Annotated in this window: 103 protein-coding genes and 5 tRNA genes (2 of these 108 cut by a window edge); 40 read left to right on the top strand and 68 right to left on the bottom strand. The window is 65.8% G+C overall.

From position 1 onward, the window contains the following. Positions 1–2,627, top strand: partial view of a PAS domain-containing protein gene (locus tag AC1ME3_RS13315; protein WP_480953527.1) — the 3' portion only. 493 nt of this gene lie to the left of the window's left edge; only the last 2,627 of its 3,120 coding nucleotides appear in the window; its start codon lies beyond the left edge, outside the window; the stop codon is at positions 2,625–2,627. 461 nt (positions 2,628–3,088) lie between these two features. Here AC1ME3_RS13315 and AC1ME3_RS13310 read toward each other — a convergent pair whose 3' ends face one another. Continuing rightward, positions 3,089–4,684, bottom strand: a complete 1,596-nt coding sequence (locus tag AC1ME3_RS13310) for an isocitrate lyase (protein ID WP_480953526.1) — start codon at positions 4,682–4,684, stop codon at positions 3,089–3,091. 257 nt (positions 4,685–4,941) lie between these two features. Here AC1ME3_RS13310 and AC1ME3_RS13305 point away from each other — a divergent pair, with 257 nt between their 5' ends. The 5 genes from AC1ME3_RS13305 to AC1ME3_RS13285 all read left to right on the top strand — a co-directional run bounded on the left by AC1ME3_RS13305 (position 4,942) and on the right by AC1ME3_RS13285 (position 9,805). Further along, the gene (locus AC1ME3_RS13305; RefSeq protein WP_480953525.1) at positions 4,942–5,523 is read left to right on the top strand and encodes an SRPBCC family protein; all 582 of its coding nucleotides are present in this window, start codon (positions 4,942–4,944) and stop codon (positions 5,521–5,523) included. Next, complete coding sequence (locus AC1ME3_RS13300; protein WP_120300021.1) at positions 5,523–6,701, top strand: zinc-dependent alcohol dehydrogenase; 1,179 nt, start codon at positions 5,523–5,525, stop codon at positions 6,699–6,701. The genes AC1ME3_RS13305 and AC1ME3_RS13300 overlap by 1 nt, the downstream gene beginning before the upstream one ends. 12 nt (positions 6,702–6,713) lie before the next feature. Next, the gene (locus AC1ME3_RS13295) at positions 6,714–7,499 is read left to right on the top strand and encodes an SDR family NAD(P)-dependent oxidoreductase (protein WP_480953524.1); all 786 of its coding nucleotides are present in this window, start codon (positions 6,714–6,716) and stop codon (positions 7,497–7,499) included. A gap of 27 nt (positions 7,500–7,526) precedes the next feature. Continuing rightward, positions 7,527–8,012, top strand: a complete 486-nt coding sequence (locus AC1ME3_RS13290) for a DUF4142 domain-containing protein (protein WP_480953523.1) — start codon at positions 7,527–7,529, stop codon at positions 8,010–8,012. Positions 8,013–8,134: 122 nt separating this feature from the next. Further along, positions 8,135–9,805 carry a formate--tetrahydrofolate ligase gene (locus AC1ME3_RS13285; protein WP_480953522.1) on the top strand — a complete coding sequence of 557 codons (1,671 nt, stop codon included), beginning with the start codon at positions 8,135–8,137 and terminating at the stop codon, positions 9,803–9,805. A 143-nt stretch (positions 9,806–9,948) separates the two neighbouring features. Here the strand turns inward: AC1ME3_RS13285 and AC1ME3_RS13280 are convergent, their stop codons facing one another. The 12 genes from AC1ME3_RS13280 to AC1ME3_RS13225 form a co-directional block, all read right to left on the bottom strand. After that, positions 9,949–11,835 (bottom strand): XrtA/PEP-CTERM system amidotransferase, encoded by a 1,887-nt coding sequence (locus AC1ME3_RS13280; RefSeq protein ID WP_480953521.1) that lies wholly within the window; start codon positions 11,833–11,835, stop codon positions 9,949–9,951. Further along, on the bottom strand, positions 11,836–13,311 hold the full coding sequence (gene xrtA / locus AC1ME3_RS13275; RefSeq protein ID WP_480953520.1) for an exosortase A: 1,476 nt from the start codon (positions 13,309–13,311) through the stop codon (positions 11,836–11,838). After that, positions 13,308–14,594, bottom strand: coding sequence for a glycosyltransferase (locus tag AC1ME3_RS13270; RefSeq protein WP_480953519.1), 1,287 nt, complete (start codon positions 14,592–14,594; stop codon positions 13,308–13,310). The genes xrtA and AC1ME3_RS13270 overlap by 4 nt, the downstream gene beginning before the upstream one ends. Beyond that, the gene (locus AC1ME3_RS13265) at positions 14,591–15,628 is read right to left on the bottom strand and encodes a FemAB family XrtA/PEP-CTERM system-associated protein (RefSeq protein ID WP_480953518.1); all 1,038 of its coding nucleotides are present in this window, start codon (positions 15,626–15,628) and stop codon (positions 14,591–14,593) included. Before AC1ME3_RS13265 ends, AC1ME3_RS13270 begins: the two co-directional genes overlap by 4 nt. Next, a complete protein-coding gene (locus tag AC1ME3_RS13260) occupies positions 15,625–16,452 on the bottom strand; it encodes an XrtA system polysaccharide deacetylase (protein ID WP_480953517.1) in 828 nt (275 codons plus the stop codon). Before AC1ME3_RS13260 ends, AC1ME3_RS13265 begins: the two co-directional genes overlap by 4 nt. A 34-nt stretch (positions 16,453–16,486) precedes the next feature. Continuing rightward, a complete protein-coding gene (locus tag AC1ME3_RS13255) occupies positions 16,487–17,560 on the bottom strand; it encodes an ExeA family protein (protein ID WP_480953516.1) in 1,074 nt (357 codons plus the stop codon). Between the two features lie 13 nt (positions 17,561–17,573). Further along, entirely contained in the window at positions 17,574–19,226 is a 1,653-nt protein-coding gene (locus tag AC1ME3_RS13250) for a TonB-dependent receptor (protein ID WP_480953515.1), read from the bottom strand. Between the two features lie 23 nt (positions 19,227–19,249). Beyond that, positions 19,250–20,344, bottom strand: coding sequence for an AAA family ATPase (locus AC1ME3_RS13245; RefSeq protein WP_480953514.1), 1,095 nt, complete (start codon positions 20,342–20,344; stop codon positions 19,250–19,252). Between the two features lie 4 nt (positions 20,345–20,348). Then, entirely contained in the window at positions 20,349–21,872 is a 1,524-nt protein-coding gene (locus AC1ME3_RS13240) for an XrtA system polysaccharide chain length determinant (protein WP_056058096.1), read from the bottom strand. 10 nt (positions 21,873–21,882) lie between these two features. Further along, the gene (locus AC1ME3_RS13235) at positions 21,883–22,527 is read right to left on the bottom strand and encodes an XrtA/PEP-CTERM system exopolysaccharide export protein (RefSeq protein ID WP_480953513.1); all 645 of its coding nucleotides are present in this window, start codon (positions 22,525–22,527) and stop codon (positions 21,883–21,885) included. A gap of 140 nt (positions 22,528–22,667) precedes the next feature. Further along, the gene (locus AC1ME3_RS13230) at positions 22,668–23,894 is read right to left on the bottom strand and encodes a pyridoxal-dependent decarboxylase, exosortase A system-associated (protein ID WP_480953512.1); all 1,227 of its coding nucleotides are present in this window, start codon (positions 23,892–23,894) and stop codon (positions 22,668–22,670) included. Continuing rightward, entirely contained in the window at positions 23,891–25,531 is a 1,641-nt protein-coding gene (locus AC1ME3_RS13225) for an acyl-CoA ligase (AMP-forming), exosortase A system-associated (RefSeq protein WP_480953511.1), read from the bottom strand. The genes AC1ME3_RS13230 and AC1ME3_RS13225 overlap by 4 nt, the downstream gene beginning before the upstream one ends. A 93-nt stretch (positions 25,532–25,624) precedes the next feature. Between AC1ME3_RS13225 and AC1ME3_RS13220 the strand changes: the two genes are divergently transcribed. From AC1ME3_RS13220 to AC1ME3_RS13210, 3 genes are read left to right on the top strand one after another with little or no spacing between them, the layout of a single operon-like run. Next, positions 25,625–25,903: an acyl carrier protein gene (locus AC1ME3_RS13220; protein WP_093397165.1), complete on the top strand. Its 279-nt coding sequence runs from the start codon at positions 25,625–25,627 to the stop codon at positions 25,901–25,903. A gap of 29 nt (positions 25,904–25,932) precedes the next feature. Beyond that, positions 25,933–26,610 carry an alpha/beta hydrolase family protein gene (locus AC1ME3_RS13215; protein ID WP_480953510.1) on the top strand — a complete coding sequence of 226 codons (678 nt, stop codon included), beginning with the start codon at positions 25,933–25,935 and terminating at the stop codon, positions 26,608–26,610. Next, complete coding sequence (locus AC1ME3_RS13210) at positions 26,598–27,374, top strand: hydrolase 1, exosortase A system-associated (protein ID WP_480953509.1); 777 nt, start codon at positions 26,598–26,600, stop codon at positions 27,372–27,374. Before AC1ME3_RS13215 ends, AC1ME3_RS13210 begins: the two co-directional genes overlap by 13 nt. A gap of 100 nt (positions 27,375–27,474) precedes the next feature. Here AC1ME3_RS13210 and trxB read toward each other — a convergent pair whose 3' ends face one another. Further along, positions 27,475–28,443, bottom strand: a complete 969-nt coding sequence (gene trxB / locus AC1ME3_RS13205) for a thioredoxin-disulfide reductase (protein WP_056058078.1) — start codon at positions 28,441–28,443, stop codon at positions 27,475–27,477. Positions 28,444–28,569: 126 nt separating this feature from the next. Here trxB and AC1ME3_RS13200 point away from each other — a divergent pair, with 126 nt between their 5' ends. From AC1ME3_RS13200 to fdhD, 3 genes are read left to right on the top strand one after another with little or no spacing between them, the layout of a single operon-like run. After that, a complete protein-coding gene (locus AC1ME3_RS13200; protein WP_480953508.1) occupies positions 28,570–30,858 on the top strand; it encodes an FdhF/YdeP family oxidoreductase in 2,289 nt (762 codons plus the stop codon). A 23-nt stretch (positions 30,859–30,881) separates the two neighbouring features. Beyond that, positions 30,882–31,370 (top strand): molybdenum cofactor guanylyltransferase, encoded by a 489-nt coding sequence (gene mobA, locus AC1ME3_RS13195; protein WP_480953507.1) that lies wholly within the window; start codon positions 30,882–30,884, stop codon positions 31,368–31,370. A 50-nt stretch (positions 31,371–31,420) separates the two neighbouring features. Beyond that, positions 31,421–32,158: a formate dehydrogenase accessory sulfurtransferase FdhD gene (gene fdhD, locus AC1ME3_RS13190; protein WP_480953506.1), complete on the top strand. Its 738-nt coding sequence runs from the start codon at positions 31,421–31,423 to the stop codon at positions 32,156–32,158. 33 nt (positions 32,159–32,191) lie between these two features. Here the strand turns inward: fdhD and AC1ME3_RS13185 are convergent, their stop codons facing one another. From AC1ME3_RS13185 to AC1ME3_RS13160, 6 genes are all read right to left on the bottom strand, one after another. Then, positions 32,192–32,980 carry a formate/nitrite transporter family protein gene (locus AC1ME3_RS13185; protein WP_480953505.1) on the bottom strand — a complete coding sequence of 263 codons (789 nt, stop codon included), beginning with the start codon at positions 32,978–32,980 and terminating at the stop codon, positions 32,192–32,194. Beyond that, complete coding sequence (locus tag AC1ME3_RS13180; RefSeq protein ID WP_480953504.1) at positions 32,977–35,349, bottom strand: FdhF/YdeP family oxidoreductase; 2,373 nt, start codon at positions 35,347–35,349, stop codon at positions 32,977–32,979. The genes AC1ME3_RS13185 and AC1ME3_RS13180 overlap by 4 nt, the downstream gene beginning before the upstream one ends. A 180-nt stretch (positions 35,350–35,529) precedes the next feature. Then, positions 35,530–35,606 (bottom strand) — tRNA-Met (locus AC1ME3_RS13175). 66 nt (positions 35,607–35,672) lie between these two features. Continuing rightward, positions 35,673–36,191, bottom strand: a complete 519-nt coding sequence (locus AC1ME3_RS13170) for a 2'-5' RNA ligase family protein (protein ID WP_480953503.1) — start codon at positions 36,189–36,191, stop codon at positions 35,673–35,675. 145 nt (positions 36,192–36,336) lie between these two features. Beyond that, entirely contained in the window at positions 36,337–38,235 is a 1,899-nt protein-coding gene (locus AC1ME3_RS13165) for a potassium transporter Kup (RefSeq protein ID WP_480955832.1), read from the bottom strand. A gap of 287 nt (positions 38,236–38,522) precedes the next feature. Continuing rightward, positions 38,523–38,963: an Lrp/AsnC family transcriptional regulator gene (locus tag AC1ME3_RS13160; RefSeq protein ID WP_060524452.1), complete on the bottom strand. Its 441-nt coding sequence runs from the start codon at positions 38,961–38,963 to the stop codon at positions 38,523–38,525. Between the two features lie 127 nt (positions 38,964–39,090). On the opposite strand from AC1ME3_RS13160, the gene ald reads away from it, so the two are divergent. Together ald and AC1ME3_RS13150 are read left to right on the top strand one after the other, a co-directional pair. Further along, a complete protein-coding gene (gene ald / locus AC1ME3_RS13155; protein ID WP_480953502.1) occupies positions 39,091–40,197 on the top strand; it encodes an alanine dehydrogenase in 1,107 nt (368 codons plus the stop codon). Positions 40,198–40,248: 51 nt separating this feature from the next. Continuing rightward, on the top strand, positions 40,249–40,467 hold the full coding sequence (locus AC1ME3_RS13150; RefSeq protein WP_480953501.1) for a DUF3072 domain-containing protein: 219 nt from the start codon (positions 40,249–40,251) through the stop codon (positions 40,465–40,467). A 42-nt stretch (positions 40,468–40,509) separates the two neighbouring features. Here AC1ME3_RS13150 and AC1ME3_RS13145 read toward each other — a convergent pair whose 3' ends face one another. The 20 genes from AC1ME3_RS13145 to AC1ME3_RS13050 form a co-directional block, all read right to left on the bottom strand. After that, entirely contained in the window at positions 40,510–41,154 is a 645-nt protein-coding gene (locus tag AC1ME3_RS13145; RefSeq protein WP_480955831.1) for a tetratricopeptide repeat protein, read from the bottom strand. After that, positions 41,154–41,546 (bottom strand): cytochrome c-type biogenesis protein, encoded by a 393-nt coding sequence (locus AC1ME3_RS13140; protein WP_480955830.1) that lies wholly within the window; start codon positions 41,544–41,546, stop codon positions 41,154–41,156. Before AC1ME3_RS13140 ends, AC1ME3_RS13145 begins: the two co-directional genes overlap by 1 nt. Before the next feature lie 125 nt (positions 41,547–41,671). Then, complete coding sequence (locus AC1ME3_RS13135) at positions 41,672–42,199, bottom strand: DsbE family thiol:disulfide interchange protein (RefSeq protein WP_480953500.1); 528 nt, start codon at positions 42,197–42,199, stop codon at positions 41,672–41,674. Further along, a complete protein-coding gene (locus tag AC1ME3_RS13130; protein ID WP_480953499.1) occupies positions 42,196–44,109 on the bottom strand; it encodes a heme lyase CcmF/NrfE family subunit in 1,914 nt (637 codons plus the stop codon). The genes AC1ME3_RS13135 and AC1ME3_RS13130 overlap by 4 nt, the downstream gene beginning before the upstream one ends. After that, entirely contained in the window at positions 44,106–44,552 is a 447-nt protein-coding gene (ccmE, locus tag AC1ME3_RS13125; protein ID WP_480953498.1) for a cytochrome c maturation protein CcmE, read from the bottom strand. Before ccmE ends, AC1ME3_RS13130 begins: the two co-directional genes overlap by 4 nt. Positions 44,553–44,649: 97 nt before the next feature. Then, positions 44,650–45,375, bottom strand: a complete 726-nt coding sequence (gene ccmC / locus AC1ME3_RS13120) for a heme ABC transporter permease CcmC (RefSeq protein WP_480953497.1) — start codon at positions 45,373–45,375, stop codon at positions 44,650–44,652. Between the two features lie 176 nt (positions 45,376–45,551). Beyond that, positions 45,552–46,601 carry a Leu/Phe/Val dehydrogenase gene (locus tag AC1ME3_RS13115; protein WP_480953496.1) on the bottom strand — a complete coding sequence of 350 codons (1,050 nt, stop codon included), beginning with the start codon at positions 46,599–46,601 and terminating at the stop codon, positions 45,552–45,554. 111 nt (positions 46,602–46,712) lie between these two features. Next, positions 46,713–46,789, bottom strand: a tRNA-His gene (locus AC1ME3_RS13110). Positions 46,790–46,855: 66 nt separating this feature from the next. Further along, the gene (gene gspN / locus AC1ME3_RS13105) at positions 46,856–47,581 is read right to left on the bottom strand and encodes a type II secretion system protein N (protein WP_480953495.1); all 726 of its coding nucleotides are present in this window, start codon (positions 47,579–47,581) and stop codon (positions 46,856–46,858) included. Beyond that, entirely contained in the window at positions 47,578–48,054 is a 477-nt protein-coding gene (gene gspM / locus AC1ME3_RS13100) for a type II secretion system protein GspM (protein WP_480953494.1), read from the bottom strand. The genes gspN and gspM overlap by 4 nt, the downstream gene beginning before the upstream one ends. Beyond that, positions 48,051–49,136: a type II secretion system protein GspL gene (gene gspL, locus AC1ME3_RS13095; RefSeq protein WP_480953493.1), complete on the bottom strand. Its 1,086-nt coding sequence runs from the start codon at positions 49,134–49,136 to the stop codon at positions 48,051–48,053. The genes gspM and gspL overlap by 4 nt, the downstream gene beginning before the upstream one ends. Continuing rightward, a complete protein-coding gene (gene gspK, locus AC1ME3_RS13090) occupies positions 49,133–50,131 on the bottom strand; it encodes a type II secretion system minor pseudopilin GspK (protein WP_480953492.1) in 999 nt (332 codons plus the stop codon). Before gspK ends, gspL begins: the two co-directional genes overlap by 4 nt. Further along, entirely contained in the window at positions 50,118–50,804 is a 687-nt protein-coding gene (gene gspJ / locus AC1ME3_RS13085; RefSeq protein ID WP_480953491.1) for a type II secretion system minor pseudopilin GspJ, read from the bottom strand. The genes gspK and gspJ overlap by 14 nt, the downstream gene beginning before the upstream one ends. Further along, on the bottom strand, positions 50,801–51,172 hold the full coding sequence (gene gspI, locus AC1ME3_RS13080) for a type II secretion system minor pseudopilin GspI (RefSeq protein WP_056048222.1): 372 nt from the start codon (positions 51,170–51,172) through the stop codon (positions 50,801–50,803). The genes gspJ and gspI overlap by 4 nt, the downstream gene beginning before the upstream one ends. Further along, positions 51,162–51,632, bottom strand: coding sequence for a GspH/FimT family pseudopilin (locus tag AC1ME3_RS13075; RefSeq protein WP_480953490.1), 471 nt, complete (start codon positions 51,630–51,632; stop codon positions 51,162–51,164). The genes gspI and AC1ME3_RS13075 overlap by 11 nt, the downstream gene beginning before the upstream one ends. Next, entirely contained in the window at positions 51,607–52,047 is a 441-nt protein-coding gene (gene gspG, locus AC1ME3_RS13070; RefSeq protein WP_235524390.1) for a type II secretion system major pseudopilin GspG, read from the bottom strand. The genes AC1ME3_RS13075 and gspG overlap by 26 nt, the downstream gene beginning before the upstream one ends. An 8-nt stretch (positions 52,048–52,055) precedes the next feature. Next, positions 52,056–53,282 (bottom strand): type II secretion system inner membrane protein GspF, encoded by a 1,227-nt coding sequence (gspF, locus tag AC1ME3_RS13065; protein WP_480953489.1) that lies wholly within the window; start codon positions 53,280–53,282, stop codon positions 52,056–52,058. Between the two features lie 116 nt (positions 53,283–53,398). After that, positions 53,399–55,051 carry a GspE/PulE family protein gene (locus AC1ME3_RS13060; RefSeq protein ID WP_480953488.1) on the bottom strand — a complete coding sequence of 551 codons (1,653 nt, stop codon included), beginning with the start codon at positions 55,049–55,051 and terminating at the stop codon, positions 53,399–53,401. Then, positions 55,048–57,267 (bottom strand): type II secretion system secretin GspD, encoded by a 2,220-nt coding sequence (gene gspD / locus AC1ME3_RS13055; protein ID WP_480953487.1) that lies wholly within the window; start codon positions 57,265–57,267, stop codon positions 55,048–55,050. Before gspD ends, AC1ME3_RS13060 begins: the two co-directional genes overlap by 4 nt. Continuing rightward, positions 57,264–58,046: a type II secretion system protein N gene (locus AC1ME3_RS13050; RefSeq protein ID WP_480955829.1), complete on the bottom strand. Its 783-nt coding sequence runs from the start codon at positions 58,044–58,046 to the stop codon at positions 57,264–57,266. Before AC1ME3_RS13050 ends, gspD begins: the two co-directional genes overlap by 4 nt. 182 nt (positions 58,047–58,228) lie before the next feature. Between AC1ME3_RS13050 and AC1ME3_RS13045 the strand changes: the two genes are divergently transcribed. Then, positions 58,229–58,885 (top strand): prolyl hydroxylase family protein, encoded by a 657-nt coding sequence (locus AC1ME3_RS13045; protein WP_480953486.1) that lies wholly within the window; start codon positions 58,229–58,231, stop codon positions 58,883–58,885. Positions 58,886–59,152: 267 nt separating this feature from the next. Here AC1ME3_RS13045 and AC1ME3_RS13040 read toward each other — a convergent pair whose 3' ends face one another. Then, positions 59,153–61,945: a TonB-dependent receptor domain-containing protein gene (locus tag AC1ME3_RS13040; protein WP_480953485.1), complete on the bottom strand. Its 2,793-nt coding sequence runs from the start codon at positions 61,943–61,945 to the stop codon at positions 59,153–59,155. 108 nt (positions 61,946–62,053) lie between these two features. After that, complete coding sequence (locus AC1ME3_RS13035; protein WP_480953484.1) at positions 62,054–63,682, bottom strand: hypothetical protein; 1,629 nt, start codon at positions 63,680–63,682, stop codon at positions 62,054–62,056. 321 nt (positions 63,683–64,003) lie between these two features. On the opposite strand from AC1ME3_RS13035, the gene AC1ME3_RS13030 reads away from it, so the two are divergent. Beyond that, positions 64,004–64,339, top strand: coding sequence for a DUF6481 family protein (locus tag AC1ME3_RS13030; RefSeq protein ID WP_132740214.1), 336 nt, complete (start codon positions 64,004–64,006; stop codon positions 64,337–64,339). A gap of 302 nt (positions 64,340–64,641) precedes the next feature. Here AC1ME3_RS13030 and AC1ME3_RS13025 read toward each other — a convergent pair whose 3' ends face one another. From AC1ME3_RS13025 to lon, 7 genes are all read right to left on the bottom strand, one after another. Beyond that, positions 64,642–66,105, bottom strand: a complete 1,464-nt coding sequence (locus AC1ME3_RS13025) for an efflux transporter outer membrane subunit (RefSeq protein ID WP_480953483.1) — start codon at positions 66,103–66,105, stop codon at positions 64,642–64,644. After that, the gene (locus AC1ME3_RS13020) at positions 66,105–67,721 is read right to left on the bottom strand and encodes a DHA2 family efflux MFS transporter permease subunit (protein ID WP_480953482.1); all 1,617 of its coding nucleotides are present in this window, start codon (positions 67,719–67,721) and stop codon (positions 66,105–66,107) included. The genes AC1ME3_RS13025 and AC1ME3_RS13020 overlap by 1 nt, the downstream gene beginning before the upstream one ends. 1 nt (position 67,722) lies before the next feature. Beyond that, positions 67,723–68,901, bottom strand: coding sequence for an HlyD family secretion protein (locus AC1ME3_RS13015; RefSeq protein ID WP_480953481.1), 1,179 nt, complete (start codon positions 68,899–68,901; stop codon positions 67,723–67,725). Then, positions 68,898–69,536: a CerR family C-terminal domain-containing protein gene (locus tag AC1ME3_RS13010; RefSeq protein ID WP_480953480.1), complete on the bottom strand. Its 639-nt coding sequence runs from the start codon at positions 69,534–69,536 to the stop codon at positions 68,898–68,900. The genes AC1ME3_RS13015 and AC1ME3_RS13010 overlap by 4 nt, the downstream gene beginning before the upstream one ends. Positions 69,537–69,801: 265 nt before the next feature. Then, positions 69,802–69,876: transfer RNA gene (locus AC1ME3_RS13005), tRNA-Val, on the bottom strand. A 208-nt stretch (positions 69,877–70,084) separates the two neighbouring features. After that, on the bottom strand, positions 70,085–70,381 hold the full coding sequence (locus AC1ME3_RS13000; RefSeq protein WP_268795398.1) for an HU family DNA-binding protein: 297 nt from the start codon (positions 70,379–70,381) through the stop codon (positions 70,085–70,087). Between the two features lie 103 nt (positions 70,382–70,484). Beyond that, positions 70,485–72,878 carry an endopeptidase La gene (gene lon, locus AC1ME3_RS12995; protein WP_056057990.1) on the bottom strand — a complete coding sequence of 798 codons (2,394 nt, stop codon included), beginning with the start codon at positions 72,876–72,878 and terminating at the stop codon, positions 70,485–70,487. 250 nt (positions 72,879–73,128) lie between these two features. On the opposite strand from lon, the gene AC1ME3_RS12990 reads away from it, so the two are divergent. From AC1ME3_RS12990 to AC1ME3_RS12980, 3 genes are read left to right on the top strand one after another with little or no spacing between them, the layout of a single operon-like run. Next, a complete protein-coding gene (locus AC1ME3_RS12990; RefSeq protein ID WP_480953479.1) occupies positions 73,129–74,853 on the top strand; it encodes a M1 family metallopeptidase in 1,725 nt (574 codons plus the stop codon). A 50-nt stretch (positions 74,854–74,903) separates the two neighbouring features. Continuing rightward, positions 74,904–75,164, top strand: a complete 261-nt coding sequence (locus AC1ME3_RS12985; RefSeq protein ID WP_480953478.1) for a hypothetical protein — start codon at positions 74,904–74,906, stop codon at positions 75,162–75,164. Next, complete coding sequence (locus AC1ME3_RS12980; protein ID WP_480953477.1) at positions 75,161–75,547, top strand: c-type cytochrome; 387 nt, start codon at positions 75,161–75,163, stop codon at positions 75,545–75,547. The genes AC1ME3_RS12985 and AC1ME3_RS12980 overlap by 4 nt, the downstream gene beginning before the upstream one ends. Before the next feature lie 2 nt (positions 75,548–75,549). Here AC1ME3_RS12980 and AC1ME3_RS12975 read toward each other — a convergent pair whose 3' ends face one another. Beyond that, positions 75,550–76,674, bottom strand: a complete 1,125-nt coding sequence (locus tag AC1ME3_RS12975; protein WP_480953476.1) for a calcium:cation antiporter — start codon at positions 76,672–76,674, stop codon at positions 75,550–75,552. 100 nt (positions 76,675–76,774) lie between these two features. On the opposite strand from AC1ME3_RS12975, the gene AC1ME3_RS12970 reads away from it, so the two are divergent. After that, positions 76,775–77,227, top strand: coding sequence for a hypothetical protein (locus AC1ME3_RS12970; protein ID WP_480953475.1), 453 nt, complete (start codon positions 76,775–76,777; stop codon positions 77,225–77,227). Positions 77,228–77,499: 272 nt separating this feature from the next. On the opposite strand, the gene clpX is transcribed toward AC1ME3_RS12970, so the two are convergent. The 5 genes from clpX to AC1ME3_RS12945 form a co-directional block, all read right to left on the bottom strand. Then, positions 77,500–78,765: an ATP-dependent Clp protease ATP-binding subunit ClpX gene (gene clpX, locus AC1ME3_RS12965; RefSeq protein ID WP_056048170.1), complete on the bottom strand. Its 1,266-nt coding sequence runs from the start codon at positions 78,763–78,765 to the stop codon at positions 77,500–77,502. Between the two features lie 134 nt (positions 78,766–78,899). Beyond that, a complete protein-coding gene (locus AC1ME3_RS12960; RefSeq protein WP_480953474.1) occupies positions 78,900–79,589 on the bottom strand; it encodes an ATP-dependent Clp protease proteolytic subunit in 690 nt (229 codons plus the stop codon). 232 nt (positions 79,590–79,821) lie between these two features. Beyond that, entirely contained in the window at positions 79,822–80,748 is a 927-nt protein-coding gene (locus tag AC1ME3_RS12955; RefSeq protein WP_480953473.1) for a glycosyltransferase family 2 protein, read from the bottom strand. Positions 80,749–80,960: 212 nt separating this feature from the next. Continuing rightward, on the bottom strand, positions 80,961–82,616 hold the full coding sequence (tig, locus tag AC1ME3_RS12950) for a trigger factor (RefSeq protein ID WP_480953472.1): 1,656 nt from the start codon (positions 82,614–82,616) through the stop codon (positions 80,961–80,963). 68 nt (positions 82,617–82,684) lie between these two features. Then, a tRNA-Leu gene (locus tag AC1ME3_RS12945) sits at positions 82,685–82,769 on the bottom strand. A 109-nt stretch (positions 82,770–82,878) separates the two neighbouring features. Here AC1ME3_RS12945 and AC1ME3_RS12940 point away from each other — a divergent pair. The 3 genes from AC1ME3_RS12940 to AC1ME3_RS12930 all read left to right on the top strand — a co-directional run bounded on the left by AC1ME3_RS12940 (position 82,879) and on the right by AC1ME3_RS12930 (position 83,954). Then, complete coding sequence (locus AC1ME3_RS12940) at positions 82,879–83,034, top strand: hypothetical protein (protein ID WP_307085924.1); 156 nt, start codon at positions 82,879–82,881, stop codon at positions 83,032–83,034. Positions 83,035–83,036: 2 nt separating this feature from the next. Then, positions 83,037–83,255, top strand: coding sequence for a hypothetical protein (locus AC1ME3_RS12935; RefSeq protein ID WP_480953471.1), 219 nt, complete (start codon positions 83,037–83,039; stop codon positions 83,253–83,255). A gap of 135 nt (positions 83,256–83,390) precedes the next feature. After that, entirely contained in the window at positions 83,391–83,954 is a 564-nt protein-coding gene (locus tag AC1ME3_RS12930; protein ID WP_480953470.1) for a retropepsin-like aspartic protease family protein, read from the top strand. A gap of 268 nt (positions 83,955–84,222) precedes the next feature. Here the strand turns inward: AC1ME3_RS12930 and gatB are convergent, their stop codons facing one another. From gatB to gatC, 3 genes are read right to left on the bottom strand one after another with little or no spacing between them, the layout of a single operon-like run. After that, positions 84,223–85,704: an Asp-tRNA(Asn)/Glu-tRNA(Gln) amidotransferase subunit GatB gene (gatB, locus tag AC1ME3_RS12925; protein WP_480953469.1), complete on the bottom strand. Its 1,482-nt coding sequence runs from the start codon at positions 85,702–85,704 to the stop codon at positions 84,223–84,225. 1 nt (position 85,705) lies between these two features. Next, entirely contained in the window at positions 85,706–87,190 is a 1,485-nt protein-coding gene (gene gatA / locus AC1ME3_RS12920) for an Asp-tRNA(Asn)/Glu-tRNA(Gln) amidotransferase subunit GatA (protein WP_480953468.1), read from the bottom strand. Next, the gene (gene gatC, locus AC1ME3_RS12915) at positions 87,190–87,492 is read right to left on the bottom strand and encodes an Asp-tRNA(Asn)/Glu-tRNA(Gln) amidotransferase subunit GatC (RefSeq protein ID WP_056048145.1); all 303 of its coding nucleotides are present in this window, start codon (positions 87,490–87,492) and stop codon (positions 87,190–87,192) included. Before gatC ends, gatA begins: the two co-directional genes overlap by 1 nt. A 269-nt stretch (positions 87,493–87,761) precedes the next feature. Here gatC and AC1ME3_RS12910 point away from each other — a divergent pair, with 269 nt between their 5' ends. From AC1ME3_RS12910 to AC1ME3_RS12895, 4 genes are read left to right on the top strand one after another with little or no spacing between them, the layout of a single operon-like run. Continuing rightward, positions 87,762–88,868, top strand: a complete 1,107-nt coding sequence (locus tag AC1ME3_RS12910) for a DUF3089 domain-containing protein (protein WP_480953467.1) — start codon at positions 87,762–87,764, stop codon at positions 88,866–88,868. Continuing rightward, positions 88,865–89,332, top strand: coding sequence for a Holliday junction resolvase RuvX (gene ruvX / locus AC1ME3_RS12905; protein ID WP_480953466.1), 468 nt, complete (start codon positions 88,865–88,867; stop codon positions 89,330–89,332). The genes AC1ME3_RS12910 and ruvX overlap by 4 nt, the downstream gene beginning before the upstream one ends. Positions 89,333–89,382: 50 nt before the next feature. Continuing rightward, positions 89,383–90,369, top strand: coding sequence for an aspartate carbamoyltransferase catalytic subunit (locus AC1ME3_RS12900; RefSeq protein WP_480953465.1), 987 nt, complete (start codon positions 89,383–89,385; stop codon positions 90,367–90,369). Then, positions 90,366–91,586, top strand: coding sequence for a dihydroorotase (locus AC1ME3_RS12895; protein WP_480953464.1), 1,221 nt, complete (start codon positions 90,366–90,368; stop codon positions 91,584–91,586). The genes AC1ME3_RS12900 and AC1ME3_RS12895 overlap by 4 nt, the downstream gene beginning before the upstream one ends. 153 nt (positions 91,587–91,739) lie before the next feature. Here the strand turns inward: AC1ME3_RS12895 and AC1ME3_RS12890 are convergent, their stop codons facing one another. Next, positions 91,740–93,047 carry an SPOR domain-containing protein gene (locus tag AC1ME3_RS12890; RefSeq protein ID WP_480953463.1) on the bottom strand — a complete coding sequence of 436 codons (1,308 nt, stop codon included), beginning with the start codon at positions 93,045–93,047 and terminating at the stop codon, positions 91,740–91,742. Positions 93,048–93,259: 212 nt separating this feature from the next. On the opposite strand from AC1ME3_RS12890, the gene AC1ME3_RS12885 reads away from it, so the two are divergent. Both AC1ME3_RS12885 and AC1ME3_RS12880 read left to right on the top strand, forming a co-directional pair. Further along, positions 93,260–94,330 carry an SPOR domain-containing protein gene (locus AC1ME3_RS12885; RefSeq protein ID WP_480953462.1) on the top strand — a complete coding sequence of 357 codons (1,071 nt, stop codon included), beginning with the start codon at positions 93,260–93,262 and terminating at the stop codon, positions 94,328–94,330. 354 nt (positions 94,331–94,684) lie between these two features. Further along, entirely contained in the window at positions 94,685–95,167 is a 483-nt protein-coding gene (locus AC1ME3_RS12880) for a hypothetical protein (RefSeq protein ID WP_480953461.1), read from the top strand. A gap of 145 nt (positions 95,168–95,312) precedes the next feature. Here AC1ME3_RS12880 and serB read toward each other — a convergent pair whose 3' ends face one another. Beyond that, positions 95,313–96,194: a phosphoserine phosphatase SerB gene (gene serB / locus AC1ME3_RS12875; protein ID WP_480953460.1), complete on the bottom strand. Its 882-nt coding sequence runs from the start codon at positions 96,192–96,194 to the stop codon at positions 95,313–95,315. On the opposite strand from serB, the gene miaA reads away from it, so the two are divergent. The 6 genes from miaA (at position 96,187) to leuA (ending at position 103,770) form a co-directional block, all read left to right on the top strand. Then, positions 96,187–97,116 carry a tRNA (adenosine(37)-N6)-dimethylallyltransferase MiaA gene (gene miaA, locus AC1ME3_RS12870; RefSeq protein ID WP_480953459.1) on the top strand — a complete coding sequence of 310 codons (930 nt, stop codon included), beginning with the start codon at positions 96,187–96,189 and terminating at the stop codon, positions 97,114–97,116. The two genes, serB and miaA, sit on opposite strands and share 8 nt — an antisense overlap. An 82-nt stretch (positions 97,117–97,198) precedes the next feature. Then, entirely contained in the window at positions 97,199–98,947 is a 1,749-nt protein-coding gene (locus AC1ME3_RS12865) for an acetolactate synthase 3 large subunit (RefSeq protein ID WP_056048115.1), read from the top strand. 137 nt (positions 98,948–99,084) lie between these two features. Continuing rightward, complete coding sequence (gene ilvN, locus AC1ME3_RS12860) at positions 99,085–99,600, top strand: acetolactate synthase small subunit (protein ID WP_056048113.1); 516 nt, start codon at positions 99,085–99,087, stop codon at positions 99,598–99,600. A 209-nt stretch (positions 99,601–99,809) separates the two neighbouring features. Beyond that, positions 99,810–100,829 carry a ketol-acid reductoisomerase gene (gene ilvC, locus AC1ME3_RS12855; RefSeq protein ID WP_480953458.1) on the top strand — a complete coding sequence of 340 codons (1,020 nt, stop codon included), beginning with the start codon at positions 99,810–99,812 and terminating at the stop codon, positions 100,827–100,829. A 482-nt stretch (positions 100,830–101,311) separates the two neighbouring features. Then, positions 101,312–101,917: a YceI family protein gene (locus AC1ME3_RS12850; protein WP_480953457.1), complete on the top strand. Its 606-nt coding sequence runs from the start codon at positions 101,312–101,314 to the stop codon at positions 101,915–101,917. A gap of 194 nt (positions 101,918–102,111) precedes the next feature. After that, positions 102,112–103,770, top strand: coding sequence for a 2-isopropylmalate synthase (gene leuA / locus AC1ME3_RS12845; protein WP_480953456.1), 1,659 nt, complete (start codon positions 102,112–102,114; stop codon positions 103,768–103,770). 42 nt (positions 103,771–103,812) lie between these two features. Here leuA and AC1ME3_RS12840 read toward each other — a convergent pair whose 3' ends face one another. The 4 genes from AC1ME3_RS12840 to folE all read right to left on the bottom strand — a co-directional run bounded on the left by AC1ME3_RS12840 (position 103,813) and on the right by folE (position 106,255). Beyond that, the gene (locus AC1ME3_RS12840) at positions 103,813–104,490 is read right to left on the bottom strand and encodes a type 1 glutamine amidotransferase domain-containing protein (protein ID WP_480953455.1); all 678 of its coding nucleotides are present in this window, start codon (positions 104,488–104,490) and stop codon (positions 103,813–103,815) included. A gap of 94 nt (positions 104,491–104,584) precedes the next feature. Further along, on the bottom strand, positions 104,585–104,935 hold the full coding sequence (locus tag AC1ME3_RS12835; RefSeq protein ID WP_480953454.1) for a dihydroneopterin aldolase: 351 nt from the start codon (positions 104,933–104,935) through the stop codon (positions 104,585–104,587). Then, complete coding sequence (locus AC1ME3_RS12830; RefSeq protein WP_480953453.1) at positions 104,928–105,686, bottom strand: SDR family NAD(P)-dependent oxidoreductase; 759 nt, start codon at positions 105,684–105,686, stop codon at positions 104,928–104,930. The genes AC1ME3_RS12835 and AC1ME3_RS12830 overlap by 8 nt, the downstream gene beginning before the upstream one ends. After that, positions 105,686–106,255 carry a GTP cyclohydrolase I FolE gene (gene folE / locus AC1ME3_RS12825; protein ID WP_480955828.1) on the bottom strand — a complete coding sequence of 190 codons (570 nt, stop codon included), beginning with the start codon at positions 106,253–106,255 and terminating at the stop codon, positions 105,686–105,688. Before folE ends, AC1ME3_RS12830 begins: the two co-directional genes overlap by 1 nt. A gap of 272 nt (positions 106,256–106,527) precedes the next feature. Here folE and AC1ME3_RS12820 point away from each other — a divergent pair, with 272 nt between their 5' ends. Next, entirely contained in the window at positions 106,528–109,488 is a 2,961-nt protein-coding gene (locus tag AC1ME3_RS12820) for a TonB-dependent receptor (RefSeq protein ID WP_480953452.1), read from the top strand. A 359-nt stretch (positions 109,489–109,847) separates the two neighbouring features. On the opposite strand, the gene fghA is transcribed toward AC1ME3_RS12820, so the two are convergent. Genes fghA through AC1ME3_RS12805 form a run of 3 tightly spaced genes read right to left on the bottom strand, consistent with a single transcriptional unit; the run spans position 109,848 to position 112,185 of the window. Then, a complete protein-coding gene (gene fghA / locus AC1ME3_RS12815; protein ID WP_480955827.1) occupies positions 109,848–110,684 on the bottom strand; it encodes an S-formylglutathione hydrolase in 837 nt (278 codons plus the stop codon). Continuing rightward, positions 110,684–111,067, bottom strand: coding sequence for a VOC family protein (locus AC1ME3_RS12810; RefSeq protein WP_480953451.1), 384 nt, complete (start codon positions 111,065–111,067; stop codon positions 110,684–110,686). The genes fghA and AC1ME3_RS12810 overlap by 1 nt, the downstream gene beginning before the upstream one ends. Before the next feature lie 11 nt (positions 111,068–111,078). Continuing rightward, the gene (locus tag AC1ME3_RS12805; RefSeq protein WP_480953450.1) at positions 111,079–112,185 is read right to left on the bottom strand and encodes an S-(hydroxymethyl)glutathione dehydrogenase/class III alcohol dehydrogenase; all 1,107 of its coding nucleotides are present in this window, start codon (positions 112,183–112,185) and stop codon (positions 111,079–111,081) included. A 119-nt stretch (positions 112,186–112,304) separates the two neighbouring features. Between AC1ME3_RS12805 and AC1ME3_RS12800 the strand changes: the two genes are divergently transcribed. From AC1ME3_RS12800 to AC1ME3_RS12790, 3 genes are all read left to right on the top strand, one after another. Then, the gene (locus AC1ME3_RS12800; protein WP_056482645.1) at positions 112,305–112,508 is read left to right on the top strand and encodes a hypervirulence associated TUDOR domain-containing protein; all 204 of its coding nucleotides are present in this window, start codon (positions 112,305–112,307) and stop codon (positions 112,506–112,508) included. 47 nt (positions 112,509–112,555) lie between these two features. Continuing rightward, complete coding sequence (locus tag AC1ME3_RS12795; RefSeq protein ID WP_031394799.1) at positions 112,556–112,816, top strand: SWIB/MDM2 domain-containing protein; 261 nt, start codon at positions 112,556–112,558, stop codon at positions 112,814–112,816. 184 nt (positions 112,817–113,000) lie between these two features. Next, positions 113,001–113,077 (top strand) — tRNA-Arg (locus AC1ME3_RS12790). A gap of 61 nt (positions 113,078–113,138) precedes the next feature. Here the strand turns inward: AC1ME3_RS12790 and AC1ME3_RS12785 are convergent. Next, a complete protein-coding gene (locus tag AC1ME3_RS12785) occupies positions 113,139–113,816 on the bottom strand; it encodes a UPF0149 family protein (protein ID WP_480953449.1) in 678 nt (225 codons plus the stop codon). A gap of 230 nt (positions 113,817–114,046) precedes the next feature. On the opposite strand from AC1ME3_RS12785, the gene treF reads away from it, so the two are divergent. Then, on the top strand, positions 114,047–115,343 hold the 5' portion of the coding sequence (treF, locus tag AC1ME3_RS12780) for an alpha,alpha-trehalase TreF (RefSeq protein WP_480955826.1). The gene runs 230 nt beyond the window's last position; the window shows 1,297 of its 1,527 coding nt (coding positions 1–1,297); the start codon lies at positions 114,047–114,049; its stop codon lies off the right edge, out of view.

The following is a 115,343-nucleotide window of genomic DNA, read 5'->3' as shown; positions in this document are numbered from 1 at the left end:
AGCGCCCCGAAGGCCCCCAAACACTGACGCTCGACCTGTTCTACACGCCCGTCTACTGCGCCGGTGGCACAGTCGGCGGCGTCCTGTGCACGATGGTCGACAATAGCGGCCGTGTCGAAGCCGAGCACCGCCTCGCCGCCAGCGAAGCCGAGCTGCGCCGTGTAACGGACGCCGTGCCGATGCTGATCTCGTACATCGACCGCGACCACGTCTACCGCCTCGCCAACGCGCAATATGACGAATGGCTCGGCGTCGCGCCCGAGTCGATGATCGGCAAGTCCGTCAGCGAGGTGCTCGGCGACGCGGTGTACCAGGATCGCCGCCCCTCGTTCGAGCGCGCGCTGGCCGGCGAGAGCTTCATCGCGCAGACCGTCTTCCCGCACCGCGACGGCCGCCCGCGCCGCTCCGAATTCCGCTATGTTCCGCATTTCCAGGCGGACGGCGCGGTCGCCGGCATCTACGTGCTCGGCATCGACGTCGAGGAGCGCGCCGAACGCGAGGCCGCACTCGGCATCAGCAACGGCCGCTTCCGCACCGCGATGGACGCGGTCCACGGCGTGCTCTGGACCAACAGCCCGGACGGCCGGATGATCGGCGAGCAACCCGGCTGGGCGACGCTCACCGGCCAGTCGATCGACGAATACCAGAATTTCGGCTGGGCCGACGCGATCCACCCCGACGACGTCGCATCGACGATCAAGGCGTGGACCGCCGCCGTCCTGAACAAGTCGATGTTCGTATTCGAACACCGCGTCCGCCGCCATTGCGGGGCATGGCGCACCTTCGCCGTACGCAGCCTGCCGATCCTCGATTCGGCGGGCGAAGTCATCGAATGGGTCGGCGTCCACACTGACATCACGCATCAGCGCGCCGCCGAGGCCGCCTTGCGCGAGCAGGCCGAAGCGCTCGCGCGCCAGGTCCGCCACCGCGAGCGCGCCGAGGATCAGCTTCGCCAGCTCAACGAGACGCTCGAGGCGCGCGTCATCGCCGAGATCGGCGAGCGCCGCGAGGCCGAAGCCAAGCTCGCGCAATCGCAGAAGATGGAGACCGTCGGCAAGCTCACCGGCGGCGTCGCGCACGACTTCAACAATCTGCTCCAGGTCGTCTCGGGCAATCTCCAGCTGCTCGGCAAGAACCTCGCCGGCAACGAGCGTGCGGAGCGCTGGGTCGCCAACGCGATGGCCGGCGTCACGCGCGGTTCGAAGCTCGCCTCGCAATTGCTCGCGTTCGGACGTCGCCAGGCGCTCGAGCCCAAGGTCGTCAACGTCACGCGGTTCGTGCGCGGGATGGACGACATGCTGCGCCGCGCGATCGGCGAAGGCGTCGAGATCGAGACCGTGGTCGGCGGCGGCCTCTGGAACACGTTCATCGACCCCGCGCAGATCGAGAACGCGCTGCTCAACCTCGCGATCAACGCGCGCGACGCGATGGAGGGCCAGGGCAAACTCACCATTGAACTCGGCAACGCCCACCTCGACGACGCCTATGCCCGCAGCCACGAGGAGGTCGAGGCCGGGCAGTACGTCCTGCTCGCCGTGTCCGACACCGGCAGCGGCATGAGCCCGGAAATCATCGAGAAGGTGTTCGAACCGTTCTTCTCGACCAAGAGCGAAGGCAAGGGGTCGGGCCTTGGCCTGTCGATGGTCTACGGCTTCGTCAAACAGTCCGGCGGCCATGTGAAGATCTATTCTGAGGTCGGCGAAGGCACCACGATCAAGCTGTATCTGCCGCGCGCGATGGAGAGCGAGGACGTCGAGGTCGTCGCGGATGCGGGGCCGATCTGCGGTGGCACGGAGACGGTGCTGGTGGTCGAGGACGACGACGAGGTCCGCACCACCGTGGTCGAACTGCTGACCGATCTCGGCTACAGCGTCCTGAAGTCGGTCGACGCGGCCAGTGCGCTCAACGTGGTCGAGAGCGGCGTGCCGATCGATATCCTGTTCACCGACGTGGTGATGCCCGGAACGCTGAAAAGCCCGGAACTCGCGCGCAAGGCGAAGGAGCGGCTGCCCAATCTCGTGGTGCTGTTCACGTCGGGCTATACCGAGAACTCGATCGTGCACGGCGGCAAGCTCGATGCCGGCGTCGACCTGTTGTCGAAGCCGTATTCGCGCGAGGCGCTGGCGCGGAAATTCCGCGAAGTGCTCGCCAATCGGCAGCGAGGCGGCTCGCCTGCCGCCAAGGTCGCGCGCGATGCACGGATCGAGGCGGAGCGACGGTTGGACGCGTCGGCACGGCGCACCGTCCTGCTGGTCGAGGACGACGAGATGATCCGCGCGAACACCGCCGAGATGCTGCAAGGCAGCGGCTTCGTGGTGGTGGATGCCGCCAGTGCGGAGGACGCGATGACCGCGCTTCAGACCGTGCCGATCGACGCGCTGGTGACCGACATCAACCTGCCGGGCGTATCTGGACCGGACTTCGCCCGCACCGCGCGCGCGCTGCGGCCGGGCGTGGGGATCGTCTTCGCGAGCGGCGATACCGCGTCGGTCGAGGGCGATACGGACGCGATCATGCTGGAGAAGCCGTACGGGCTCGACGCGTTGACGGCGGCGGTGCTGGCATCGCTGGGCAAGACGGCGCTGGCGGAACCGCTTGCGGCGGACCGGGTGGACTCGGCGGAGTAAAGCCGGTCGGCAGTTTAGCGATCCTCCCCCGCAAGGGGGAGGTGGCAGGCACTTGCCTGACGGAGGGGGAGGATAAGGTGACCTCTGTTCCGTGTCCTCCCCCTCCGTCACCTTCGGCGACACCTCCCCCTGGCGGGGGAGGATCGTGAAACGGACGATCGGTCTGCATCCCCCGTCTTGAGCCGTTGGCGGCCTCAATGGTGAGCGGGTCGAACATACCAACTAACCACGTCCCCGGCGAAGGCCGGGGCCCAGTTGGGGAACGTTACTAACGGAGATGGTGCGTCGTTACTCTGACCGTTTCAATCGGCCATTCCGCCTAAGATAGCGTAACATTTCCGCACGCAGGTTTTCCGCCAAACAGGCGCCGCGGCAAAGCCGCGTCGTCGGACGGGGATTTAGGCCCCGCCGGCCGGGCGTGATGCCGGGTCCGCGCCGGAGCTTTCGCTCCGGCTTGGGCATCACGCCGCAAATTGATTCATCGTATTATGCGCGCCTCCAGCCTTCAGAGCCGCCTCACCCGCAAAACACTCCTTGTGGTCATCGCCCAGGTCCGAGCCCGACATGTTCTGGTGCTTCACGCAGGCGATGCCCTCGCGGATTTCCTTGCGCTGGACGCCCTTCACATAGCCGAGCATCCCCGCATCCCCGAAATACTCCTTCGCGAGGTTGTCGGTCGATAGCGCCGCCGTGTGATACGTCGGCAGCGTGATCAGATGGTGGAAGATCCCGGCCCGCTTGGCCGAATCCGCCTGGAAAGTGCGGATGCGTTCGTCTGCCTCGTCCGCGAGCGTCGTGCCGTCGTAATCGACGCTCATCAAACGCGCGCGATCATAGGCGGAGACGTCCTCGCCGGCAGCCAACCACGCATCGAACACTTGCTGGCGGAAGTTCAGCGTCCAATTGAAGCTCGGCGAGTTATTGTAGACGAGCTTGGCGTTCGGAACGACCTCGCGGATGCGGTCGACCATGCCGGCGATCTGCTCGATATGCGGCTTCTCGGTCTCGATCCACAGCAGATCGGCGCCGTTCTGTAGCGACGCGATGCAGTCCATCACGCAGCGATCCTCGCCGGTCCCCGCGCGGAACTGGAACAGGTTCGAGGGCAGGCGCTTGGGACGGAGCAGCTTGCCGTCGCGGTTGAGGATGACGTCGCCGTTCTGCGCGGTCGCCGGGTCGATCTCCTCGCAGTCGAGGTACGAGTTATACTGGTCGCCGAGGTCGCCCGCTTCCTTGCTGACCGCGATCTGCTTGGTGAGGCCAGCGCCGAGCGAGTCGGTCCGCGTGACGATAATGCCGTCCTCGACGCCGAGTTCGAGAAACGCGTAGCGGCACGCGCGTACCTTCGCCAGGAAGTCCTCGTGCGGCACGGTGACCTTGCCGTCCTGGTGGCCGCACTGCTTCTCGTCGCTGACCTGGTTCTCGATCTGGAGCGCGCAGGCGCCCGCCTCGATCATCTTTCGCGCGAGCAGGTACGTCGCTTCCGCATTGCCGAAGCCCGCATCGATGTCGGCGATGATCGGCACGACATGCGTCTGGTGGTTCTCGATCGCGTTGAGCAGGCGCTGTTCCTCGATGGCGTTGCCCGCAGCGCGCGCGGCGTCGACGTCGCGAAACATCATCCCGAGTTCACGTGCATCGGCCTGCCGGAGAAAGGTGTAGAGTTCCTCGATCAGCGCGGGGACACTGGTCTTCTCGTGCATCGACTGGTCGGGCAGCGGGCCGAACTCGCTGCGCATCGCCGCGACCATCCAGCCGGAGAGGTAAAGATACCGGCGGTCGGTCGTGCCGAAATGCTTCTTGATGCTGATCATCTTCTGCTGCGCGATGAACCCGTGCCAGCAACCGAGCGACTGCGTGTAGTGCGTGGGATCGGCATCATAGGCCGCCATGTCCTCGCGCATGATCGCCGCGGTATAGCGCGCGATGTCGAGGCCGGTGGTGAACCGGTTCTGCAACCGCATCCGCGCGACGGACTCGGGCGAGATCGCGTCCCACGTGCCGTTCTGGTCGGCGATGAGGTTGGTCAACTGGGCGATGTGCGTCTGGTAGGTCACGGGCGATCCTCGTCTGCTGCGATGATCGACGTGTAGGTATGTTTACATCTCTCAGCGGCCAAAACCCCCCAAGATTGGCGTGCGCGTGTAACGAACACCGCTTCCCGAATGTGACGATGTAAACTTCGTGACACTGGATGGATTCTGCGCGGGGCCGATTGTCCTGATCGATATCAAGTCTTGCAAATTCAAGACCAAGGCGGCGGAACATAGGTCTTCGGACACTGTTGGAAGGACTTCGCAGCCAGGAGACGGTGATGACTGAACGCGATCCAAGAGATGACGCCCCACTAAGCACGTCCAAGCGAAGCGACGCTGTAGCGGACGCGACGCAGGACCTTGCGGACGGCAAGGGCAGCAGCATCGTTGCCCGTGCGGTTACGATCAATCGCCCGGTCGGCGAACTGTTCGCCTATTTCCGTGATTTCTCGAACCTTCCGAGTTTCATGGAGAATGTCGAGCGTATCGACGTCCTCGACCAGCGCCGCTCGCATTGGGTGGTCAAGGGTCCGGCGAGCAAATCCTATGAATGGACGTCGGCGATTACCGACGAAGCGCAGGACAGCTTCATCGCATGGTCGTCGGAGGATGGCGCCGACGTGCCTAACAGCGGCCGCGTCGAGTTTCGAGATGCGGGCGCGCGCGGCACGGTGGTCGTTGCGACCATCCTGTACGATCCGCCGGGTGGCGTGATCGGCAAGTTGATCGCCAAGATGTTCCAGCGCGAGCCTGCGATTCAGGCCCGCCGGGACCTGCGCCGTTTCAAGCAGTTGATGGAAACCGGCGAGATCGCGACTGCCGCGATGAACCGCAAGCAGCATGAAGAGGAACTCGCCTGATGCGCGCTCTGGCATGGCACGGTAAGCATGACGTCCGCGTCGATACGGTCGACGATCCCGAAATCGTCAACCAGCGCGATTGCATCATCAAGGTCACCGCGACCGCGATATGCGGCTCCGACCTGCATCTGTACGACGGCTATATCCCGACGATGCAGGCCGGCGATATCCTTGGCCACGAATTCATGGGCGAAGTCGTCGAGGTCGGCGCGAAGTCGACGTTGAAGAAGGGCCAGAAGGTCGTCGTCCCGTTCACGATCGCCTGCGGCAGTTGCTACCACTGCGGCAAGCACCAGTATTCGGCCTGCGACAACGGCCTCCCCGCCGACAACCAGGACATCGCACAGGAAATCTACGGTCAACCCATGTCCGGGCTGTTCGGCTATAGTCACATGACCGGCGGTTATGCCGGCGGACAGGCGGAATATGTCCGCGTACCGTTCAGCGACGTCGGCCCGATCGTCATTCCCGACGGCGTCGACGACGAGAAGGTGTTGTTCCTCTCCGACATCTTGCCGACCGGCTGGATGGCGGCGGAGAACGCGCAGATCGAACCGGGCGACACGGTCGCGGTCTGGGGTTGCGGTCCGGTCGGGCTGTTCGCGGTGCAGTCGGCGTTCCTGATGGGTGCCGAGCGCGTCATCGCGATCGACCATTTCCCGCACCGACTGGAGCTCGCCAAGAAATTCGGCGCGGAAACCATCAACTATGAAGAAAGCGCGGTCTACGAGGCGCTGATGGTGATGACCGGCGGGATCGGTCCTGACGCCGTCATCGACAGTGTCGGGCTGGAGGCACACGGCTTCTTCGTCGACAACGTCGTCGACCAGATCAAGGCCTCGACCTTCCTCGGCACTGATCGGACGCACTCGATCCGCCAGGCGATCATCGCGTGTCGCAAGGGCGGGCGGGTGTCGATGCCGGCGGTGTACGGCGGGTTCGTCGACAAGTTCCCGCTCGGTGCCTTCATGGAGAAGGGGCTGACGCTCAAGACCGGCCAGACACACGTCCAGCATTACATGCCCGCGCTGCTCAACGCGATCATGGAGGGCAAGATCGACACCACCTTCCTGATCTCGCACCGCATGGACTTGGAGGACGCTCCCAAGGGCTACGACATGTTCAAGAACAACCAGAACGAAGTGACGAAGGTCGTGCTGAAGCCCGGCTTCAACTGAGGATATCTGACAATGGCTGATAAATTCGCAATCATCACCGGCGCGTCGACCGGTATCGGTTTCGAGCTGGCGACCCTGGCGGCGAAGGACGGCTACGACATACTGGTCGTAGCCGACGAGGCGTTGATCGACGCCGCCGCGCAGGACTTCAAGCAGTTCGGCACCGATGTTCAGTCGCTCCAGGCCGACCTCTCGACGATCGAAGGCGTCGACCAATTGCTTGCGGCCACGAACGGCCGGACGATCGATCTGGTCTGCGCGAATGCCGGGCGCGGGCTCGGCAGGGCGTTCCTCGATCAGGATCTGGCCGAGTGGCGCAAGGTCGTCGATACCAACGTGATCGGCACGGCGTATCTGTTGCAAAAGGTGCTGCCGCCGATGGTTGCGCGCAACGCAGGCAAGGTGCTCGTGACCGGATCGATCGCAGGCTACATCCCCGGTGCGTTCCAGGCGGTGTATAACGGTACGAAGAGCTTCGTCGACAGCTTCGTCGCGGCGATCCAGAACGAGATCAAGGATGCGGACGGCGTCACGGTGACCAACCTGATGCCCGGCCCGGTCGATACCGAATTCTTCGACCGTGCCCACATGCTCGACACCGACGTCGGCACCGATCCCAAGAAGAGCGATCCGGCCGACGTCGCCAAGGACGGCTGGGACGCGCTCATGTCCGGCAAGGCCGCGGTCGTGTCGGGCTGGAAAAACAAGATCCAGTCGGCAGTCGCCAACGTCACGCCCAACGCCGTGCTCGCCGAGATGCACCGCAAGATGGCCGAGCCCGGCACCGCGAACGACTAAACTAGAGTTTCCACAGGAGAGAAGACCATGACACGATTTCTGACTGCTGCTGCGCTGATCGCGCTGCCGATCGCCGCCGTATCGGCGCAGGCACCAATGCCCGCTTCGACCTATGTGATGAAGGCCGGTGCCGGCGACCTCTACGAGAAGACGTCGAGCCAGATCCTGCTCGAGACGACCACTAATCCGAAGCTCAAGAGCTTCGCGCAGATGATGATCACCGATCACACCAAGAGCACCGAGGACGTGAAGGCCGCGGCGATGGCGGCGCATGTGAAGGTCGCACCGCCCAAGCTCGATCCAATGGGCGCGAAGAACGTCGCGGCACTTCGCGCGGCGAAGGGCACGGCGCGCGATCGGCTGTACGTGACGCAGCAGAAGGTGGCGCATGCCAAGGCGCTTACGTTGCAGCAGGGCTATGCCGACAAGGGCACCGTGGCGGGCCTGAAGACTGTTGCAGCCGGGATCGTACCGGTCGTCCAGTCGCACATCACCGAACTGCAGACGATGTAATCATACGGCGTCCTATCGACGGCGGATTACAGACGGCGCTCGCTTCACAAAGCGGGCGCCGTTCTGCATTCGGGACTCCTAATCGTCTGGAAAGCCATCCCCGGCCCCGCTAGGTCAGCGCCATGGAAACCGATATCGCCATCGCTCGCAGCGTCGCCCTGCGCCCTATCGCCGCCATCGCCGAGAGCCTGCACATTCCAGACGACGCGATCGAGCCTTACGGCCGGTACAAGGCGAAGATCTCGCTCGAATGGCTGAACGCACGCAAGTCTTCGCCCAACGGCAAGCTCATTCTCGTCACCGCGATCAACCCGACCCCGGCAGGCGAAGGCAAGACCACCACGTCGATCGGCCTCGCCGACGCGCTCCGCCATACCGGGCGCAAATCGGTACTCGCCCTTCGCGAACCATCGCTCGGACCGTGCTTCGGGACCAAGGGCGGCGCGACTGGCGGCGGTCGTGCGCAGGTCGCGCCGATGGAGGACATCAACCTTCACTTCACCGGCGATTTCCACGCGATCACGGCGGCACATAATTTGCTCGCGGCGATGATCGACAACCATATCCACTGGGGCAACGCGCTCCAGATCGACGTCCGCCGCGTGGTCTGGCGTCGCGTGCTCGACATGAACGACCGGGCGCTGCGCGACATCGTCCAGTCGATCGGTGGCGTCGCCAACGGCTATCCGCGCGAGTCGGGCTTCGACATCACCGTTGCGTCGGAGGTGATGGCGATCCTGTGCCTCGCCGACGGGCTTGCGGACATGGAGCGACGGTTAGGCGACATCGTCGTGGCGTATACCCGTGACCGCAAACCGATCACCGCGCGCGACCTCAAGGCGGATGGCGCGATGGCGGTGCTGCTGGCGGAGGCGATCAAGCCGAACCTCGTCCAGTCACTGGAGGGGACGCCGGCGTTCCTGCACGGCGGGCCGTTCGCCAACATCGCGCATGGCTGCAACTCGGTCATCGCGACACGCGCGGCGTTGTCGCTCGGCGATTACGTGGTGACCGAGGCGGGCTTCGGCGCGGATCTTGGCGCGGAAAAGTTCTTCGACATCAAGTGCCGCCAGGCGGGGCTCGCCCCCGACGCGGTCGTGATCGTCGCGACCGCGCGCGCTCTGAAGATGAACGGTGGCGTTGCCAAGGCCGATTTGGGACGCGAAGACGTCGACGCAGTACGCCAGGGCGCGGTCAATCTCGTCCGTCATATCGAGAACATCCGCCAGTTCGGCGTTCCCGCCGTGGTCGCGATCAACCATTTCTACACCGACAGCGATGCGGAGATTGCCGCGATCGTCGAGGCCGCCGCACACCACGGCTCGCGCGCGATCCTGTGCCGGCATTGGGCCGAGGGTGGCGCTGGCGCGGTCGAACTGGCCGATGCGGTCGCCGAACTTTGCGACACGCACGGGGGCGGGTTCGCGCCGATCTATGGCGACGAACTGTCTCTGTTCGACAAGATCGATACCGTCGCCCGCCGCATCTATCGTGCCGAGCACGCCGTCGCCGAGCCGAGCGTCCTCGCGCAGTTGAAGCGCTGGGAGGATGCGGGATACGGTCACCTGCCCGTCTGCCTCGCGAAGACGCAGTACAGCTTTTCGACCGACCCTGCCCTGCTCGGCGCGCCGACCGGGCACATCGTGCCGGTGCGTGAAGTCCGGCTAGCGGCGGGTGCCGGGTTCGTGGTCGCGATCTGCGGGGAGATCATGACGATGCCGGGCCTGCCCCGCGTGCCCGCAGCGGAAGCGATCCGGTTGAACGACGAGGGGCTGATCGAAGGGCTGTTCTAAAACTCTACAATCCTCCCCCGCCAGGGGGAGGTGGCACCGAAGGTGACGGAGGGGGAGGACAAGGAACGAGCGTTTTGCGTACCTCCCCCTCCGTCTGGCAAGTGCCAGCCACCTCCCCCTGGCGGGGGAGGATTCGCTCCGTCCTACCCGAATATCCGCTTCATCGATCGTTCGAGCATCACGAACTGCCACAAGGTCCGACCGTGTTCCGCACGCCCCATCCGGTGCTCGTCGGCGATCCGCGCGATCGTCGCCATGTCGAACCACCCCGTCTCGCCCAGCGTACGCGACTTGGCGAGCGCGGTCGCCTCGCCCGCTAGCGCACCGCGGAACCAGGCGCTGATCGGCGTCACGAAGCCCATCTTCTGGCGATAGAGGATGTCGCGCGGCAGATACGGCTCCATCGCCTTCTTCATCAGCCATTTGCCCTCGCCGTGCCGCAACCGCATGGTCGCCGGCAGCGTCGCGCAGAACTCTATCAGGCGGTGGTCGAGCAACGGTTCGCGCGCTTCGAGGCCGACCGCCATGCTGGTGCGGTCAACCTTGGTCAGGATGTCGCCGGGCAGCCAATGCTTGATGTCGGCATATTGCGCGCGGTCGATCGCGTCGCGCGCGGGCGCGTTCGCCATCGTCGCGACATAGCGATCCTCGGCACGGTAACCGCCAAGCTTCGCGCGCGCGCCGGCGTTGAACAGCTGCGCGCGAAGTTCGGGCGTGGTGACGCCGACCGAGCGCGCATACGCCTCGCCGCCACCTTGCGCGAGCGCCAGCAGCGTCGACTTCGCGCGCAGCGGCCGCGGCGCCCAGTCGGCCTTCGGATACCAGCGGCCAAGCGTCCCGAAAACGTCGGCGCGGAGATGCGACGGCAGCAAACCGCGGACGCGCTCCTCGACCGATTGGAACTTGTAGCGGCGGTATCCGGCGAGCGCTTCGTCCGCGCCATCTCCGGATAGCGCGACGGTGACGCTTTCCCGAGCCAGCGCGCAGACCTGGTAGGTAGCGAGCGCGGAGGCGTCCGCAAAGGGCTCGTCGAAGCTTGCGACCAGCGTATCGATCAGTCCGAAATCGCCCGACTGGACGACGCGCTCGCGGTGATCGGTGGCAAAGCGGCGCGCGACGGCGTCGGCATAGCCGCGTTCGTCGTGCCCGGCTTCGTCGAACCCGATCGTGCAGGTCCGCACCGCCTTGGGGCTCGCCTCCGCCATCAGCGCGACGACCGCAGAACTGTCCACCCCGCCCGACAGGAACGCCCCGAGCGGCACGTCGGCAACCATCCGCGAACGCACCCCCGCACGCATCCGATCGACCAGTTCCTCACCCAGCGCCTTGGCCGAGCCGGTCGCGCGGTTGGAAAAGTCGACGTCCCACCATTTGCGCGGCTGCGGGACCGACCTGCCGCGTTCGACAAGCAGGAAATGTCCGGCCGCAAGCTTTTTCACGCCCGCGACCATGCAGGAATCATCGGGGACGTACCCGAACGCCAGGTAATCCTCGACCGCGCCGAGATCGGGTACGCGGCGGAGTTGCGGATGCGCGAGCAGGCCCTTCAATTCGGACGCGAACGCCAGCGACCCGTCCGCCAGTTCGACATAATGGAGCGGCTTCACGCCCATCCGGTCGCGCGCGAGGAACAGCGTATGCGCGGCGGTGTCGTGGATCGCGAAGGCGAACATGCCGTTCAGCCGATCGAGCATCGACGGCCCCCAGGCTCGCCAAGCATGCAGCAGGACTTCGGTGTCGCCAGACGTTCGGAAGATCGCGCCCTTGGCGGTCAATTCGTCGCGCAGTTCGGCGAAGTTATAGACCTCGCCATTATAGGTAATCGTCAGGCTGCCGTCGGACATCGGCTGCGGCGAGCCTTCGAGGTCGATGATCGACAGCCGGCGATGGCCGAGACCGACGCCCGGCGCAGTCCAGATGCCGTCGCCGTCGGGGCCGCGATGCGACAGCGCCGCGATCATCGCGTGGACGCGGTTCGGGTCGACCGGCTTGGGCGTACCGGGGTGGAAGATCCCGGCGATGCCGCACATCTAGCGCATCCCCGCGGCGTGATCGGCAACCGGCGCAATCGGCCCGAGCGCGGCGAGGAAGCGCGCGATCGGACGTGGATCGGCGCCCTCGACCGACAGGTGGATCGCCACCGCGCGTTGCGGGCCCCCGAGCAGCCGCGCCTTCATCGTTTCGATCTTCACCAGCGTGTCGTCCTGCGTGGTCGTGTCGCCGACCCGGTACCACGTCGCGACGATCCGCTCTACGGGTCCGGGCGCGGTGATCCGCATGACGCTACCGCCTGCGATATTCGGCAAATCGGCGACGCGGACCCAGCGATCCTCCTCGCGCAGCACGCCTGTCCCGTAGGCGATCAGCTCCTTGCCCTCGTGCTGGCTGCCGAACACCGCGATGCTCATGTCGACCTGCGCACCGGTCGCGTCGGCATAGCGGCCAAACAGATAATGGTCTGCGCCGGGGTAATAGGGCGTCCACGGCGCGCGCGTACTGACGGGAACGCGGTGCCAGCCGGCGATCTCCGGCAGGTCGATATGCGCGGGAAGTGGCTGTGCGCGGCTGGCGACTGCTGTGCTCCACGCCGGGAACACCGCGAACGTGGTGATAGCGAGTGCGGTCGCGATGGCGAGATCGGTCCGTTGACGGGGTGTGACCTGAAGCTTCGCCGGATCGAAGGCGGGATCATCGGGCGCTCGGTCGAACCAGCGCCAGCCGATCGCCAAGACGCCCGCCATGACCAGCGCGAAGAACACCCAGCCATAGACGATGTGATCGATCCCCGTCGCCGCCTCTACCGACGTCAGGTCCGCCGCCCAGATCGTGCCGAACGCGCGGAAGCCGTTGGCGATGACCGGCACAACGATTGACACGGCAAGGAACACCGCGCGGCGCTTCCACGACACGAAGCAGAGGTTGGCAACGAGCACCCCGAACGCGACCATCGCGATGACGAACTTGGCGCCCGAACAGGCTTCGGCCACCTCGAAATAATAGCGGCCGGCGTGGATCAGCACGCCGTCGACCACCGCGGGTACGCCGACGAGGTGCAGCAGCGGCATGACGATCGCGACCGTGACGGTCTGCAGCGGCGGTTCGAGACCCTCGCCGAACGGCACGAGGAAGAACGCATACGCGAGCGGAAAAAGCAGCCCGCGCGCCACGTTGGGGCCGAGAAGCGTCACGACCGCGCCTTGCAGCATCATGACCAGTCCCAACTGGCGCGCGAACCCAACCGAGGCTGCATCGCCCATCAGCCAGCCTAACCCGCCGATCGCGACGAGTGCGAGGCCGGGCCACCAGCCGGTCGGGGTCAGTCGGGCCAGTTCAGTGCGGCGCTGCCAAACGAGCCATGCGATCACGGGGCCGATGAAGAGACAGTGGCCGAAGGTGGTGCTCGTCCACCAGATATGCGCGAGATCGGCAACGTCGCTCCGGAACGCCAGGAGTATCAACACCGCGACGACCGCGAGCGCGATGCCGTGGCGGCGCCAGGCCGTCATGCCGGGAGGCCGAGTAGCGCGTCCAGCGGCGCGAGGCGGGCGTCCCAGCCATAGCGGCGGATCACCTGCGCCCGGGCGGATTGGCCGAGCGATGCCGCGGTGTCGGGAGCTTCGAGCAAGTCGCAGATACGGTCCGCAAACTCCTGAGCATTCGCGGCAATCCGGATCGTGTCGGCATGATCGATGCCTTCGGCCGCTGCCGTCGAGGCAACGACGGGGCGGGCCATCGCCATCGCCTCGAGCACCTTGTTCTGGATCCCGCGCGCGAGCTTCAGCGGGGCGACGCAGACGTCCGCGGCCGCGAGCCAGCCCCGGACGTCGTCGACCGCGCCGGTGACGGTGACGTGATCGCCTGCGAGCGCCTGGACGGCCGCGGTCGGCGCGCGGCCGACGATCGCGTAGTGGGCGGGGTAGCGCTGGCGGACGAGCGGAAAGATGTCGCGTGCGAACCACGTCACCGCATCGATGTTGGGCCGGTAGTCCATCTGCCCGGTGAAGACGAGCAGAGGCAAACCCTCCAACGGCTCCCCCCCGGCGGAGGCCGGGGCCCAATTGGGGGACGTCGGTAACGACGGATTGCGCTCCGTTACAGCGACCTTTCCAATTGGGCCCCGGCCTTCGCCGGGGGGGAGGGAATTACAGGCCGCCGCGACCTTCGTCGCCGGATCGAACTTTGCCGAATCGATCCCGTTCTCGACCGCGATGATTCGCTCGGTTGCCCCACCCCCCCGAAACAGCGCGGCTTCCGCTTCACTGACGAACAGGCTCGCCGACACCCTGCCCGCCACCTCACGCTCGAACGCGCCGAGCAGTCGAGCCTCGCGCCGCATCATCCACCGCATCGGGCCCCGCGCGTCGTTGGCAAACCCAGCGAACTTGGCGGAGTCGACATCGACGAAATCCATCACGACCGGCGGACCACCAACCGGCAGATACTGCGCCATCTGACCGGAGAAGCAGTAGACCCCACTAACCTCAGGCAAAACACGATCGACTGCATCCTGCATCGCCGCGCTCGCAAAGGCGGTCAACGAGACCGGCTTACCGGTTGCGAGCGCTTCAAGCGCAGCACGATTCTGCGACTTCGGACGCGGCAGGATCGTGCAGCTTGCCAGCATATCGGTGAACGACGCAGGCGGATCTAAGTCCCCTTTGTCGTCGGCAAACGCCACCAGATGCACCGGCGTGCGCTTCGCCAGATACTGGAGAATATGGAAACTACGGATCTTGTCGCCGCGGTCGGGCGGGAACGGCACGCGGTGCGCCAGGAAGAGCAGGTTCACCCCAGGCCTCGAGAAATCCACGGTCCTGCTGCGTTGGCGGCCCAGAGCGGCAGCTTCTTCCACGTCCGCACCATCAGCGCATATTTTGGATTAAGCGGGTTCACCTCGCGCGCCGGCCCGTTGCTGCGCTTGGCATAGAGACGCGGTTCGGGCGTGAATCCCCAGTTCTTCTTGAACGCCGCCGCCCCCGTGCCGGTCTTCGAACGCCCGAAATCGAACCGGGTGCAACCCCGCGCGCGGGCGTGTGCCATCAGCGCGAAATACATCCGATCGTTGGCGCGCAATCCTCGCGCCGCATCGGTCCCGCCGCCCCAATAGGGATAGACCGTGCCGTTGAAATACAGGCTCAGGACGCTGGCGACTGCCCTGCCCTCATGTCGAACGGTCAGAACATCGGCATCCATCAGGCTCTCAACACTACGAAAAAGCTCGGCGGGAAAAACCGGTGTGCCGAGATTGCGAACCGACTCCGCATAAACCCGGTAATGCTCGGCGAGCAGTTTCCGGTTGTTGCCGCTCACGATCTCAAGGTCGAAGCCGAGCGCACGGCGGACTTCGGCACGCTGCTTCCGGGGGATCGCGAGCAGTTCCGCATCGTCGTCCGCGGCCAGATCGCGAACGAAGCCGAGATAGCTGGTGTCATCGCTCTCCCAGCCGATCGGCGCAGGACCGCCGCGCAACTCGACCGAGGGGCAGCCGGTGCGCAGCGCGAGGTTCCAAGCCCCCGCCGACAGCGCTTCGACCGCGTCACCCAGAACGCCGCCATCGACACCGAAACCGGTCGACACCAGCGCGCGCCCGAACACCGGCGAACGCATCTCGGTCAACGGCAGCACACCGTCGATCGCGCCTCCGTTCTCCGACACCAGATAATGCGCGCGCTGCCCGCAACCATCCTGCACCGCGAGGCTCCAGGTGGGCAGGTGGAACGGCGTGGCACCATCGCTAGCCTCGATGAACGTCGTGATCCGCGCGCACTCGGCCGGATCGCGAAGGTCGACTTCGCGCACACCGACAGGCATCGGCGCGGTCACGCCAGCCGGGCCGCTTCGCGCGCCACAACCTTATCGACGCGCCCCCAGTCGTGCCGGCTGAGCAGTCCACGCAACTTGCCGGCCATCGCCCCGAGCCGCGAATAATGGCGGATCTTCGAGCGCATCGGTGCCGCGTCGACACGCGGCTGCGACGGATCGATCTCCCACGGGTGGAAGTAGAACATCGCCGGGCGGTCTTCGCGATTGACCTGCCGCACCGCGAGATCGGTGATCGCCGCGGGGAGTAGGCGGAAGAACCCGCCGCCGGTCGCCAGCTTGCGCTCGCCGAACTTGGCCACCGTCACCGGGACTTCAATCAGGGCACTATCGTCAAGCGGCTTGAACCCGTAACGCGGCGCGTCGAGCCAGCCGTAATGATCGTGCTTCACCGGCGCGACGCTGGAGGAATAGGCATAGCCCGCCTCGGCGAGCTCGACATGTGCCCAGGGCGTACGCTGGTCGATCGAGAAGCTCGGTGCGCGATAGCCGGTGACCTTTGCCCCCGCCGCATCCTCGATCGCCGTCCGAGCGCGCACGAGGTCGGCGCGGAAGAACTCGGGCGTCATCGTGAAGACACGCTGGTGATCCCAGCCATGACTAGCGATCTCGTGCCCCGCATTGACGATTCGCCGAATTAGCGCCGGATAGCGATGCGCTACCCAGCCTAAAGTGAAGAACGTTGCCTTTGTGTCGCGCTCGGCGAACAAGGCCAGGACGGCGTCGGTGTTGGCCTCGACGCGCGGCTGGAGCGAGTCCCAGTCGGCCCTGTCGATCACCTTCTCGAACGCGCCGACCTGGAACCAGTCCTCAACATCGACCGACATGCCATTGATAACGGGGCCATTGAGAACAGGCATTTCAGGCAGCATCGTGCCAGGCGGCCACACCGCGGATGGGTGCGTATTCCGGCTTCGTATCGTCGCCCTCGACCCAGTCGACCAGCAGCGTCAGCACGCGACGTAGCGCCTTGTCCTGCATGTCCACCCGCGCCTCGAGTTCAGCGAGTCGCTCCTCGACCGCAGGATCGGTGCTCGGCGTGTCAACACGCGGCGTGGACACGGGTTCGTGCGGTTCGTGCGCGTTATGCGCACCTTTTCCCCGATCCTGCGCAATCATTGGCAGGTCGCCCTCAAGGTCACGCTGTACCGCCCGCACCGTATCGCCGTCGATTACCGTCAAGTCGTCGATCGCCGCATGGAGCATCACCCGCCCGGCAAGCTGGTTCAAACGACGCGGCACACCAGCCGACCCGTTGAAGAACGCCGCAAACGCATCCTCGGTAAAGTCGGGATTCCCCGTCCAGCCGACCACCGTCAGGCGGTGCGCGAGATAGTCGGAGACCTCATGCTCCTCCATCGGATCGAGATGGTGGATCGCGATCACGCGCTGGCGGAGTTGTTCGAGACGCTCCGAGCCGTGGAGCCGGTCGCGGAACTCGGGCTGTCCGAGCAGGACGATCTGCAACAGCGCGTGGCCGCCGGCCTGGAAGTTCGACAGCATCCGCAGTTCTTCGAGCGCATCGACGGGCAAGGCCTGCGCCTCATCGACGATCAACAGCGTCCGCTTGCCGGTGCGCGCGACCGCGTGCAGCCCGCGCTCGATCGCGGTAAGAAGCTCGGCCTTGCTCAGCCCGGCGGGATCGACTTGGAGGTCGGTGGCGACGATCCGCAGCAGGTCGTCCGCCTCGATCGCGGTCGAGACGAGCTTGATCGCGTTCAGTCGCTGAAGGTCGATCGTGTCCATCAAATGACCGACGAGCGTCGTCTTGCCCGCGCCGATATCGCCGGTGATGACGATGAAGCCCTCGCCCTGCGCCAGACCATAGCCGAGATACGCCATCGCCTTGCGGTGGGTGGCGGTCTCGAACCAGAATTTGGGATCGGGGGTGAGCTGGAAAGGCCGACCCGTCAGTCCATAATGTTCATCGTACATAAGCTGCTCGCCTTCAGAACTGGTACCGCGCACCGATCAGCGCCTGCGCCGACCAGTCGCTGTCGAGGTCGCCGACCTTGAAGCTGTAAAGCCCGAGCGACGCGGTGGTGCCGAGACGCCCGAAATTGTGAAAATATGTCCCCGTCCCGCCGTAAGACCACACGCCGGTATCGCCGGTGATGTCGTCGACGCCGCTGTCGTAATAATTGACGAACAGGTCGGCGTTGACGCCGGAAACCGGGGTCAGCCTGCGCGTGTAGAATAGCTGGCCGTAATAGCTTTCGTCATCGAGACCCGCGACGACCAGGCCGGGCGCGAGCCGCGGCGCATAGAGCTTGCGGTTGGCATAGCCGATGCCCGCGCCCCAGGTTGAGCGCCCGCGCGTCGCAGAGATCACGCCGTCGATCCCGCGTGCGCGGTAGCTGGCGGTCGAGATCGACTGGAACACGTCGTTGAGGCAGCCGCCCGGTTGCGCACCGGTGGAGCCGAACACGCAGCCATTAAACTGCTGGCCGAAACCCTGCTGGTTGCCGCTCAGGAAGCTGGTCGGCAAATTGCCGATACCCGTCCGGAGCTGACGGCCGAAGGTCTGCACGCCGTCATACACGTTGACCGCGAGGCCGACGGAGTCCGATGCCTGATAGGTCGCGGTGCCGGTGTAGCTGAGCGATCCGTAGCGGCGCCCGACATGCCCCTCCACCGAGGTCCGGCGATTGGGCCGCCAGACGACGCCGGCGTCGTAATAGATGCCGTCGGTGCGGTAGGCGACGCGGCGCGGCGATGCCTCGTTGGTGACGAAGCGACCGTCGCGATCGAGCACGGGCGTGCCGGTCGCGTCGACGACCGGATCCTTCTGGCTTGTCTCGATCTTCTCGTAACCGACGCCGGCGGTGAGCGCGACATAGGGCGAGATCGGCTGGAGTATGTCGCCGCGGCCGTAATAGCCCTCGTAACGCTGCTTCAACTGGCTGGCGGTCTCGCGGTCGTAAGCGCCGCTGACCGTGAGCCCGAACGGAGCGATCGCACCGGGGCGCACCGAAGCGCTGGCGGTCACGGTGTTGCCGATCGAATCGTCGTAATAATCGAGCCGTTGCCCGCCCAGGCCCGCATCGCCGAACGTCGGCGTATCGACCTTGGTATAGCCGAGCCGGTAGTTCGCGTTCAGCGTCACCGGGCCGGCGTTGCTGGTGAAGCTGGGGCCGGCATAGACCGAATAGATCTGGCTGACGTTGCTGACATTGCCGACGAGGACGCCGGGCGCCGCGCCTCGGATATCGGAACGCGACCGGGTGGCGATACCGGCAGCCTCAAGCGTGAGGTTCGGCGTGACGCGGGCATCGACGCGCGCGAGGCCCGAATGGATATCATCGTCGCCGAGACGATCGCCCCAGCCGAATCGATGCTCGTACCGATAGCTGACTTGGCCCGAGATACGCTGGGTCTGGACCGCCGCGTCGACGCCGGCGGCGAGGCTGGTATAGGTCAGCACGTCGCCACCGTTGAGGTCGGCGGACAGCGTCTGGTTTGCCTCGACATACGGATTGATCGTGATGCGGCGAGACGATTGCGCGGGTTGCGTCGGCAGATCGGCCTGCGCGACGACCGGCGTCGCGGGCAGTGCCGCGAGCACGCAACTGCCGGCGATCAACGCCAGCTTCCGGGCCATCCGCCTGGTGTGCAGTGTCCGCATCACGACGCATGCCCGTAATAGCTGCCGAACCGCGCCCCGCCCTGGACGAACGACACGGCGTTCAGCACGAGCTGGATATGCTCGCACCCGTCGAGCAGGTTCACCGCGGCCCGCAGTTCGTTCTCGGGGGTGTGGTCCGCGCGGACGACGAGCATCACCTGCCCTACCCGCATCGCCAGTACCGATGCCGGCGATGCCGCCAGCGCAGGGGGCGAATCGAAGATCACGACACGCCGCGGATTGGCCTCGAGCAGCCGCGCGATCACCGACTTGGTCCGCGCGCTGGCGAGCAGTTCGGTATCCATGCTGGTCTTGGACCCGGCAGGCAGGATCGAGAGATGCGGCACGTCGGTCTGGATGACGAGATCCTCGACGTCGATCCGGGTATCGCCCAGCGCATCGAGCAGTCCGGGGCCATCGGTGAGGCCAAGCTGCGCGACGACATCGGGCTTGGCGACGTCGGCATCGACCAGCAGCACTTCGGTGTCACGCTCGGCGGCGATCGAGAGCGCGAGGTTGATCGCGCAGAACGTCTTGCCGTCGCCGGGGCGCGCCGAGCAGACCAGGATCATGCGCGCCTTGTCGGCGCTGCCGCTCTCCGCGATCCGCGCGCTGGTGATCAGCAGCTGCCGCTTGATCAGCCGGAACTCCTCGGCAAGCGGGCCGACCGGCGCGCCGGGGACGATCATGCCGTTCGCCGCCAGCATCCCGCGATCGATTCGCACGGTGTCGGATGCTTCGTCGGGCAGGTAGAATTCGTCGGGAAGCTCGTCACCGACCGGTGCGCGCAGTTCTTCCGGGATCGCGAGGAAGGTGGGGTCGACAAATTCGTGCGGCGGCTCGGCCTCGGGTAGCGGCGCAGACGTCGCAGCAGGCGTCGCTTCGACCTGCGTTTCAAACTTCGGCGACTCGGGTTCCGGCACCTCGACGACGGGGGGGACCACGGGCGCGACCGCGGGCACAACCGGGGGCGCGTCGACCTGCGGCAGAGTCGGCGCGACGGTACCGCGCATGCGGGCGTGCGCGTTGAAATCATACACCTTGGCCGCTCTTTCGAGCAGCGAGGGTTCGCGATCAGGCTTCGTCACGGTCATCCCCCTATGCCGCCAGTCCGCGCTGGAGGATCTCTACCCCCAGCAACAAGACATAGGCGACGCCCAGTGCGGCCGTACCGCCCAGGAACATCTTCAACTTGTGCCGACGCTGGCCGGATTGCACGCGCGTCACCACTTCGCCAATCGACCCGATCACCGGCATGCCTGCCGCCTTTTCGAGTCGCGCGGTCGTCGCGAACGTGGATCGCAGCTGCCCCATCGCGAAGGCCGCGCCAATTCCCGCCGCGAGTCCCGCGATCAGAACCCCCGTGAGTAGCAGCAATCTGTTCGGCGCGCTCGGCTTGCTCGGCATCGTCGGCGGATCGATCACGCTGAACTTCACGTGATCGCTCTGCGACTGCGCTTGACCCACGATCGCGGTCTGCTCGCGCTGTTTGAGCAGCGCGTCGTACTGGTCCTTCAGCACCTGATAATCGCGATCGATCGAGCCCTGTTCGGCGGCGACTTCCGGATCGCCCGACAGCTTCGAATTGAGCAGGTCGAGGTCGCCCTGCAACTGGCTCCGGCGCATCCGCAGCGAGGCGACCGTGGCGGTGCGATCCGCGACCATCGACTGGAGCGACGCGTAGAGCGGGTTCTGCGCGCTGCCCCCTGCACTGCCGCCTGCCAGCGGCTCGCTGCGCGCGGCCGCGGTGGCCGATGCGAGCTGGCTCTTCAGCGCGATTACGTCGGGATGGTTCTCGGTATAGCCGCGCGCGCGGGCATCGGCGAGCTGACCCTGGATCGCCTGGAGCCGAGCGCGCGCCGGCCCGGCCGCGCCGGCGACGCCCCCCGTCCCCGCGACCGTCGCCGGCGTCCCGGCCATCTGGCCCTGGACCGCGGCAAGGCTCGACTGCGCGGCGGCGAGATCGCCATCGACCTGCGACATCTGCGACCGCGCCGCGCTGATCCGGTCGCTGACCGAACCCGTGCCGGGCAGAGCGCCGAGATAGCGGTTCTGGAAGTCGGCGCGCTTGGCCTCGGCATCGGCGAGCTGCTTCTGGCGCGAGGCGAGCTGCTGGTCGAGGAAGGTCAGGCTCTGCGTCGTCTTCGAGCGATCGCCGGCGAGGTTCTGCTCAACGAACAGGTCAATCAGCTTCTGCGTGATCTGGCGTGCGAGTTTCGGGGTCGCGGCGCTGGTCGTGATCTGGAACAGATTATCCTGTTGCGACACGATCTTGATGTTCGGGGCCAGCGCCGCGACGCGGTCGGCGACGTCGCGGTCGCTCGACACGGTGTTCGCGAGATCGGTGCCGCGCACGACCTTTTCGAGGTTCACCGCGGAGATCAGCGTCGTACGGATCGTATCGACCGTCATCGGCGCGACCTGTGGCACGCCGTCCATGCCCGAGGGCAGGATCGTCTGCATCTGCACGAACACGCGCGCGGTCGAATCGTAGCGGCTCGGGATCTGCGACACGACCAGCCAGCCGAGCACGCACACGCCCCATGCCACCGCCAGCGCCAGCCAGCGCCGCGTCCAGATCGCATGGAGCGCGATCCGTACCTCGTCGTAGATCCCGTTCATCCCGATCGCCTCAGAACATCGATTCGGGGATGATGATCACGTCGCCCGGCGCGAGGCGGACGTTGGCCGACGAATCGCCCTTCTTGAGCAGGTTGTTGATCTGCAACCCGAACTCGGTCTGCTTGCCAGTCGCACGATCGTAGCGCACCAGCCGTGCCTTGTTGCCCGCCGCATACTGGCTGAGCCCGCCGACCGCGATCATCGCATCGAGCAACGTCATGTTGGCGCGGTAGGGGATCGACGCGGGCTTCTCGGTCGCACCGACGATCCGGACCTGCTGGCTGTAGGTGCCGCTGAAATTCTCGACGATCACCGAGACGATCGGGTCCTTGATATAGGCCCCGAGCGCCTTCTTGATGTCGTCGCTGAGCATCGCGGGCGTCTTGCCGACCGCGGGCAGGTCGTTGATCAGCGGCGTCGTGATCCGGCCGTCGGGACGCACCTGGACCTTCGACGACAGCTCTGGATTGCGCCAGACGAAGATGTTGAGCTGATCGAGCGGGCCGATCACATATTCCTCGCCCGGCAATTCCTGCTTCGCGACGAATGAGGCGGGCGGCAAGGCGGGCGGCGTGCTGCCGGTCGTGCACGCGCCGAGCGTGGTCGCGGCGAGGCCTAGGGTCAGCAGGGATTTCGATACAGTTCCGGAACGCATGGGTAACTTTCTCCTGGCGCCGCACCGTCCATCGGTTGCCCGACGGGCGGCTAACTCAGCCTTCGCTATGCAAGTAACAGGTGAAGATAGCGTTAGGAGCGCCCCGTAACCATGCCCCGCCAAGGCACTGCAACTGCGCCTTATATACCAGTAACGATCTCGGACGCCGGTGGATGCCCGAGAAACGCAGTCGGGCTGGCGCTCGCCCCGTAGGCGCCGGCCATGAAGATTGCGATCAGGTCGCCGACGTGGACGGGGGGGAGCGCGACCTTGTCGCCGAGGCGGTCGAGCGGGGTGCAGAGCGGACCGACGACGGAGACGGTTTCGGTCGGCGTGTGGCCCATCCGCGCGGCGACCGCGATCGGGTAGTTGCGGCGGACGACGGTGCCGAAATTGCCACTCGCGGCGAGCTGGTGGTTCAGGCCGCCGTCGACGATGACGAAGGTCTCGCCCTGGCTTTGCTTTATGTCGATGACGCGGGTGAGGTAGACGCCTGCTTCGGCGACGAGCCAGCGGCCGAGTTCGATCGCGAATCGGGTTTTGGCGAGGATCGCGGGGCGGGATGCGAGTGCTTCGGCTAGCGCGTCGCCGACCCGTTCGACGTCGAGCGCCGCGTCGCCGGCGAAGTACGGCACGCCGAAACCGCCGCCGAGATTGACGAGCGGTGGGGCGACGCTCGCCTCTTCTGCCAATCGCGCCGCGAGTGCGATCGTCGCAGCCTGCGTCTCGATGATCGCACCGGCATCGAGCGCCTGGCTGCCGGCGTAGATATGGAACCCGCGCCAGTCCGCACCCGCTGCTAAAATCGCCTTCACGAGCGCGGCCGCCCGCACTGCATCGACCCCGAACGGCGACGCGCGCCCGCCCATTCGCATGCCTGAGCCGCGCAGTTCGATATCGGGGTTCACGCGGACCGCCATGCGCGGTGTGTGGCCGAGGCGGTCGCCGATCGCGAACGCCCGCGTGGCCTCGCCTTCCGATTCGACGTTGAGCGTGGCGCCGGCGGTGATCGCGGCGACGAGTTCGTCGTCGCGCTTGCCGGGCCCCGCGAAACTGATCGACGCGGCGGGTTTGACGATCATAGCCTTCGCGAGTTCGCCCGAGGAGGCGACGTCGAGCCCGTCGACCAGCGGGGCGATCGCGGCTAGCAGGTCGGCGTGTGGATTGGCCTTGATGGCGTAATGCAGATCGATCGCCGGCATCGCCGCGCGGAACCGTGCGATGCGGGCGGCGACGATCTCTATGTCGTAAACGAACATGGGCGTGTCGCCTGCCTCTACAGCCCAACCATCGGCAGGCCGACCGCCGATCGTTAGCGCCCCCGACTGCGCAACAAACTCACGAGGAAGAGCACCCATCGGTTTCATGACGCGCTCCCTTCCGTGTTCCCCCGGGAAGGCGGGGGCCCAGACTGGACTCCCGCCCTCGCGGGAGAATAAGCTTTTACCTCCGACGCGATGGCAGATCTGTCCAACTTCCCATTGGCATTACGCGGTAATTCATCCCGCCATAGATACACACCCGGCTGCATGAAGCTCGGCAGAGCAGTCCGCAACCGCGCCCGCAACGCCGGCTCCTCACCCGCATCCCCCGCCAGCATCACGACGATCGCCTGCCCCAGTCGCTCGTCCGGCACACCGACTGCGACTGCCTCGCGCGCCTCGCCGCCTGCCAACACCGCCTCCTCGATTTCGAGCGGACTGATCCGGTTGCCTGCGCTCTTGATCATCTCGTCGTCGCGGCCGACGAATCGGAGCAAGCCGTCCTCGCCCTCGACGACGGTATCCCCCGACCAGACCGCCATGCCGCCCCCACGAGGCGCTGGGCGGAACCGCTGCGCCGTCCGCGCCGCGTCCTGCCAATAGCCTTTGGCGACGAGCGGCCCCGAATGCACGAGTTCCCCCGCCTCACCCGGCGCAGCGCGCGTGCCGTCGGGCTTCACCACCGAAACCTCGGCGAACGGGATTGCACGCCCCATCGCGTCGGGATGCGTATCGATCAGCGCCGGGTCGAGATACGTCGACCGGAACGCCTCGGTCAGCCCGTACATCGCGTACACCTTCGCCGCCGGGAACCGCTCGCGAAGTCCGCGCACGAGTCGCGGCGTCAGCGCGCCGCCCGAGTTGGTCAGGCGCTTCAGCCGCGCCACCGTCTCCGCCGGCCACTCCGCTTCCAGCAACTGGACCCACAGAGGCGGCACGCCCGCGAGCGTCGTCGCCTCGACCCGCTCGACCGCCTTCACCACGTCGCGTGCGACGAGGTAGTCGAGCGGCGCTACCGACGCGCCGGCTACCCATGCGGAGAATAGTTGGTTCTGGCCGTAGTCGAACGACAAGGGCAGGACGCCGAGCACGCGGTCTTCAGGCTCCAGCTTCAGATAGTGCGCGACGGAGATCGCGCCGAGCCACAAGTTTGCGTGGCTTAGCATCACGCCTTTCGGCCGGCCGGTGGAGCCGGACGTGTAGAGGATCGCGGCCAGGGTATCGGGGTCGGCGTCGGATGGAGCCAACATTCCATTCCCCCACAACGGCAGGGGGCCAGGAATCACTGGCGTCGCGCTCTGCAATGCTGGGCCCCCGCGTTCGCGAGGGAACAGAGAAAGAAGATCGGCCTCGTCCACGGTCGCGCAGCCATCCGGTACGTCGCCAGCGTCTAGCGTCCCGGCCCGCGCGCTTTGGGTCACCAGTAGGCGAGCGCCGCTATCTCCCAGAATATGCGCGACCTGCGCCCTTCGGAGCAGGGGGTTGACCGGGACATGCACCAGCCCTGCCCGCGCCGCCGCGAGCGGCATCATGCAAGCGACGCGCGTCTTCGGTAGCCACGTCGCGACGCGGTCGCCCGCCGACAGCCCCCGGGCAGCGAGCCACCCCGCCGATGCACCGACGCCTGCCTCAAGCTCAGCAAACGTCATCGTGCCCGCCTTGTCGACCAGCGCGACGGCATCCGGCGCACCACGCAGCGCGATATGGTCGATAGGGTACGGCTTGGGGTCGAGCGCGATCATGCGCTCCTAATAGCGCCAAGCCCCGTTAGCGCGAACCCGTTGCCGAATTCACCCCCACACGCTAGCGGGGCCGGGTTCCTAACCGTTCAGGCGATGCTCGTGATCTTCGAAGGCACTTCCCAAGTCGAAACGACGGTACGCGCCGTCCTCGCCGATATCCTTGGTCTGAGCGCGGACCGCGTCGCCGCGTTCACCGCCGACACGCCGCTGTTCGGCGCGCTGCCCGAACTCGATTCGATGGCGGTGGCAAGCGTGCTGACCGAACTCGAAGACCGCCTCGGCATCCTGATCGAGGACGACGAGATCGACGGCGAGATGCTCGAGACATTCGGCGCACTCGTGCAGTTTGCCGCGAGCAAGGCACTGGTCTAGCCTTAACGGGCGGTCTAGCCTCACCCGGGATGACCGCCCTGCGCTTCGATACCTATGACTGGAGCGGCGGCCGCGAAGCGATGCTGCGGTTCGGCCCCGATGCCGGCCCGATCGTCATCGCCGCCCCCCCGCTGTTCGAGGAAGCGAACCGGACCCGCCAGTTTCTGGTCACAATTTTACACGAACTTGCGGATCATGGGATCGGCAGCGTGCTCCCCGATCTCCCCGGCACCGGCGAAAGCGTCGTCGTTACCGGCGAAGCGCGACTCCGCGACCAGCGGACAGCCTATACCGAGCTTGCTCAGCAACTCGGCCGGAACACTTACGGCATTTCGATAAGAAGCGGCGCGCTCTTCGATACCGACGCGGCCCTCGCCGGACGATGGCTGCTGTCCCCGCAAACCGGCGAAGACCTGTTGCGTGAACTGGACCGCGTGCGAGTGGCCTCCCGCTCCGCTCGAGCTAGCGACACCGGATATGCGGGCAACACGCTGTCCCGCGAAATGCTGGCCGACCTCCGCGACGCCACACCCTATGCTGGTATCGGCCCCCTGCGAGGTGTCAGGCTCGAATCCGATCCGCGCGACGCAGACGTGAAATATGCCGCCTCACCGCTGTGGCGTCGGTCAGAGCCGGACAACGATACTGCGCTAGCTCAGATAGTTGCCGACGACATCTCACACTGGATCGCAGCATGCGAACGCTGATCGCATTCCCTTGCGAAGGCGAAAGCCTCGCCGCAACGCTGGACGAGGCAGATGGGTCGACAGGACTGCTCATCGTGTCTGGCGGCAATGAAATTCGCAGCGGTGCCCATCGCGGCATGGCGATGCTAGCGCATCGACTGGCCGCCGCTGGCACACCCGTATTCCGTTACGACCGCCGCGGCGTTGGAGACTCGACGGGCGACAATAAGGGCTTCCTTAACGCCGAACCTGACCTGATCGCAGCCGCCTCTGCTTTCCGCCGCGCGGCACCTAGGGTCACCAGATTGGTCGGTTTCGGCAATTGCGACGCGGCCAGCACGCTCGCGCTGTTCGGACGATCGGCGAGGATTGACCGGATCATCGTGGCCAATCCCTGGGTCGTGCAACCGATCGACGACCTGCCCCCCGCCGCCGCCATCCGAGCCCGCTATCACAGCGCGCTTCGCGACCCCGCAACCTGGCGACGCGCGCTGACGGGACAGGTCAGCATTGCCAAGCTTCTCAGAGGCTTGAAAAGGGTGGTGACCGCCAAGACTCAAGAGCGTGCTTCACTGGCAACCAATGTTTTGACCGCACTTGACCACTGGCACGACAACGCCGGCATCGTCCTTGCAAGTGGCGACGCGACCGCGATCACCTTTGCCGCCCGGTATCGCGGTAACGCGAAAGTGAAGCGGTTCGACACGGCGTCCCATAGCTTTGCCGGGGCGGAGAACGCCGCAGCGCTCCACGCCGCGATCGTTGACGGGATGGCGCAGGAGTAGCTGCTCCGGTCCTGATGAACGCAGGACCAGAGCCATAACCGCTATCGTTTGGAAACCTTGATCCTGACTTTCGTCAGGATGATGACGAAGGACGCGAGCGTTATTCCGCGGCTTCGGCCAGCTCCGCAAACTCGGCTGCCGCGAGGAACCGCTCGGCATCCAGCGCCGCCATGCATCCCGTACCCGCCGCGGTCACGGCCTGCCGATACACCTTGTCCGCGACATCGCCACACGCGAACACGCCCTCGACGCTGGTCCGCGTCGAACCGGTCTCGACCGAGATATATCCGTCCGAATCGAGATCGATATGACCGCGGAACAGTTCCGTCGCCGGATGATGCCCGATCGCCACGAACCCGCCGTCAACCGCAAGCCGCGAGCGCTCGCCGGTCACCGTATCCTCGAGCTCCAGCGCGACCAGTCCCGCATTACCGCCGCCATCGACGAACTCGCGAACCTCCTTGTTCCAGAGCACCGTCACGCCCTTGTGTGCGAACAGCCGTTCCTGGAGGATCTTCTCCGACCGCAGCGAATCGCGACGGTGGATCAGCGTCACGTCGGGCGAATGGTTGGTGAGGTACAGCGCCTCCTCGACCGCGGTATTGCCGCCGCCGATCACCGCCACCTTCTTGCCTCGGTAGAAGAACCCGTCGCAGGTGGCGCAGGCGCTGACGCCCTTGCCCTTCATCGGTTCCTCGCTGTCGATCCCGAGCCACTTCGCCTGCGCGCCGGTCGCGATCACCAGCGTATCGCCCTCGTACACGTCGCCGCTGTCGCCGATCAGGCGGAACGGGCGGCTGGTGAGGTCGACCTGCGTGACGGTGTCCCACATCATTCGCGTGCCGACATGCTCGGCCTGTGCCTGCATCTGCTCCATCAGCCACGGCCCCTGGATCACGTCCTTGAAGCCGGGATAGTTCTCGACATCGGTGGTCGTGGTCAGCTGGCCGCCGGGCTGGATGCCCTGCACGACGATCGGCGCCATCCCGGCACGCGCGCCATAGATCGCGGCGGAGAGCCCGGCGGGGCCCGAGCCGAGGATGAGCATGCGTGTGGTATGGGTAGTCATTGCAGTTCCTTGGAGATTCGAGACTGCATCTAGGGGATGCGCGGCCGGATTTGAACCGCCGGTAAATCTGTGGTGCCTGCATCGAAAGCTTTGCCACTGCGTTGGACGATAAAAGCGGAGATGAGCATGAGCGACGACCGGACCGTAGAGATCGAGGATTACACGGCACCAGCAGGCGGCTGGGGCTCGATGAAGTCGCTCGTCGAGATTTCCGCGCGCGAGAAGGTCGGGCCTGAGGTGATCCGCGAACTCGCCCGGCAGAACAAGCCGGATGGCTTTGCGTGCGTGAGTTGCGCGTGGGGCAAGCCCGCGCATCCGCACGTCGCCGAGTTCTGCGAGAATGGCGCGAAGGCGACGGCCTGGGAGCTGACCTCGTTCCGTGTGACTCCGGCGTTCTTCGAGCAGCATACGGTCAGCGAGCTGATCGGCTGGAAGGATTACGATCTCGAGCAGGCCGGGCGGCTTACGCATCCGCTGAAATATGATGCTGCGACCGACAAGTACGCGGCGTGCAGCTGGGACGAGGCGTTCGCGGGCATTGGCGCCAAGCTGAAGACCTATGATCCGACCAAGGTCATCTTCTACGCGTCGGGTCGCGCCAGCCTCGAGACGTCGTACATGTATAGTCTGCTCGCGCGGATGTATGGCAGCCAGAACCTGCCCGACAGTTCGAACATGTGCCACGAGACGACCTCGGTAGGGCTGAAGTCGGCGATCGGTTCCGCGGTCGGCACGATCCACCTGTCTGACTATGAGAAGTGCGACGCGATCTTCTACTTCGGGCAGAACCCAGGTGTGAACAGCCCGCGGTTCCTGCATCCGCTACGCGATTGTGCGAAGCGTGGCGTCGAGATCGTCGTGTTCAATCCGCTCAAGGAGCGCGGACTGGAGAAATTCCAGGACCCGCAGAACCCGATCGAGATGGTGACGGGCAAGTCGACGCCGATCGCCTCGCAATATCACCAGCTGAAGACTGGCGGCGACGTCGGCGCGATCATGGGGATGTGCAAATATCTGATCGAGGCCGACGACAACGCCAAGCGGATCAACGGCCTGCCCGTGCTCGACCACGCGTTTCTCGCCGAGCACACGACCGGATTCGAAGCCTTCGCCGACGTCGCGCGTGCGACCGAATGGGCGACGATCGAGCATGAAAGCGGCCTGCCCCGTACCGAGATCGAGGCAGCGGCGAAGGTCTATGCCAAGTCCAAGGCGGTCATCGCGGTCTACGGCATGGGGCTGACGCAGCATGTCGGCGGGATCGACAACGTCCACATGCTCGTCAATCTGATGCTGCTCCGCGGCAATATCGGCAAACCGGGCGCCGGCATGGGTCCGGTCCGCGGGCATTCCAACGTGCAGGGCCAGCGCACCGTCGGCATCACCGAAAAGCCCGAACTCGCCCCGCTCGACAAACTAGCCGAGCAATACGGGTTCGAACCGCCCCGCGAGAAAGGCTGGGATACGGTCGAGGCGTGCGAGGCAGTCCTCGACGGCAGCGCGCAGGCGTTCGTTGGCCTTGGCGGCAATTTCGTTCGCGCGATCCCGGATCATGCGCGGATGGAAGCCAAATGGCGCGGGCTCGACCTGACCGTGCATATCGCGACCAAGCTCAACCGCTCTCACCTTCTGCCCGGCGAAACGTCGTATCTGCTTCCCTGCCTTGGCCGGATCGAAACCGACATGCAGGGCACCGGGCCGCAAAGCGTGTCGATCGAGGATTCGTTCAGCCAGATCTACGGCTCGAAGGGCAAGGCGACGCCGGCTGCCGAGACGTTGCTGTCCGAGCCCGCGATCGTCGCTGGGATCGCCAAGGCCACGCTGGCGCCTAATCCGAAGCTCGATTGGGACGCGTGGGTGCGTGATTACGCGCGCGTCCGTGATGCGATCGAGGTGACGTATCCCGACCTGTTCAAGAACTTCAACGACCAGATGTTCACGCCGGGCGGCTTCTGGAAGGGCGTGCCCGCAGCGCATCGCGAGTGGAAGACGAAGAGCGGCAAGGCGGAGATCAACGTCCCGCAGGCGCTGAACGTAACCGGGTTCGAAGAGGCTGAGGGACGTTTTCGATTGATGACGCTGCGGTCGAACGACCAGTTCAACACGACCGTCTACGGCTATCACGACCGTTTCCGCGGCGTGAAGGGCACGCGCGACATCGTATTCATGAACCGCAGCGACATGCTCCGGATGGGGATCACCGACGGCGACGACGTCGATCTGGTCGGCGACGCAGGCGACAATTCGGATCGCCGACTGAACAAGCTGCGCGTGGTCGAATATGCGATTCCCGAGGGCTGCCTCGGCGCCTATTACCCCGAGTGCAATCTGCTCATACCGGTTGCTCACCATGCCCGCGAAAGCCATGTTCCGGCAGCGAAATCGGTGCCGGTGCAGATCGAGAAGACGCGCTGACCGAGCAGCGTATTCTCGGCGTCGTGCTGGCGGGCGGGCGGTCGTCGCGCTTCGGGTCCGACAAGGCGATGGCGGTGTTGGACGGGCGTGCGTTGGCTGAGCATGCGCGGGCGCTGCTGTCGCGTCATGTCGAGACCGCGGTGATTGCGGGGCGCGATGGGGCGATCCCTGACCTGCCAAGGGCAGATATCGGACCATTGGGGGGCATCGCTGGCGCGCTCGGTTATGCGGCCTTGCACGGCTTCACGTCGGTGTTGACGATCGCGTGCGACATGCCGTGGTTGCCGGACGGGTTGCTGACGGCGCTGTCCCGACGTGCTTCCGCCTATTGTCCCGACGCTCCGGTGCTCGGGCATTGGGAGACGGGATTGCTTGGCAATTTGCTGACCCATATCGCGACCGTGCCGCGACGCTCGGTGCGCGGTTGGGCGGAAGCGATCGGGGCTATCCCTATCCCGGCGGGTGCGCCTATCCCGAACGTCAACACGCCGCAGGACCTCGATACCTTATGACCACGTCGCGCAACCAAGCGATCAAGATCCTGCGACCTGATTCGATTACTATGAGCGAACGCGCCATTGCGATCGAAGTCCCTGTCGCGATCGAGATCGACGGGCTTGGTTATGCGGTGATGATGATGACGCCGGCCGACTTGGCCGAGTTCACGACCGGCTTCCTTTTGACGGAGCGGCTCGCGGACAGCGCGGACGACGTGCGCGACATCGATATCTTCGAGGCGGAGGCGGGCTGGATCGTTCGCGTCGGGCTGTCCGATCGGTGTAAGGGCCGCATCCACGACCGCGTCCGCCACCGGACCAGCGACACGAGTTGCGGGTTGTGCGGGATCTCCGGGCTCGAACAGCTCCGCAAACCGGTCCCGAGGACGCCGCCAAAGCCCGATACGCCCGTGGACGCGCTGTTTGCCGCGCTGGGTGGGCTACGCGCTCACCAGCCTCTGAACGCGGCTACGGGCGCGATCCACGCTGCTGCTGCGTGCGACCGCGAGGGTCGAGTCGTTGCGGCGTATGAGGACGTCGGCCGTCACAATGCGCTCGACAAGCTCGTTGGCGGCATCGCCGTCGCTGGGCAGCCGATCGACGGCTTCATCCTGGTCACGTCGCGGATCAGTTTCGAGATGGTCGACAAGGCGCTGATCGCCGGGGCTCCGATGCTGGTGGGAATCTCCGCGCCGACCAGCCTGGCGATCTATCATGCGCGTGAGCACGGCCTGACGCTGCTCGCGCTCGCCCGCAGCGACGCGATCCTGGTGGTCAACGATCCCTGGGAGGTGTTCGCGTAGCAGCAGGCCTGCCGCTGCTACACGAAACCGCCGTTACTTGGCGGCCTGTACCACGTCCGTCTTCGACGCGACCAGATAGCCGCCGACGACGAAGACCAAGGCACCGATCGTGTTGCCGACGGTGACGATCGCGAGATTGCGGATCATGCCGGCGAGGTCGATCGACGAGTTGGGCACCAGCAGGCCGAGCGTCAGCGCGGTCATGTTGGCGACCGAATGCTCGAACCCGGCGGCGACGAACGCGAGCAGGATCCAGGCCATCGCGATGCACTTGGCGGTGTCGCCGGTCATCCGTGCCGCGGTCCAGATCGCGAGGCAGACGAGCCAGTTGCACAGGATCGCGCGGGCCATCAGCGCGGTCGCGTCGACCGACACCTTGTGCACGACGTACGCGTGGAACATCGTATCGGCGTTGGCGAAGATCGCGCCGCCGCCGCCCGCCGCGAACACCACCGACAGCACGACACCGCCGACGAGGTTGCCGATCCACACGACGACGGCGAGCTTGAGCGCGTCTCCGATCGTGATCGTCCGGCGCGCGAGGCCGAAGCCGAGATACATCACGTAGCCGGTGAACAACTCAGCGCCGGCGAATACGGTCAGGATCAGCCCGAGCCCGAAGGTCGCGCCCATTACCAATGGTCGCACGCCGGGTTCGAGCCCCGAGCCCGTGCTGAGCGCGAGGATCATCGCGATGCCGATATACGTGCCCGCGAGGATCGCGCCCGCAAAGAACCCCGCGGGAGAGCGCCGCAACGCCTCCGCCTTGGTCGCCGCGAGGGTCGCATAGGTGTCGATCGTCGACGAATAGCCGGTGCTCATGCGTGTACTTTACTCTCGTGCCCGACGATCCCCGCGCGCACCACGCCGCGATCCGAACCCATGTCGGCAGCGGCGGGACGGACGGTCACCGGGATGGATTTATAGGAGGGGGTGAAGCTCTGCGGATCGTGATCCTCGAGCGCGATCAGCGGCTGCGTCTCGGGGTAATAGGAGGCGACGCAGCCATCGGGCAGCGCGTAGCGGACCAGCATCAGCTTCTGCACGACACGATCGGGCCGGGCGAACTGAAGCGCGGTGGCGATGTCGACGACGTCACCCTCCTTATGCCCGAGCCGCGCCATGTCGCGCTCGTTCATGAACAGGATGTCGCGGCGCCCGAATACGCCGCGATAGCGGTCGTCGAGGCTGTAGACGGTGGTGTTGTACTGATCGTGCGCGCGCAGCGTGGTGAGCCGCAGCACGGTCGGATCGCTTGCGCTCTCGTCCTCCTCGACACCCTTGGCGACGATGAAGTTCGCCTTGCCGCTGTCCGTCTTCCACTCGCGCATCGCGGCCGAGTTCGGCAGGTGGAAGCCGCCCGGCTTGCGGATGCGTGCATTGTAGTCGGCGAACGCGGGGAAGACCGCCTCGATCTTGTCGCGGATCAGGCTGTAGTCGCCGACATACGCATCCCAGTCGATCTCGATCGGCGTGCGGCCCTTGGCGGCAAAGGTCGCTTTGGCGATCTCGCCGACGATCCAGATTTCGGACTTCACGTTGTCGCCCGGCGGCATCAGGAACCCGCGCGAGGCGTGGACCATCGACATCGAATCCTCGACCGTCACCGATTGTTGCCCGGTCGCCTGCATGTCGAGTTCGGTCCGGCCGAGACACGGCAGGACGTACGTCGCCTTCGCCATCAGCAACTGCGTGCGGTTGAGCTTGGTGGTGATGTGGACCGCGAGGTCGAGGTTGCGGAAGCCCTCCGCGCACGCCTGCGGATCGGACGAGGCGATCGCGAGGTTGCCGCCGAGGCAGACGATCGCCTTGGCGTGGCCGTCGCGCATCGCGGCGATGCTCTCGACTACCGAATGGCCATGCTCGCGGGGCGGCTCGAACCCGAACACGTCGCGCATGTTGTCGAGCAGCAGGGGCATCGGGCGCTCGGTGATGCCGACGGTGCGGTCGCCCTGGACGTTGCTGTGGCCCCGCAGCGGGCAGATGCCTGCGCCTGGCCGGCCCATGTTACCGCGCAGGAGAAGCAGGTTCGCGATCTGCTGGACGTTGGTCGTGCCGGTGCGGTGCTGCGTGACGCCCATGCCGTAGCAGCAGATCGTCGACTTCGACTTCGAATAGGCGAGTGCGACCTCTTCGAGATCAGTGCGCGAGAGGCCGCTGGAGCGCTCGATATCCGCCCATTCGGTGGTGGCGAGATCGGCGATATAGTCTTCGAGGCCCGCGGTATGCTCGGCGATGAACGCGTGATCGAGCGCGGGCTCGGTGCCGGAGACCTTGGCCGCCTCGTCGAGCGCGACGAGCGCCTTGGCGATGCCCTTCAGCGCGGCTGCGTCGCCGCCGACCTTCACCTGATAATAGCTGCTGGCGATCGGGGTGGCCGACATCGTCGCCATCTCGACCACCGACTGCGGCGATTCGAAGCGTTCGAGCGAGCGTTCCTTGAGCGGGTTGAAGACGATGATCTTGCCACCGCGCTTCGACACTTCGCGAAGGGTCGCCATCATCCGTGGATGGTTGGTGCCCGGGTTGTGGCCGATCGACAGGATCAGGTCGGCGTGGTCGAAATCCTCGAGGCTGACGGTGCCCTTGCCGATGCCGATCGACTTCGGCAGCCCGACCGACGTCGCCTCGTGGCACATGTTCGAGCAGTCGGGGAAGTTGTTGGTGCCGTAGAGCCGCACGAACAGCTGGAACAGGAACGCCGCCTCGTTCGAGCAACGGCCCGAGGTGTAGAACTCGGCCTGGTTGGGATCGGGGACGGCGGCGAGGCCTGCGCCGATCTCGCGCATCGCGTCCGTCCAGCTCACGACTTCATAGTGATCGGTGGCGGCGTTGTAGCGGAGCGGCTCGGTGACGCGGCCCTGGTCCTCGATCCAGTGATCGCTCTGCTTCCAGATGTCGGACACGCTGTGCGCGGCGAAGAAGTCGGCGCCGATCGTCTTGGCGGTGGATTCCCACGCGACGGCCTTGGCGCCGTTCTCGCAAAATTCGAACGAGGAGGTATGTTTCGGGTCGGGCCATGCGCAGCTCGGGCAATCGAAGCCATCGGGCTGGTTCGACTTGAGCAACGTCTGGCCGCCGCGGACGACGATCTGCTGCGCCTTGAGCGAGACGGCGACCGCCTTCAGCGCGCCCCAGCCACCAGCCGGACCCGTGTAATCGGCGATCCCATCGGGACGTTTGTTACGCATACTCGTATCTCCCGAACGGTCGGGCCGACGCGTGCGCCCAAGATGCGGCACACTGGCTGACCATTAACCCAAGGCAATAGAAGCGCATTTTGCGATTGCGAAGACGAGTTTCCCGCAGTTGGTGATCGTTTGCGTCGGTCTGCGGGGATGTGCCGGCGGCGGCGCGCGCCAAGTCCGAAATGGTAGCGAAGGAGGGACTTGAACCCCCGACCCCAGGATTATGATTCCCGTGCTCTAACCAACTGAGCTACTTCGCCGTACCGTCCGTCAGGGAAGCGTTCTTCCCTGCGAGGCGCGGCCTATAGGAAGCGGTTTCGAGGCGGTCAAGCGAACATGTGCCGGGAAATCGCTTCCCATGGTCCGCCGCGATACCACCATGCGCCCAGACCGGCGATTTCGAGGTCCTTGGGCGCGAAATCCCGCTGCAGATTGCCGAGTAGGAGCTTCGCGACTTGCGGGCTGACCTTGTTCTGGATCGTGACGTGCGGACGCCAGCCGCCGGCGTCCTGCGGGGTGAGCATGCCGGTGAATGCGTCGGCGAGGCGCGCGCGGATGCCGACGAGCTCGGGGGACTCGATCCGGTAAGCCACACCCCGTCCCAGCGACATCAGGCCGCCCACGCGCGCCTGTGGAGCACGGATGCCGCGCGTTTCCTGGTTGAGGCGGTGCTTGAGCTCGTCGAGACCCGAGGGCGGCAGGTGGTGGAACAGCGTTAGGTGCGCGTCGAGCTGGTTGCGCTCGGGCGGGAAATGCTCGCGGCGCATGGAGTCGAAGAACGCGGTATCCTTGCGGCCGAACAAGGCGGTGACGATGATCGGGGCTACTTCGGTGGGGCCGGTCATCAGATAGACACCTCCCCGGCGAAGGCCGGGGTCCAGTTGGGAATTGTCGATGACGGACGTGGCGCTTCGTTACTGCAACCTTTCCGACTGGACCCCGGCCTCCGCCGGGGACGTGCGACTTTGGCGGAGCGTATGGGGTAGATCATCAAATCTCGACCTGGCTACCCAGCTCGACCACGCGATTCGTCGGCAGGCGGAAGAACTCCATCGCGCTCTCCGCATTGCGCAACATCCACGCGAACAGCTTTTCGCGCCAGATCATCATGCCGGGCTTGTCCGACGCGAGCAGCGTCTGGCGCGACAGGAAGAAGCTGGTGTCCATCATCTTGAAGTCCGCGCCGCAATTATGGACCTGGCGCAGTGCTGCGGGCACGTCGGCGTCCTCCATGAAGCCGTAGCGCAGCACGAGGCGGTGAAAGCCGTCGCCAAGCTCCTCGCGCACTGCACGGTCGTGCGCGGGCCAATAGGGCTGGCCGACGATCTTCACGGTGAGCAGGATGACGCGCTCGTGCAGCACCTTGTTGTGCTTGAGGTTGTGAAGCAGCGCATGCGGCACGCCGTCCGCGGTCGAGGTCATGAACACCGCCGTCCCCGGCACGCGCGACGCCGAACTCGCTGCCGAACCGATGAACACCTTTATCGGCATCGCGGCCTCGTGCATCCGGTCGATCATCAGCTGCCGCCCCTTCGACCAGGTCGTCAGGAAGGTGAAGATGATGAAGCCGACCAGCAGCGGGAACCAGCCGCCGGCGGGTACCTTGGTGAGGTTGGCCGCGAAATAGGCGCCATCGACGGTGAAGAAGATCGCCAGCAGCGGGATCGCCGCGATCTTCGGCCAGTTCCACAGGCGGAACAGCACGACGCCGAGCAGACACGTGTCGATGAACATCGCCCCGGTCACCGCGATTCCGTACGCGCTCGTCAGGTTCGACGAGGTGCGGAAGAACAGCACGAGCAGGATCACCATCACCATCAGCGCGCCGTTGACGAGCGGGATGTAGATCTGGCCGGCGGTCGAGGCGCTGGTGTGCTCGATCCGGAGGCGCGGGATGAAGCCGAGTTGGATCGCCTGCTGCGTCACCGAGAACGCGCCGGAGATCACCGCTTGCGAGGCGATCACCGCGGCCATCGTCGCTAGGATGACGAGCGGGAGCTGGAGGCTTTCCGGCGCAAGGTTGTAGAACGGGCTGACCAGCGCCTCGCGACCGTCGCGAAACAGCAGTGCACCCTGCCCCATATAATTGAGGATCAGTGCCGGGAGCACGAAGAACAGCCACGACAGGCCGATCGGCTTGCGCCCAAAATGGCCCATGTCCGCGTACAGCGCTTCCGCGCCCGTGACTGCGAGCACGACCGAACCCAGCGCCAGGAACGCCCGCTCGGGATCGATGATGAAGAACTCGACCGCATAATGCGGCGACAGCGCCCAGAGCACCTCGGGCGTCTGGACGATGCTGAGGATACCGAGCACCGCGATGACGCTGAAATACACCAGCATGATCGGCCCGAACACGAGGCCGATCCGCGCGGTGCCGCTCTTCTGCACCCAGAACAGCCCGATCAGGATGACGATCACGATCGGCAGCACCAAGCCGCCAAAGGCTGGCGCGGCGACGGCGAGGCCCTCGACCGCGGACAATACCGAGACCGCGGGCGTGATCATGCTGTCGCCGTAGAACAAAGCCGTCGCGAACACGCCGAGCAGGATGATGCCCTTGGTCCAGCGCTTGGTCTTGGTCTTGCCCGAGACGAGTGCGAGAAGCGCAAGGCTGCCGCCCTCGCCCTTGTTGTCGGCGCGCATGATGATGATGACGTACTTGACCGTCACGACAATCATCATCGACCAGAACATCAGGCTGATGACGCCCATGATGTGTGCCGCGTCGAGCGCGAGCTTGTGGTGGCCGGCGAAGGTCTCGCGGAAGGCGTAGAGCGGGCTGGTGCCGATATCGCCGAAGACGATGCCGATCGCACCGAAGGCGAGCTTCAGCATGCCGTCGGAGTTGTGATGCCCTGTCTCGAGATCGAGATTGGCGGGTGGCACGGTCGAGGCCGCGGCGGTCTGGTCGACGCTCACTGGACGGTGAATCGACCCGGAAGTGCAGCAATCTTCATCGAATTTCCGATTTCACCCTGTGCCCCAAGCGCGCGCATTTAGCATGCAGGCCGGAAGGCGGCAACGGCGAGGCGGGCAACGTGGATTAACTGGGGCTGATCGGACCGGCGCGTAAGATGAGAACGCTACTGCTTCCGTTCTCCTGCGAACGCAGGAGTCCAGGGTCACGGGCGCCTTCTTTTGTGGCCCTGGATTCCTGCGTTCGCAGGAAAACGCTAGCGCCGGATCACTTCGCGGATGACGAAATGCGACGCCAGCCGTGTTACCCCGGGCAGTTGCGACAAGGTCTCCCGGTGGATGCGCTCGAACGTTTCGCCGTGGCGGATCTCGACGTGGAGCATGTAATCCGCCTCCCCGCTCATGAGGAAGCATTGCACGACCTGCGGACACTCGACGATCTCGGCCTCGAACGCCGCCATCGTCTCCTTGCGCTGATCCCGCAGCGTGACGTTGACGAGGACAATGCTCGGATCGCCGCGCGCCGCTTGCGACAGCACGGCACGATAGCCGGTGATCGCGCCACTTTCGCGCAACTGCGCGACGCGGCGATGCGCGGCGCTCGCCGACAGGCCGACCGCGTCGCCGAGCTCCGCGCTGGTCAGGTCGGAATTGGCGGCGAGCAGGTCGAGAATCCTGCGTTCGATCGTGATGCTCAAGATTATCCCGTTTCGACGGCAACAGATGCAATCATCTTGCAGATGCGGTATCGTACCGCGACCAGTTTGCGAACCCTTCCCGTCCAAGGCGCGCTAGTATGGCGCAAACGATAATGGAGTGGAATCAATGCGCGTCGGTGTCCCCAAGGAAATCAAGAACCACGAATATCGCGTCGGCCTGACCCCGCCGTCGGTCGCCGAACTGGTCGCCGCCGGTCACGAGGTCGTCGTCGAGACGCAGGCCGGCTCCGGCATCGATTTCGAGGACCAGGACTATGTCGACGCGGGCGCGGCGATCCTGCCGACGGCCGCCGCGGTATTCGCCGGCGCCGACATGATCGTGAAGGTCAAGGAGCCGCAGCCGAGCGAGATCGCGATGCTCGAGCCGCGCCACCTGCTGTTCACCTACCTCCACCTCGCTGCGGACAAGCCGCAGGCCGAGGGGCTGATGAAGTCCGGCGCGACCTGCATCGCGTATGAGACGGTCACCGACAATCGTCGCGGGCTGCCGTTGCTGAAGCCGATGTCGGAGGTCGCGGGCCGCATGTCGGTGCAGGTCGGCGCGCATTATCTCGAGAAGGAGCAGGGCGGACGCGGCGTTCTGCTCGGCGGCGTACCCGGTGTCGCGCCGGCGAAGGTCGCGATCCTCGGTGGTGGCGTCTCGGGCGTCAACGCCGCGCAGATGGCGGTCGGCATGCGCGCCGACGTGACGATCTACGACATTTCGAACGATCGCCTCGCCGAACTCGACATGTTCTTCTCTAGCCAGATCAAGACGGCGTATGCGTCGAAGGCCGCGATCGCGGCGGCGGTGAAGAACGCGCATCTGGTGATCGGTGCGGTGCTGGTGCCGGGGGCCGCTGCGCCCAAGCTCGTCACGCGCGAGATGCTGAAGACGATGAAGCGCGGCTCGGTGCTGGTCGACATCGCGATCGACCAGGGCGGGTGCTTCGAGACGTCGCACGCCACGACGCACGAGGACCCGGTGTTCGAGGTGGATGGCGTGATCCATTACTGCGTCGCCAACATGCCCGGCGCGGTGGCGCGGACATCGGCGTTCGCGCTCAACAATGCGACTCTGCCGTTCGCGCTTAAGCTTGCCAACCTAGGTGCCGAGGCGGCGATGAAGGCCGACCCGCATCTCGCCAACGGGCTGAACGTCTACAAGGGCAAGATCGCGTACAAGGCGGTCGCCGATGATCTAGGTTTACCTTACGAAGCATGGGCTGGCTGACTCGGGAACGGATACGGAACACGGGTGTTGGACAGGGGAAAGGAATTTTCAATGTCCGACACCCCGAACCCCAAGTCCGAACCATTCTCGAACGCCGAGAAGGACCCGGACGACTGGACCACCGGCGACGAGAATATGACCGGTGCGCAGGCGAGCTACCTCAAGACGCTGTCCGAGGAAGCGCACGAGGAATTCGACGAGACGCTGACCAAGGCGGATGCGTCGAAGAAAATCGACGAATTGCAGTCGAAGACCGGTCGCGGGCAGTAAGCCCTTCATCCCGTCATCTTGGGTTGCCCCAGGGTGGCGGCATTATTTTTGACCTGCGTTCGGCGTATCCTGCATAGCCAGAAACCGATCCAGCAACGCGAGCCGAGTGGCGATCTCGCCCCGGTATGAAATATCAGCCGGCGTCAAAGCCAGCGCCTTCGCCCAATACGGCCGAGCGGTCGCGAACTCGCCCGCCCGCACATACGCCAGCCCCAGAAAAAACGGCGGAGCAGGATGCTTCGGCGCTAGCCGCATCGCCTGCTGGAAGGCGAACAGTGCGGGCGGCGAAACCTGATTGGCATCGTGCGCCGCCAGCGCGTTGGCGAGCCCGGTCCACATGACTACGCTCTTAGGGGCGATCCTGAGCCCTCCGAGCAACACCTGCACCGCAGCGCGCCGGTCGCCGATCCGCGTCATCGCGTCCGCCGCAACCAGGTACGCTGCCGCCCCCGTATACCGCTCCAGCATCTGGTCGCGCAGTTCGAGCATCGCGCTGTCGTCCGGCGTTGCTGCAAGCCCGGGCGACACTTCATGGCCGGCAAGCTCAGGCTGCCCCTGCCACGCATACCCCGCCGCACCGAGCATCAACGCCGCCGCGACCATCGTCCAAAGAACGCGGTTCACCTTCAATATCGCGAGTAGTGCAAACGACACCGCCCCGATTGCGGCGAGCCAGACGTACCCCATCAGCGTGTCCTCCGCCGGAAGCTCGACCGCGCGATCCAGCCGCCGATGCCGAGCAGCAGGATCGGCGCTAGCCACAACGGCCATGTCAGGCCGGATAGTGGCGGGTCATAGGTCACGTAATCGCCGTAGCGCGCAATCAGCCAATCGCGGATCGAGGCAGGCTTTTCGCCCCGCTCGATCCGCTCGCGGACGAGCGCGCGCATGTCGGCCGCCATGTCCGCGTCGCTGTCGGCGATCGACTGGCCCTGGCAGACGAGGCAGCGCAGCGTTTCCATCAGCGCTCGGGCGGAGGCTTCCTTGGCCGGGTCGGCGAGTTGCACGTTGGCGTAATGGGCTGGTGGAGTGACCGGCTGGGCAAAGGCCGGCGAGATACAGAGCAACAGCGCCGCAATGACCTCCCCTCCCGCTCGCGGGAGGGGTCGGGGGAGGGCATGACGCGCGCGAGCGGTTGGTGAAACACGAGAGGCCCCTCCCCTAGCCCCTCCCGCAAGCGGAAGGGGAATGAAGTGCGAGCCCCTCACCGTGCGTCCTTCACGGCTTGCACGATCTCGGCCACATTCTCCGGACGGATATCGCCGATAATCTGCTTCACCACGATCCCGCGGCCGTCGATCACGAACGTCTCCGGCACGCCCGACGAGCCCAGCGCCAGTTGCGCCTGGCTGGCCCGATCGCTGCCGATCCGCTCGTACGGATCGCCGTTGCGGCGCAGAAACCCAGCAATCGCCGGCGCCGTGTCGCGGATCGCGATCGCGTCGATCGGCACGCCCATCGCCTTCAGGCGCATCAGTTGCGGCGCTTCGGCGATGCACGGGATGCACCAGCTCGCGAACACGTTGAGCAACCGCGGCTTGCCCTGTCGGAACGACGCGCTGGTCAGGCCCGGTTTGCCGGGGACCATCGCCGGCAGCGCGAAATCGGGAAGCGGTTTGCCGACCATCGCCGACCGCACCACCTTTTCCGCGGGCCGAAACAGCCCGCTCGCCACCACCGCGAACAGCAGCGCGAAGATCGCCAGCGGCGCCCAGAGTGCGAACCGCTTCATGTCCATTTAGCCCGTGTTGCCGCCCGTCGCTCGCGGAGCACCCGACCGAGCAGCGACAGCATGCCGCCCAGCGCGATCAGCACGCCGCCGAACCAGATCAGCGTCACGAACGGCTTCCACCAGAGGCGGAGCTGCCACCGCCCCTGCCCGTCCGGCTGGCCGAGCACGGTATAGAGCTGGCCGTCGAGCACTGTGAGGATGGCGGACTCGTTCGTGCTCGTCGGCGGGTTGGCGAAGAAGCGGAGTTGCGGGCGGAGGATGCTCTCGCTGCCCCCGCGCGTTGCGGTCAGGCGGGCTTCCAAGGCCGACCAGTTCTCGCCGATTACCGGCGAGATCCCGTCGAGCGTCACGGTGTATGGCCCTACCCGCGCCGGCTCGCCTGCGCGCACCGCGACCAGCGTTTCCTTGGTAAAGGCGCTGTCTGATGCCATCCCGGCGAGGCTTACTGCGATGCCGAGATGCGCGATGACCATGCCGTAGGTGAACAACGGCGTACGCTTGAGGTTGCGCTTCCACAGAGGCGCAACGCTGGCGACGGCGAGCCCGGCGGCAAGCGAAAGCCCGGCCCAAGGGAGCACGCCCGGCCAGACGAACAGAAGTGCGATCGCCGCCGCCAGCGTCGCGCCGATCGGCAGCATCACGCGGCGCAGTACCGCCTTCGCATCGTCGCGGCGCCAGCGCAGCAGCGGCCCGACTGCCATTACCGCGACGAGAAGCAACGCGATTGGCCCCGCCGCCTTGTTAAAGAACGGCGGCCCGACCGACAACTGCACGCCAAAGCTCGCCGCGACGATCGGGTACAGCGTGCCGATCAGGACGATCCCGAGGATCACCGACAACAACAGGTTGTTCGCGACCAGCCCGCCCTCGCGGCTGACCGGATCGAACGTCGTGCCAGCGCGAACGGTGCCGATCCGCGCGGCGAACAACGCGAGCGCCCCGCCGATGTAGATCGCCAGCAACGCCAGGATGAACGCGCCGCGCTCCGGATCAACTGCGAACGCGTGCACGCTCGTCAGGATGCCCGAGCGCACCAGGAACGTGCCGATCATCGACATCGAGAACGCGACGACCGCCAACATGATCGTCCAGGCGCGCAGGCCGTCGCGGGTTGCGAGCACGGTTACCGAATGGAGCAGCGCGGTGGCGGCGAGCCACGGCATCAGCGAGGCGTTCTCGACCGGGTCCCAGAACCACCAGCCGCCCCAGCCGAGCTCGTAATACGCCCAATACGACCCCGCCGTGATGCCGAGGGTGAGGAATATCCAGGCGATCAGCACCCAGGGTCGCATGGCCTTGGCAAACGCCGGGCCGACGTCGCGCGTGACGAGGGCACCGACCGCGAACGAGAACGCGACCGAGAGGCCGACATAACCGGTGTAGAGCGTCGGCGGGTGGAACGCCAAGCCGGGGTCCTGCAACAGCGGGTTGAGCCCGAGGCCGTCGGCGGCAGCGGGGTTCAGTCGCGCGAATGGGTTCGAGGAGAAGAGCAGGAACGCATAGAAACCAAGCGCGATCGTCGCCTGTGCGCCGAGCGTCGCGGTGAGCGTACGTTCGGGTAGCGAGCGTTCGAAGATCGCCACCGCCCCGCCGGCCAGCCCGAGGATCGTTACCCAGAGCAGCATCGAGCCTTCATGGTTTCCCCATGCGCCAGCGAACTTGTAAAGCCACGGCTTGGCGGAATGACTGTTCTCGACGACCAGTTTGACGGACATGTCGGAGTCGAGGAATAGCTCGATCAGCAGCGCCATCGCCAGCAGTGCGAGTAACCCCTGGACGATCGCCACCGGCCGGACCGCCGCTGCGACGTCTTCACGACCGCGTGCAATGCCGATCGCTGCCATCATTAGCTGCAACGCCGCGAGCGCGCCCGCGAACCAGAGCGCGGCGAGGCCTGCTTCGGCGATCACTGCTTCGCGTCCGGTTCGAGCGTCTTGGTCTCGTGCATCTTGCCGGCCATTTGCGGCGGCATGTACTTTTCGTCGTGCTTGGCGAGCAGGTTCGACGCGACGAAGCTGCCGTTGGGCTGGAACTGGCCTTCGGCGACAACGCCCGATTTTTCGCGGAACAGGTTAGGGACGATGCCGGCGAAGACGACGGGCGTGGTTGCCTGGCCGTCGGTGACGGTGAAATGCACGGTGATGCCGTCGGCGGCGCGCTTCACCGAACCACCCTCGACCATCCCGCCGAGCCGGACCGCGCGCCCGAGCGGGAGGCCGTCGCGGCGCACGTCGGAGGGCGCGTAGAAGAACGCGGCTTGGTCCTTGAGTGCCGAGAGCGCGAGCAACCCTGCGACGACGACCGCGCCGAGTGCCAGGAGCGCTAGCGTCAGGCGTTGATGCTTGGCCTTCATTTCTCGGCCCTGCGCATAGCAAGATAGCTCAGCAACGCGATGATCGCGCCGCCACCCAGCGTCACGACATACGCGGCAGTCACGAACGGCCAGGGGTTCATGCTCTCGCCATTCTGCGCATCCGAGCTTCGGATTTCGCAACGGCCAGCATCGTCCGCATTCGCATCAACACGATCCCGGCGAACACGAACGTGAACCCGGCCAGCATGATCGGCAGCGGCCACAGGATCGAGCCATCGATCGTGGACTTGGTCAGCCCGATACTCGGCCCCTGGTGCAGCGTGTTCCACCACACCACCGAATAGCGGATGATGGGCAGCAGCACCGACCCGGCGATCCCGTAGAGCGCCGGCACGCGCCCGTCGCCGCCGCGATCCGCGTCGGCCTTCGCGAGCGCCATGTAGCCGAGATAGACGAAGAACAGCAGCAGCATCGAGGTCAGCCGGCCATCCCATTGCCACCACGTTCCCCAGGTGGGCCGTCCCCAGATCGAGCCGGTCATCAGGCACAGCGCTGCGAACACCGCGCCGGGCAGCGCGATCGCGCGCGCAGCGACGCTGGCGAGCGGATGGCGCCAGACAAGGAACATGATGCTGGAGATCGCGATCCCGCTCCATCCGCCCATGCCGAGCCAGGCGGCGGGGACGTGGATGTAGAGGATGCGGACCGTCTCGCCCTGGAGGTAATCGGGCGGGGTCTGGGTTAGGCCCGCCCAGCAGCCCAGCACGATCAGCGCTACGCCGGCCCAGAAGAGCAACGGCGTCAACGGCTTGGCGATCTTCAGGAAGCGCGCGGGGTTTGCGAAGGCGTGTAGGGTGGCCACTGAGGATAGCCATTATGGCAAGTCACCACGGACTTAAAGCCCTCTCCCGTCGGGGAGAGGGAGGAGCCCGCCGCGCTTGCGGTGGGAGGGTGAGGGGCGTGAGGCTCGGGTCGTTTACCCCAACTCCCCTCATCCGACACTGCGTGCCACCTTCTCCCCGGAGGGGAGAAGGACCGTTACCGGCCGATCAGGCGCTTGGCGATCGAGTCCGACACGTCCGACGCCGGCTGACCGGTACGGTCGCTCTCATTCCAGACTTCGATCAGGCGCTCGGGGATACGCGCGATCCGCGCCTTCACCTCGGCCTCGTCGCCATGACCCAGATACTCCAGCCCGACGTTGATGATCCCGCCTGCGTTGATCACGTAGTCCGGCGCATACAGGATACCGCGAGCATGCAAACGCGCACCGTCCTCGCGGACGCTCAGCTGGTTGTTCGCGCCACCAGCCACGACCTTCGCCTTCAGCGCGGCGATCGACATCTCGGTCAGGATCGCACCCAGCGCGTTCGGGCTGAAGATGTCCGCCTCGGTCGTCAGGATCGCCTCGGCCGCTACCGCGGTCGCGCCCAGTTCGCCCGCGAGCTTCTGCGCCCGCCCCTCGTCGACGTCCGCCAGCGTCAGGACCGCCCCGTCCTTGGCCAGCAACCGCGCGAGCCCGCCGCCGACCGAACCGACGCCCTGGATCGCGACGCGCACGCCCTTCATGTCGGTCGTGCCGAGGCCACGCTGGGCCGCCGCCTTGACGCCGAGATAGATGCCGAGCGCAGTGTACGGCCCCGGATCGCCACCCGCAGCGCCGCTAGCGACCGGCAGGCCGGAGACGTAGCGGGTTTGCGTAGCGATCACCTTCATGCGCTCTTCGGACATGCCGACGTCTTCCGCCGTCACGTAGCGCCCACCGAGCGAGTCCACCGCGCGGCCGAACGCCTCGAGCTGTGCCGTCGTGATGACGTCGCCGGGCTTGGCCGCGAGGACCACGCCCTTGCCGCCGCCCAATTCCAGACCCGCCATCGCGTTCTTGAAGCTCATGCCGCGCGACAGGCGCAGCGCGTCGGTCACCGCGCGGCCATTGTCGGCATAATGCCAGAACCGCGTGCCACCAGCCGCCGGGCCGAGCTTGGTCGAGTGAAGCGCAATTACCGCGCGGAGGCCCGATTCGGGATCGGTGAAGGCATGAACGCCCTCGTGGTCGTCGAAATCGGGAAGGTCCCAAACCGCTGTCATCGCCGGCTCCTGAGGAGAATAATATTACCGGGACGCGAAATATTATTTTCCAGCCGGTTTTACCAGCCCAAAGCGCTCACGTTCGGGAGGCTCGGAAAAATAATGGGAAAATGGGGCGACCGACGGGACTTGAACCCGCAACATCCGGCATCACAAGCCGACGCTCTAACCAATTGAACTACGACCGCCGCGTAGGCATCGCCCCCTAGCGGGGGTCGCCGGGCGGCGTCAACCGTCGACTTGCCAAAAAGACGTCAAAAACGTCCTTCGATGGCGAGCTTGTACCCGTTCGGGCCGCTCACGAAGCCCGCCTGCTCGAGCTTCTGCACTGCCAGCGGATCGGACGGACGCAGCGACAGCTCGGCGCGATAGGTCCCTGCCCCCTCGATCCGGAGCGCGATGCTCTCGGTCCCGGACTGGCTCGCCAGCGGCAACAGCAGCGCCGTGCCGTCGCAGCGCGCAGTGCCGCTCACCGACTGCGGCAAGGTGATCCCGCCGACGTCACCCGCCAGCGTCGCGCGGACGCGGCCCTCGGCGGCCTCGCACTGGCCGTCGCGGAAGCGGACCGAGACGTCGTCGAGGTCGAGCGCGGAAACGGGCACCGGCGCGAACAGCCGGCCGGTCGCGACCGTGGCGGTCATGTGATCGACGCCGAAGCCGTGGCGACTGACGCTCGCCGACCCGCGCAACGGCTTGGCCGACACCGACTCGGAACCGGCAAAGACGATCGTCGCGCGGCCGACCAGCAGCGGCAGGGGCGACAGCCGCGCGTGCAGGTCGCCGAGTGCTAGATCGCCGAATCGCGCCTCGGTCAGCGTCGCGCCCCAAATCGTCCCCGACACGCGCCGTGCGACCAGCCCCTCGTCGCCGACGCCGACCCAACCGAGCACCGCGCGCATAGGCAGGAAGACGATCAGCGCGATCAGCAGCATCCCGCCGAACAGCGCGGCGGGGCCGGTACGCAAACGGATCCGCGTCATGCCGCGCGTGCCTTCAACGTGAGCGCGACGCCGACGGTCTTGTCGCCCTTATCGGTCATTGCCACCGAATCGACGAGGATGCCGAGCCGTTCGAGGCGGGCGAGCCACGCGACCAGCGCCGCGGGACGCGCCGACTGGATGCCGACCCGTACCCGGCTCGCGCCGTCCTGGTCGAGCGAGGCGAGCGCGAAGCCGGCCTGGTCCGCCTCTGCGCGCACCGCGTCGGCGAGCGTACCGGTCAGCGGGGTGGCGCGGGTCCGCTGGATATCGCGCAACGTCGCGACTTGCGCGCGGGTTTCGCCGAGCCGGGTGACGGCATCGGCATGACGCTCGCGCGCACTCGATAGGCCGTCGCCGACCGGGCGGATGATCAGCGCCCAGAGCAACGTCAGCACCGCGAGCGCCCCCATCACGAGCAGCAATCGCCGCTCCCGTAGCGAGCGCCCTTCGAACCAGGTCTTCAGTCCGGTCATCTTCCGCTCTCCGGACTGATCGTAAGTTCGCCCGTCACGCGACCGGCGGCCGCCTGGAACACGCCGGCGCGAACCGAGAAGCCGGCGGATTCGAGCGCACGTTTCAGGTCGGTCGCCAGTGCTTCTCGCTCGACGGCCACCGACAGGCGCAGGTCGCCGTTCGCCTGGAAATCGAGCGCGGTGACTTCGGTGCCTGGCGTCGCACGCACTGCCGCGAATACTGACGCGGTCGTGCTGGTGAAGCCGAGCCCCGGTCCGCGCACGCGCGACAGGCGCTCATCGAGTTGGCGGCTCGCGTCGACCACCGTCTCGCCGCGCGGCAGGCCGGTGACCGCCACCGTATCGGCTTCCGCCTCCAATGCGTCCGCGCCGAAGCTGTACTTGGCGATGCGGACGAGCGAGATCGCGAGGGTCACGGCGAGGATCGTCAGCGATAGCAGCGCGAGCCGGCGGATCAGCCCCCAGTCGATCGCGAACCGTCGCCGCCGCGCGAACGGCCCCTGCCGCAGATCCAGTGGCGGCGACGCGACGGCGGCGACGATCGCTGCCTCCAGCGTGTCGCGGTCGATCGTCGCGGGCGCAGTGCCGCCGGTCACCAGCTCCGTCAGCCGCGCTTCGTCGGCGAACCCGCTGGACGTGCCGCGCACGACACCGCTGCCCGCAAGCTCCGCCTGCGCGTACCCCTCTTCGGGTCGCGGAAGGAGCATGGGTGCGGGAATGAGCGCGACCGGATCGACGCCCGCCTCCGCCAGCATCAGCAGCCAGTCGCGCATCGTCGCGGCACCGACGACGCCGATCGGTCGGTCGGTCGCACCTTCGTCCCCGACTGCGACGTGGAGTTCGGCGAGTGGCGATGCACTTGCCTCGCTTGCGAGGATTCGCGCGGCCGCCGTCGCCTGCGCCGCAGACCGCGACGGCAGTTCCGCCCAGTGCAGCGTCACCGCATCGGCAGGCGCCACCGCGATCGTCTCGTCGTCGATCGCATCGGGGATACCCTCCCCCTCCCCAACCACGCGCGCGTCCGCGACGCGCATCCAGCGATATCCGGTCTCGCCGGCGGGAAGGAACAGCAAAGTCGTCATGATGGCTCGCCCCATTGCCGCGATACGAGCTGCGCGGGAAGTCGGTTCGCGTCGATCAGCGCACGTTCCTGCATTTGTGTCGTGCCGAGCGTCACGTCGATATCGAGCGTGAACCATTTCGACAGCACCTGCGCGTCCGCGCCGGGCGCGATATTGGCGGCGCCGAGCAACGACGCGCCCTTCTGCATTTCGTCGAAGGTCGCATAGCCTTGCACCGGTCGCCGCAGCAGCAATTGCTGGGCGGCACCGACCGACAGCGTATCGGGATACATCATCGCCAACAGCACGCTCTGTTCGGGCAGCAGCGTGTTGACGTTGATCGGCGACGGCTTGGCGAAGGGCAGCGTGCAGATCCACGGCCGGATTTTCGTGTAGATCTCAGGCGTCATCCCGGCGATCGCGCGCAGTTCGCTGGGGTCGCTCATCAGCGTGCCGGCGGTGCGGTACGACGGCACGCGGCCGAGATATGCGCCGTCCTCGGCCCCCATCGGTGACTGGTCCTGATCGCTGTCGATCCAGTCCGTCGTGCCCGCCGCTACCTGTTCCGCGACCTGCACCGGCACGTCGAGCAGCCGCATCAGGCGGACGAACTGCGGCCGGACGTCGCCGCGCGCGACGTACACGCCGGGGGTGGTCATGCCGACGAGAGAGTTCAGGTTGAAGCAGTTCGCACCGTCGCGGACGCGCGCGGTCGCGAAGCCTCCGGGTACCGGCAGGCCGAACGGGGTGTTGCTCCAGCCGCCGGCCAGCGTGACCCGGCTTGGCTTTGGCGCGAGCAGGTTGGAGACGCGGGTCAGCGCCATCGTCTCCGCCGCGAGCGCATAGGCGCGCGCCTGCTCGCCGGTCGCGGCGTTGCTCGCGAGGCGGGTGGACAGCCGGAGTTTTTCCAGCGCCGCCCCGGCCATCACCGCGATGATCGCGACGAGCATCAGGACGGTGAGCAACGCTGCACCCCGCTCTTGCCCGCGTCGAATGCCGAGATCAGGTTCGCGCACCGGGCGTCTCCTGTCCCGGAGGGGTGCCCGTAGGTGGCGTGACGGCGGAACCCGTTCCATCGGATGGCGCCGGAATGTAACTGGTGCCGACGAGGAACATCTGGCGGAACTGCGTACCGTCGTCGCGCTGGACGGTGAGTTCCATCGCGTCTGGCAAAGGCCTGCCGCTCGCGCCATCCCAGCGATCGCTCCAGGCGCCCGCGATGCGATAGCGCAGTCCGACCTGACGGACTTTGGTGAGCAGCGCGGCAGGCGGCAGCGGCTGCGCGCCGTCGACCATCGGATACGCGATCCGCTGGAGCGTCCCCACATCGACGCGGTAGGCGACTTTCTGCATGCTGGACCGGGCCGTACCGTCGATGTTGCTCCAGCCGGCGCGGACGAGGCGGAGCATCGGCGTGACGCCCGACCCGCTTTCGCCGATGAACGCGGGGACGCTGGTGCCGGCCTCGTCGCGGGTAGCGCGGTTCGATGCCTGGGCGAGATCGGCGGACAGGATCGACATCGTCCGGGTGAGCGCGCTGATGTCGTCGAGCTTGGCGCCGGTCGAACTCTGCGCCTTCACGCTGAACGACAGGATCGCAACGCCCGCTGCGGCAATCATGCCGAAGATCATGAGCGACACCATGACTTCGATAAGCGTGAAGCCGGCCTCGGTTTTCGGAGGCGTCACATCACCATCCGCGGCGCGGGTCGCACCATCGTCAGGCGGCCGAGTTGCGTGCCGGTCCGGTCGGCGACCGCAACGTCGATCCGCAGCACGCTCGATCCGCCGAGCGCGCTGACCTGCCGAGTCCACGTCCAGGGCTGGCCGCCGTTCGTCTCGACGCCGGTGACGCGGCCTGCGGTCGGGGGCTGCGCGCTGGTGACCGCGTCGATCGCGACGTTGCGCGCGACCATCTGTGCGACGAGCGTTTCGTCGAGGATCGAAGCGCCGCGGATCGTCGCGCTTTCCAGACGCACGAGCGCCATCGCCGCGAGGCTGAAGACTGCCAGCGCGACCATGATTTCTATAAGGGTAAAGCCGCGCTCAGCCCGCATCGGCTCTTACGCTGCCGTCGGCGTCGATGTGAACGGTCGCCGCGACGCCACCGCGATCGAGGCGGATCTCCGCGGGGCGGTCGACGAGGCCGGTCGGGTCGAACGTCACCCGCATCCGGCCGGTGGTGTCCCCGATGCTGGCCCTGGTGCCGTCGTTCCAGCGCTCGACGCGCATCGGTTTCTCCGCGATCGGCGTCCAGCCTCCAGCCAGCCGCCGGTCAAAGCCGTAGCCGCCGCCGCTGATCCAGACGCTCACCGGACGCGCCTCGACGATCGCCGAATCGTGCGCGGCGCGAGTGCGCAGGGCGAAGCGCGTTGCCTCGTCGAGCACGCGGCCGCGCGGGTCCGGCATGACGAGCACGGCGACCGCGGATGCGAGACCGATGATCGTGACGACGACCATCAGCTCGACCAGCGTGAAACCGCCTTCGCGCTTACTGCCAGCTGCCGATATCGGCATCGATCCCCTCGCCGCCTTCCTTGCCGTCCGCGCCGAAGGTCCAGACGTCGGCCTCGCCGTGTGCGCCGGGCGAGGCATAGAGATACGGGCGACCCCAGGGATCGTTCGGCAGCTTCTTGAGATACCCGCCACGCTGGTACCGTGATGGATCGGCGAGCCCCGCGGGTGCCGAGACGAGCGCGTTCAGCCCCTGCGTGGTGTTGGGGAAGGTCATGTTCTGGAGCTTGTAGAGCTCCAGCCCGCCCTCGATCTGCGCGATGTCGGCCTTCGCCTTCTGGATCCGTGCGGTGTCGCCAGAGGGCAGCACGTTGAGCGCTACGATGGTGGCGAGCAAGCCGATGATGACGATCACGACCATCAGCTCGACGAGGGTAAAGCCGGCCTCGCGGCGACGTTTCTTCAGTTCGGGACGCATACGAAACCTCATTGTCCGGCCAGCGTGTTGAGCTGGAGGATCGGGAGCAGGATAGATAGCACGATCGTCGCGACGATGCCGCCCATCACGACGATGATCAGCGGTTCGAGCAACGACAGCGCGGTGGCGGTAAAACGGTCGAACTCGCGTTCGAGATAGTCGGCGGCGCGCTCCAGCATCTCGTCGAGACGACCGGCGGCTTCTCCGCTCGCTGCGAGATAGGTCAGCAGCGGCGGGAAGACGCCCGCGCGACGCATCGCGGCGGAGAGCGAACCACCGCCGCGGATCGCGTCGACGATCTGGTCGGAGGCGAGGCGGAGGCGGCGGTTGTAGATCGTGCTGGCGGTGAGGTTGAGGCCGTCGAGCAGAGGCAAGCGGCTCGCGACCATCGTGCCGAGCGTGCGCGCCATGCGCGCGGCATGGAGGTCGCGGATCAGGCGACCGAGTAGCGGGATGCGGAGCAGCCACCCGTCGAACGCGAGCCTGAGCGTCGGGTCCTTGAGCGCCCGCCACCCGGCGAGGCCGCCACCGACAACGATCAGCAGCATCACCCACCAGTATCCGACGAGGAACGCGGAGAACGCCATCACCATCCGCGTGAGCAGCGGGAGTTGCTGGCCGACCGTGTCGAATTGCTCGACGACCTGCGGCACGACGAACATCATCAGCGCGGTGACGACGCCGAACGCAACAAGCGCGAGGATCGAGGGATAGGCTAGCGCGGTGATGAGCTTGCCGCGGATCTCGGCCTGGCGTTCGAGCAGCGCCGCGAGCCGGTCGAGGATGGTCGGGAGCGAGCCCGAGCTTTCGCCGGCGGACACCATCGCGCGATAAAGCGGGGGGAAGCTTTTCGGTTCGCGCGCCATCGCGTCGGCGAGGCGGCGGCCTTCGACGACGCCGGCGTGAACGTGCTGGACTATCGTGCGGACGCTGTCCTGCTCGGTTTGCCGCGTGATCGTGCGAAGCGATTCCTCCAGCGGGGAGACGCGATTTAGCGTGGCGAGCTGGCGGGTGAAAAGGGTGAGGTTCTTGCCCGACATCTTCGGCGTTCCGAGCTGGAGGCCGAAGAGTGGGCGGCCTTTGGTCGCCTGCGGGGGCGCGCCGGGGGTGATCTTGACCACGTAGAACTTGCGCGCGTCGAGCGTCGCGCGCGCAACGTCGATATCGGCCGCCGCGACGTGGCCGCGACGTTCCGCGCCCTTCGTGTCGATCGCGATGTAGTCGAAATCAGCCATGACGTGCCTCGTCACCCCGGACCTGTTCCGGGGTCCACGGTCCCGCACACTCGATGGCTTCAGGCTTCGCAGCACGGTGGATGCCGGAACAAGCCCGGCATGACAAGGGAGCGAGGTTATGCAACTGCCACCTCGTGCACGACTTCGGTTGTGTCGCGCCGGGATACGCGGACGGCTTCTTCAGCGGTGGTCTGGCCTGAGAGGACCAGGTCGCGGGCCGACTGCGCCAGGTTTGGCGATTTGGCGAACGCGTGCGCGGTTATCTCCGATTCGTGGCCGTCGGTGTTGATCAGGCGGCGGATCGTGTCGTCGATGCGGACGGCCTCGAAGACGCCGATCCGCCCCTTGTAGCCGGTCTGGTTGCAGTCCTCACAGCCCTGTGCGACGTAGACGACCGCGTCGGACGCGATGCCGAGCAGTGGCGCGACCGTGTCGGACGCTGGCACCGCCTTGCGACACGTCGGGCACAGCCGCCGCACGAGCCGCTGGGCGATCACCGCGCGCAGCGTCGAAGCGAGCAGGAAGCTCTCGACCTTCATGTCGCGCATGCGGGTGATCGCGCCGATCGCGTCGTTGGTGTGGACCGTCGACAGCACGAGATGCCCCGTCAGCGATGCCTGCACGGCGATCTCGGCGGTCTCGCGGTCGCGGATTTCGCCGACCATCACGACGTCGGGATCCTGGCGGAGGATCGCGCGAAGGCCCGCTGCGAAGGTCAGGCCGACCTTCGGGTTGACCTGCGTCTGGCCGACGCCGTCGACCGCGTACTCCACCGGATCCTCGACGGTGAGGATGTTCCGGCTGCCGTCGTTGAGCAGGCGGAGCGCGGCGTAGAGCGACGTGGTCTTGCCCGAGCCGGTCGGACCGGTGACGAGGATGATGCCGTTGGGTTCGCTCAACGCCTCATTTAGCAGCGCGAACAGTGCGGGCGGCAAGCCGAGCGCTTCGAGGTCGATGCCGGCGTTCTCCTTGTCGAGAATACGCAGCACCACGCGTTCCCCTGCGCGGCTCGGCAGCGTCGAGACGCGGACGTCGAGCAGCTTGCCACCGAGCGTCAGGCCCATGCGGCCGTCCTGTGGGACGCGGCGCTCGGCGATGTCGAGGCGCGCCATGACCTTGATGCGGCTGACCACCACCGGGGCAACGTTGGGCGGCATACGCAGCGTTTCGCGCAGCATGCCGTCGATGCGCATGCGGACGACTAGGCCGGACTCATATGGCTCGATGTGGATGTCGGACACGCCGTTTCGCGCGGCATCGGCGATGATGCCGTTGATGAGGCGGATCGCGGGAGCGTCGTCGGCGGTGTCGAGCAGATCCTCCGCGGTCGGCATGTCGCCGGCGAGCAGGTCGAGTTCGTCGCCCATGCCGACTGCGGCGAGCGCGTTGGCCTGGCCGTCCATCGCGTAGACGTTCGAGAGGAGGCGATCGAACGCGACCTGCTCGACGAACGTCACGTCGAACGGGCGGGCGAGGTAGCGGCGGAGTTCGAGCAGGACCTTCGGGTCCGCGCCGGCGCGCATGGCGATGGTGAGGTGGGAGTCCGTATCGGTGTGGTCGACGACGACGCCGAACTTTCGGGCGAAGGCGTAGGGGATGGTGATCTGGGGGAGGTCACTGCTCCCCTCCCGCTCGCGGGAGGGGTTGGGGGAGGGAATGACATACCCCTCGATCGCATCGTCCGTGATCGAGGCAGCCCCTCCCCCGACCCCTCCCGCAAGCGGGAGGGGGGAAGTAAGCTCGATCTCGTGGCCTTCGCGGATGATCATTTCTTTGGTCGCACAACCATCGTCGAGGTGCGTACCGGCACCGCGATGCGCGGATCCTCGATGCTCCCGGGGATCGGTGCGCTCGGGATCGGCGGGGCTGCGCCCATGTAGTCGCGGACGAGCTGATCGATCGAAGGCTCGGCGCCCGGCTCCTGCAAGCCCTGTTGCAGGCGGACATAGCCGTAGCGCTGCTCGGTCAGCTTGCGGCTGTCCTCCGCGGTGCGCAGGATCGTCGGGCGAATGAAGATCATCAGGTTGGTTTTCGACCGCTGTTTCGCCTTCGACGTGAACAGATGGCCGAGCACGGGGATGTCGCCGAGCAGCGGGATCTTCTCGATCGTGCGCCGCTCGTTATCGTCGAGCAGGCCGCTGATCACCGCGATCTGGCCGTCGTCGACGGTGCGGACGGTCTCGACCTCGCGCTTGTTGAGGATCAGGTCGCTGTTGTCGCTCGACACCGGGCCGGCGATCGAACTGACTTCGAGGCGCAGGTTGAGCTTCACGGTACCGCTCGAGTTCACCTGCGGGCGGACGGTCAGCTCGATGCCGACATTCTGGCGCTGCGTGGTGCGGAAGGCGTTGTCGAAATTGGTGCTGAGCGCCTGCCCCGTGGTGATCGGAATCTCCTGCCCGACGAGGCTGTGCGCCTCCTGGTTGTCGAGCGTGACGAGGTGTGGGACCTGGAGCAGGTTGGAGGTCGTGTCGCTCTTCACCGCGTTGATGATTGCGCCGAAGAACGTGCTGCCGATCTTGCCGCCGAACCCGCCGAAGCCGCCGGTAGCCGCGAGGATCGACGCGATCGCGGACTGCTGCAGTGCGTCCGCCGCGGCATTGGGGGTGTTCGTTTCGGTGCGCGTGCCGTCGGGCGCGACGACCGTCGTGCCGTTGCCGCCGATCGAGCGCGCGCCGATCGCGCCCGCGATCTGGAGGATGTTGGGCGCGGAGTTCGAGAAGGTCGATGCGCCGAACGCGCCACCGCTCGGGTCACCGACGATGAACTGTGCGCCGAGCGTGCGTGCGGTCGAATCGGAGACTTCGGCGACGATCGCCTCGACCAGTACCTGTTCGCGGCGCGTGTCGAGCTGGCGGACGACCTCGTTAAGCTGGCGCTGGATCTCGGCGGGTGCGGCGATGACGATCGCGTTGGCGCCGGCAAAGCGCGTGACGACCGCGGCGGTCTTGCCGCCGGCCGCGGTGATCGCAGCCTGGCCGGACCCGCCGCCTCCGCCGCTCGACGAAGGGCCAGACTGCGGGATTTGTGGTTGCGAGAAGTTCGACTGGCCGCCGGACGCGCCGTTGGTGCTGCTCGATCCGAAGTTCGAGCGCGACAATGCCGTCTGCACGGGCTGCGTCGGGGTCTGGCCGACGAGTTCCTGCAACACTGGCAGCAACTGTTCGGCATCGGCGTTCTCGAGGAAGACGACCTTGATCTCGGTACCGTTGCGCGCCTTCTGGTCGAGGTCGGCGGCGACCTGTGCGAGGCGGGCGACGGTGGTCGGATCGCCGCGCAGGGCGACGGCGTTCGAGCCCTCGACTGCGACGACCGACGCGCTCGGACCGGAGCCTGCGCCGCCGGCCTGCCCGCCTTGACCGCCGCCAGTGCCGGCGCCGATCAGCCCCTGGAGCGCAGTCGCGATCTCCTTGGCACTCGCGTTCTTGAGCGCGACGACGCGCGTGGAGGACGTATCGGTGTCGATCCGACGGAGGACTTCGCGGATGCGGCGGATGTTGTCGGCGAAATCGACCACGACGAGGCTGTTGCCGCCGCGGTTCGCGCTGACCGAGCCTTGCGCGCTGACCAGGGGGCGGACCGTCTCGACCGCGGACTGCGCGTCGATCGCGCGGAGTCGGATGATCTCGGTGACGTAGCTGTTGCGTGCGGCGCCCGCGACGCCGATCCGGCTCGGCTGCGAGGCGGCGTTGTCGAGCGGCTGGACGCGGAACGCCCCGCCCGAGGTCGGCACCGCGACGAGGCCGTTGGCGCGCAGGGTCGAGAGAAATATCTCGAAATATTCGGAGCGCGACAGCGGGCGATCGGTGACCACCGTCACCTTGCCGGCGACGCGGTTGTCGATGATGAACGTGCGCCCGGTGACCTTGGCGGCATCGGCGATGAACGCGCGGATGTCGGCATCGCGGACGTTGAGCGTGGTCTGGGCGTGAACGCCGGCCGCCAGCGCGAGCGCTATAACGGGGCCGAGAAACAGTTTTTTCATTGGGGGGGCGCGATCGTGATGGCGAGCGGCAGGGTATCCTGGCCGCGTTCTACGGTGATGGGGACGTTGCCGCCGCCCGCGAAATCCTTGGCGATGCGGTCGAGATCGCCGGGACCGGAAACGGGACGCCCGCCGATCGAGGTAACGACGTCGCCGTCCTTGAGCCCGGCCGAGCGGAACGCGTTGCCCGAGCCTTGCGAGCGGACGGTGAGCCCGCTGATGCGGCCGCCGTCGATCCGCGGGATGAAGCCGATCTCGCTGCGCAACTGCGCGACGGGGATGCCGACGACGGGGGCAACGGCACCGGACGCGCCCGCCGGTGCCGCGCCGGGGACGACCGGCGTGACGGCGCCCGACTGGTCGAGGAACAGGTCTTCGTCGGCGCCGCCGCGGTCGATCGTGACGTGATCGAACGCGACCGCCTTGAGACGCACGCCGGGCTGGATCTCGTCACCAACCGCAACGCTCTGCTGGACGCCGTCGGGACCGGCGATGATCGCGGAGCTGCGGCCCATCGCTTCATCCATCCGCGTGCCGAACAGGGTCAATTGGAGCGACGTGACGGTGGCGGGTGCGCCGGCCGCGCCACCGAGGCGGAAAAACGGGTCGAAGCCACGCAGGATGTCGGCGGGCGAACCCACCACCATCGGCGCGGCCGGGCGCCAGTCGCCGAGCGGCGTGATCGGCGTCACGATCGTCCACGCCAGCCGCGCGCACTGCACCGCCAGCCCGGCCAGCAGCGCGAGTTCGACGACACTATAAACATTCACGACCGGCATACGCCGCAAGATACGGCGCGCCCGCGCGTCCAGCTTCAATCGCATCCGCGACCCACCCCAATTTCCCGCTCTCTTCGTCGCGTAGGCATGCCATGTTACAATTCCGCGTCAATGGCTTGCGCGTTGGTTGCTTCGATTCTGATGGGGTAGCGCTTCGCGTCGGCGATGGGCAGAAGGCGTGCATGTCCGATCCCCTCCCGTCCAGCGGCTCCGGCCTGCCTCCCGAAGCGATCATCGCGCGGCTTTCCGTACCCGGCGTGCAGCGCGTACCTAGCCCGAAACTCGACCTGTTCGTGCGGCGCGACTTCCTGCCGCCGGATTTGTGCGCGACGCTGATCGAGCGGATCGACGCGGTGCGGCGGCCGTCGACGATCTCCGATTCGAACGGCGACGCGAACTATCGGACGAGCGAGACGGGCGACCTGTCGCCGCTCGATCCGGTAGCGATCGAGGTCGAGCGCAGGATCGCCGCGCTGACCGGACTCGACCCGGTGTACGGCGAACCGCTCCAGGGGCAGCGCTACGCGGTAGGGCAGGAGTTCAAGGGGCACACCGATTATTTCGAGCCGAACGGCGTCGATTATCAGCGTTATTGCGGCGTCGCGGGCAATCGGACGTGGACCGTCATGATCTACCTCAACCAGCCTGAAGCTGGCGGCGCGACGCGGTTCAAGGCGATCGACAAGATCGTCCAGCCGGAAACGGGCAAGCTGCTGGCGTGGAACAACCGGCGGGCGGATGGGAGCATGAACGCGGCGACGCTGCATCATGGGATGAAGGTGCGCGCGGGGGTCAAGTATGTGATCACCAAATGGTTTCGCGAGAAGCCCTGGGGTTAGGCTTGGCCTGGGGCCATGATTGGTCTGGCGAGAACGGACGGATTGGCGCAGCGGCGACTCCTGCGCCTCAGCACCTAGCACTCTCAAAGCACCGCCCCGGCGAAGGCCGGGGTCCAGTTGGGCAACGCTGCTGACGAAGGACGGCGCTACGTTACACCGACCTTTCCAACTGGGCCCCGGCCTTCGCCGGGGAGGTCATCTTCTTGGGAGGTCGGTCGCTCCGACTGCGCTCGCCACTGGAGCGCAACCCGAACGACCGCCCCTTCCTCAGAACGTCGTGCTGATCCCCAGCGTGAACACCTGACCCAGGTTGTACCGGTTGATGTACACCTTGTTGCCGTTCTCGAACGTCTGCCCCTCGGTGAAGCGCGTCTTGGTAAGGTTGCGGGCCTCGGCCTTCACCTCGAACTTGGCGCCGCGCAGTTCGACACCCTGGCGGGCGACGAGATCGAGGCGGATGCCGGGCTTCTCGATGATGTCGGGCAGGAAGCCCGTGCCGCCGAGGTTCGACGGGCCGCGGTTGGTTACGCGGTCGCTGGCGTAGTTGAACAACAACGTGATCTGCGACAGCCGCTTGGTGTCTTCCAGACCGAGCTGGACGTTGACGAGATGGTCCGACTGGCCGGTGAGCGGCGCGCCGTCGCGGAAGTTACCCGTGGCCGGCGCGAAGCCGGCCTGGCAGCCCGCGACCTTGGTCGTCTGGTCAACGACGTTCGGGACGCAGCTGCCGTCCACCGTGATCGACGACTGCGTATAGGTGTAGTTGGCGATGAACAGCAGGCGGCGCGTCGCGAAGAAATCGCTGCCGAGCGTGTAGAGCGGCACGTATTTCTGGAACTCGACCTCGCCGCCGTACAGCTCGGCCTTGGGCAGGTTGGTGAAGCCGGTCTGCAGACGATCGTCGGCACCGGTGTAGAAACCGACCTGCTCGATCGGCTTGTCGATCCGCTTGTAGAACGCGCCGAGCGTGAAGCGCTGGTCACGCGCAAAGAACCATTCGTAGCGCGCATCGAGATTGTAGAGCTTGGTATCCTGCAACAGCGGGTTACCGAAGAACAGGCGATCCGATTCGGGATCGCGGAACTGCTGTGGTGCAAGCTCGCGGAACTGCGGGCGCGAGATCGTCTTCGACGCGCTGGCGCGAAGCTGCATGTCGGGCGCGAAGTTCCAGGTCAGCGTCGAGGCTGGCAGGAAGTAATCGTTCTTCAGCCGCGTCGTGGTCGCGCCGATCGGGGTAACCCGCTCGTCCGCCGTCTCGTAGCGCACGCCGATCGTCGCGCGGACGCCGTCGGTCGCCTCGGCCTCGGCCTGGACATAGCCCGCATGAATCCGCAGCGACGCGTCATATTGATACGCACCGAGCGGGGTATTGAACTGCAATTCGAGCGAGTTTAGCGGATCGTTGGTATCGATCGCCAGCAGGTAATCCGGACGGAGCAGATTGTACGGATAGCCCGGTGCCGTGCCGCCACCGCGCGGCGTCTGGTAGTTGAACTGCAGACGCGACGACGTACGCTTCGTATCCGAGTAGAAATAGCCGGTCGACAGCGTCATCGGCCGATCGGTCGACAGCTTGTACGCGGCATCCGCCTGCCCGCTGTAGAGGTCTTCCTTCAATTCGCTGAAGATGATCGATGCGAACGGCGAGAAGCGCTGCGTCACCTGGTAGGCGCCGTTGCACTGCGCGCCGCCGGTCCCGTTCGGATCCTGCACCATGATCGGCTGGCCGGTCGTGGTGGTGTTCGAGCAGAGATAGTCGAACTGCCGCTCGTACGGCGCATTGCGCTTCGAATTAGCGTAAGCGCCGCGGACGTCGAGCGTCAGCGCGTCGACGGGCTTGAACGCACCGACCAGCTGGCTCTCGAACAGCTGCCGTTCGAACCAGTTGGTGTTCTGCTGGAAACGCAGGCCGCTCGAGTTGTTGTAGGTGGTCGCCGCCGACCCACGCGCCTGCTTCAGCGTGTCGTGGATATAGACGTTGGTCAGCTTGATGCTGTTCTCGCCGAACTCGTAGCCGACACCGATCAGCGCATTGGCGACGATCCGGTTGTCGGTCAGCAGGGTCTGAAAATCGTTGCGAAGCAGACCTTCGTTGGTGACCGAATCCTGCTGCGTGATGCTGCGGGTGCGGAACGTGTTGCTCGCGCTGACCGACGCGATCACGCCGAGCCGGCCCGAACCGATGTCGAACACCGAGCCGCCGCTGATCTCGCCCGAGAAATTGGCGGGGAGCTGGTTGTTGCGCTGGAGCAGCGAAGTCGAGGCGTTGCTGAGCGTCGCAGCCTGCGCGGCCGAGATGTTGCCGGTGCCGCTCGGCGCGTTCTTGATGAAGCTCGGCACTTTCCGCGTGCCGTCGTCGAAGCCGATCCAGTCGGCATCGCCACCATAATAGGTGTAGCCGAGTTCGCTGGTGGTCGCGGTGTCGGCCGAGACCGAGCCGCCGAACGACAGGAAGTTCTTGTCCGGGATCGCCTTGGTCGTGAGGTTGATCACGCCGCCGCCGAATTCACCGGGATAGTTCACCGAATAGGTCTTCTGGACCAGCGCCGACCCGACGATCGTGGTCGGGAAGATGTCGAGCGGGACCGAGCGGCGCAGAGGCTCGGGGCTCGGCAGTGGCGAACCGTTGAGCAGCGACGACGAGTAGCGATCGCCGAGACCGCGGACGTAGACGAAGCCGTTGCCGACGATGCTGAGACCGGTGACGCGCGACAGCGCGCCGGCGATGTCGCCTTCGCCGGTGCGCGCAATGTCCTCGGTCGACAGGATCGAGACGACCTGCGGGGTCGCGCGGACGAAGTTCGGGATGTTGCGGCCGACGACGACGATGTCCTCGCCGCCATTGGGATCATAGCCCGGCGTCGACACTTCGGCCTCCGCTCCGGCAGCCTGGGGCGCGGAGGTGTCGACCGGCGTCGAGGTCGGGCCGGTCTGCGTAGTCGAGGCGGGTGGCGAGGCGGCTGGAGCGGGTGCGGCGCCGCCGGTCTGGGCCAGCACCGCGGGCGCGACCAGCTGCGAGGTCAGGAGAAGTAAGGTGGCATAGCCGAAGCGCGTTTGCATGGCCGAATATCCAGATCAGGGGGTCTATGGGCGAATGCCGGGGTGGTCTTTGGAACCACCCCGGCATCGCTGCTCACATCATCGACTGCGGAGAGCCGACCGGAAGCGTTACCGGCCGTTGCAGTTGAAGTAGACCGAGGTGAAGATCGGCGGACCCTGGTCCTGCTTCGAGGCATCGGCCGCGCGGATCGTCGAGCGATCGGCCTGGCTGGTTTCCTGCGCGATCAGGTTGAGGCAGGCGACGGTCGCCGGCGTCTTCACGATGCCGTTGATGAAGCGCATGTCCGAACCACCACGCTGGCGGATCGCGGCCGGCGCAAGCGCGGTCTGCACGAACGTGAAGTTCGAATACTGACCGAAGGTACGGGGCAGCAGGTCCTCGGCACCGTTCGAGTCGATCTCGGTCGAGAACGAGTCGGCGGTCGCACCCAGCAGGCGCTGTGCGGCGATGATGAACTGCATGAAGCCGCGATAGCCGTTGTCGATATCGTAGCCGTCGTCGTCTGCGCCGGTGACCGCGAAATACTTGATGTTCGTGGTGCCGCCGAAGATCTCGATGCCGTCATCGGCCGAGTTGTGGCTCTGGACGTGATCGATCGTCGTCCCCGAACCGGTGCCGCCAAGCGTCAGGCCCTGGAGCTCGTTGCCGTCGCTGATCGCGATGCCGCTGTAGCGGATCTGGACATACTGCATCGTGCCGCTGTTGTCGGCCGCCGTCGGGCCACCGTAAAAGCGGCCGGTGACGCCTTCGATCGCCTGCTGGCAGGTCGTGCTCGTGCCGCCGGCGTTGTTCGGACCGGTACCGGTGGCGCAGACCGCGACGGGCGCGCGGCCGAGCAGGATGATCCCGCCCCACTGGCCCTGCGTCGCATCGCTGACGCCGTTGGCGGTCAGGTTCTGCTGCGACGTGAAGATGATCGGCGCGTCGCGCGTACCGACGGCGCTGATCTTCGACCCACGGTTGACGAGCAGGAGATCGGCGGTGACTTCGGTCGAGTCCGCGGCGACGACGACGCCCGGTGCGATCGTCAGCGTCACGCCGGTATCCGCACCGGTCGTGCCGACATCGGCGCCGACTTCGGTCTGGCCGCGCAGGCGGTAGAACACGCCGGCGATCTTCGGCAGCGTCAGGCTGGACGTGATGTTGGTCGGCAGGCGGCAGGCGCGAAACGTCTGGACCAGGCCGTCGTCGATCGTGCCGGTCGGGCACGCTGCGGCCGAACCGCCAGCGCCGACAGCAGGAACCGCGGTGCAGCGCGCGGTCGTGCTGCCGCCGAACTCGGCCGACGTGGAAGCGCAGGTCCAGCCCTGGAACGCGGTGTCGGTCGGGCCGTTGAGCGCGCCGACGAAGTTGGTGCTGGCGAAGAACGGGTTGATCGACGACGGGTCGGTCGCGGTCGTGGCGGACGTCGCGGCGGTCGGGTACACGCCGGTCAGGACGTTGGTGCCGCTGACGTTGTTGTTGGTGCCGGCGTTGACGATCGCAAGCTGCTCATCGGCGCTGATCGTGATCGTGCCGTCCGAGCGGCCGCCCGAGGTCGAGGCGAACTGCGCGGCCGTGATCGCCGATGGGGTCGGCGTCGGGGTGGACGGCGTCGGGGTCGGCGTGGCTGGCGGGGTGATGATCACCGTGCCTGCGCCCGGCGAAGCGACGTCGTCGGCACCGCCGCAAGCGGTGAGTGCGAGGCAGGCCGTGCCGGTCAGCAGGATCGTGCCGAGGCGAGTAAAGCTGGTCATGCGAAGGACTCCCGAGTCGTACCGTTGATTGTTCGGATCGACCCAGGCTCCCCCCTGCCGACCGTGACATGGCGGTTAGGCTGGCCAGATGACGCCGCGATGCGATTTCGGTTACGCTTGCGTGACTATGATATGACGGTTCGATGACTGTCGATTGGGGTGCTTCTGGCCTGCGGGGTTGAAAACCGCGCTATCGAACACATCTCTTCCGATCCGGCGCGCGATGATTTACAGGCGCTGCCAGAGTCACTGCTCCCAAGACCTCTGGCGCAATCCTGCGTCCGGACGGTCAGACCGATATTACAGGATTATCTCACGACAATGGCCTCTTTCAAGGACCCCAGTTTCCAGGACCGCACGAGCAGCGCAGCCGCCGCCAAGCAGAAGGCGCTCGAGGCGCTGAAGGCGAAGCCGCCGATCGACGAAGCCGTCGTTGCCGAGCGCCTTGCCGCGCGCGAAGCCAAGGAATTGGCCGAGCGTGAGAAGCGCGCTGCCAAGCGTGCTGCAGAGGACGAGGCAAAGGCTGCGAAGAAGGCCGAGGCCGAGGCTGCTGCTGCTAAGAAGCGCGAGGCTGAGGCTAAGGTAGAGCTGACCGATGCCGAGAAGAAGGCGATTCGTGACGCTAAGTATGCGGCGCGGAAGAACAAGAAGAAGTGATTTTTGGGCGGTCTTTTGGCCGCCGATTTTGATTGAACGACTGCTCGCTTGGAGCAACCGTCTCCAAAAGAGACCGCCACCCCGGTGAAGGCCGGGGCCCAGTTGGCAAGGTCGCAGTGGTGAAGCGCAGTCCACCGTTGGCAACGTCCCCCAGCTGGGCCCGGCCTTCGCCGGGGTGGTGGCTAAGGAGTGGACGAACCCTACTAACAAGCGTGTTCTCCCGCGAAGGCGGGAGCCTAGTCTGGGCTCCCGCCTTCGCGGGAGAACAACTAAGGGTGGGTAACAGAAGGGTTGAAGTGACCCTACTCCGCCTGCTCCCAACCGCCCCCCAGCGCCTTGAACAACGCGACCGTCAGTTGCCGCAACTGCGCATCGCTCGACACCAGCTGTTCGCGCGCCGTCAGCACGTCCGTCTCCGCGTTCAGCAGCGTCGTCTGCGCCACGAAGCCGGTCCGGTACTGCGACTCCGCCGCCTTCGCGCTGCTCTGCGCATCGACCACCGCCCGCTGCAGAGCCGCATTCCGCCTCCGCTCGGCAGCGATCTGCGCGAGCGGATCCTCGACGTCGCGCAAAGCCTGCAACACGGTCGAGCGATAGCGGAGATACGCCTGCTCGCGGTCCTCCTCGCGCGACTTCACGGTCGACTTGCGCCGGCCCCAGTCCAGCAACGGGAACTGCGCCGCGCCGGACGCGGTCAGCTGGAGGCTGTCACCCGAGAACAGATTGCCGAGCGCAGTCGAGATCAGCTGGCTCATGCCGGTCAGGCTGAACTTCGGATACATATCCGCTACCGCAACGCCGATATCTGCGGTCGAGGCAGCCAGATCGCGCTCGGCCGCGCGAATGTCGGGGCGACGACGCAACAGTTCCGACGGCAACCCGGCTGGGATGGTGGGCACGCCGAGCGGTGCGACCGAAGGTGCTGCGAGTTCGGACATCAGCGTCGCGGGTGGCTCGCCGAGCAGGATCGCCAGTGCGTGCATGCGGACATCGACATCGGCACGGACCGGCTCGGCGCGCGCTTCCGTAGATGTGATCGAAGCGCGCTGACGGGTGACGTCGATCGGCGGAACGAGGCCCACCTTGGCCGTGTTGCCCGCGATCTCGAGCGCACGACGCTGGCGGACGATCTCGCCCTCGATCGTCACGATCTGCGCCTGATCGAGCCGGAGCGCGAAATACGCCTGCGCGACTTCGGCCGCGAGCGTCACCGCCGCGTCGCGCTTCGACCAGACCGCCGCTTCGGTCCTTGCCCGCGCGCCCTCGGTGCTGCGCCGGACGCCGCCGAACAGGTCGAGCTCCCAGCTTGCGTCGAACCCGACCGAGTACGTCGTGATCCCGCTGCCGGGCAGTGCGATGCCGCCGGTCGAGCCGGTGCCCCCTGCCCCCGTGCCGCCGCTGAACGCGCGTGCGATCGACGAGAGGCCGGCGTTCTTGCTGAACTCGATATGGCTCGGGCTGGCGCTCGCGTTGACGCTCGGCAACCCCTGCGAGCGCGCGACGATCTCCTGCAATCGCGCCTGCCGCACGCGCGAGGCGGCGATCGCGATGTCGGGATTGCCCTTCAACGCGCGCTCGACCAGCCCGTCCAATTGCGAATCGCCGAACGCGGACCACCAGCGGGCCGGATCGACCGTCGTCCCAACTGTGGCCTGCGGACCCACGAACGCCGGCGGCACCGCCATCTCCGGCGGGCTGTAGTTCGGGCCGACGGTGCACCCCGCGAGCAGGGCCGCAACCGCAACCACCATGAACCGCGCACGCATCAATGCATCCCTCCCGAGGGCGCGCCGCCGGTCTTGCCGGAGCGCATGAATAGAACCAGTGGCGCGACGACCAGTACGACCACCATCATCGCGCGGAACACGTCTAGGAACGCGAGCATCGTCGCCTGCCGCTGCATCTGGCTGTAGAGAACGGCCAACGGCGTCGTCGCATCGCCCTGCCCGCCGAATACGCTCGTCGCCTTCTGCATCCAGTCGTTATAATTCGGATCGAGCGGGTTGAGCGTCTGCGTCAGTTCAGACTGGTGCCGCTGCAATCCGCCCGCAAGTTGAGTCTGCGCGAAACAGATGCCGATCGTCCCGCCCAGGTTTCGCGAGACGTTGAGCAGACTAGACGCCTGCGCGGTCTGCGTCTGCTTGAGCCCGACATAAGCGATCGCGTTGATCGGCACGAACAGGAACGGCAGCGCCATCGCCTGGAACAGCCGCGCGAACGCCGCATCGGAGAACGCGATGTCGGCGGTCAGGTGGCTCATGTTCCACAGCGCGAACGCCTGCACCAGCAACGCCGGGAACAGCAGGAAGCGGACGTCGACCAGCCCGCTTAGTCGCCCTGCGAACGGCACCATGACAAGCGTCGCGAGACCGCCGGCGGTCAGCGCGAGACCGGCGTCGAGCGAGCTGTAGCCGAGCACCTGTTGCAGCATCTGCGGTATCAGCTGCGTGGTGCCGAACAGGATCATGCCGGTGACGCCCATCACGCCGATCGTCAGCGCGAAGTTGCGATTCTTCAGCAGCTTGAGGTCGATTACCGGGTCCTTGTGGTTCAGTTCCCAGATCACGAGCGTGACCAGCGATACCGCGGCGATGATCGCCGACATGACGATGAAGCCGCTCGAAAACCAGTCCTCGCGCTCGCCGCGATCGAAGGTGAGTTCGAGGAAGCCGAGCCCGAGTGCGACCAGCGCGACGCCGACATAGTCGATCGTCAGGCCGTTCTTGAACCGCTCGTCGCGGTCCTTCTTCACCTGCGGCGGCTCGTCGACGAACGTCTCGACCAGAAACCACGCGGCGATGCCGACGGGGACGTTGATCAGGAACACCCAGTGCCAGCTCGAATATTCGACGATGTAGCCGCCGAGCGTTGGCCCGAGCACGGGGCCGACGACGACGACGATCGCGAACGCGGCGAACGCCATCCCACGTTGTTTCGGCGGGAAGGTGTCGGCGAGGATGGACTGCTCGACCGGCGCGAGGCCGCCGCCGCCAATGCCTTGCAGCACGCGGGCGACGACGAGCGTAGCGATATTGGGCGCAAGGCCGCACATCAGCGAGGCAAGCGTGAACAAGGCAATCGACAGCAGGAAATAGCGCTTTCGGCCGATCGCGTCCGACAGCCAGCCCGAGATCGGGATGACGATCGCGTTGGCGACGAGATAACTGGTCAGCACCCACGTCGCCTGATCGGTGGTGATCGACAGCCCGCCCGAGATATGATCGAGCGCGACGTTGGCGATCGAGGTGTCGAGCACCTCCATGAAGGTTGGGATCGAGATGATCGCGACGATCAGCCACGGGCTGTACTTGCCCGCCGCCGACCGGCTTGGCGACCACGTGTGACCGCCCCCCGCATCGGCCTTAGCAGGAGCCTCGGCCACCTCAGCGCACCTTGACGGTCGGCACCACCGACATGCCGGGGCCGATCGGATAGCGCTTCGGATCGGGGCCGTTCTTCGCGTCGAACACGATACGGACGGGGACGCGCTGGACGACCTTCACATAGTTGCCGGTCGCGTTTTGCGGGGGCAGCAGGGCGAACGCCTGGCCGGCGCCGCGCTGGATCGAGTCGACATGACCCTTGAAATCGACGCCGGGATACGCGTCGACATGGATGTCGACGGGCTGGCCGATCTTCATCAGCGTGAGCTGCGTTTCCTTGAAGTTCGCCGTCACCCACATTGTGTCGGGGACGATCGCCATCAGCTGCGTGCCGGGCGCGACATAGGAGCCGACGTTGACCGAGCGGTTGACGACCTGCCCCGCGACCGGCGCGGTCAGGCGGAGATCACCGATCGTGACGTTCGCCTGGTCGACCTGCGCGCGACGGGCGTCGATCACCGACTTGGCCGCGCCGACCTGCTTCCTGGCGACGCTGATCTGCGCGGTGGCGGTGTCGATCTGCTCGCGGGCGGCGGCGGCATCGGCGGCGGTCTGGCGCGCGGTGGCGCGCGCCTGATCGAGCTGTTGACCGGCGACCGCGCTCGGATCGAGCCGCAGCAACGCCTCGTAGCGCGCGAGATCCTGCTGGGCCTTTACCGCGGCGGCCATCGGGACGCGGGCTTGTGCCGCAGCCTGCTGGCGTTGGGCCTCGGCGGCGGTGACCTGCGCCTGTGCCTGCGCGAACTGTGCGCGGGCCTGCGATTCGTTTGCCTGCGCCTCGGCGACCTGGGCATCGCGGCCGGATGCCTTGATGACCGCGAGCAGGCGGCCCGCTTCGACGTGGCGATTGTCGATATCGGCGACCTGGACCAGCGTGCCCGCGACCTGGGGCGCAAGGCGGACGATGTGCGTGTCGACGAACGCGTCGTCGGTCGATTCGAACTGGCGCGCATGGAGCCAGTAGAGCACGCCGCCGATGATCAGCCCGCCGACGACGATGACGAGGACGATCCAGAACAGCGGCTTCTTGAAGACCGACGGCTTCTTCTCGTCGCCGTCGGCCTTGTCGTCAGACTCGTCTTGCTGGTCGGTATCGGACTGCTGGTCCTGGCCGTTCGGATCGTCCTTGGGATCCTCATCGTCATGGTTGGCGTCGGAGTGGTTCGTCTGGTCGGTCATGCCTGGCCCTGTTCTTCAGCACGCATCGAATCGAGAATGGCGTCGATATTGGCGTCGATACGCGCCTTGATATCGAGGATGTCGTTGGGTTCGAGCACATCGCGCTCAAGCAATTTGAGGCAGGTCGCGCGGTTCGCCCGCAGCGTGATGACCTGCCCCATCAAGGTGATCGTCGCGATCCTGCCCGTGCGGATTTCGGCGCAACCGGTGGCGATGCAGACCAGGTCGCTCAGCCTGCGCACCATCTGACCCATCACGCCGCCATAGATCCGCTCGAACGCCTCGCCCGGCTTCATCTGTTCGCGGAGCACAAACAGCGTCCAGTCGGCGCTCTCGTTGCTGGCCATCTTGTCCGCAAGCCGGCCGAAGATGCGGTGAATCTGGGCGCGGGCTTCGCTCACGTCGTCCGCTGCGACATCATGCGACAGCTCGGACGGCTCGCCCAAAACGGCCGTCATGCGCTCGGCGATCCGGTCGGCGGCGGCGAGGTACAGGCCCTCCTTGCCGCCGTAGTGATAGGTGATCGACGACATCGCGGTGCCGGCCGCTGCGGCAATGCCACGCGTGCTCGCCCCCTCCAGCCCCTTGGTGCCGAATTCGCTGATCGCGATGTCGAGGAGTCGGGATTGGAGCACGGGGGGGCGTTTAGTTCGATCGAACGAACCAGCCTAATGAAGAAGCTGTCATGTTTGGGTTTGCCACCCGATACAACCTGAATTCCCCCCTCCCTGCAAGGGAGGGGTTGGGGGGTGGGTAGGCCCGCTCGCGCCGCGACTGTTCGGCGATACGGAAACCGACCCACCCCCGGCTCCTCCCTTCCAGGGAGGGGGGGAGAAGATCGGAGTGCAGCGCCAGAAACAGCAACGCCGGCCCCTTCGTGCGAAGGAACCGGCGTAAATCTGGTGGGCGCGGCTGGGATTGAACCAGCGACCCCACCCGTGTGAAGGGTGTGCTCTACCACTGAGCTACGCGCCCGAAACTCGTTCGGAAGCGGGCCTTTAGGCAGGGGATGCCCGCCTGTCTAGCCCTTTGACGTCGATCCCTTCGATCCTCCCCCCGCAAGGGGGAGGTGGCGCCGAAGGCGACGGAGGGGGGGACCACGCAACGAAGGGTACCGTTTACCGCCCCCTCCGTCAGGCTGTCGCCTGCCACCTCCCCCTGGCGGGGGAGGATTCCACCGGGCCTAGTTGACCGCGTCCTTCAAGCCCTTGCCGGCCTTGAACTTCGGCTGGGTCGACGCCTTGATCGTCATCGGCTCGCCGGTGCGGGGATTGCGCCCGGTCGAGGCCTTGCGCTTCGAGATCGAGAACGTGCCGAAACCGACCAGGCGAACCTCGTCGCCCTTCTTCAACGATGCCTCGATCGCGTCGAACACCGCCTCGACCGCCTTGACCGCGTCGGCTTTTACCAGCCCGGACGTGTCAGCCACCGTAGCGATCAGCTCCTGCTTGTTCATATAATCCCCCGGAAAAACTCGAATCGGCCGAGATGGACTCGCGACCGCAATCAGCGCGCAATAATGCGGCGGCCCCGTCTGCTGTCAAACGAAACCGCCGTATTGTCGCTTACGATCCAAACATGGATCAGTGGTGAAGACCACCCCCAACCGGTGCGATCGGTGCCGGCGGCAGTGCCGCGAGCTCATCCGCGTCGGTCCACTCGATCGCCTCGAGCGGCTCGGTCAGCGCCAGGCGAAGCACCTCGTCAACATGCGAAACCGGGATGATCTTCAGCCCCGCCTTGATGTTCGCCGGGATCTCCGCGAGGTCCTTCTCGTTCTCGGCCGGGATCAGCACCGTCTCGATCCCGCCACGGAGCGCGGCGAGCAGCTTCTCCTTGAGGCCACCGATCGGCAGCACGCGACCACGCAGCGTAACCTCGCCAGTCATCGCCACCTCGCGCCGGATCGGCACGCCGGTCAGCGTCGAGACGATCGACGTGACCATACCGATACCCGCCGACGGACCATCCTTCGGCACCGCACCCTCGGGCAGATGGATGTGGATATCCTTCCGCGCGAACAGGCTCGGCTTGATCCCGTAGCTCGGCGCACGCGCCTTCACATAGCTGAACGCGGTCTCGATCGACTCCTTCATCACGTCGCCGAGCGTACCGGTGAGCTTGGCCTGACCCTTGCCTGCAACCGTCACGCTCTCGATCGTCAGCAGTTCGCCGCCGACCTCGGTCCAGGCAAGGCCGGTGACCGCACCGATCTGGTTCTCGGTCTCGCCGAGACCGTGGCGATACTTCTGCACGCCGGCATATTCGCCGATGTTCTCGGGCGTGATCGTGACGCTGGTCGTCTTGTTTTCGAGGATTTGGCGCAGCGCCTTGCGGCACAGCTTGGCAATCTCGCGCTCCAGCGTACGCACGCCAGCCTCCCGCGTGTACTGTTGGATGAGCGTACGAAGCCCCTCCTGCGTCAGCGTGAACTCGCCCGGCTTCAACCCGTGCGCCTCGATCTGCTTCTCAACCAGATGACGCTCGGCGATCTCAACCTTCTCGTCCTCGGTATAGCCCTCCAGACGGATGATCTCCATGCGGTCGAGCAGCGCCTGCGGCAGGTTCAGCGAGTTCGCCGTGCAGACGAACATCACGTCCGACAGGTCGATGTCGACCTCCAGATAATGATCCTGGAACTTGCCGTTCTGCTCCGGATCGAGGACCTCGAGCAGCGCCGAGGCCGGATCGCCACGGAAATCCTGGCCGAGCTTGTCGATCTCGTCGAGCAGGAACAGCGGGTTCGACGTGCCGGCCTTTTTGAGGTTCGTCACGATCTTGCCCGGCAGCGAACCGATATAGGTGCGGCGATGCCCACGGATCTCGGCCTCGTCACGCACGCCGCCGAGCGACTGGCGGATGAACTCGCGCCCGGTCGCCTTGGCGATCGACTTGCCCAGCGAGGTCTTGCCGACGCCGGGAGGGCCGACGAGGCACAGGATCGGCCCCTTCAGCTTGTTGGTGCGCGCCTGCACGGCGAGATACTCGACGATCCGGTCCTTGACCTTCTCGAGCGCATAATGATCCTCGTCCAGCGTCACCTGTGCGGCGGCGATGTCCTTCTTGATCTTAGACTTCTTGCCCCACGGCAGCCCGAGCAGCACGTCGAGATAATTGCGCACGACGGTCGCCTCGGCGCTCATCGGCGCCATCGTCTTGAGCTTCTTCAGCTCCGACGTTGCCTTGCCGCGGGCTTCCTTGCTCATCTTGAGCGTCGCGATCTTCTGCGTCAGCTCGGCGATTTCGTCGCCTTCGCCCTCGCCATCCTCGTTGCCGAGTTCACGCTGGATCGCCTTCAACTGCTCATTGAGGTAATATTCGCGCTGCGTCTTCTCCATCTGGCGCTTGACGCGGCTCTTGATCTTCTTCTCGACCTGGAGGACGCCCAGCTCGCCCTCCATCGCGGCGAACGCCATTTCGAGGCGCTTCGACGGATTGGTTTCGAGCAGGATCGCCTGCTTCTCGGCGACCTTGATTTGGACGTTCGCGATCACCGCATCGGACAGCTTCGACGCGTCCTCGATCTCGGACAGCTGCACCGAGGTTTCGGACGAGAGCTTGCGGTTGAGCTTGGCGTAGTTCTCGAACTGGTCGACCACCGAGCGCATCAGCGCGATGAGTTCCGGCCCTTCGACCTCGGCATCGGCAACCGGCTCGACCGTGGCGGTCAGGAAGTCGCCGCTTTCGTCGAGCGTTTCCAGCGTCGCGCGGCCCTTGCCCTCGACCAGCACGCGAACGGTGCCATCGGGGAGCTTCAATAGCTGGAGCACGGTCGCGGTGACGCCCATCGAATACAGGTCGTCGCGCGAGGGATCGTCCTCTGCGGGATCGACCTGCGCGACGAGATAGATCTCCTTGTCCGCCGCCATCGCCGCCTCGAGCGCGGCAACGGACTTATCGCGGCCGACGAACAGCGGCACGATCATGTGCGGGAACACGACGATGTCGCGAAGGGGAAGGACGGGGTACTGGGTCATGAACGCTCCGGTGGGTGCCTGCATGGGGGCATAATCTACAGCTTATATGGTGAGGATGAACCGTCCATCAATTGGTTGGCGGTGGTTAGGGGTTTTCGCGCGTCGCCCAAGCGCCGGCCGTTCTCCTGCGAACGCAGGAGTCCAGGGTAACGGGCGGCGGTTTCAGTGATCCTGGGCTCCTGCGTTCGCAAGAGAACGGCCGGTGGCGGATCGCACTTGTATGCGTGCCGCTCAGGCGCGAGAACGCGGCATGATCTCGCGTTTTCTCCTCGCCGCCAGCGCCACCGCGCTTCTAGCCGCCGCCCCGCTCCCGAAGAAGGGCGAGCCCGCGATCACCGCGCAGACGCAGCGGTCTGGTGGCGTACTGACACCCGAACAGACCGCGCTTCGGTTCGACAGCGCGGACTTGGCGTTCGAAGTGCTGCCCGAGACGGAGAGCCTGAACGGTGTCGCCACGCTGGTCTTTACGGCCAAGGCCCCCCTCACCCGCTTGCCGATCGACCTCGACCGCAATCTGCCGGTCAGCGCGATCGCGATCGACGGTGTGCCGCTCGCCCCCTCGGCGTGGAGCAATCCCGAGGGACGGCTCATGATCACGCTGCCCAAGCCGGTCGCAGCCGGCGGCAAGGTCACCGCGAAGATTACTTATGGCGCCACGCCGCACGTCGCGGTGAAGGCGCCGTGGGACGACGGGATGGTCTGGTCGAAGACGCCCGACGGTCGCGCCTGGTTCGCGACGACCGCGGAGGGCTATGGCTGCGACCTGTTCTGGCCGTGTCTGGACTTTCCAACCGGCGAGCCCGCGCTGGTGACGCTGCACATTACCGTGCCGAAGGGGCTGAAGGCGCCGTCTAACGGCGTGCTGCTCGGCGTCGATACGCTGGCTGATGGGCGGACGACGTGGAACTGGCGCGCCAAGCATCCCAATACCTATGGCATCGCGCTGAACGTCGGGCCGTATGAGGAGATCAGCGGCACCTACAAGAGCCGGTTCGGCAACAGCATCCCAATGTTTTACTGGTACCTGCCGGGCGAGAAGGTGCAGGCGGAAAAGCTGTTCGCCGAGTTCGCGCCGACGCTCGATTTCTTCGAGAGCATGATCGGGCCCTACCCGTTCGGCGACGAGAAGGTCGGCGTGGTCGAGACGCCGCACAAGGGCATGGAGCACCAGACGATCAACGCGTACGGCAACGAGTACGCCAAGGCGCCGGAGGGGTTCGACTGGCTGTTCCAGCACGAGTTCGCGCATGAGTGGTTCGGCAACCAGCTGACCGCCGCCAATTGGGACGATTACTGGCTGCACGAGGGCTACGGCACATACATGCAGCCGCTCTATGGCCAGTGGCGCGAGGGGCGTGCGCGGTACGCGACGATCATGCAGACCGAACGCGCGTCGATCATGAACCTCAAGCCGATCACGCAACAGCGTGTCACCACCGAGGAGGAGGTGTACGAACTCGACAAGGGCGGTGCGGGGCAGGACATCTACTACAAGGGCTCGTGGATGCTCCACACGCTGCGCGCGCTGATCGGCGACAAGGCGTTCTTCGATGTGACGCGGCTGGCCGTGTACGGGCGCGCGGACCCGAAACCGGGGAATTTTGCGCCGCGATTCGGGTCGACGAAGGAATATGAGGCGCTCATGCGGAAAGTGACGGGGAAGGACTATAAATGGTTCTTCGACGTGTATCTTCGGCAGGCGGCGCTGCCTGAACTGGTCGAGACGCGGACGGGGAATATGCTGACTTTGGCCTGGAAGGTGCCGGGGAATGGCCCGTTCCCGCTGCCGGTGCAGGTGCAGATCGACGGCAAGACGCGGACTTTGCCGATGACTGGGGGAAAGGCGAGCTTGTCGGTCCTGGCGGGCGCGCATGTCGTGATCGATCCGGATGCGCTGGTCTTGCGGCGTAGTATTGCACTCGAAGACGTTGCCGCCTGGAAAGCCACACAAGCTGCGAAGGCCAAGCCCCAATGACCTTTCCACCGTTCCCCCGCGAAGGCGGGGGCCCAGGGTCCCAAGAGACGATGCCCGTAACTCCTGGGGCCCTGCGTGCGCAGGAGAACATCTGGGGATCGCGCGCGGCAGAGATGGCGGCGATCTTCATGGTCGGCGACGGGTTGATCGGGCTGTTGCAACCGCGCCGCCACGTCGATCTCTGGAAGGACGACGCGCTTGGCACCGAGAAACTCGTCGCACCGTTCGTCGACCGCCCCGGCCGCCGTCGCCTCTACGCCGTCGTGCAGATCGCCGCCGGCCTAGCCTTGGCTGCACGCCGAAAGCGATGACCCTGCCGCGGTGGCCCCTCCTGGCACTGGCGCTCGCCGGCTGCGGTTCGAGTCCCGACGCCGGCACGACCAGCCAGATCGCCAGCGGCGAACGTGTCTTCCGCCGCTGCACCGCGTGCCACACGATTGGGCAATATGCGGGCGATACCGATGGGCCGAACCTCTACGGCGTTATGGGCGGCCCGATCGGTGAGCGGCGTCCGCGCTTCTCCTACACCGCTGGGCTGAAAGCGCTGGGCGGCAAATGGGACGCCAAGCGCATGGACGCCTGGCTCACCAACCCGCGCAAGATGGTGCCCGGCACGACGATGGCCTTCGCAGGCCTCCCCGATCCAAAGGACCGCGCCGACGTCATCGCATATCTGTCGACGCAGGGGCCCTGAGCTTACGGCACCACCGTCGTGAAGAGATATGCGGCGAAGATCACGAGGTGGACGACGCCCTGCAACACCGTCGTCCGCCCAGTGCCGAGCGACAGCGTCGCCACGAACAGCGACAGGGCCAGCAGCGTCATGCTCTTCGCGTCGATGCCGAGCGCTATCGGGAGGTCGAGGACCAGCGATACGATCGCGACGCTCGGAATCGTCAGCCCGATCGTCGCCAGCGCGGAGCCTAGTGCAAGGTTGAGACTGGTCTGCAACCGGTTGCGCCGCGCCGACTTGTAGGCAGCCAAGCTTTCAGGCGCGAGCACCAGCGCGGCGATCACCACGCCGACCACGGTCAGCGGCAGGCCGGCACCGAGCACCGCGGCCTCGATCGTCGGTGACAGCGTCTTCGCGAGCAGCACCACCGACACCAGCGCGACCAGCAGCGCGGCGAAGGCGATGCCCGTCGCGCGACCCGATGGCGGCGCGGCGTGATCGTCCTTATCGTCGGTCGACGGCAGGAAATAATCGCGGTGGCGCACCGTCTGCACCAGCACGAACGTCCCGTAGAGGATCAGCGATACGACCGCGACGAACATCAATTGCGATGCCGCGTAGGTCGGGCCCTGTGTCGACGACGTATAGTTCGGCAGGATCAGCGACAGCACCGCCATCGCCGCGAGCACGCCGAGCGCTGCGGTCATTCCCTTCAGCGTGAACCGCTGCTCATGATGCCGCACCGCGCCCGCGAGCAGGCAGATGCCGATGATGAAATTGAGGATGATCATGATCGCCGCGAACACCGTATCGCGCGCGAGCGTGGTCGCGTCGCCGGCGTTGGAGAGCATCAGCGAGACGATCAGCGAGACCTCGATCACGGTGACCGCGATCGCGAGGACGAGCGTCCCGAACGGCTCGCCGACCTTATGCGCGATGACCTCGGCGTGGTGGACCGCGGCGAGCACACTGCCGATCAGCACGATCACGGCGGCGGCGGTGCCGAGCGTGCCCATCTTGGCGAGGCCGACGAGGACGGCGAGCAGCCCCAGGCCCGGCGCGATCAGCGTCCAGATCGGTAGCGCCAAGCGGTCCGACATCGTCTCCACTACGTGTTCGTTCGGTCGGTCGGCCACTTCGATCGTCATGCATGCTCCCTCGTTCCACTTGGTCAACGAATGCGCGAGGGCCGATAAGGGTCCGAGTCGGGGCAATTGCGGGGCGGCGCGGATCGGGTAGGATGCGGCGATGCTGTCCGCCGATCTTCGCGAAACGCTGGTCATGGTCGCAGATGCGATGCGGGATGCGCACGACCCGTGGTGTGTCATTGCGAGCACGGCGGTGGCGCTCCACGGAGTGGCGCCGATCGAGGTTGGCGATGTCGATGTGCTGATGAGCGTGACAGATGCTCGGCGGTCGATGGACCAGCTCGGGGTCGTACCCATTGAGGACGGCGCGAGTGCGCTCTTCCGGTCGACGCTGTTCGCGCAATGGGAGACGCCACCTTTGGTCGTCGAGCTCATGGCGGGGTTTCGTGTTGCGACGGGATCGGGGTGGACGGAGGTGCTACCCCGGACGCGCGTGCCTGTCCTCGTCGACGGGTCCGTAGTTTATGTGCCTGACCGTGCTGAACTGGCCGAAATGCTCAGGCTGTTCGGACGTCCCAAGGATCTGGAGCGGGTTCGGCTACTGACCTCGTAGTTCTGTCCTTACTCTTCTCACGGCGATCGGTGAGAACGAGGCGACGCGGTTTGGTGCCCCCCCCCGTCATCCTGACGAAAGTCAGGACCCAGAATACCTAGCGCAGGTCTTCTTGGCTCTGGGTCCTGACTTTCGTCAGGATGACGGTCCGGGTTTTATGGACGAGTTTCACTCCAACGGGTGGGGTGTTTTCAGATCGCGCGCTCTCAGCGAAACAAAAAAGGGGCGCCGATCGCTCGACGCCCCTTCCCGTATCTCAAACCAACCCCGCCCTACGCAGCGTCGCCCGTCTTCTTCTTCTCCGCATAAACGCGGATCGGTTCCTTGCGGCCTTCGATCACGTCCTTGTCGATCATCACCTCATCGACGCCGTCCATGCCGGGCAGGTCGAACATCGTGTCGAGCAGGATGCTCTCGAGGATCGAGCGAAGCCCGCGCGCGCCGGTCTTGCGTTCGATGCCCTTCTTGGCGACCGAGACCAGCGCGTCGTCGGTGAAACCGAGCGCGACGTCCTCCATCTCGAATAGCTTCTGGTACTGCTTGACCAGCGCGTTCTTCGGCTCCTTGAGGATCTTCACCAGCGCGTCGACATCGAGATCCTCGAGCGTCGCGATCACCGGCAAGCGGCCGACGAACTCTGGGATAAGCCCGAACTTCAGCAGATCCTCGGGCTCGACCGACTTCAGCGTCTCGCCCGTCTTGCGCTCGTCCGGTCCGGCCACATACGCGCCGAAGCCGATCGACTTGCCCTGAAGGCGATCGCCGATGATCTTCTCGAGACCCGAGAACGCACCGCCGCAGATGAACAGGATGTTGGTCGTATCCACCTGCAGGAATTCCTGCTGCGGATGCTTGCGACCACCCTGCGGAGGCACCGACGCGGTCGTGCCTTCCATCAGCTTGAGCAACGCCTGCTGCACGCCTTCGCCCGACACGTCTCGCGTGATCGAGGGGTTCTCGGCCTTGCGCGAAATCTTGTCGATCTCGTCGATATAGACGATCCCGCGCTGTGCCCGCTCGACATTGTAGTCCGACGCCTGGAGCAGCTTGAGGATGATGTTCTCGACATCCTCGCCGACGTACCCCGCTTCGGTGAGCGTCGTCGCATCGGCCATCGTGAACGGCACGTCGAGGATGCGGGCGAGCGTCTGCGCGAGCAGCGTCTTGCCGCACCCGGTCGGCCCGACGAGCAGGATGTTCGACTTGGACAGCTCGACATCGGCACCCTTGGCGCCGTGGTTGAGCCGCTTGTAGTGATTATGCACCGCCACCGACAGCACGCGCTTGGCGCGCTTCTGGCCGATCACGTAATCGTCGAGGACGTCGCAAATCTCCTGCGGAGTCGGCACGCCGCCGTCCTTCTTGGACACCAGCGCAGACTTCGTCTCCTCACGGATGATGTCGTTGCATAGCTCGACGCACTCGTCGCAGATGAAGACCGTCGGCCCGGCGATCAACTTGCGGACCTCGTGCTGCGACTTCCCGCAGAACGAGCAATAGAGGGTGCTCTTCGAGTCGCCACCGCTCAGCTTCGTCATTCAATCACCTCTCGCGCATGTCGGTGCACGTGCCGTTTCCGGGGCCGCTACCGTAACGCACCCCGGAGTTCCTACAATCAAATAAACCGGCGGGGTTTACGATTCACCCCATGCCAGTGTCGTTCAGGCGAGTATCAGACAGGCTTCGGAGCGTCCTCGGATACCGCCGGACGCTTGTCGAACACCTCGTCGATCAGCCCGAAATCCTTCGCTTCGTTCGCTTCGAGGAACGTATCGCGGTCCATCCGGCGCTCGATCTCTTCGATCGGCTGGCCGGTATACTGCGAATACAGTTCGTTCATGCGCTTGCGGATGCGCAGGATCTCGCGGGCTTGGATCTCGATGTCGCTGGCCATGCCCTGTGCACCACCCGATGGCTGATGGATCATGATTCGCGCGTTGGTCATCGCGACGCGCATGCCGGGCTCGCCGCTCGCAAGCAGGAAGCTGCCCATCGAGGCTGCCTGGCCGATGCAGACGGTGCCGACGCGCGGACGGATGTACCGCATCGTATCGTGGATCGCCATGCCCGCCGTGACGACACCGCCCGGCGAGTTGATATACATGAAGATGTCCTTCTTCGGGTTCTCGGACTCGAGGAAAAGCAACTGCGCGGTGATCAGCGAGGCCATGCCGTCCTCGACGCCACCGGTCACGAAGATGATGCGCTCGCGGAGCAGGCGCGAGAAGATGTCGAACGAACGCTCGCCGCGGTTCGACTGCTCGATGACGATGGGAACCAGGCCTGCTTGCGTCTGCTGCAGGCCGAGCCCGGCGCTGGCCAACGGGCTCGCGAAATCGCCGGTCTCGAACGGATTGTGCATGGAAATCTCTCTTATGCCCCAGTGAACCGCTAACATCGGCGGTCCGGGAGGGGAGTTCAAGCCCTCCGCATCGCCGTATGGGGACGGCTTACCCTCGCCCCTCCGGGGAGAGGGAGGGGCCCGCACGCACTTGCGGGTGGGAGGGTGAGGGGACGTTGGGATCCGCCAACCTCCCCTCACCCTCCCGTCGCCAAGTGGCTCCTCCTTCCCTCTCCCCGAAGGGGCGAGGGAGTCAGATGCCTGGGGCGGGGTATGCGAGGTAGGCCAGCCTTCGGACTTCGCGGCGGCCTCTTACGACCGTGTCCAGGATCAGGCCGGTGAAGACGTTGAGGGCGGCGAAGATGCCGAGGCCGGTGATCAGGATCGCGGTCGGGAAGCGCGGCACCTGGTGGATCTCGATGTACGTCAGCACCAGCGGGATGCCGAGGATCAGCGCGAGGAGGCCGAACACGCTGCCGATCGCGCCGAAGAACCAGAGCGGGCGCTCGATCCGGTAGAGCGTCATGATCGTGCGGAGGATGCGCCAGCCGTCGCCGTACGTGCTGAGCTTCGATTCGGAGCCTTCAGGGCGCGCGTAATAGGGCGTCTCGACCTCGCCGATCGGCATCTTGAGTTCGAGCGCGTGGACGCTGATCTCGGTCTCGATCTCGAACCCGGCGGACAACGACGGGAAGCTCTTCACGAACCGGCGCGAGAACACGCGGTAGCCCGAGAGGATGTCGGTGAAGCTGCGGCCGAACAGGCGGGCGAGCATGCCGGTGAGCAGCGCATTGCCGAAGCGGTGGCCGCGGCGGTAGCTTTCCTGGACCTGGCTGATGCGCGAGCCGACGACCATGTCGAGTTGCTCGTCGAGGACGCGCTTCACTAGTGCCGGCGCGGAGGCAGCGTCGTATGTCGCGTCGCCGTCGGCCATGACGTAGATGTCAGCGTCGATGTCGGCGAACATGCGGCGGACGACGGCGCCCTTGCCCTGGATGCGTTCGGTCCGGACGACGGCGCCAGCGGCGCGCGCGACCTCGATCGTGCGGTCGGCGCTGTTGTTGTCGTAGACGTAGATGGTGGCGCCGGGCAGCGCATCGCGGAACCCGGCGATCGTCTGCGCGATCGCGGCCTCTTCGTTGTAGCAGGGCAGCAGGACGGCGATTCTCGGTTCGGTCATTGCCTGCCCTGCGGAGTTGAAAACGGTATTTTCGGCCACCGAACCACCTTCAAAACGCACTTCCCCGGCGGAGGCCGGGGCCCAATTGGGAAAGGTCCATAACGAAGCATCGCGCATCGTTACAGCTACCTTTCCAATTGGACCCCGGCCTCCGCCGGGGAGGTGACCCGGTGGGCTGGAGCGCCTCAATTACTGAGGCGCTCGAACGTAAGTTACCCCTCGGTCTTGGTCGGAGCCTTCTTCGCGCGCGGCTTCTTCGCCGGTGCGTCGGCAGCTTCGGTGCCCTCTGCGTTCTCGGCAGCAACCGGCGACGATTCCGTCACGGCGGTCTCTGCTTCGACCGGAGCCGCCTTCTTCTTGGCAGGCGCCTTCTTCGCAGGCTTGGCCTCTTCCGTCGCGTCCGAAGCAGGTGCCTCGTCCGTCACGGCGTCGTCCGAAGCAGCCTCGTCCGAAGCTGGCTTGGCCTTCTTGGCAGCAGCCTTCTTCTTCGGCTTGTGGTTGTCGTGATCATGCGTGTGCGTGCCGCTGGCGAACCCGTCCTCGCTCTCGATCGCTGCTTCCAGCTCCTCGCGCGTCGCTTCGCGGTCGGTGATCTCGGCCTTCTCGAACAGGAAGTCGACGACCTTGTCCTCATACAGCGGCGCCCGCAGCTGGGCAGCCGCCATCGGCTCCTGCTGGACGTACTGCATGAACTGCTGGCGCTGCTCGGCGGGATATTGCTGCGCGGCCTGGGCGAGCAGACGCTGCATTTCCTGGTTCGAAACCTCGACGCCGTTCGCCTGGCCGATCTCGGACAGGAGCAGGCCAAGGCGCACGCGACGCTCGGCGATCTTGCGGTAATCGTCGCGCTCGCCTTCCATCTCGGCCATCGCGGCCTCCGGATCGGCTTCGTGCGTGGCTTCGTGCTGGAGCTGCGACCAAATCTGGTTGAACTCGGCCTCGACCATCGATGGCGGTACTTCGAAGTCGTGACCCTCGGCGAGCTGGTCGAGCAGCTTGCGCTTCATATGCGTGCGCGTGAGACCGTTATGCTCCTGCTCGATCTGACCCTTGAGCAAGCCCGTGAGCTGCTCGAGGCTCTCAAGACCCAGCGACTTCGCCAGATCCTCGTCGATCTTGCTCTCGCCCGCGGTCTTCACCGACTTGACGGTGATGTCGAACGTCGCCGGCTGGCCCGCGAGCGACTTCTCCTGATACTCCTCGGGGAAGGTCACGTTCAGGACCTTGTCGTCGCCGGTCTTCACGCCGACGAGCTGATCCTCGAAGCCGGGGATGAGACGACCCGAACCGAGCTCGACGCCCATGTCGGTGCCCGTGCCGCCCTCGAACGCGACGCCGTCGGCGGTCTTGCCGACGAAATCGACGGTGACGAGATCGCCCATCTTGGCGACGTAATCGTCAGCTGCGTCGTCCCACTTCTTCTGCTGGTCGGCGAACTTCTGGAGCTGCTCGGTCACAGCGTCGTCGGCGACGGGCACGGTCAGACGCTCGAGCTTCAGGCCGTCGATCGCCGGTGCGGGGACCTGCGGGAGGACCTCCATCTCGACCTTGACCACGGCGTCCTTGCCGAGGTCATAGCCGTCTTCCAGCTCGACCGAAGGCTGCATCGCGGGGCGAAGCTGCTTCTCGGCGACGAGCGTCTGGACGCTCTCCTGGATCGCCGCGTTCAGCGCGTCCTGCGTCAGCGCCGGACCGTGCATCTTGCGGATAAGGTTCGCCGGCACCTTGCCCGGACGGAAGCCCGGCATCTTCATCTGCGGCGCGAGGCGCTTCAGCTCGACATCGACCTTGGCATCGATATCCTTCGCGGTGATGGTGAGCGTAAAGGCGCGCTTGAGGCCCTCGTTCAACGTCTCGACAGTCTGCATGTCCGGCCTTTGTCTAAAAGAGCATTCAGGATAATTCTTCGGGCGGTCGCCTCGCCTGCGCGGCGGGCTGGTGCGGGCGAAGGGACTCGAACCCCCACATCTTGCGATACTTGGACCTAAACCAAGCGCGTCTACCAGTTCCGCCACGCCCGCACAGGACATCGCCGTAGCGGGCGCGTCTATACCAACGATGCATGCCGGGGCAAGCAGATAGGCAACTCCCGATGATTACAGGCGTTGAACATCCAGAAGGAGAGACATCATGGCTACCCAACCCCCGGCAGAATTTCCGACCCCGACGTCGCCCGTCGAGCCGACCGCGCCGCCGCCGGAGTTCAATCCGCCCGCACCGGACGTCGACTTTCCCGCCCCTGGAACGCCGTCGAACGATCCCGCGCCCGTCCAGCCGGAGTTTTGAGCGTGAGCGATCCGCATTCCGGCACGAACCCCGAAACGCTCCCCCAGGATCGTGATGAGGATACCCGCAGCGATATCGAACAGGCGGTTGAGTCGCGCTCCGACGCGGTCGAGCGTGGCGAAGGTGGCAACGAGCCCGAGACGTTCACGGACACCGGCATGCCCGATGGCGTCGGTGGTACCGGTGGCGTCGTGAAGAACCAGGACAACGACGCGCAGTAAGCTCGCGTCAGCCACCATACAGGCGGGGGTGGCTATCTATACGGTGCCACCTCCACCAATCAGGACTCGATAATCCCCACGATTCCCACCTTCGCCGAGCACCAGAGCGTCTATATCGCGCTCGGGCTCGCCGTATTGCTGCTGATCGTAGCGCAGCGCATCCCCATCATTCGCACGCTCGTCAATCTGGCGATGACGCTTGTCCTCGTCGGACTGCTGTTCGTCGCGGTCGACCAGCGGCGCCAGTTCGATCCCTATGTCGGCAAGATCGCGCGGTTCCTGAAGATCGAGGACCAGCAGGTGGTTGGCGGCGAGGTCCGTATCCGGATGTCGTCGGATGGGCATTTCTGGGCACGCGCTACGATCGACGGGGTAAGCCAGCGGCTGCTGATCGATAGCGGAGCGACGATTACCGCGATTTCCGAGAAGACTGCGGACGCTGCCGGGGTTGAGGCGCGCGTTGGTGTGGTGCCGATCGTTTTGCAGACCGCCAACGGGTCTGTCGCGGCGAAGACGGGGACGATTGGCTCGCTGCGCCTGGGTGCGATCGTTGCGCGGGATTTGCAGGTCGTGGTGTCGCCGGCGTTTGGCGAGACGAACGTGCTCGGGATGAACTTCCTGTCGCGGCTCGCGTCGTGGCGGGTGGAGGAGAACACGCTGATCCTGGTGCCGCATCATCCGCAAAAGGTGGACGGGTAACGCCGCCTCCGTACACAACCACCCCGGCGAAGGCCGGGGCCCAATTGGAACGTCTGCAGTAACGAGCCGCTGCCCTCCGTCAGCAACGTCCCCCAATTGGGCCCCGGCCTTCGCCGGGGTGGTGCCTGTTGGGGAGATGGCTCCCCTTCTGTTCCCTCGCGAACGCGGGGGCCCAGGAATCAAGCAGTGCCGCGTTCCGTTACCCTGGACTCCCGCCTTCGCGGGAGAACAGGAAGTGCGGGAAACCGGTTACCGCGCAAGCACCCCCTTACGAAGCCACCGACTCCCCAAGCATCCCCTTCAACACCTCATTCACGACAGCAGGGTTAGCCTTCCCCCCCATAGCCTTCATCGTCTGCCCGACAAAGAACCCGAACAGCTTATCCTTGCCGCCACGATAATCGGCAACCTTGTCCGCATTCGCCGCCATCACGTCAGCAATCACAGCCTCGATAGCGCCAGTATCGCTGGTCTGCTTCAATCCGCGATCCTCGACCACCTTCGCCGCGCCGTCGCCGGTCTCGAGCATCACCTCGAACACCTGCTTCGCGAGGCTCCCCGACAGCGTGCCGTCCGCGATCAGCCCTAGCAGCTCCGCCGCCTGCGCCGGCGACACCGGCGAGTTCTCGATATCCTTGCCGGTCCGGTTCAGCGCACCGAACAGCTCCGACGTCGTCCAGTTCGCCGCCGCCGCCGGCTTCACGCCCGCGTCGAGCAACGCATCGAACCACCGCGCCGCCTCGACCTCGGCGGTCAGCACTGTCGCCTGATACGCGGCAATCCCGAGCGCCTCGTACCGCGCGCGCTTCGCATCCGGCAGCTCGGGCAACGAAGCCCGACACTCGGCCAGGAACGCGTCGTCGAGCACCAGCGGCAACAGATCGGGATCCGGGAAGTAGCGATAATCATGCGCATCTTCCTTCGACCGCATCGAGCGCGTCTCGTTGCGATCGGGATCGTAGAGCCGCGTCTCCTGCTGGATCTTGCCGCCGGCTTCGAGCACCTCGACCTGACGCCTGGCCTCCTGCTCGACCACCGCCATCACAAAGCGCACCGAATTGACGTTCTTCGTCTCGGTCCGCGTGCCCAGCTCGTCGCCGGGCTTGCGCACGCTGACGTTGACGTCGGCGCGCATCGAGCCCTCTTCCATGTTGCCGTCGCACGATCCGACATAGCGCAGGATGGATCGCAGCTTCCGCAGGTAAGCCCCTGTTTCCGCTGGCGATGCCAGATCCGGCTTCGACACAATCTCCATCAGCGCGACGCCCGACCGGTTGAGATCGACGTACGACTGGGTCGGATGCTGGTCGTGCATCAGCTTGCCGGCATCCTGCTCGACATGGATGCGCTCGACGCCGATCCGCTTGCCCGCGGCGTCGGGGTTCTTCTCGTCGAGGCTGATGTCGATCGCGCCCTCACCCACGATTGGATGATAGAGCTGGCTGATCTGATAGCCCTGCGGCAGATCGGCGTAGAAATAGTTCTTCCGGTCGAACCGCGACCATTTGTTGATCTGCGCCTCGATCGCCATGCCGGTGCGGACCGCCTGGCGGATGCACCCGCGGTTCGGGACCGGCAGCATGCCCGGCATCGCTGCGTCGACCAGCGACACCTGCGTGTTGGGCTCCGCGCCGAACGCGGTCGCCGCGCCCGAGAAGAGCTTGGCGTTCGACGTCACCTGCGCGTGCACTTCGAGGCCGACCACGACCTCCCACTCGCCGGTTTCGCCCTGGATACGATAATCGCTCATGTTACCACCAAGCCTCTGGTCGCGCGGTGAATCCAGCTCGCTGTTCGATCGCGAGCCCTGCGTTCAGCACGCCTTGCTCGTCGAGCGGCTTGCCGATGATCTGCAGCCCGAGCGGCAGACCCTGCTTGTCGAGACCGCCCGGCACCGACATCGCCGGCAGGCCTGCGAGGCTCGACGGCACGGTGAACACGTCGTTCAAATACATCGCGATCGGATCGGCCGACTTCTCGCCGAGTGCAAACGCCGCCGACGGTGCGGTCGGGGTCAGCAGCACGTCGCACGTCTCCCAAGCCCGCTCGAAATCGCGCGCGATCAGCGTCCGGACCTTCTGCGCCTGCGTGTAATACGCGTCGTAGAAGCCGGCCGACAGCACGTAGGTGCCGATCATGATGCGGCGCTTCACCTCAGGGCCGAAGCCATCCGCACGCGTCGCGGCGTACATGTCCTGCAGGCCAGCGCCGGTCGGCAGGTCGCGGATACCGTAGCGGACGCCGTCATAGCGCGCGAGGTTCGACGACGCTTCGGCGGGCGCGATGATGTAATAGGCGGGCAGCGCATATTTGGTGTGCGGGAGCGAGACTTCGACGATCGTCGCGCCGGCATCCTTCATCCATTCGATGCCCTGCTGCCAGAGCGCCTCGATCTCCTCGGGCATCCCGTCGACGCGATATTCCTTGGGAATGCCGACGCGCAGGCCATTGAGATTGCCGGACAAACCTGCTTCCCACTTCGGCACGTCGAGCTGCAACGAGGTGCCGTCCTTCGCATCGAACCCGGCCATCGCCTCGAGCAGGATCGCGCAGTCGCGGACGTCGCGTGCCATCGGTCCCGCCTGATCGAGCGACGAGGCGAACGCGATCGTTCCCCAGCGTGAGCAGCGGCCATAGGTCGGCTTGATACCGCTGATGCCGGTGAAGGCGGCAGGCTGGCGGATCGAGCCGCCGGTGTCGGTGCCGGTCGCGCCGGGGCAGAGCCGCGCGGCGACTGCCGACGACGAACCGCCCGACGAGCCGCCGGGTGCCAGCGAGGCGTTACCGCCATCGTTGCGCTTCCACGGCGAGATCACGTTGCCGAACGCCGACGTCTCGTTCGACGAGCCCATCGCGAACTGGTCCATGTTCAGCTTGCCGAGCATCCCCGCGCCCGCGTTCCACAAATTCTGCGAGACGGTCGACTCGTAGGTCGGCGTGAAGCCTTCGAGGATGTGGCTCGCCGCGGTCGTCGTGACGCCCTTCGTGCAGAACAGGTCCTTCATGCCGATCGGCACGCCGGCCAGCGGCTTGAGCGTCTCGCCGGCTTCGCGCGCGGTATCGGCCGCGGTGGCGGCGGCGATCGCGTGTTCGGGCGTCTCGACAAGAAACGCGTTCAACGCCTTGGCCTGGCTCACCTTTACGATGAACGCATCGGCGACTTCGCGCGCCTTGAAGCTGCCATCGCGGACGCCGTCGCGGATGCCTGCGATGCCGAGATCGGTAAGTTCGCTCATTATTCGATCACCTTCGGCACGGCGAAGAACCCGTGTTCGGCCACGGGCGCGTTGGCGAGAACCTGCTCGCGGATCCCGCCGCCGGTCAGCGGGTCGGCGTTGACGACGTCGTCGCGCAGCCGCAGCGTGTTGGGGATGACGGCGGTCATCGGCTCGATACCGGTCGTGTCGACCTCTTCGAGCATCTCGATCCAGCCAAGGATGTTTCCGAGTTCCGGCGCCATGCGGGCGGCGTCCTCGTCGGTGATCGCGATGCGCGCAAGGCTCGCGATCCGCTTCACGGTTGCAGTATCTACGGACATGCTGTGCGGCTAGCACCCGGCGCGGCGGGGGCGCAATATGTTTCCCGCCCGAGCAGCAATCCTCCCCCGCCAGGGGGAGGTGGCGCGAAGCGACGGAGGGGGAGGACACGGAACGGCTGTTACCCTCACCTCCCCCTCCGTCTGGCAAGTGCCAGCCACCTCCCCCTGGCGGGGGAGGATCGTTCGAGTCCGACCAACGTGAGGGAGTACATTGCAACCTTCCCCCGCATACGGCACGGGAGCGACACCGCCTGCACGGAAGGTCCCGCTTGGCCCGCAAGTTTCTCTATTTCGTCGCCGCGATGATCGTCATCGCGATCGCCGCGCTGCTCGCCTACCGCCTGTTCGGCACGCAGCTGATGCGCGCGGTGATGGTCCCGAGCGAGACGTTCCAGGCGCAACGCGAAGCCCCGCGCAACATCTACGCGCGAAAGATCATGTGGCTCGCCCGCCCCGATGCGCCCGGCAATCCCGCGCTCTGGACGCCGCCTGGCTACACCCCCGGCAAGCCCGGCACCGGAGCAGCGATCTTCTTCATCCACCCGACGTCGTATATCAACCGCGACCATTGGAACGCGCCGATCGACGACCCCGAGACCAATGCACGGGCAGAACTGTTCCTGCGCGGCCAGGCGAGCGCGTTCAACGAGGCCGGGGACATCTGGGCGCCGCGGTATCGCCAGGCGACGTTCGGCGCGTTCCTGACCAGCGTCGCGGACAGCGAACGCGCGCTCGCGCTCGCCTATGGCGACGTCTCCGCCGCGTTCGACCGCTTCCTCAAGGAAGCCGGCCCGACCCGCCCGATCATCCTCGCCGGGCACAGCCAGGGTGCATTGCACCTCACCCGCCTGCTCCGCGACCGCGTTGCGAACGACCCGAAGCTTAAGGCACGGATCGTCGCAGCCTATGTCGTCGGCTGGCCCGTCTCGCGCGCGACCGACCTGCCGCGCATGGGCCTCCCCGAATGCCGCGCCGCCGACCAGACCGGTTGCATCCTGTCATGGGAAAGCTTTGCCGAGCCTGCCGACCCGTCGCTGATCATCGACGCCTACGACCAGACCACCGGATTCAACGGCCAGCCGCGCAAGGGCACGCCGATGGTCTGCACCAACCCGTTGACCGGCACCGCCGACGCGACGGCGCCCGCTACCGCCAACCTTGGCACGCTCGTCCCGTCGGCGGACCTGAAGACCGCGACGATCGCAATCGGCAGCGTTCCTGCACGCTGTGCCGACCGCGGCTTCCTGCTGATCGGAGAGGGCCCGAACCTCGGGCCGTATGTGCTGCCCGGCAACAACTATCACGTCTACGACTACAGCCTGTTCTGGGCGAACATCCGCGCCGACGCCAACCGCCGCCTGAAGGCCTTCAAATGATCACGCTCTCCGCCGCGCAGTTCCGCGACGCGCTCCCGAACGGCGGCCGGCTGATCGGCCTCGACGTCGGCACCAAGACGATCGGCACCGCGCTCTGCGACGCCGGCTGGTCGTTCGCGAGCCCTGCCCTCCTGATCCGTCGGACCAAGTTCCAGAAGGACAAGCTGGCACTGGTCGAGATCATCAAGGCGCAGAAGGTCGTCGGCTTGGTCGTCGGCCTGCCGATCAACCTCGACGGCAGCGAGAGCCCGCGTTCGCAGTCGACGCGAGCCTTCGCACAGAACCTCAAGGACTTGGGGTTGCCGATCCTGATGCAGGACGAACGCTGGTCGACCGTGTCCGCCGAACGCGCGATGATCGAGCAGGATCTGAGCCGGGCCAAGCGCGCCGATCGGATCGACAATCACGCAGCTGCCTATATCCTCCAGGCGGCGATCGATGCGCTGGTGACGCGACAGATCTGAAGGTCGAAGGCCTTGCCCCCCGTCCCCGCCGCCACTATCCCGCGGCTTTAATGCACACCTCAGATCACCGCCCCGCCGCCCTCATCGAAGGCGGCGCCGTCTTCCCGCACCGGCATCTCACCGGTATCGACGGGCTCCAGCCACACGAGATCGCGTTCCTGCTCGACGAGGCGGAGACGTGGGTCGAGGCGAACCGGACTCATGCAACGCCGGACAAGCGGCTTGCTGGGCTTACCCAGATCAACGCGTTTTTCGAGAACAGCACGCGGACTTTGCTGTCGTTCGAGATCGCGGGGAAGCGGCTGGGGGCAGACGTCGTCAACATGCACGCCGCGCAGTCTAGCGTGAAGAAGGGCGAGACGCTGATCGATACGGCGATGACGTTGAACGCGATGCGCGCGGACGTGATCGTGATCCGGCATATGTCGAGCGGCGCGGTGCGGCTGATTGCGGACAAGGTCGATTGTCCGGTGCTGAACGCGGGCGACGGGCGGCACGAGCATCCGACGCAGGCGTTGCTCGATGCGTTGACGATCCGGCGGCGGAAGGGCGCGATCGCCGGGCAGCGCGTCGTGATCTGCGGCGATCTGCTGCACAGCCGGGTCGCGCGATCCAACATCCTGGCGCTCACCGCGCTTGCAGCCGAGGTCCGCGTTTGTGCGCCGTCGACGCTGATGCCACCGATGATCGAGCGGATGGGCGTGCGTGCGTTTACCGATTTCGACAAGGCGTTGGAGGGTGCGGACGTGGTAATGATGCTGCGGTTGCAGAACGAGCGGATGGATGGCGCTTACGTGCCCTCCACGCGCGAGTATCGCCTTCGTTATGGATTGACGCTGGAGCGGTTGGCGAAGGCGTCACCTGATGCGCTGGTGATGCATCCTGGGCCGATGAACCGGGGTGTGGAGATCGACTCCGCGGTGGCTGACCATGCGCGTTCGGCGATTACCGAGCAGGTTGAGATGGGGGTCGCCGTCCGGATGGCGTGCCTCGATGTGCTGACCAGGCGGGCACGCGGCGTGGAGGGTTGGGCATGATCCTCGCGCTCACCAACGCGACGCTCGCCTGCCCGGTCGGCGGCGTGACGAAGGGCAATCTGCTGGTTCGCGACGGCGTGATCGTCGCGACCGGGATCGTCGATATTCCTGCCGATGCGACGGTCGTCGATTGCGGCGGCAAGACGGTCGCACCCGGGATCGTCGATCTTGGCGTGGCAAAGGTCGACCGTGCCGCCTTCCGCGCTGGCGGGATCGTGCGGATCGGTCTTATGCCCGACCAGTCGCCGGTGCTGGACGACCCCGGCATCGTCCAGCGCGCGGCGTTGATCGGCAAGCCTGACCTCTGGATCCACCCGATTGCCGCCGCCACGCGGGGACTCGAAGGCCATGACCTTGCCGAGATGGCGATCTGTCTTTCGGCTGGCGCGAAGGCGGTGGGCACGGGCAAGCACTGGATCGCCGACAGTGCCGTGATGCGGCGCGTGCTGGCCTATGCCCGCGATCTCGACGTGACGGTGATCGCGCATGCCGAGGATGGCGGACTAACCGCCGGCGCGGTCGCGACCGAGGGCGAGACGGCGACGCGGCTTGGCCTGCCTGCCGCACCGGCGGTGGCGGAGTCGCTGGCGATCGCGCGCGACCTGATGCTCGCGGAGGATACTGGGGCTCGGATCCACATTCGTCAGGTGACGACGGCGGCCGGGTTCGACCTGATCCGGGCGGCTAAACGTCGTGGCGTTGCCGTCACGTGCGGGATCACGCCGGCGCATCTGCATCTGTCGGAGATCGCGGTCAGTGATTTCCGGTCGTTCGCGCTGCTGTCGCCGCCTTTGCGGGCGGAGAGCGATCGTCGTGCGGCGCTCGATGCCATCGCAGACGGGACGATCGACGTGCTGTGTTCGGGGCACGAGCCGCGCGGGCCGGAGGAGAAGCGGCTGCCGTTTACCGATTCGAGCAGCGGGATGGCGGGGGCGGAGACGCTGTTGCCGCTCGCGCTGATGCTGGTGCGTGACGAGTTGCTGACGCTGGAGCGGCTGTTCGCGCTGCTCACCAGCAATCCGGCGCGGGTGCTGGGGCTGGATACGGGAACGCTGGAGGTCGGCAAGCCGGCCGACCTGATGCTGTTCGACCGGCTCGCGCCTTGGCAGATCGTCGGGGAGGCGTTCCTGGCGGAGGCGGGGAATACGCCGTTCGATGGCTTGCCGGTTCAGGGGCGCGTGCTGCGGTTGTGGAAGGGTGGGCGTGAGGTTCGGTGAGAGTGCACCCCCCCCGGCGGAGGCCGGGGCCCAATTGGCAAGGTCGGCGTAACGGATGCCCGCGCTCAGTTATAAACGTTCCCCAGTTGGGCCCCGGCCTTCGCCGGGGTGGCGTCTATCGAAGCGGTGTGACGAACAAGGCGGCAGTGCCGGTTACCGCGACGCCATCTGCATGCCGGGCTTGCGCAACCACTGCGCCATGACGTCGCCCGCGCCTTGGCGGACGAAGCAGGCGCCGCCCTTGGCGTGATACTGGCGGCACATCGCATTCGCCGCCGACTTGCTGAACCCGCCGACCGACAGGCGGTAGACATCCTCTCCCTTCGCCTTGAACGTCATGCCGTTCGGCGAATAGCTGGCGAGCACCGCGAATCGGTGTGCGGCGCGGGCCCAGCCGTCCCTTGCGACCCCCGCGCTCTCGAAGGCGCCAAGCTGGACGTACCAATTGCCGGTCGCCGGCGCCTTCACCTGATACGCCGCGGTCGCCATGCCGCGACCGGATGAGACGGGTGCGGACGCGACCTTGATCGGGCCGCCGGCCGGACGGAGCATCATCGTCGGCAACGCCTGGACGACCTCCTGCCGCGGTCCGAACGCGATCTTCGAGACGCCAGCCGCTGACACCGAAGCGATCTGCACAGGCGCAGCTTCGGTCGGCGCGATGACCGAATCCGCTGCTGCCAAGGCCTGTTCCGGAACACCCGGCGCTGGTGCGTTCAACGCCAGCGCGACTGGCTGTCCTGCATCCGCCACTGCGCGAACGCCGAGCAGGCTCGCCACTTGGTCCGACGCCTTGGCCGGCTGAGCGAACAAAGCCCATTGCTCGAGTCGGGCGTCGACGTCTGCTGGTGCCATGTCCGCCGCCGCGACCACGCGTGCTTCCTGCCACCGTCCCGCCAGCGCGAAGCTCAGCGCGAGGTTCTGGCGCACCTTCGCGCTCGACGCGGGCGAACGTGCTGCTTCGGTCAGGACCGCGATCCCACCGGCGGTGTCGCCCGCCAAAGAAAGGGCAAGGCCACGATCGACCGCTGGGATGATCGCGGCGTTCGCTTCGAGGCTGTGGCGCGCCGACTGCCAGTCTCCGGTTGCGATCTGCGACAGCGCGAGGTTGAGCGCCGCCCTGCCGTTGGTCGGCGACAGTTGCAGCGCGTCGGCAAACGCGTGCGAGGCCGAGGCGAACCGCCCGCCCTTGAGATAGCTTTGGCCGAGCAGCATCCGGTAGTCCGCCTGCTGCGGCATCAGCGCCACCGCACGCTCCGCATAGCCGATCGCCACAGGACCATCATTGCGCGCGAGTGCCGCCTGTGCCTGCGCCGCAGTGCTGGCCGCGCCCTTTGCCGCGAGTGCTGCGTTGCGATCGCTGGCAGACGCGATGCCGCCCCCGTTCGCGGCACAGCCGACCATCGTACCGCCCAGCAGGAGGGCGGAGATGCCGCCGAGGAGGAGACCGCGCGTGGTCATCGGGGCAATCCCTGTTTCATGGCAAACGCTAGACCGCACATAGTTCCCACTCCCGGTATTCGCGTACGGAGTGCCATATCGGTTTAAAGAAGCGGTTAACGCGACTTCATAATGACTTACCGCCACGCGATGTTGGGCATCCGGAGCCGTCGCCCTTTGCCTTGCGCGACGAACGGCGGCATGGTGGCGGCAAGACGGTATGAGGGATGGCGATGACGGTTCGGCGTAAGCTTTTGGTGGGTGCGATCGCGTTGAGCGGAATGCTGGCCGCCGCCCCCGCGTTCGCCGATGTGAAGGCGGGCGTCGATGCCTGGGCGAAGGGCGATTATCCGCGGGCGATCACCGAGTGGCGCCCGCTGGCTGTGGCAGGCGATGCGGACGCGCAGTTCAACCTGGCGCAGGCGTACAAGCTCGGGCGCGGCGTACCGCTGGATCCGGTGCTGGCCGAGAGCTGGTTCCGGAAGGCGGCGCTGCAGGGGCATGTGCAGGCCGCGGACAATTACGGGCTCGCGCTGTTCCAGGCCGGCAAGAAGACGGATGCGCTGCCGTGGCTGCAGAAATCGGTCGCGCACGGCGAGCCGCGGGCGCAGCTCGTGCTCGGGACGATGCTGTTCAACGGCGACGGCATACCGCGCGATTTCCCGCGGGCCTATGCGCTGATGACGCGGGCCTCGGCGTCGGGATTGCAGTCGGCCTCGCAGACGCTCGCGCAGATGGACCAGTATATCTCGCCCACCGACCGCGAGAAGGGTACCGCGCTGGCGCAGCAATATGCGTTGCAGTCCCCGCCGGCGGGGCCTTCGCGTGCGACCGTCGGGCAAACGCCGGTGGCGCCGCCGCGTACCGCCAGCACGCCGCGTCCGTCGAAGCTGCCGCCGAGTTCGCTTCCTGCGCGCGTTCCCGGGCCGACCCGCGAACCGGCCCCTACGCGGGACCCGACACCGACACCGACGCCGACGCGCGAGCCGGCACCGGTCAGGCAGGCGCAGGTGAAGCCGCCCAAGCCTGTGCCGGCAAAACCTGCTCCGGCAAAAGCTGTAGCGGCCAAGCTCGCGCCGGTGCGTGCGACGGGCAATTGGCGCGTCCAGCTTGGCGCGTTCCGCGATCAGGGCAATGCCGAGACGCAGTGGAACAAGGTTCGCGGCAAGCTGCGCGGTGCACAGCCCTTCTACGCGAAGGCGGGCGGCGTGACGCGGCTTCAGGCGGGTGGCTTTGCCTCGAAGGCGGATGCTACGCGGGCTTGCTCGGCGTCTGGCGTGGCGTGTGTGATCGTCGCGCCCTGAGCAAATGTACGGGTCTGCGGCGATACTCATGACGAGGATGTGTGCATGTTCTTCCTGACCTTGGCGTTGCTGTCCGCGCCATCGACTTGCACCGAGATCAAGCAGCAGTGCCGCGCGTGCCCTACCGCGCCGAGCGTCAAAGGGTGTTCTACGGTCGGGATTGCGTGCCAGCCGACGCGTCGCATCTGCGAACCTGCCGTCCCTCCGAAGTCCGTCGCGCGGGCGGACCGGGTGGCTGACAAAAAGGCGCGCTGAGCGATCGTGCCTTTGGCCAGCGGACGAGCGATCGGGTGCGGCAGGGATCAAATAGCCGGACCGGTCGTTTCGTTTCGACATCGACCGGGAGCTAGATGCATGATTTCGAAGACCTTGGCGCTGGCAGTTGCCGGAGCGACGCTGTTGGCCGCATGTTCTGGCGAGCAGCCTGCGACTACCAGCAACGACGCGATGGGGGATAATGGTGTGTCGTTGCGTAATCTGGCCGAGACCGAAGTGGCGGTGCCCAAGCCCGAGCAACTGACCGTGAAGGGGCGGCTTATGCCGACCCCGTCGGATCCGACGTCGCGGCATTTCCTGTTGCGCGAACGGAAAGCGGCCAGCGGCACGATCATCGCGATCCTGCGGCAGGAACATGACGGCAAGGTCGCCTATGCGCGCACCGAGACCGATTGCGGCAAGCGGTTGTTCCATGTGCTGGGCGTTGGCCCAAACCGCGCGCTGGTCGAGACGAACGTAGCGCATGATGGCCCGTTGCGGCCAATCAAGGGTTTGCCGTTGCGGGAGGAACTCGCGATGTATGTGTGCAACGCGAGCGGTACGCCGTTGGCGAAGGGCTGACGCGACTTGCATCCTCCCCCGCCAGGGGGAGGTGGCTGGCACTTGCCAGACGGAGGGGGAGGTAAGGGAAACCAGCGTTCCGTGTCCTCCCCCTCCGTCGCCTTCGGCGCCACCTCCCCCTAGCGGGGGAGGATCGCAGGGACGGCTAGTCCCGCACCCAATCGCGCTTTGCGATGGCTTGCGCATACAGTAGCGCGGTCAGGTCGCCGTGATCGATCCGGGCGGCTGCGGCCGCTGCGACGATCGGCTTGGCGCGGTAGGCCACACCCAATCCCGCAGACTCGATCATCGCCAGATCGTTCGCGCCATCACCTACCGCGAGTGATTCCTCTACCACGATCCCCCGCTCGGCGATCGCGGCCCGTAGCGTCGTGAGTTTTGTGTTCGATCCGACGATCGGCTTGGTCACCTTGCCCGTCAGCACGCCACCCTCGATCTCCAGCACGTTGGCAATCGCGCGGTCGAAGCCGATCTGCTTTGCAACCGGCTCCGCGAACCGCGTGAAGCCGCCCGACACCAGCACCGCGAGAGCGCCCCGCGACCTCATCGTCCGCACGAGAGCCTTCGCGCCGGGCATGATCGTGACTCGCTCGGCGAGACAGCGTTCGATATCGCTTTCGGCCAGCCCCTTGAGCAGTGCTACGCGGGCGTCGAGTGCGGCTTCGAAGTCCAGTTCGCCGCGCATCGCGCGCTCGGTGATCTCCGCGATCTGCGGCTTGATACCGGCATAGTCGGCGAGTTCGTCGATGCATTCGACGGTGATCATCGTCGAGTCCATGTCAGCTACTAGAAGCTTCTTCGTGCGAGCCAGGCTCGACTGCACGACCACGTCGGTCGCAGCGAATGCCCCCTCGAGCGCGACCCGCGCCGCATCCGGCGCCATGCCGAAGATCAGGTCGGCGGCATCGCCCTCGTCGATCCAGCCGCTCGTACCCGGTGCGCAGCCGGCGTCGCGCAGGCGGTCCATCGCGGTCGAAATATCGCCTGCGGTCAGCGTGCCCGAGGCTATAAGCGTTGCCGTGAACATAGAAACTCTCCCGAAGGTCGCGCTCATCGCAGGGCCGACCGCGAGCGGCAAGTCTGCGCTCGCGCTGGCCGTAGCCGCGCGCCACGACGGCGTCGTCATCAACGCCGATTCCGCGCAGGTCTATGCCGACCTCCGCATCCTCACCGCGCGGCCGTCGTCAGAGGAAGAGGCCAGCGTCCCGCACAAACTGTTCGGCCATGTCGACGCCGCCGACGCGACCTACTCCGCTGCGAGCTGGGCCGCCGAGGCGACGCTGGCGATCCGCGACACGCTGGCCGAGGGCAAGCTACCGATCCTGGTCGGCGGCACCGGGCTCTACATCCGCACGTTGCTCGACGGCATAGCGCCCGTCCCTGCGATCGACCCGGCCCTCCGCGAGGAGGTCCGCGCCCTACCCGTGGCGGAGGCGCACGCCGCGCTCGCGCAACTCGACCCACAAGCCGCCGCCAAGCTCAACGCAGCCGACACCACCCGCGTCGCCCGCGCGCTCGAAGTCGTCCGCGGCACCGGCCGCACGCTCGCCGATTGGCAGACCGAGAACGTCGGCGGGATCGGCGACACGATCGACGTCCGCGCGCTGATCCTGATCCCCGACCGCGACTGGCTCAACGCGCGCATCGACCGGCGCTTCGCCGAGATGGCCGACACCAGCCGCGAGGAGATCGCCGCGCTGCTCGCCCGCACCGATATCCCGCAGGACGCGCCGATCCGCCGCGCGATCGGTGTGCCTGAGATCGCCGCGCTGGTTCGGGGCGAGACCTCGAAACCCGATGCCATCGACGCCGGATCGCTCGCCACGCGGCGCTACGCCAAGCGCCAATATACGTGGCTCCGGCACCAGCCGCCCGCCGCCTGGCCCCGTACCGAAGCGCTCGATCTCCCAACGCGCTTGCAGCAATTTGAAACTATATTGCTCATATGATGTTTGACACGCATCTTTTATATCGGTAGCCGGCCCCACCACGAGGCGCTAAAGGCAGCGTTCTCGCAAAGGATGATATGAAATGACCGAGAAGAGTGGAGCCGATATCCTGATCGAGGCGCTGTGCGATCTCGGCGTGGAGGTCGTCTTCGGCTATCCGGGTGGCGCCGTGCTGCCGATCTACGACGCGTTGTTTCGCTCGGGTCGGATCAAGCACATTCTGGTGCGCCACGAACAGGCTGCGACGCATGCCGCGGAAGGCTATGCGCGCTCGACCGGCAAGCCCGGCGTGGTGCTCGTCACCTCGGGCCCCGGCGCGACCAATGCCGTGACCGGGATCACCGACGCGCTAATGGACTCGATCCCGATGGTCGTGATCACCGGCCAGGTGCCGACCGCGCTGATCGGCACCGACGCGTTCCAGGAGGCCGATACCGTCGGCATCACGCGCCATTGCTCGAAGCATAATTACCTCGTGAAGGATCCTGCCAAGCTTGGCGACGTGATCCACGAGGCGTTCCACATCGCCACGTCGGGTCGTCCCGGCCCGGTGGTCGTCGACATTCCCAAGGACGTGCAGGTCGCGACCGCGCGCTACAAGAAGCCTGGGCCGATCCAGCACAAGACCTATCGCCCGCAGGTGAAGGCCGACCAATCGCAGATCGAGCAGCTCGTCGACATGCTCGCCGCGGCCGAACGTCCAATCCTGTACACCGGAGGCGGCATCATCAACTCGGGCCCGGCCGCGAGCCAGTTGCTGTGCGAACTCGTCCGCATCACCGGCGCGCCGGTGACGTCGACTTTGATGGGCCTCGGCGCCTATCCCGCATCGGGGCCGCAGTGGCTCGGCATGCTCGGGATGCACGGCACTTACGAGGCCAACATGGCGATGAACCAGGCCGACCTCGTCGTCGCGCTCGGCTCGCGCTTCGACGACCGCGTGACCGGGCGGCTCGACGCGTTCAGCCCGAATTCGCGGAAAGTGCATATCGATATCGATCGCTCGTCGGTGAACAAGACGGTGCGCGTCGATCTTGGCATCATCGCGGATGTCGGCCATGCGCTCGAGGACATGGTGCGGATCTGGAAGAGCCGCCAGCACCCGAAGCCCGACACGACCGACTGGCAGCGTCGGATCGCTGGCTGGCGCGCGGTGAAGTGTCTCGATTTCCCCGAGAACGACCCGAACGAGATCATGCCGCAGCGCGCGATCCGGGCGCTGTTCGACGCCACGCACGCGCGTTCGCCGATCATCACGACCGAGGTCGGCCAGCACCAGATGTGGGCGGCGCAGCATTTCGGGTTCGAGAAGCCGAACAAGTGGCTGACCAGTGGCGGTCTCGGCACGATGGGCTACGGCCTGCCCGCGGCGATCGGCGCGCAGCTCGGCAACCCGAACGCGCTGGTGATCGATATCGCCGGCGAAGCGTCGATCCAGATGAACATCCAGGAGCTGGCGACCGCCTCGCAATACCGGTTGCCGGTGAAGATCTTCATCCTCAACAACCAGTATATGGGCATGGTCCGCCAGTGGCAGGAGCTCACCTACGAGAGCCGCTATGCCGAGAGCTATTCGGATTCGCTGCCCGATTTCGTGAAGCTCGGCGAGGCGTATGGCTGGAAGGGCATCCTGATCGAGACGCGCGACCAGCTCGACAGCGGGATCGCCGAGATGCTGGCGTATGATGGCCCGGTGATCGTCGATTGCCGCGTGTCGCAGCTGACGAATTGCTTCCCGATGATCCCGTCGGGCGCTGCGCATACCGACATGATCCTGCAGGCGAACGAAGTGTCCGGCACCATGGACGACGAAGCGAAGGCGCTGGTGTGATGGCAGCCCAGATCGCCACCGAATTCCCCTCCCGCCTGCGGGAGGGGTTAGGGGAGGGCCTGACGCCCACAGCATCGGCAGCCCTCGCCTCCCCTCCCCCGACCCCTCCCGCAAGCGGAAGGGGAGAGTAAGAAACCATGCACATTTCCCAGGAAAAGGCCGAGCGGCATACGCTCGCCGTCATCGTCGACAACGAACCCGGCATCCTCGCCCGGATCGCCGGCCTGTTCACCGCGCGCGGCTATAATATCGAGAGCCTGACGGTGAGCGAGATCACCGCGGACAAGTCGGTCAGCCGGATCACCATCGTCACCAGCGCGTCGCCGGCGACGATGGAGCAGATCATTGCCCAGCTCGACCGGCTGGTGCCGGTGCACAAGGTTACCGACCTTACGGCACAAGGCGCGCACGTCGAGCGCGAGCTGGCGCTGGTGAAGGTGCGCGGCACCGGCGACCACCGGATCGAGGCTTTGCGCCTCGCCGACGTGTACCGTGCGCGCGTGGTCGATGCGACGACGTCGAGCTTCGTGTTCGAGGTCACCGGCGGGATCGACAAGATCGACAAGTTCGTCGAACTCATGGGCGAAGTCGGCCTCATCGAAGTCGCCCGCACCGGCATCGTCGCGATCGCCCGCGGCAAAGAGCCGGCCTGAGTTTCACTACCCGACTTCATCGACACCCATTTCGATCTCACCCCGCCCCTAACCGTCACCCCAGCGAAAGCTGGGGTCTCCCCGGCTCCTGTCCGCCAAGAGCCGTATGAGATACCAGCTTTCGCTGGCATGACGGGATTTGCCGCTGGCGTGGCGGATTGAGGGCACCGACGCTTCAAGACCCAATTCTTCCAGAAAGGACCTTTCCAATGCGTGTGTATTACGATCGCGACGCCGACCTGAACCTCATCACCGACAAGAAGATCGCGATCGTCGGGTACGGCTCGCAGGGTCACGCGCATGCGCAGAACCTTCGCGATTCGGGCGTCAAGGACGTCGCGATCGCGCTCCGCGAAGGCTCGGCGACCGCCAGGAAGGCGATCGAGGCGGGCTTCGCAGTCAAGTCGAACAAGGAAGCCGCCGCCTGGGCCGACATCGTCATGATCCTCGCGCCCGACGAGCATCAGGCGGCGATATACGCTGCCGACCTGCACGACAACCTCAAGCAGGGTGCGACGATTGCGTTCGCACACGGCCTCAACGTGCATTTCGGCCTGATCGAGCCGCGCGCCGATCTCGACGTCATCATGATCGCGCCGAAGGGCCCCGGCCACACCGTGCGCAGCGAGTACGTCCGCGGCGGCGGCGTACCCTGCCTGATCGCGATCGACCAGGACAAGTCGGGCAACGCGCATGACATCGCCCTCGCGTACGCCAGCGGCGTCGGCGGCGGTCGCTCGGGGATCATCGAGACCAACTTCCGCGAAGAATGCGAGACCGACCTGTTCGGCGAGCAGGCCGTGCTGTGCGGCGGCATCACCCACCTGATCCAGGCTGGGTTCGAGACGCTGGTCGAGGCCGGCTACGCGCCCGAGATGGCGTATTTCGAGTGCCTCCACGAGACCAAGCTGATCGTCGACCTGCTGTATGAGGGCGGCATCGCCAACATGCGCTACTCGATCTCGAACACCGCCGAATACGGTGACATCACGACGGGTCCGCGGATCATCACGGCGGAGACCAAGGCCGAAATGAAGCGCGTGCTGGCGGACATCCAGTCGGGGCGGTTCGTGAAGAACTTTATCCTCGACAACCGCGCGGGGCAGCCTGAGTTGAAGGCGGCGCGGAAGCAGGCGCTTGCGCATCCGATCGAGAAGATCGGGTCGGAACTGCGTGGCATGATGCCTTGGATCGGGAAGAATGCACTCGTTGATCGCGAACGCAACTGAGCGAAGCGAACGCGCGTGAGCGCGGCCGGCACGACGGAGCCTGCCCATAGGGCACGGCTTCGCCGGGTCCGACGGGCAGGCGTGAGGAAAATCCTGAGGTCAGCGTGAAGCCTGCCCCTACCCTACCACCCCGGCGAAGGCCGGGGCCCAGTTGGGGGACGTTGCTAACGGACGACTACGCTCCGTTACCTCGACCTTTCCAACTGGGCCCCGGCCTTCGCCGGGGTGGTATTGTGAGGTTGGGGCCGCTCTCTCCTTACTGTTCCCTCGCGAACGCGGGGGTCCAGGGTATCGGGCGGTGATCGTGGTTTAGCTGGGGCCCCGCGTCCGCGGGGGAACGAGAGCTGGCGATGGACTGTACCGGGAGCGGGAGCGGGAGCGCGACGCCCACCGACCCAATTCCGAAACACAGCGTTGGCATAACGTCGTTTGACGCGCCCCCTCCCCTCGGCCAGCATCGCGCGTTCAACAGGAGTCCCCGCATGCGCCTAGTCCTAGCCACGATCCTCGCCCTCACCGCCGCGCCCGTTCTCGCGCAGACCGCAGGCGTCCCCGGCGCCCCCGTCAAGGCACGCGTCGCCGCCGGCACCTACGCGGTCGATCCGAACCACACGCAGGTCACGTGGCAGGTCAACCACATGGGCTTCTCGATGCTCGAAGGGCAGCTCGGCGCATCGGGCGGCAGCATCACGATCGATCCCGCCAAGCCGAACGCGACCAAGGTCGAGGTGAACTTCGCGATCGACCAGCTGTCGGTCACCGCAGCGCCGTTCGCGGGCCATCTGAAGTCGAAGGACTTCTTCGACGCCGCGACCTACCCGACCGCCAAGTTCGTCTCGACCAAGGTCGTTGCGACCGGCGACAAGGCGACGATCACCGGCGACCTCACGCTCAAGGGCGTCACCAAGCCGGTCGTGCTCCAGGCGACCTTCATCGGCGCAGGCGCGAACCCAATGAACAAGAAGCTCAACTTCGGCTTCCACGCGACGACCTCGATCAAGCGCAGCGACTTCAACCTCGGCGCCTACGCCCCGGTCGTGTCGGATAAGGTCGACCTGACGATCAACGCCGCGTTCTCCGCGCAATAATATACCAATTTCCCTATCGCGCTGGACACGGGACGTGTCCGCGCGATAGGACGCCATCAATGACGCACGGCCGCCTCCTGCTGCTTCGACTTACGCGCCCTTAGGCGCGCCGATCGTTTGCGCGGTGGCCATGCCCCGCGCCTCGCGCCTAAGGGCTGACCCGAACGCTCCCGACGACACGAGAGACACGAGCCATGCTGCGCGACCCATCGACCAAATACCGTCCCTTCCCCCAAGTCGACCTGCCCGACCGCCAATGGCCGTCGAAGACCATCGTCAAGCCGCCGCGCTGGCTCTCGACCGATCTGCGCGACGGCAACCAGGCGCTGATCGACCCGATGGATGCAGAGAAGAAGACGCGCTTCTTCGACCTGCTCTGCAAGGTCGGGCTGAAAGAGATCGAGGTCGGCTTCCCGAGCGCCGGCGCGACCGAATTCGACTTTATCTCCGGCCTCGTGAAGACCGGCCGCATCCCCGACGACGTATCGATCCAGGTGCTGACCCAGTCGCGCCGCGACCTGATCGAGACGAGCTTCGCCAGCCTGGTCGGCGCGAGGACCGCGATCGTGCACCTGTACAATGCGGTCTCCCCCGCCTGGCGCAAGATCGTGTTCGGGATGGACCGCGCGCAGGTGAAGCAGATCGCGATCGACGGCGCCAAGGTACTGCGCGACGAAGCCGCCAAGCAGCCGAACGTCCGCTGGCAGTTCGAATACAGCCCCGAGACCTTCTCGACCGCGGAACTCGATTTCAGCCTCGAGGTCTGCGAAGCAGTGATGGACGTCCTGATGCCGACGCCCGAGAACCCGATCATCTTCAACCTACCCGCGACCGTCGAGTGCGCTACGCCGAACATCTATGCCGACCAGATCGAGTGGTTCGGCCGCAACATCCGCAACCGTGAGGCGGTGGCGATCTCGCTGCACACGCATAACGACCGGGGAACCGGCGTTGCGGCGGCGGAGCTTGGCATGATGGCGGGCGCGGACCGCGTCGAGGGCTGCCTGCTCGGCAATGGCGAGCGGACCGGCAATTGCGATCTCGTGACCGTCGCGCTCAACATGTACACGCAGGGGGTGGATCCGAAGCTCGACCTGTCGGACATCGACGGCGTCGTGAACACGGTCAATTACTGCACCAACATCCCCGTCCACCCGCGCACGCCCTATGCCGGCGACCTAGTCTTCACCGCGTTTTCCGGGTCGCATCAGGACGCGATCAAGAAGGGCTTCGCGGCGCAGGAGGCGAAGAACGACACGCTGTGGGAGGTGCCGTATCTGCCGATCGACCCCGCCGATCTCGGCCGCAGCTACGAGGCGGTGATCCGCGTGAATTCGCAGTCGGGCAAGGGCGGCGTCGCTTGGGTGATCGAGCAGGACAAGGGGCTGAAGCTGCCCAAGCGGTTGCAGGCCGACTTCAGCCGCCACGTCCAGGCCTATGCCGACGAAACCAGCCGCGAGTTGAACGCCGCGGATATCTGGAGCCTGTTCGAGCGGACCTACATGCCGCAGGCGGACGACCGGGTCGAACTGCGCGACTACGAGGAAAGCGGCGCCTCGGGGCAGCGCGTGTTCATCGGTCGCGTCGCGATCGATGGCGAGGAGCGGTCGATCTCGGGGCGCGGCAACGGCTTGATCTCGGGTGTGATCGCGGCGATCGCGGAGTCGACCGGGCCTACGCTCGACGTCGTCGATTACAACGAGCACGCGATCGGCCACGGGGCGGACGCGCAGGCGGCGGCGTATGTCGAATGCCGGACTGCCGAGGGTCGGACGGTGTTCGGAGTCGGCATGGATACCGACATTGCCACTGCCTCGGTGCGTGCGGTCCTGAGCGCCGCCAACCGCGCCTGAACTTTAAAATACGGCCACCGGCTGAACGGTGGCCGTTTAACCTTACGCCAGCTTCGCCAGCAACGCCTGTGCCGCCTTTGCCGACGAGGCGGGGTTTTGGCCGGTGATCAGCAGGCCGTCCTCGACCACGTACACGCCCCAGTCTGCGGTCTTGGAGTAGTTGCCGCCCTTCTGCTGCAGCATGTCCTCGACGAGGAACGGCACGACCTCGCTGAGCCCGACCGCCGCCTCTTCGCTGTTGGTGAAGCCGGTGACGGTCTTGCCCTTTACCAGCGGCGCGCCATCGGCAGCCTTCACGTCGCGAAGCACGCCGGGTGCGTGGCAGACGAGGGCGACGGGCTTGCCTGCACCGATCGCGGTCTCGATCAAAGCGATTGATGCCGGATCGTTGGCGAGATCCCAGAGCGGCCCGTGCCCACCGGGATAGAACACTGCGTCATAATCGGCGATCCGAATATCCGACAGTCTGCGCGTATCGGCGAGCGCCGCGGTGGCCTCCGCATCGGCGTCGAACCGCCGCGTCGCATCGGTCTGCGCGTCGGGCTTGGCGCTGCTCGGATCGAGTGGCGGCTGGCCGCCCGCCGGCGACGCGAGCGTGATGTCCACGCCGGCGTCCTTGAACACGTAATAGGGCGCGGCGAGCTCCTCGAGCCAGAAGCCGGTCTTGCGGCCGGTATCGCCGAGATCGGCATGCGAGGTGAGGACGACGAGAATTTTCAACTTTGGTCTCCGGATCAGGTTCGTGGGGAGAGAACGAACCGGCTCTTGGATCGGCACCTTACGACTGGAAAACCAAATGCGTCCGGTCGAGGGACTATCGCTCCCGCACGATCCGGCAGCCGATCGCGGCGTCTGGGTAGACGTCGGTCTTCACCGTCTCGATCTCGACCCGCCTCACCCGTTCGTCACCCAGGCACAGCGCAGCGATCGCCTCGCACAGCGTCTCTTGAAGAGCGAACGGGCGCTCCGCTACCATCGCCAGGATGCCTGCGCGGACGAAGTCGTAATCGAGCACTTCCCCGATCGCATCCTCGCCGAGCGGGGCTGGATACACGACCGTCATCTCGACCGAGACAACCACGCGTTGTGGCGCGACCTCGTGCGGGTGAATGCCGAGGCGCATCATCACCTCGAGTCCGTCCAGGATCGTCGTGAATTCAGCCATTTCGCCCCTCGAACATCACGTCGCCGTCTCGCGTCAGAAACCGTTGCCCGCAATCGACGAACACATTCTGCCCCGTCACGCCTCTTGCGGTCAGCACCCACGCGACCGCGTCCGCGACCGCCTCAGTACCGACCGGTCGCTTCAGTAGGTTGTCACTCGCCACCGCCGCGAACTCCTCGTCGCTCTGGTCACCGCTCGGCAGCGTCAGACCCGGCGACACCGCATTCACTGCGATACGTGGGCCGAGCGCCTGCGCCAGCATCGTCGTCGCCCCCTCCAGCGCGATCTTGCCGCAGCTATACGAGAAGAAGTCCGGGTTGAGGTTGGCCACCTTCTGGTCGAGCACATTGACCACAGCGCCATCCGCGACGTCGTCCTGCGACGCCAGCGCGGAGGCCAGCAGCACCGGCGCGCCGCAATTGATCGCGCCAAGCTCGGCGAACAGTACCGGATCGACGGCCGGCGGTCGGTCGAACTCGAACTTCGACGCGCAGTTCACCAACCCGTCGATCGGCCTGCCAATCGCCGAGCGTGCCGCCGCGAACAGGTCGCCGATCGTGCCGAGGTCACTCAGGTCGCCCGCTACCGAAGCAGCACGCCCTGCCCCGTCGACGATCTCCGCCACCAGTGCGGCCGCCTCGTCGGGAGAATGTCCCTGATGCACAACCACGGCATGCCCGTCCGCCGCCAGCCGCCGAACGATTGCCGCGCCCAGCCGCTTCGCCCCGCCCGTGACCAGCACGGTTCGCATCAAACGCCGCGCCCCATCAACGCCAGCACTTCCTTGCGACTGCGCTCGTCGTCGCGGAACACGCCCATCATCCGGCTCGTGACCATCGTCACCCCCGGCGTGCGGACACCGCGCGCGGTCATGCAGGCATGGCTCGCCTCGATCACCACCGCGACGCCCTGCGGCTTCAGATTGTCCCAGATGCAGTCGGCCACTTCCGCGGTCAGCCGCTCTTGAACCTGCAGCCGGCGTGCGAAGCCGTGCAGCACACGCGCGAGCTTCGAGATGCCGACGACATGATTGCGCGGCAGGTAGGCGATGTGCGCCTTGCCGATGATCGGCGCCATGTGATGCTCGCAATGCGATTGGAACGGGATGTCCTTGAGCAGCACGATCTCGTCATAGCCGCCGACTTCCTCGAACACGCGTTCGAGGTGTTTGGCCGGATCGTCGCCATAGCCCGCGCAATATTCCTTCCACGCACGTGCAACACGACGCGGCGTGTCGAGCAGGCCCTCGCGGGTCGGATCGTCGCCTGCCCAGCGGATCAGCGTATGGATCGCCGACGCTACGTCATCGGGCACAATCATCTTGCCGTCGGGACCGAGTACATCGGCTTCAACCGGCCGCCCATGGGACCCGTTCAGTTCATCCCGCATCGCAACACCCTTTGTCAGCATACCCAACCATCAGAACATGGGTCCTCTTTTGCAACTGTTTCATTTCAGCAACGCGCCGTAAATCCCCGTATTTCGGGGCTCAAAATGCGTTGACGTTAGATCGTTTTCGTCGTTACTTCGCCATACCTGAAAAACTAAATCGTGAATCGGCACAGACCGGCGCGATCGGGGAGAGGACTGACATGGCCAAGTTCGAATTGCTCGCCGCTTCGGCGATGATACTCCTGTCGATTGCGCCGGCAATAGCCCAGACGGCCACCACGACATCCGCTGAAAACACCGCCCCCACCAACGGGCCGGGCCAGGAAGCACCGTCTACCCAGACGACGCAAGCCGACACGCCGTCGAGCGCCTACGCGTCACAGGATATCGTGATTACCGCGCAACGCCAATCGCAGCGTTTGCAGGATGTTCCGATCGCTGTGAGTGCCTTTACCGCTGACAACATCGCCAAGCAGCAAATCGTCAACCCGAGCGCGCTGCAGCAGACGCTGCCTAACGTCACTTTCACCAAGACCAACTTTACGACGTCGAGCTTCACGATCCGCGGGATCGGCGATCTCTGCACCGGCGCGACCTGCGACACCGCGACCGCGATCCACGTCAACGACATGCCACTGGTGACGACGCGCCTGTTCGAAAGCGAGTTCTTCGACCTGGAGCGGATCGAGGTCCTCCGCGGGCCCCAGGGTACGCTGTTCGGCCGCAACGCTACATCGGGCGTGGTCAACTTCATCTCGGCAAAGCCCGACCTATCCGGCGTGCATTCGGCGGCCGAGTTCGAATACGGCAATTACGATTCGAAGCGTGTGAAGGCGATGCTGAACCTCCCCTTCACCGACACACTCGGTGTCCGCGTCGCGGGCACCTATCTCAACCGCGACGGGTATACCAAGAACCTCTATGATGGCCGCAAGATCGACGGGCGCGACCTGTATTCGATCCGCGGCACGTTGTCGTGGGAGCCGACCAGCGACACCAGGATCGACCTGATCGGCTATTATTTCCGCGAGAAGGATGATCGCTCGCGGTTGCAAAAGCAACTCTGCCACCGTGATCCCACCGGCGTCTTGGGCTGCCTGCCCGACCGGCTCGCCAACGAAACCGCGAACGGCAATTCGACGCTGTCCGCGGTACTCAGTTCGAACGAGTTCTTTGCGGTCAACAACCCGGCGCTGGCGCGCTTCGGCCTACAGAGCCTGTACGGTCAGGACACCTATACCGGGGTCGTCAACCCGAACGACGTGCGCACCGTGTCGCTGGACTACAGCCCGACCTATTTCGCCGAAGAAGAGCAATATACCGCCAAGATCTTCCATGATTTCGGCCCGGTCAGCCTGAACTTCACGGGCGGCTACACGCGCAACGTCGTCGACAGCACCGCCGACTATAATCTCGCGGTCGAGAACCCGCTGACCAACAATGTCGGGCTCGCCACGCTTAATGCGCTGGCCCGGACGGGATCGCCGTTCGCGTTCCTCGGCGGCGTGCGTCAGGCACTGATCCCCAATGGCCCTGCCGGCGGCGCCTGCCAATCAGCGGCGGATCCGAACAATGTCGGCATCTATGGCGGCAATTCGATCGGCTGCTACCCGCAGAGCTTGGACTTCGATCGATCGCGCCAGAAGAACCGTCAATATTCCGCCGAAGCGCACCTCGACAGCAATTTCGACGGGATGTTTAACTTCCTGCTGGGCGGCATCTATGTCGACAGCAAGTCGACCAATACCGATTATTTTGTCAATTCTTTCGGCCTCGACTATGCGTCCGGCATCCTCGGCTCGGCGAATGCAGCGGGTGCAGGACTGCCCGCGGGCAACGGATATTTCCTGTCTACGCCCTTTTATCGCAACAGTGACACCGAGTTCCGCCTGAAATCCTATGGCATTTTCGGCGAGACGTATTTCAAGTTTACCGACAAGCTGAAACTGACCGTCGGCCTGCGCTACAATCACGACAAGAAGACCGACGAGGCACGCAACCTCGCGCTGAACGTACTGACGCCGATCGGCGCAACGGGTATCGAGCAGGGGCTGAACTATGGCACGGTCGATTTCGACCCGAACCTGCCGGGGCGTCAGGAGTTCGCCAACGCGCAGGTCAGCTTCTCGCGGCTAACCGGGCGCGCGGTGCTCGACTACCGGATCACCGAGAACAATCTGCTCTACGCGTCCTACTCGCGCGGCTACAAATCGGGTGGGATCAACCCGCCACTGCTACCGATGTTCAACGTCAGCAGCACGTTCCTGCCCGAACAGGTCAACGCCTACGAGATCGGATCGAAGAACACCTTTGGCGGCGGCCAGCTCAGGCTGAACCTCACCGGCTTCTATTATCAATACAAGAATTTGCAGCTGAGCCGGATCGTGGCGCGCACCTCCGTCAATGACAACGTCAACGCCGATATCTACGGCGTCGAGGCGGAGGCGATCCTGAGTCCGATCCCGGCGTTCGTGGTCAACATGAACGCAAGCTACCTGCATTCGAAGGTGTCGAGCGACAAGTTCCTGGTAAACCCGCGCGACGTGTCGGGCGGGCGCTCGGATGCGGTGATCATCAAGGATATCACCAATGCGTCGAATTGCGTCGTCGTGCCGAACGTGGCGGGCAATGCCGCGCTGTCGAACGGTTATGTCGCGGCGGTCAATTCGCGGATCGGCTTACGCGCGCCGACGGCGATCCCGACGGTGGCTGCGACCGGCGCGTTTGGCATCTGCAGCGCGCTCGGCGCGAACGCCGCTGCCAGTGGTGTTTCAGTGCTCGATGGCGTGAACGTCAACATCCGCGGCAACCGCCTGCCCCAGGCGCCGACGTACAAATGGGCAGTCGGGGCGCAGTACACGATCGACTTCGCCAACGGCATGAGCATCGTTCCGCGGGCCGATCTCAACTATACCGGGGGATTCTCGGCGAGCATCTTCAACAACTTCGTCGACCGGGTCCCGGGCTATGAAGTGATCAACATGCAGGTCCAACTTAACGCTCGCGAAGACCGCTTCTACGTCAGGGGTTTCGTGCAGAACCTAACCAACAACAACGCGGTCACCGGACAGTATGTGACCGATCAGTCGGCCGGACTGTTCACGAACATCTTCACGATCGAACCGCGGCGGTACGGCGTTGCGGCAGGGTTCAAGTTCTGAGCGGACGCTCGATGCAAGCCCGCAGGATGGGACAGCGATCTAACTGATCCTCCCCGCCAGGGGAGGATCAGAGCCGATTGAGTCGGCTTGCGCATCACCGTCGTCCTGACGAACGTCAGGACACGGGGTGACGAACGCTCCGGTACTCAGCTCTGGGCCCGACCTTCGTCAGACTGGCGATGCGCGCCCCGCCCGGCACGAGCGCCGACATGACGACACCTACTCCCTTGCCCCGCCCTTCCCACGGCGAAGACGCCGCGGACCCTTGCCGTCTCCCGTAGGGATAGGACAGACGCCCAAGGCGGCGAGGGGTGAGCCACGACCGGCAGTCCGATAGACTTGGAACATCAAGGCCACGGTTAGCGCGTCAGCCGCTCCGCATGCCAAGCGACGTGATCCGCCATGAAGGTCGAGATGAAATTGTAGCTGTGATCATACCCTGGCTGCATCCGCAACGTCAGGTCGATCCCCGCTGCCTTGCACGCGTCTGCCAGCAACTCCGGCTTCAGCTGCTCGACCAAGAAACCGTCTGCATCGCCCTGATCGACCAGGATGTCCTTCACCCGCGCGCCATCTTCGATCAGCGCGCACGCGTCGTACGCCCGCCACGTCGTCCGATCCGGTCCGAGATATCCGCCGAGCGCCTTCTCGCCCCAAGCGCACTGCAACGGCGCGACGATCGGGGCGAACGCTGACACACTCCGGAAGCGCTCGGGATTGCGCAACGCGATCGTCAGCGCACCATGCCCGCCCATCGAGTGGCCAAAGATCCCCTGCCGCGCCATGTCCGCCATCGGAAACTCCGCCGCGATCAGTGCTGGCAGCTCGTCCTCGACATACGTCCGCATCCGGAAATTCTTCGCCCAGGGCTCCTCGGTCGCATCGACGTAGAAGCCCGCGCCCTTGCCGAAGTCGTACGCATCGTCGTCCGGCACGTCGTCCCCGCGTGGCGAGGTATCCGGCGCGACCAGGATGACGCCCAGTTCGGCGCACGCACGCCGATACTCGCCCTTGTCCATGACGTTGGCGTGCGTGCAGGTCAGCCCCGACAGGAACCACAGCACCGGCAACCGCGCGCCCTCGTCATGCGGCGGCACGTAGACCGCGAAGGTCATGTCCGTGTCGGTCGCAGTCGAGGCGTGGCGATACACGCCCTGCGTACCGCCATACGCCTTGCTGGTGGAGACGGTCTCCATCATGCGACCCGGTGCAATGCGCAGAGCTTGTTGCCCGACGGATCGCGCAGATAGGCGAGATAGAGCGTGCGACCCGCGGTACCCTGGCGGATACCGGGCGGATCCTCGCAGGCGGTGCCGCCGTTTGCGAGGCCCGCAGCGTGCCACGCATTGGCGGCCTCGGGCGAGGCGGCGACGAACCCCATCGTGCTACCGTTGCCGTGGCTCGCCGGCTGCCCGTCGATCGGCTTCGTCAGCAGGAAACGGCCGCCAGCGTGTGCGTAGACCACCCGCCCCCATTCATCGACGACGCCCTGGGGAACGCCGAGCGCGCCCAAAGCCGCGTCGTAGAACGCCTTCGACGCCGCGATATCGTCGGCGCCGAGCATGATGTGACTGAACATGGCCCCGCCTCTCAGTAGATCACGACGGAGCGGATGCTCTCGCCGGCGTGCATCAGGTCGAAGCCCTTGTTGATCTCGTCGAGCGTCAGGCGGTGCGTGATCATCGGGTCGATCTCGATCATCCCGTTCATGTACCAGTCGACGATCTTCGGCGTATCGGTCCGCCCCCGCGCCCCGCCGAACGCGGTGCCGCGCCAGTTGCGCCCGGTGACGAGCTGGAACGGCCGCGTCGAGATTTCCTTGCCGGCCTCGGCCACGCCGATCACGATCGAGGTTCCCCAGCCGCGATGGCACGCCTCCAGCGCCTGCCGCATCACGGTCGTGTTGCCGGTCGCGTCGAACGTATAGTCCGCGCCGCCGTCGGTCAGCGCGACGATGTGCTGGACGATGTCGCCCACATTTTTGGGGTTGGCGAAGTGCGTCATGCCGAAGCGCCGCCCCCATTCCTCGCGGTCGGGGTTGATGTCGACGCCGACGATCATCCCTGCACCGGCAAGCCGCGCGCCCTGGATCACGTTCAGCCCGATCCCGCCGAGCCCGAACACGACGACCGTGTCACCCGGCTGGACCTTCGCCGTGTGCACCACCGCGCCGACCCCCGTCGTCACGCCGCAGCCGACGTAACACGAGGTATCGAACGGCGCGTCCTCGCGGATCTTCGCGACCGCGATCTCCGGCAGCACCGTAAAATTCGAGAAGGTCGAGCAGCCCATGTAGTGGAAGATCGGCTGGCCCTTGTAGCTGAACCGCGTCGTCCCGTCGGGCATCAGCCCCTTGCCCTGCGTCGCGCGGATCGCGGTGCACAAATTGGTCTTCTGGCTGAGGCACGACTTACACTGGCGACACTCGGGGGTGTAGAGCGGGATGACGTGATCGCCGACCGCGACGCTGGTCACGCCCGCGCCAATCTCCCGGACGATACCGGCGCCCTCATGGCCCAGCACGCTCGGAAACAACCCTTCCGAATCAAGTCCGTCTAGCGTGTACGCGTCGGTATGGCAGATGCCCGTCGCCATGATTTCGACGAGGACTTCGCCGAATTTCGGCCCTTCGAGGTCGAGTTCGACGATCTCGAGCGGTTTTTTTGCCTCGAAGGCTACGGCGGCGCGGGTCTTCATCGGTCGGTCTCCTTGATTGCCGCCCTGATGCCCCCCGAGCCCCGGCTTCGCAACCCGCAGGCAATGCAACTAATGCCGCGTTCCCGCGCTTGATCCTTTCAAATCAAGGAGATGGCGCGATGAAGGATCCGAAGAAGGGCGACGAGGTCACTTGGAAATCGCATGGCGGCGAGGCGCACGGCACGGTCGAAAAGAAGCAGACCACCGATACCAAGATCAAGGGCCACACCGTCAAGGCCTCCAAGGAGGAGCCGCAGTTCATCGTAAGGAGTGACAAGGGCGGCAAGGCAGCGCACAAGGCGGACGCGCTCACCAAGGCGTGACCACGCGCGCAGTGCCTAACGCACGCGCGCAACAGGAAGGAATGCTTATGGCTACAGCTCCCAAGACCGGCGGCATCCACGCCCCCGTCCAGCCCTCTCCCGAGCTCGGCGAGATCGTCGGTAACGACAAGCTGCCGCGCAGCGAAGTGATCAGCAAGGTGTGGGTCTACATCAAGGCCCACAACCTGCAGAACCCCGAGAACAAGCGCGAGATTCTGGCTGACGAGAAGCTGAAGAAGGTCTTCGGGCGTGACAAGTGCACGATGTTCGAGATGAACAAGTACATCTCGCAGCACGTCAAGGCCTAACCGCCCGCACTGCACGGCAAGCGGCGACGGGGCATCGTAAGCGATACCCGTCGCCCCTTGATCGAACCCCGCCTAGGGTTCGTAATATCGAGATTATCGTCGTGGCTCGAACGTTACCGCGCACGACCGGACGCTAGCCCAGAGCTTGATCGTCCCACCCGACCGGCGTAATGCGCCAGCCGATGCCCCCGTAGCTCAGCCGGATAGAGCGACGGTTTCCTAAACCGTAGGCCGCGTGTTCAAATCTCGCCGGGGGCACCAGCTTTTCCGCAGTAGGCCGCTGCCGCTTTGGTGGCTTCTAAGCGCCTCACCAACGGCATTTTTATCCGCAGCAGCGTTTGGATTTCTTTCCCGAACCGCATGAGCATGGATCGTTTCGGCCGATCTTCGTCGGCGTGGCGACCAGCGGTGTGCCTGATGATGCACCCGCGCTCTGGGAATGCGCTGCGTGGAGTTTCAAGACGGCGGCGACGATCTGCGCCGGAGCATGCGCGTCGAGAGCGTTGACCTCGACGCTGTCGAGCGTGGTCTCGTTGGTGACGATCGCGATAAGCGCCATGATCTGCGCCACGGCTTCGGCGGTATCGGTATCGGTATCGGTGCCGTTGCCGTCACCCAACGCCGTCCAGCTTTCCGGCCTGAGCGCCACGGCTTCGGCGAAACCGTCGATCCAGGATTCCCAGAGGACATCGCCATTGCGGTCGTCGGTGTCGAAGATCGGCTGGGGCTTGCCGCGGGTCAGGTCGCGAACGATCTCGGCGTAGCGTGCCATCACCGCATCGACGAACCACTGAACGTCGGCGGGGTCGTCGAATGGCGGATCGACGCTATCGTCCGAGCCCCAGATGCTCTGGAGCCACTCGCCCTGCGGGATCGTGTCGGGGCCTACCACCAAGCCTGTCAGAAAACCGTCGAGTTCGGTGAGCAGCATCGGCTCCTCGAGTGGAAGGTCGGCGAGCGCGCCGTCGAGGCGACGGAAACGGGAGGGGAGATTTTTCATGGGTTCGGGTCGGCTGCCTTGAAGAATGCAGCGCGTCATAGCCTGCCGATGATGGGCGCTGCCAGCGACGAGTGGTGCAAAGCCCTGCGCCAACCGGAATTGACTGAGCGCGTGACACTTGCCTCGTGCGGGCGATCCTTCCATTGCATTCAGGTCGCCCACCGGACCGGGGAAATTCGTACGTGATTAGAACCCTTTGCCGTTTTGCCGTTCTGGCCTCGATCGCGACGATGGCTCCGGCGCAGCAAATCTCGCTTTCGTCGGTTCGATCGCCCGCCGACCTCTATGGCGCGTTGTTCGAGGCCGTGCAGCAGGGCCATGTTTTCGCGGATGGAAAGACGTTCGTCGACGCGGTGCCGAAGCGGTCGGCGGAGGCGATCATGGCCGACTATGTGCGGGCCAAACCCGCCGGGCCCGCGCTGAAAGCATTCGTGCTCGCCAATTTCGTGGTGCCTGGCGAGAATGATCGGGGTTCGGGCGATCTCAGGACGCATGTCCGGACGCTATGGCCGCAACTCGTGCGCCAGCCGGTCGCGCCGGTCGCGGGCAGTTCCGCGCTGCCGCTCCCTGCCCCTTATGTCGTACCCGGCGGGCGCTTCCGCGAGATCTATTACTGGGACAGCTATTTCACGATGCTCGGACTGAAGGTCGACGGCCAGCAGCCGCTGGTCGAATCGATGCTCGAGGATTTCACCAGCCTGATCGAGCGGTATGGGCATATCCCGAACGGGACGCGGACCTATTATCTCAGCCGGTCGCAGCCGCCTTATTATGCGCTGATGCTCGATCTCTCGACCAACACCGACCCCGCGGTGGGCAAGCGGCGGCTGGCTGCCCTGCGGGCCGAGCACGCGTTCTGGATGAAGGGCACAGGCTGCGTCGACGGCAAGCCCGCGTGCCTGCGCGTGGTGCGGATGCCCGATGGCAGCGTGCTTAACCGCTATTACGACGACCGCGATACGCCGCGTGACGAATCCTATGCTGAGGACGTCGCGACCGCGGCGAAGGCGGCGCCTCGACCCGTTGCCGACACGCAGCGCAACCTGCGGGCGGGTGCGGAAAGCGGGTGGGATTTCAGTTCACGCTGGCTGCGTGATCCGAAGTCGCTCGCGACGGTCCACACCACCGACATCGTGCCGGTCGATCTCAACAGTCTTTTGTGGGTGCTGGAACGCCGCATCGCCGAGCGCTGCCAAACTGTGAGCGACGCGCCGTGCGCGACTGCGTTCACGACGCTCGCGGCGAAGCGTAAGGCCGCGATAGACCGCTATCTCTGGCAGGCGACGACCGCGCGCTATGCCGACTGGGACCTGTCGACGCGCAAGCCCACCGCGAGCATCAACGCGGCGATGCTGCACCCACTGTTCGTCGGTCTCGCCTCGCCAGCGCAAGCGAAAGCGGTCGCGGCGACGGTACGCAAATCGCTGGTGGCGGAGGGCGGATTGCGGACGACGACGCTGAACACGGGGCAGCAATGGGACGAACCCAATGGCTGGGCGCCGCTGCAATGGGTGGCGATCGCCGGGC

The sequence above is a fragment of the Sphingomonas sp. BL2 genome (genome assembly GCF_056680015.1).
The sequence above is the reverse complement of the archived record's forward strand: the minus strand, read 5'-3'. Positions and strand labels throughout refer to the sequence as shown.

Coding starts and splice junctions, on each gene's coding strand:
- AC1ME3_RS12850 (WP_480953457.1), top strand. CDS start 101,312: ATGCGCCTAGTCCTAGCCACGATCCTCGCCCTCACCGCCGCGCCCGTT.
- AC1ME3_RS12795 (WP_031394799.1), top strand. CDS start 112,556: ATGGCTACAGCTCCCAAGACCGGCGGCATCCACGCCCCCGTCCAGCCC.
- gatA (WP_480953468.1), bottom strand. CDS start 87,190: ATGAGCGAACTTACCGATCTCGGCATCGCAGGCATCCGCGACGGCGTC.
- AC1ME3_RS13280 (WP_480953521.1), bottom strand. CDS start 11,835: ATGTGCGGCATCGCCGGGATCTTCCACCCCGGTACGCCCAAGCCGGTC.
- AC1ME3_RS12975 (WP_480953476.1), bottom strand. CDS start 76,674: ATGACGATCGAAGTGGCCGACCGACCGAACGAACACGTAGTGGAGACG.
- gatB (WP_480953469.1), bottom strand. CDS start 85,704: ATGAGCGATTATCGTATCCAGGGCGAAACCGGCGAGTGGGAGGTCGTG.
- AC1ME3_RS13045 (WP_480953486.1), top strand. CDS start 58,229: ATGTCCGATCCCCTCCCGTCCAGCGGCTCCGGCCTGCCTCCCGAAGCG.
- AC1ME3_RS12960 (WP_480953474.1), bottom strand. CDS start 79,589: ATGCACAATCCGTTCGAGACCGGCGATTTCGCGAGCCCGTTGGCCAGC.
- trxB (WP_056058078.1), bottom strand. CDS start 28,443: ATGACTACCCATACCACACGCATGCTCATCCTCGGCTCGGGCCCCGCC.
- AC1ME3_RS13285 (WP_480953522.1), top strand. CDS start 8,135: ATGGAAACCGATATCGCCATCGCTCGCAGCGTCGCCCTGCGCCCTATC.
- AC1ME3_RS13295 (WP_480953524.1), top strand. CDS start 6,714: ATGGCTGATAAATTCGCAATCATCACCGGCGCGTCGACCGGTATCGGT.
- AC1ME3_RS13030 (WP_132740214.1), top strand. CDS start 64,004: ATGGCCTCTTTCAAGGACCCCAGTTTCCAGGACCGCACGAGCAGCGCA.
- AC1ME3_RS12980 (WP_480953477.1), top strand. CDS start 75,161: ATGACCCTGCCGCGGTGGCCCCTCCTGGCACTGGCGCTCGCCGGCTGC.
- AC1ME3_RS13230 (WP_480953512.1), bottom strand. CDS start 23,894: ATGAAACCGATGGGTGCTCTTCCTCGTGAGTTTGTTGCGCAGTCGGGG.
- AC1ME3_RS13185 (WP_480953505.1), bottom strand. CDS start 32,980: ATGAGCACCGGCTATTCGTCGACGATCGACACCTATGCGACCCTCGCG.
- AC1ME3_RS13225 (WP_480953511.1), bottom strand. CDS start 25,531: ATGATCGCGCTCGACCCCAAGCCGTACCCTATCGACCATATCGCGCTG.
- AC1ME3_RS13145 (WP_480955831.1), bottom strand. CDS start 41,154: ATGGGGTACGTCTGGCTCGCCGCAATCGGGGCGGTGTCGTTTGCACTA.
- clpX (WP_056048170.1), bottom strand. CDS start 78,765: ATGACGAAGCTGAGCGGTGGCGACTCGAAGAGCACCCTCTATTGCTCG.
- AC1ME3_RS12885 (WP_480953462.1), top strand. CDS start 93,260: ATGACGGTTCGGCGTAAGCTTTTGGTGGGTGCGATCGCGTTGAGCGGA.
- AC1ME3_RS13250 (WP_480953515.1), bottom strand. CDS start 19,226: ATGGCCCGGAAGCTGGCGTTGATCGCCGGCAGTTGCGTGCTCGCGGCA.
- AC1ME3_RS13255 (WP_480953516.1), bottom strand. CDS start 17,560: ATGTACGATGAACATTATGGACTGACGGGTCGGCCTTTCCAGCTCACC.
- AC1ME3_RS12955 (WP_480953473.1), bottom strand. CDS start 80,748: ATGACCGAACCGAGAATCGCCGTCCTGCTGCCCTGCTACAACGAAGAG.
- AC1ME3_RS12820 (WP_480953452.1), top strand. CDS start 106,528: ATGGCCAAGTTCGAATTGCTCGCCGCTTCGGCGATGATACTCCTGTCG.
- ald (WP_480953502.1), top strand. CDS start 39,091: ATGCGCGTCGGTGTCCCCAAGGAAATCAAGAACCACGAATATCGCGTC.
- AC1ME3_RS13150 (WP_480953501.1), top strand. CDS start 40,249: ATGTCCGACACCCCGAACCCCAAGTCCGAACCATTCTCGAACGCCGAG.
- AC1ME3_RS13015 (WP_480953481.1), bottom strand. CDS start 68,901: ATGACCGACCAGACGAACCACTCCGACGCCAACCATGACGATGAGGAT.
- AC1ME3_RS12830 (WP_480953453.1), bottom strand. CDS start 105,686: ATGCGAACCGTGCTGGTCACGGGCGGGGCGAAGCGGCTGGGCGCGGCA.
- AC1ME3_RS13035 (WP_480953484.1), bottom strand. CDS start 63,682: ATGACCAGCTTTACTCGCCTCGGCACGATCCTGCTGACCGGCACGGCC.
- ruvX (WP_480953466.1), top strand. CDS start 88,865: ATGATCACGCTCTCCGCCGCGCAGTTCCGCGACGCGCTCCCGAACGGC.
- AC1ME3_RS13115 (WP_480953496.1), bottom strand. CDS start 46,601: ATGACAGCGGTTTGGGACCTTCCCGATTTCGACGACCACGAGGGCGTT.
- xrtA (WP_480953520.1), bottom strand. CDS start 13,311: ATGACGGCCTGGCGCCGCCACGGCATCGCGCTCGCGGTCGTCGCGGTG.
- AC1ME3_RS12835 (WP_480953454.1), bottom strand. CDS start 104,935: ATGGCTGAATTCACGACGATCCTGGACGGACTCGAGGTGATGATGCGC.
- AC1ME3_RS12800 (WP_056482645.1), top strand. CDS start 112,305: ATGAAGGATCCGAAGAAGGGCGACGAGGTCACTTGGAAATCGCATGGC.
- AC1ME3_RS12890 (WP_480953463.1), bottom strand. CDS start 93,047: ATGACCACGCGCGGTCTCCTCCTCGGCGGCATCTCCGCCCTCCTGCTG.
- AC1ME3_RS12895 (WP_480953464.1), top strand. CDS start 90,366: ATGATCCTCGCGCTCACCAACGCGACGCTCGCCTGCCCGGTCGGCGGC.
- AC1ME3_RS12785 (WP_480953449.1), bottom strand. CDS start 113,816: ATGAAAAATCTCCCCTCCCGTTTCCGTCGCCTCGACGGCGCGCTCGCC.
- AC1ME3_RS13200 (WP_480953508.1), top strand. CDS start 28,570: ATGAGCGACGACCGGACCGTAGAGATCGAGGATTACACGGCACCAGCA.
- AC1ME3_RS13050 (WP_480955829.1), bottom strand. CDS start 58,046: ATGCCGGTCGTGAATGTTTATAGTGTCGTCGAACTCGCGCTGCTGGCC.
- AC1ME3_RS13025 (WP_480953483.1), bottom strand. CDS start 66,105: ATGCGTGCGCGGTTCATGGTGGTTGCGGTTGCGGCCCTGCTCGCGGGG.
- AC1ME3_RS13075 (WP_480953490.1), bottom strand. CDS start 51,632: ATGCCGATATCGGCAGCTGGCAGTAAGCGCGAAGGCGGTTTCACGCTG.
- AC1ME3_RS13260 (WP_480953517.1), bottom strand. CDS start 16,452: ATGTCGGTCGATGTTGAGGACTGGTTCCAGGTCGGCGCGTTCGAGAAG.
- gatC (WP_056048145.1), bottom strand. CDS start 87,492: ATGTCCGTAGATACTGCAACCGTGAAGCGGATCGCGAGCCTTGCGCGC.
- AC1ME3_RS13300 (WP_120300021.1), top strand. CDS start 5,523: ATGCGCGCTCTGGCATGGCACGGTAAGCATGACGTCCGCGTCGATACG.
- AC1ME3_RS12940 (WP_307085924.1), top strand. CDS start 82,879: ATGGCTACCCAACCCCCGGCAGAATTTCCGACCCCGACGTCGCCCGTC.
- fdhD (WP_480953506.1), top strand. CDS start 31,421: ATGAGCGAACGCGCCATTGCGATCGAAGTCCCTGTCGCGATCGAGATC.
- AC1ME3_RS13235 (WP_480953513.1), bottom strand. CDS start 22,527: ATGCGTTCCGGAACTGTATCGAAATCCCTGCTGACCCTAGGCCTCGCC.
- tig (WP_480953472.1), bottom strand. CDS start 82,616: ATGCAGACTGTCGAGACGTTGAACGAGGGCCTCAAGCGCGCCTTTACG.
- AC1ME3_RS12970 (WP_480953475.1), top strand. CDS start 76,775: ATGCTGTCCGCCGATCTTCGCGAAACGCTGGTCATGGTCGCAGATGCG.
- AC1ME3_RS12805 (WP_480953450.1), bottom strand. CDS start 112,185: ATGAAGACCCGCGCCGCCGTAGCCTTCGAGGCAAAAAAACCGCTCGAG.
- fghA (WP_480955827.1), bottom strand. CDS start 110,684: ATGGAGACCGTCTCCACCAGCAAGGCGTATGGCGGTACGCAGGGCGTG.
- gspI (WP_056048222.1), bottom strand. CDS start 51,172: ATGCGGGCTGAGCGCGGCTTTACCCTTATAGAAATCATGGTCGCGCTG.
- AC1ME3_RS13220 (WP_093397165.1), top strand. CDS start 25,625: ATGCTCGTGATCTTCGAAGGCACTTCCCAAGTCGAAACGACGGTACGC.
- ilvN (WP_056048113.1), top strand. CDS start 99,085: ATGCACATTTCCCAGGAAAAGGCCGAGCGGCATACGCTCGCCGTCATC.
- leuA (WP_480953456.1), top strand. CDS start 102,112: ATGCTGCGCGACCCATCGACCAAATACCGTCCCTTCCCCCAAGTCGAC.
- gspG (WP_235524390.1), bottom strand. CDS start 52,047: ATGCGTCCCGAACTGAAGAAACGTCGCCGCGAGGCCGGCTTTACCCTC.
- AC1ME3_RS12865 (WP_056048115.1), top strand. CDS start 97,199: ATGACCGAGAAGAGTGGAGCCGATATCCTGATCGAGGCGCTGTGCGAT.
- AC1ME3_RS12880 (WP_480953461.1), top strand. CDS start 94,685: ATGATTTCGAAGACCTTGGCGCTGGCAGTTGCCGGAGCGACGCTGTTG.
- AC1ME3_RS13245 (WP_480953514.1), bottom strand. CDS start 20,344: ATGACCGTGACGAAGCCTGATCGCGAACCCTCGCTGCTCGAAAGAGCG.
- ilvC (WP_480953458.1), top strand. CDS start 99,810: ATGCGTGTGTATTACGATCGCGACGCCGACCTGAACCTCATCACCGAC.
- serB (WP_480953460.1), bottom strand. CDS start 96,194: ATGTTCACGGCAACGCTTATAGCCTCGGGCACGCTGACCGCAGGCGAT.
- AC1ME3_RS13180 (WP_480953504.1), bottom strand. CDS start 35,349: ATGCGTAACAAACGTCCCGATGGGATCGCCGATTACACGGGTCCGGCT.
- gspM (WP_480953494.1), bottom strand. CDS start 48,054: ATGACCGGACTGAAGACCTGGTTCGAAGGGCGCTCGCTACGGGAGCGG.
- AC1ME3_RS13135 (WP_480953500.1), bottom strand. CDS start 42,199: ATGAAGCGGTTCGCACTCTGGGCGCCGCTGGCGATCTTCGCGCTGCTG.
- AC1ME3_RS12990 (WP_480953479.1), top strand. CDS start 73,129: ATGATCTCGCGTTTTCTCCTCGCCGCCAGCGCCACCGCGCTTCTAGCC.
- AC1ME3_RS13290 (WP_480953523.1), top strand. CDS start 7,527: ATGACACGATTTCTGACTGCTGCTGCGCTGATCGCGCTGCCGATCGCC.
- AC1ME3_RS13215 (WP_480953510.1), top strand. CDS start 25,933: ATGACCGCCCTGCGCTTCGATACCTATGACTGGAGCGGCGGCCGCGAA.
- AC1ME3_RS13210 (WP_480953509.1), top strand. CDS start 26,598: ATGCGAACGCTGATCGCATTCCCTTGCGAAGGCGAAAGCCTCGCCGCA.
- gspF (WP_480953489.1), bottom strand. CDS start 53,282: ATGGCTGATTTCGACTACATCGCGATCGACACGAAGGGCGCGGAACGT.
- AC1ME3_RS13305 (WP_480953525.1), top strand. CDS start 4,942: ATGACTGAACGCGATCCAAGAGATGACGCCCCACTAAGCACGTCCAAG.
- gspN (WP_480953495.1), bottom strand. CDS start 47,581: ATGACGCGGATCCGTTTGCGTACCGGCCCCGCCGCGCTGTTCGGCGGG.
- AC1ME3_RS13170 (WP_480953503.1), bottom strand. CDS start 36,191: ATGACCGGCCCCACCGAAGTAGCCCCGATCATCGTCACCGCCTTGTTC.
- ccmE (WP_480953498.1), bottom strand. CDS start 44,552: ATGAAGGCCAAGCATCAACGCCTGACGCTAGCGCTCCTGGCACTCGGC.
- AC1ME3_RS12900 (WP_480953465.1), top strand. CDS start 89,383: ATGCACACCTCAGATCACCGCCCCGCCGCCCTCATCGAAGGCGGCGCC.
- AC1ME3_RS12810 (WP_480953451.1), bottom strand. CDS start 111,067: ATGTTCAGTCACATCATGCTCGGCGCCGACGATATCGCGGCGTCGAAG.
- AC1ME3_RS12985 (WP_480953478.1), top strand. CDS start 74,904: ATGCCCGTAACTCCTGGGGCCCTGCGTGCGCAGGAGAACATCTGGGGA.
- AC1ME3_RS13240 (WP_056058096.1), bottom strand. CDS start 21,872: ATGAACGGGATCTACGACGAGGTACGGATCGCGCTCCATGCGATCTGG.
- gspL (WP_480953493.1), bottom strand. CDS start 49,136: ATGACGACTTTGCTGTTCCTTCCCGCCGGCGAGACCGGATATCGCTGG.
- AC1ME3_RS13060 (WP_480953488.1), bottom strand. CDS start 55,051: ATGATCATCCGCGAAGGCCACGAGATCGAGCTTACTTCCCCCCTCCCG.
- gspD (WP_480953487.1), bottom strand. CDS start 57,267: ATGAAAAAACTGTTTCTCGGCCCCGTTATAGCGCTCGCGCTGGCGGCC.
- AC1ME3_RS13040 (WP_480953485.1), bottom strand. CDS start 61,945: ATGCAAACGCGCTTCGGCTATGCCACCTTACTTCTCCTGACCTCGCAG.
- lon (WP_056057990.1), bottom strand. CDS start 72,878: ATGACCCAGTACCCCGTCCTTCCCCTTCGCGACATCGTCGTGTTCCCG.
- folE (WP_480955828.1), bottom strand. CDS start 106,255: ATGATTGTGCCCGATGACGTAGCGTCGGCGATCCATACGCTGATCCGC.